Source organism: Larkinella knui, from assembly GCF_003858645.1.
Taxonomy (GTDB): domain Bacteria; phylum Bacteroidota; class Bacteroidia; order Cytophagales; family Spirosomataceae; genus Larkinella; species Larkinella knui.
The window spans coordinates 1,880,501-1,995,843 of sequence record NZ_RQJP01000001.1 but is presented as its reverse complement, the minus strand read 5'-3'; the positions used below and the strand labels follow the sequence as shown (position 1 = coordinate 1,995,843).

Sequence of the window (115,343 nt, the reverse complement as noted above, 5' to 3'; positions counted from 1 at the left end):
CATTGCGGATTTTACACGATTCGATGGGTGTATTTTCGGCAAAAGCCGCTGCTCTGGCCGAAAAAGCCAGTTTCCATGCCGTAGAATTGATGAAGCTGGAAGGGAAACTTTTCGGGTTGGATTCGCTCCCGGCTCTTCCTCCGGTTCCGGAGCCGGCACCCATACCCGCCATCGCTCCGGTTCCGGCCCTTGCTCCTCATCCCGCGCCAGTGCCCAGACCGGCCCGTGCCAAAGGAGCATACGAGTACAATGGCAAACGCTATACGAGTCCGGATGAAATGCCTAAACCGGCCAAACCACCGGTTCCGCCAGCCCCCGCAGCCTCGGGCCTGCCGGCGCTGGCCCCCACACCACCCGTTCCGCCCACTGAACTAGTGGCCCCGCCCGAACCGGCAGAGCCGACGAAAAACGTACGGATGAAGCATCGGAAAAGGGCGGACTCTTTCAAAACGAAAGCGCCCCAGCCGGCCAAATCGGGAAGTACTCCCCGCTAGAAAATGCAGATGAGGGCGGCTAAATCCGGATTTAGCCGCCCTTTTTATGACGCCGTCCACCAACTTATTTTTCACAAAACCGGTAAGTAAATGGCCCGCTTGTCTTTTGTCGATAATTCAATGGATTTCTTTCCGTTTTTAGTATCGACCAATGATTCAAATTAACTACGCCCTTCAACCGGCCGACTTCAGGACCCGACTCAAGCAATTCTGGGATTTATCCGCCCAAAAAATCAACCTCATCGATTCCCATTACGATACGGCCAAAGGTTCGCCGGTTTTTACGGTGCAGGGTCAGTATACAACCCGCGGCTGGACCGAGTGGACGCAGGGCTTCCAGTTTGGGTCGGCCATTTTGCAATTCGACGCCACCGGCGACCCGCATTTTTTAGACGCAGGGCGGCAAAAAACGCTCGATGTGATGGCTCCGCACATCAGCCACACCGGTGTTCACGACCACGGTTTCAACAATGTGAGCACCTATGGGAACCTGCTGCGGCTCATGCGCGAAGGGAAAGTACCGTTCGACGAATGGGAAAAGAACTTCTACGAACTGGCCCTCAAACTATCGGGTGCCGTGCAGGCCAATCGCTGGACAACCGTCAAAACCGGTGGATTTATTCATTCTTTCAACGGGCCGCATTCACTCTTTGTCGATACGATCCGGTCCTGCCGGGCGGTGGTGTTGAGCCACAGCCTGGGTCACGTTTTTCAGGGCGAAGGCGACGTGAAAATTAACCTGCTCGAGCGCGCGCTGCAACACATGAAGGCCACTGCCGAGTACTCGGTTTTCTACGGTGAAGGACGCGACATCTACGACCTCTGGGGACGCACGGCCCACGAAAGTGTTTTCAATACCAAAGACGGCAATTTTCGATGCCCCAATTCGCAACAGGGCTACACCGGTTTTACGACCTGGACGCGCGGTCTGGCGTGGGCCATGTGCGGTTTTGCCGAACAACTGGAATACCTGACTTTGCTCGGTGATGCTGAACTGGAACACGCTGGCGGTCGGCAGGTGGTGGAAGCCTTCATGCTCAAAGCCGCCCGCGCCACCTGTGACTTTTACATCGAGCAGACCCCCATCGATGGCATTCCGTATTGGGATACCGGTGCACCCGGTTTGGCCAAGCTGGGGAATTACCTCGATCGGGCGGCCGAACCCTACAACGATTTTGAGCCGGTGGATAGCTCCGCAGCCGCCATCGGGGCGCAGGGACTGCTCCGATTGGGTAAATACCTGAACGAAAGAGGTGAACTTGAAAATGGCTCCCGCTATTGGCAAGCGGGATTAACGGTGTTAGATTCACTTTTCAAAGAGCCGTATCTCAGCACCGACCCGAACCACCAGGGCTTAATTCTGCATTCGATCTACCACCGCCCGAATGGCTGGGATCACGTTCCGGAAGGTAGCAAAATTCCCTATGGCGAGTCGAGCATGTGGGGGGATTACCACGCCCGCGAAGTAGCACTTTACCTCCAGCGGACTGTGGACAACGCACCGTACTACACCTTTTTCGGAGCCATTGGATGAGCGCAACTCCTTTAACTGAAACACCGGGCCAGGAACCGGCCTTCCAGGAATCTCCATTCCGGGACTTCTCGAAACTCTGCGTTCATACCATCACCACTAAACCGTGGTCTATCGAAGAGGCCGCCGGGCATTTTTCACGATCCGGCATCGGCGGTATTACCGTCTGGCGGGATGCCCTGGCCAACCGCAACATCCGCCAAACCGGCGAGTTGCTCCGGGACCATAATTTGAGCGTGGTTTCCCTCTGTCGGGGTGGCTTTTTCCCACATCGGGACGCTGCCGGTCGGCAAGCCGCGATTGACGACAACCGTCGGGCCATCGACGAAGCCGCCGAACTGGGCGCGCCCCACGTCGTGCTGGTTTGCGGTGCCGCCCCCGGCCAGCCCCTGACCAAATCCCGCAAACAAATTCGGGACGGTATTGCCCATCTGTTGCCCCACGCCGAAGCCAACGGCGTCCGGCTGGCGATTGAACCTTTACATCCGATGTATGCCGATAACCGCTCGGCAATCAACACGTTAGGTCAGGCAAATGACATGGCCGAAGAGCTAAATTCGCCGTATGTGGGCGTGGCGGTCGATGTCTATCATTTGTGGTGGGACCCGAATTTGGAGCAGGAAATCGCGCGTTGCGGTAAAAACGGGCATTTGTATGCTTTTCATATCTGTGACTGGAAAACCCCGACGCTGGATCTGCTCAACGACCGCGGACTCATGGGTGAAGGCTGCATCGACGTTCGCCAGATCCGGTCGTGGGTGGAAGCCACGGGTTTTAGCGGTTTCAACGAAGTCGAGATCTTTTCAAACCGGTATTGGGCGGAAGATCAGGCGGAATTTCTGGAAAAAATCAAACACGGGTACCTGTACCACTCGTAATGAACCATTCAACCATTTCAGTCATCTAACCATTTTTTAAACGGTGAAAGAACACAAAGTCGGTATTATCATGAACGGCGTAACCGGCCGTATGGGTACCAATCAGCACCTGATGCGCTCCATTGTCGCCATTATCAAACAGGGGGGCGTTCGGGTCGGTCCCGATGAAGTCATTATGCCGGATCCGATTCTGGTCGGCCGTGATGTCAATAAACTCGAAAAACTTTGCCAGCAGTCGGGTGTGCAGAAAATGACGACCAACGTCGATGAAGCCCTCGCTGATCCCCATAACATCATTTATTTCGACGCCCAGACCACGGGCCGCCGGGCTGAGGGCGTTCGCAAGGCCGTAGCTGCCGGAAAGCACGTGTATTGCGAAAAGCCGACCGCCGTCAGCACCGAAGTGGCGCTGGAACTCTACAACCTCTGCAAAGCCGCCGGTTTGAAAAACGGTGTGGTGCAGGATAAACTGTGGTTACCGGGTTTACTGAAACTGAAACGGCTGATTCAGAACGACTTTTTCGGCAAAATCCTATCCGTTCGGGGTGAATTTGGCTATTGGGTGTTTGAAGGACACACCATTCCGGCGCAACGGCCATCGTGGAATTACCGCAAGGAAGACGATGGTGGTATTATTGTGGACATGCTGTGCCACTGGCGCTATGTGCTTGATCACGTGTTTGGTAAAGTAAAATCCGTATCTTGTCTGGGTGCGACGCACATTCCCGAACGCATCGATGAGCAGGGAAAACCGTATGTCGCTACGGCCGATGATTCTGCCTATGCAACCTTTGAACTGGAAGACGGTATTGTGGCTCATTTCAACTCATCCTGGACCGTTCGCGTTCGCCGGGATGATTTGCTGACGTTGCAGGTGGACGGCACGAAAGGATCAGCCGTGGCTGGCTTGCGGGAATGTTACATTCAGCATTATGGCAACACGCCCAAACCAGTCTGGAACCCCGACATTGAGCAGCCGATCAAATTTTTTGAAGGGTGGGCCAAAGTTCCGGAGCAGGAAGTATTCGAAAATGCCTTTAAAGTCCAGTGGGAGCTGTTTTTGAAGCACGTCGTAAAAGATGAGCCGTTTCCCTGGGATTTGCGGGAAGGCGCCAAAGGGGTTCAACTGGCCGAAAAAGGCATCGAAAGCTGGGAAAAACGCTGCTGGGTCGACATTCCTGAACTTTAATAGGAACGCGGATCGAACGGATTTTCACGGATACTAGTGAAGAAAAATCAGTACAAATCCGTTCGATCCGCTCAATCCGCGTTCCCATCACTTTAAAATGAAAAAAATAGCCTTTGTAACCGGCGGCAGCCGGGGAATTGGATACGGTGTTGCGGAGCACTTGGCGAAAGCCGGGTTCGATCTGGCCATCAACGGCGTTCGTCCGGAAGAATCGGTAGGAGAGGCCCTGGCCGGTTTGCAGGAATTAGGGGCCGAAGTCCTGTATTGTCAGGGCGATATTGCCTCGCGGGACGACCGTACCCGAATGCTCGACCAGATCCGGGATCGTTTTGGACGGTTGAACGTACTCGTCAATAATGCGGGTGTTGCCCCGAAAGAACGCCGGGATATTCTGGAAGCCACGGAGGAAAGCTTCGAGTATGTTTTGTCGACGAATTTGCAGGGAGCGTATTTCCTAACCCAGGCCGTAGCGAACTGGATGGTTCGTCAAATTGCTGACGGAAAGGGTTTTACGGGCAGTATAATAAATGTTTCATCGATATCGGCAACGGTTGCGTCAGTGAATCGGGGCGAATATTGCGTAGCCAAAGCGGGCTTAAGCATGGCAACCCAGTTGTTTGCCGCCCGCTTGGGCGAATACGATATTCCGGTTTATGAAGTACGTCCGGGTGTCATCCGTACGGATATGACGGCAGGAGTTGTCGGCAAATACGACAAGCTGATCGAAGACGGATTGATGGTCCAGAAACGCTGGGGTTTTCCCGACGATGTGGGCCGGGCAGTGGCCTCGCTGGCCCGCGGTGACTTTCCGTATTCAACCGGGCAAGTGATCATGGTGGATGGTGGCATGACCTTGCCAAGACTTTGAAAAACGGAGTTGTTTCGCTGAGTTAACCGGAGAAAACCAGAGTTAAGCAGAGTTTTTTCTCTCTTTCTCCGCTCAACTCTCTTGCCCTCCGCTCAACTCCGCGAAATAACTAATTTTCCTAAACCGCTTAAACATGAAAAACCAATCCGATTCCCGGAGGACTTTCCTCAAAACCGCAGCCACCGGCTCACTCGCCGTGATGGGTTTACCCACCTTCATTCCGGCCCATGCCTTTGGGGCCAACGACCGAATCCGTGTGGCCGTCATCGGCGTGAACGGGCGTGGGAAAGACCACATCGCTAACTTTTCCAAATTGCCGAACGTGGAAGTTGTCACGCTCTGCGACGTAGACAATGTCGTTTCCGCCCAGCGTGCGGCTGATTTTGAGAAAACCTACTCGCGAAAAGTGAAAACCGAGCAGGATTTGCGGAAGGTGTACGAGGATAAAAACATCGACGCTGTCAGCATTGCCACGCCTAACCACTGGCATGCGCTCGCGGCCATCTGGGCGTGTCAGGCCGGAAAAGATGTGTATGTCGAAAAACCGGGTTCGCACAACCTGCGTGAAGGGAAGAAAATGGTGGAAGCAGCCGCTAAATACAACCGGATTGTGCAGCACGGTGTGCAATTGCGCAGTTCAACCGCCATTCAGGAAGCCATCAAGCATCTGCGCGACGGTTTGATCGGAAACGTATACATGGCACGGGGACTGGTTTACAAATGGCGTCCTGACATTGGCAATAAAGGCAACGGCCCCGTTCCGGCCGGACTCAACTGGGATTTGTGGCAGGGGCCGGCCAAAGCCCGCGAATTCAGTCAGAACTACGTTCACTACAACTGGCACTGGTTCTGGGATTATGGCAACGGCGACATTGGCAACCAGGGCATCCACGAAACGGATTTGGCCATGTGGGGGCTGGATGTCGGCTTGCCGGAAGAGATAACGTCTGCCGGGGGAAAATACCTCTGGAAAGACTGCAAGGAAACGCCGGAACTGCTCACGTCGACCTACAATTATCCGAAAGAAGGCAAGGTGATTCAGTTTGAAGTACGTCCGTGGATGACCAACCGGGAAGACGGCGTCGAAGTGGGTAACCTCTTTTACGGTGACAAGGGCTACATGGTCATTAATGGCTACAACGATTACAAAACCTTTCTGGGAAAAGAACGCACGCCGGGTCCGGCGGGCCACGCGGGGGGCGATCACTACCTGAATTTCATCGAAGCGGTTCGGGCGCGCGACAAATCGAAGCTGAACGGCCCGGTTGAAACCGCCCACTTATCGGCGGGGCTGGCCCACCTCGGTAACATTGCCTACCGTCTGGGACGCACGTTGAAATTTGACCCGAAAAAAGAAGAATTCATCAGCGATTCGGAAGCTAACGCACACTTAAGCCGTCAATACCGCGCACCGTACGCGCTGCCGAAGCAAGTCTAATTTCGGTTTACGGTATTCGGTTTATGGTTTACAGTTTACGGTATTCGGTTTACGGTGGCTGACGCATTCCTAAGCGCGCGTCAGCCACCGTAAACTGTAAACCGTAAACCGAATACCGTAAACCATAAACTGTAACCCATAAACCCGTTAACGAAAAAATGATTGAGCAACCCAAATCCCAGGAAAGCCTTCGTAAACAATTGCTTCAACTTCCGGTGCTGGTAGCCGCATTAGGCTATTTGGTGGATATGTACGACTTATTTCTGTTCAGTGTAGTGCGGGTTCCAAGCCTGAAAGCACTCGGTGTCGGAGCCGACCAACTCTTGCCCGATGGGATTATGCTGTTGAACTGGCAAATGGCCGGGATGCTGATCGGCGGTATTTTCTGGGGCGTTCTGGGCGACAAACGGGGGCGGCTTTCCGTCCTTTTCGGGTCCATCCTGATCTATTCACTGGCCAACATTGGCAACGGTTTCGTCACCAGTTTGCCGCAATATGCCGCTTTGCGGTTTGTGGCGGGTTTGGGTCTGGCGGGCGAACTGGGCGCGGGCGTTACGCTCGTTACGGAAGTGCTGCCAAAGCAGATTCGGGGCTACGGAACCACCATTGTGGCCACGATGGGCGTTCTGGGCGCTATTATGGCGTACTTCGTGGCCGATCTTTTTGAATGGCGAATCTCTTATTTTGTCGGCGGAGGACTCGGTTTGATGCTGCTGGTGCTGCGGATGAACGTGTTCGAATCCAAGATTTTTGAAGTGGTAAAAGAACGCCAGGTCAAGCGGGGTGATCTGATGATGTTGTTTAACGACCGGAAGCGGTTTCTAAAGTATTTACAGTGCATTCTGGTTGGATTGCCCATCTGGTTTGTCGTCGGAATTCTGGTTACGTTTTCGCCGGAATTCGGCCAGGCCATGGGATTAACCGAGCCGGTGGTGGCCGGAAAAGCCGTTATGCTCACGTTTACCGGCCAGGTTTTTGGCGACATTGCCAGCGGATTGCTGAGTCAGTATTTCAAAAGCCGCAAAAAAGTGATGGGGAGTTTCATCGCACTCTCGCTGCTTTTCGTGCTGATTTACCTGCTGGCTCCTTTAAAAAGCCTCTCCATGTTTTACCTGGTTTGTATATTCCTTGGCATTGCCAACGGCTACTGGGCGTTGTTCGTGACGATTGCCGCCGAACTTTTCGGTACCAACTTGCGGGCAACCGTCGCAACCACGGTGCCCAACTTCGTTCGTGGGGCGGTTATTCCGTTAACCTCGCTGTTTGTTTACGGGAAAGGTCAGGTTGGCACGCTCAATAGTGCGCTTGGCGTTGGTTTATTAACCGCAGCGCTGGCGTTTATCGCCCTGTATTTTATGGAAGAAACGTTCCGGAAGGATTTAAATTATGTCGAAACGGACTAGCTGTTTTCGGGTCTTGCTGGTGGCTTCCCTGGCCTTTTCCGGTTCGGCGCTCCTGGCGCAACCGGAGGCAACATTCCGCTTGCATCCGCAAAATCCGCATTATTTTCAGTATCAGAACAAGCCTATACTGATCGTTGGTTCGGGAGAACACTACGGCGCGGTCGTTAATCTGGACTTCAACTATGTCCGGTATTTACAGGCCACAGCCACCGACGGCATGAATACCACCCGGCTTTTTACCGGTGCTTACATTGAAAAACTGGGAGATTTTGGCATCCAGAAAAATACCCTGGCTCCGGCAGAAGGTCGGTTGCTGCTGCCGTGGCGCCGGAGTCAGGAGGCCGGTTATGCGTTGGGCGGCAACAAGTTCGATCTCAATCAGTGGGACGACGCCTACTTCGATCGGCTGAAGGATTTTATGACCCAGGCCCGGCAGCACGGCATTATTGTGGAAGTCAATCTGTTTTCAGCGCATTACAGCGACGGATGGAAATACAGTGCGCTGAATCCGAAAAATAACGTCAATAAAACCGATAGCCTGCCTTCACAACGGGTCAATACCTTGCAGAATGGAAATTTGCTGGTCTATCAGGAACGGTATGTGCGAAAAATTGTCCGGGAATTGAATGGGTTTGGTAACTGTTATTTCGAGATTCAGAATGAACCCTGGGCCGACCAAACGGAGATCATCCTGAAACACAACGAGTATGGTCCCGAAAAAGACTGGCGTTCGACTTTGCAGGTGGTTTCGCAACGCTCCAATGACTGGCATCGGCAAGTGGCCCGCTGGATTAGGGACGAAGAAAGCAAGTTGCCCGTGCAGCATTTGATCTCCCAGAATATCAGCAATTTCCATTATCCCATTGCCGATGCGGACCCTACTATTTCAATTTTTAATTTTCATTACGCCCTGCCCGAAGCCGTCACTGAAAATTACCAGCTCAACCGGGTGATTGGTTTTAATGAAACCGGTTTTGCCGGTCGTGACGATGCGACTTACCGCCGACAGGCCTGGCGGTTTTTGATGGCGGGGGGCGGTTTGTTCAATCAACTCGATTATTCGTATTCCGTTGGTGCCGAAACCGGTCAGGATACGTCATATAAAGCGCCCGGCGGAGGCAGCCCGGCTTTGCGGGCGCAGTTCAGAATCATGAAGGATTTCTTCGGGAAACTCAATTTCGTCGACTACAAACCGGATCATCAGGTGGTGGCATCGGCTCCCGGCGCAATGGCTCAGGCCCTGAGTAACGGAAAGTCGGAATGGGTTATTTACTACGAACCCATGGCCGTAAAACCGCATGACGTCCGATTGAATTTGCACAAAGGTACGTATCAGGCTGCGTGGACCGATGTGGCAACGGGCCGAAAACTGAAGACCGAAACCGTAATCAACGGACGGTTACCGGTGCCGGCCGATGGCAACGAAAAAGTGGTCGTCATCCGGGTTGCAACTGGAAAGTAGCTCTCGTTTCTGTCCCAGGCATAGACTGCCGGAAGGCGGTATCGGGCCGCGCCACAGGCCGGGAAAATACAGCAAACGATAAGTCGGGAACCGTCAGTCGGGGTTTCTGTTGCGAAAAGGCTTCTTTTTAGCAACAGAAACCCCGACTATTTTTAATTATTCGTACTTTGGGAATCGATCCCCATTTCGGTTTTCGCGAATTTCCCCGTTCTGCCAATGCTGCGACATTATTGTACCGTTGTTTTTCGAACCATCCTCCGAAACAAAGTCTATACCGGCATCGTCGTCATTGGCTTGGCTTTTGGAATGGCGGCTTTTCTCCTGATTTCCGGCTACGTCCGTTTTGAACAGAGCTACGACCGGATTCACCCCGGTGGCGACCGGATCTACCGCGTCGAAAGCCTGTTTTTCAAGAACGGCGTCAAAACCGATCATTGGGCCACCAGCACCAACGGCTATGCACCAGCCATGAAACAGGCCTTTCCGGAGGTGGAAGCCTACACCCGCATTGCCTGGCGGGGATCAACCCGAATGGTTCGGTATGAAGCCACCAAATTTCGGGAAGACCACGTTTGCTTCGCCGATTCCAACTTTTTTACCTTTTTCAACTATCCGGTTCTGAAAGGTGACCGAAATTCATTTCTGACGGCCCCTAATACCGTTGTTATTTCGGAATCGGCCGCCAAGCGGTATTTTGGAAATGCCGATCCCCTGGGCAAATACCTCGATGTCAGTACGATAGCCAGCACGTTCCATTGTCAGGTAACGGGCGTGTTCGCCGATTTGCCCCAAAATTCCACCATGCAGTTCACGATGCTGCTGTCGTGGACAACGGCCCGACGAATTACCTGGGATTTCTGGTATCAGCACGAAAGCTACTCCTTCGTGCGGCTTCGTCCGCACGCCGATCCGCAAAAGCTGATTGCGAAATTCCCTGCGTTATCAGACAAATATAAAACCGAAGAAACGATGCGTGAAAGTGTCTGGAGCATCGATCTGGTTCCGCTCTACGACCTGCATTTGAATCCGGCTAAACAGAATGAGATCGAAGTGAAAGGAAACCGGCAGGCGGTTCTGTTTCTGTCCGCCATCGCCTTCGTCATTCTGATCATCGGCTGGGTCAATTACATCAACCTCTCGACGGCACGGGCCATGGACCGCGCCAGGGAAATCGGTATCCGGAAAGCCGTTGGCTCCCATAAATCCCTGCTGATTTTCCAGTTTTTGTTCGAATCACTGCTTCTAAACGGCCTGGCGTTGGTGCTGGCAATCATTCTGGTGATTAGTTCGGGTTGGGTTTTACCCGGTTTTCTGGATATCCAAACTTACTCCTTTGACTGGTACAGCCCCGGTCAGTACGGACTATTTGCCCTTGTCTTTCTAGTCGGGACCGGCATTTCGGGTCTCTACCCGGCGCTCGTCCTGTCGAAGGTAAAACCGGCTTTGGCGTTAAAAGGGCAATACCGGTTTACGGGGAGCGGGGCCCTTTTGCGCAAAGGGCTGGTGGTTTTTCAGTTTGTAACGTCGATGGTGTTGATGGTGGGGACGTTCGTTGCCTGGCGTCAATTGTCGTACATGATGAATCAGGACCTGGGCGTTCGGGTCGATCAGATTCTGGTGTTACGAGCGCCGGTGAAAACCGAAAACTACGACCAGAAAACCCAGACGCTGAAAAATGAGCTGAAAGCCATTCCCGGAATTAGTGAAGTAACCGGTTCGGGTGCAATTCCGGGCAAGGAAGTGGGGCAAAATCTGGCTAACCGCCGGTTGCATGATAGTCCGCAGGACGACAAGCTGTACGAAATGCTGATGGTGGATTTCGATTTTATGAAAACCTATGATTTGAAACTGGTCGCCGGTCGTTCATTCGACCGCAATCGTCCGGCCGATTCGCTGGGCTTGGTTCTGAACGAATCGGCCGTGAAGCAATTTGGGTTTCAGTCGAGCGAGCAGGCCATAGGAGAAAAAATCCTGCTGGAAACGACGCATGACCGTCCGAACGAAATCATCGGCGTTGTCAGGGATTACCACCAGCAATCCCTGCAAAAGCAGTTTACACCCCTGATTCTGTTCATGGACCCGAGATACCGCTGGCTTCCGACGGATTATTATTCATTGAAAATCAGCACGGATCAGGTCGACGGCTTAGTCGATAAAGTGCAGGCCGTCTGGGGTAAATTCTTCCCTGAATCGTCGATGGATTACTTTTTTCTGGACGATTTTTTCAACCGGCAATACCGGCAGGACCGGCAATTTGGCCGTACGTTTCTCCTCTTTTCGTCGCTGGCCATTTTGATCGCCTGTATGGGTTTGTTTGGAATGACGTCATACAGCACCGCCCGGCGCACGAAAGAAATCGGCGTTCGGAAGGTATTGGGCGCGTCGGTCGCGAGCGTTCTGAGGTTGCTGGCCTGGGATTCCGTACGGTTGCTTTTGCTGGCGGGATCACTGGCGGTGCCGGTTTCCTGGTATTTGATGCGCCAATGGCTGTCGGTTTACGCCTTCCGGATTAATTTAAACCCGGTTCACTGGCTGGTTCCATTGCTGGTGCTGGTGTTCATTGCACTGGCAACCATCAGCTATCTGACGGTCAAAGCGGCTTTGGCTAATCCGACAAAATCGCTGCAAAATGAATAGTCCGTACCCACGGACCGCCCCGTTTAGTCCGTGTTTAAAATTTTGAAAGGTGTTAAACAAGTTATTACCAGAAATTACGGACTAGAGTCCGTGGGTACATTATGAAAATACGGTTTCTGATTGGTTGGTTTCTGTTCGTTTCGATTGGCTGTTTCGCCCAGGGGCCGGCGGCAAACCCCTTCATTAAGGAAAATTACGACAAGTTTGAATACCAGATTCTGATGCGGGATGGGATCAGGCTGTTTACGGCGGTGTATGTACCGAAAGACATTTCGGCGGAAAAAAAATACCCGATTCTGATGCAGCGGACCCCGTATTCGTGCCAGCCGTACGGTGCCGACCAGTTCCCCCGGCGCCGGTTTGGACCCTCCGAATTTGTCATGAAAGATAAGTATATCATTGTCTATCAGGATGTTCGGGGTCGCTGGATGAGTGAGGGTGTTTTCCAGGAAATGACCCCGCAGATTGCCGTGAAAAAGTCTAAGACGGATGTGGATGAAAGCACGGATACGTACGATACGGTGGATTGGCTCATCAAAAATATTCCGAACAACACCGGCAAAGTCGGGCAGTGGGGCATCAGCTATCCCGGTTTTTACGCTTCCGTAGGGGCGTTAAGTGGCCATCCGGCCCTGGTCGCGTCTTCTCCGCAGGCCCCCATGGCCGACCTCTGGCGTGACGACAGCTACCACAACGGGGCTTTTCTGATTCCGCACAACTTCAATTTCTACCCGTATTTTACCAACCGCACGGATGGGAAACCGACCAAAACGCCTTCCAACAAAGAGTTTAAGTACGGTACGGAAGACGGTTACGAGTTCTTCCTGAACCTGGGGCCCCTCAAAAATTCGCAGAAACCGGACTTGTACGGGGGCAAGGATCCGTATTGGAATGGAAATCTGGCGCATCCCAATTACGACGAATTCTGGCAATCGCGGAATATTTTGCCGCATTTGAAAGGCATCAAACATGCGGTGATGATTGTTGGCGGCTGGTACGACGCCGAAGATTTGCACGGTATTTTCAAAACCTACGCGGCTATTGAAAAACAAAATCCGGGCATTTATAACATCCTGGTGGCCGGTCCGTGGACCCACGGTGGCTGGAATGATACCGGCGACCAGTTGGGAAGTGTGAATTTTGGCGAGAAAACCGGACCGTATTTTCAGGAAAAGATTGAGCGGAAATTCTTCGCCTATTTCCTGAAAGGCGAAGGCGATGCCAAATTTCCCGAAGCGCAGGTCTTCGAAACCGGAAGCAACACCTGGCGGAGTTTCGACGCCTGGCCGCCCAAATCGGCCGCCGAAAAAAATCTGTACCTGGTGCCGGGCGGAAAATTAACCTTTGAGGCTCCGGCCAAAAATACCGGTTTTGCCGAATTTGTTTCCGATCCGGCGAAACCGGTACCGTTTACCGAAACCATTTCAATCGACATGAACCGGGATTATATGGTGGAAGATCAGCGGTTTGCGGCCCGTCGGCCCGATGTGCTGGTGTTTGAAACCGACGTTCTCGCCAGCGATGTGACGCTGGCCGGGAACATTCTGGCCAACCTGAAAGTCTCCACGACCGGCACCGATGCCGACTGGATCGTTAAACTCATCGATGTTTATCCGGGGGATGCGAAAGACAATCCGAATACGGCTAAAAACGAGAAAATGAGCAGTTTTCAGCAACTGATCCGTCACGATGCGTTTCGGGGGAAATTTCGGGAAGATAAAACCCGGCCGAAACCGTTCAGGCCGGGTGAGGTAACCAGCGTCAACTACGAATTGATCGATGTCCTGCATACGTTTAAAAAAGGCCACCGCATCATGGTTCAGGTCCAGAGTACGATGTTTCCGCTCTATGATCGTAATCCGCAGAAATTTGTACCCAACATTCACAACGCCAGCGAAGCCGACTACCAGAAAGCCACGCACCGCGTGTATGGCGGGAGCTTTTTGAAAGTACGGGTGGTGGAGTAACACCCGTTTTCGCTAAAAAGATACTATAAACCCCGGCTTCCGTCAGGAAACCGGGGTTTATATTGAAAGCTCGTGCTACTAGGATAAATACTTCCGAAGCATCCAGGCCATTTTTTCGTGGGCTTCCATCAACGCGGTCAGGAAGTCGGCCGTTCCGGCGTCGTCCAGTTCCTCACATTTGCTGACGTCTTCCCGCAGCTCGCGAATCGATTGTTCATGATCATCCAGCAGCCGTTTGAACATATCTTCCGTTTTTATTTCGGCACTTTTGTCTTCCTTCAGGCTGGTATACTTCAGGAAATCTTCCATGGTCGACAGCGGCCGTCCGCCCAGCGTCCGAATCCGTTCGGCTACTTCATCAATGGCTTGTTCGAGTTGTTTGTACTGTTTCTCGAAAAACTCGTGGTATTCCAGAAAACTTGGTCCGCTAACGTTCCAGTGGTACTTGCGAGTTTTGATATACAATACATGCTGATCGGCCAGCAGGGCGTTCAAAAGCTCGTTAACTTGTTTAAGGGTGTCTTGATCAAGACCAATGTTAAGTTTCATGTTGTGTGATTTGTACGATGTCTTACCAATAAAACCGGCTTTCTGTAAGCGGTCATCTTGAAAACCACTGAGAAGCCGGTTTGTTTACCGAAAGGCCCAAACAACGCCCTGGTATTCTGGTTTACGTACTGACAGATTAGAAACGAGCACGGTGAGACCACTGGCAATCTGATCGACAACGTTATGGCACAACCAAACTACAAACGATTCTTCAGCGATGCCTGGATCCTGCTGAAGGGGGCGTTCACCGGTTTCAGCGACGACCGGGGCCTGAAACTCAGCGCTGCCCTGGCGTATTATACGGTATTTTCGCTCGCTCCTTTGCTGGTGCTTCTCATCTCGATCACCAGTATTTTTTTTGGCGAAGAAGCCATCCGGGGGCAGGTTTTTTCGCAGATCAACGGTCTGGTGGGTAATCAGGCGGCTAAACAGATTCAGGATATGATCAAGAGTGTCGAGCTGTCGGGTAAAACCAATGTGGCACTCATTTCCGGTATTGCCACACTGCTGCTTGGTGCCACCAGTATTTTTATTGAAATTCAGGATTCGATCAATCTGATCTGGCGGGTAAAACCCAAGCCTAAACGGGGCTGGCTAAAAATCGTGAAAGACCGGCTTTTGTCGTCCTCACTGATTGTTAGCCTGGGCTTTTTGCTGATCGTATCGCTGGTGGTCAACGGGGTTATTCTCGCACTGAGCGAAACCCTGATGGGCTTTTTACCGGATGTAGCCGTGATATTTGCCCAAATCCTCAACGCCGTGATCAGTTTCGGGGTTATATCGGTCCTGTTCGGCGTGATTTTTAAAGTGCTGCCCGATGCCAAAATTGCGTGGAAAGACATCCGCTGGGGCGCTATTTTCACCGCTTTGCTTTTCATGATCGGCCGGTATTTGATTGGTCTCTATATCGAAACCACCGGAACCGGTACAACCTACGGAGCTGCGGGTTCACTGATTGTTATCCTGGTCTGGATCTATTACACGGCAGCAATTTTATACTTCGGGGCCGAGTTTACGCAGGTTTATGCGGAACATTACGGCATCAAAATCGAACCCGCTGACTATGCGGTTTATGTCGAACAAAGCGAAAAAGAACGGGAAGTGAGTGAATTGCCTCCGCAGAAAAATACGGAAACCGCTAAATAAAGACGGTTATTTCAGGTTGGCGTACCCGTATTCTTTCCGCAGGATTTCCTTTAAAATCACCTCTTCCTCATAATCCAGACCCGTGACGGTCAGATGGGTGGCATCGGGTTCAACGGAAATCGTGTGTTCTTTATTCTTATTCAAAAAAGGCATGCGTTTTTCAAGAACCTCGGCTGCGTCCTGCTGTAATTTTTCCTGCTGTGGGCTCATTTTGGGATGGCTTAATTCTAAAACTAGTCGAATAGCCCTATAAACAGACGGTTCAATGACGAACCGTCTGTTTGAATTCAGGGTTGAAATTGGTCACGATTTGCGCTGTTCCTTCGCCCAGGTATCTTTCAGCGTTACCGTCCGGTTAAAGACCAGTTTGACTTCGGACGAATCCGGGTCGATGCAGAAATATCCTTTGCGGATAAACTGAAAGCGATCGCCGGGTTGTGCCGTTTTCAGCGTGGGCTCAACGTAGGCCCGAACGATTTCCAGCGATTTTGGATTGATAAAGTCCTTGAAATCACCTTCTTCCGCCGACGGATCTTCGCTGGTCAGCAGCCGGTCATACAGCCGGACTTCCGCTTCGACCGCGTGGGGTACTGAAACCCAGTGAATGGTTCCTTTGACGTTGATGCCCGATGTATCCGAACCGCTCCGGCTTTCGGGAATGTATACGCAGCGGAGTTCCAGCAACTCACCGTCCGCATCTTTTACGACGTCTTCGCATTTAATGATGTAAGCCCCCTTCAGACGGACCATGCCGCCGGGCGATAACCGGAAGTATTTTTTAGGCGGATTTTCCAGAAAATCATCCCGCTCGATGTACAGTTCCCGCGAAAAAGGTACCATGCGGTGGCCGCTCTGGGGATCTTCGGGATTGTTTTCAATCGCTACCTCATCGACCTGTCCTTCGGGGTAATTGGTCAGAACCACTTTGATCGGTTTTTCGTCGACTACCGCCATGACGCGCGTGGTGGTTTTATTCAACTCCTCGCGGATGCAGAATTCGAGCAATCCAACGTCGATCAGATTATCGCGCCGGGCAATTCCGATCCGGTCGGCAAACTCACGAATACTGGCCGGTGTATACCCGCGTCGTCGTAAGCCCGCAATCGTGGGCATCCGGGGATCGTCCCATCCGTTCACGTGGCCTTCGTTGACCAGTTGCAGCAGTTTCCGCTTACTCATGACGGTGTACGTCAGGTTCAGCCGCGCAAACTCAATCTGGCGGGACGGAAAAATCTCCAATTTCTCGATATACCAATCGTAAACCGGCCGGTGTACGACAAACTCCAGCGTGCAAAGGGAATGCGTAATCTGCTCGATGGAATCCGACTGTCCGTGCGCAAAGTCATACATTGGATAGATGCACCAGGCATCACCCGTGCGGTGGTGATGAACGTGTTTGATGCGGTACATGATCGGGTCGCGGAAGTGCATATTCGGCGAGGCCATATCGATTTTGGCCCGCAAAACTTTGGCACCATCCGGAAATTCCCCGGCTTTCATCCGTCGGAACAGATCCAGGTTTTCTTCCACCGGGCGCGTACGATATGGGCTGTCTTTGCCGGGTTCGGTGGGTGTACCTTTCTGAGCCGCAATTACTTCCGCCGACGAATCATCGACGTAGGCGTAACCTTTCTCGATCAGCTTTTCGGCAAAGCTGTACAGCTGGTCGAAATAATCGGACGCATAAAACTCATTTTCCCATTCAAATCCCAGCCAGCGAACGTCGGCTTTGATCGACTCAACATACTCGGTATCTTCCGTAACGGGGTTGGTATCGTCGAAACGCAGGTTGGTTTTTCCGCCGTACTTATCCGCCAGTCCAAAATTGAGGCAAATGGACTTGGCGTGACCAATGTGCAAATACCCATTCGGCTCGGGTGGAAACCGCGTGTGTACACGTCCTCCATTTTTACCGCTGGCCAGATCTTCTTCAACAATTTGCTCGATAAAATTTAACGACCGTTCCGCTGGCGCATCGCTCCGGCGGGCTGATTCGTCAGCAATACGAATATCCGTATCTTTGGGTATTTCAGGCATACCGCAGTAGTCAGGTTGTGAAAATTCTAAATTACGACCCAGGATTGGCTTTGACAAAAAGAAGCCTAATTACGACGGCTCATTTCGTCCCGAATTTTGGCCGCCTTTTCGTATTCCTCCTTCTTGAGGGCTTCGTCCAGCGATTGCTGTAATTCGTCGTAGGTCATATCTTTCAACTGTTCGGTCAACGAACGCGACGAGCGGGACGATGCTGGTTGGGGAACAAGCTCTTCTTCCTCCGTTTCGTCGGTGGCGCTGGCGGTGATGCCAGCTTCTGAAAGAATGGATTCGTAGGTGTAAATCTGAACGTTGAAGCGGATTCCAATCGCAATGGCATCGGACGGGCGGGCATCGACCACGGTTTCGCGCGTACCATCAGTACAAACAATCCGGGCGAAGAAAATCCCTTCCCGAAGGTCAGAAATCACGATTTCGCGAACGGTAAATCCAAATTTATCGGCAAATGATTTGAACAGGTCGTGGGTCATCGGGCGGTTGGGCACAATCTTCTCAATCTCGATGGCGATGGCCTGAGCTTCAAACATACCGATAATGATCGGCAACCGGCGGTTACCATATTCTTCACCCAATACCAACGCAAATGAACCCGACTGCGATTGGCTGGGTGATAAACCTAAGATTTCAAGTCTAATCTTCTCCACGGCGCAAAGTTAATATAGTTTGGGAGTTTAGCAGTTTGCGGGTTTAGGAGTTTTTTTACCAACTACTAAAAAAATCCTGATCCTGTACCCGCTAAACTCCCGAACTCGCAAAATTACAGCTCTTTCACCGCTTTTGTCAGCCGGGGCAGCACATCGAACACATCGCCGACGATGCCGTAATCTGCGGATTTGAAAAACGGTGCATCAGAATCTTTGTTGATAACTACAATGACCTTCGATGAGTTCACGCCCGCCAAATGCTGAATAGCTCCGGAAATACCGCAGGCAATGTACAGATTCGGGCTGATTTTGATGCCGGTTTGCCCAACGTGTTCGTGGTGGGGCCGCCAGTCGAGATCCGAAACCGGTTTGGAGCAGGCCGTGGCCGCGTGCAAGGCTTTGGCCAGATCTTCGACGATGCCCCAGTTTTCCGGACCTTTTAGTCCGCGGCCTGCCGAAACGACCAGGTCCGCTTCTGGCAGCAGAATGTCGCCGGTGGCTTTTTCAACGTTGGTTACTTTCACCGCAAAATCGGCCTCGTTCAAGGTCGGTTTGAAGGCTTCAACCGTCGCCACGGCGTCCGTTTCTTCGGGCGTAAGGGTGTTTTTTTTAATCGCCAGAATTTTCGTGTCAGCTGTCAACGCTGTGAAGGCGAAGGCTTTGCCGGTGAAAATGCTGCGCTTGACCCGAAAACCGTTCGACAAATCCGGCAGTTCGATCACATTGGCCGCCAGACCGGCTTTGAGTTTTCCGGCCAACCGGGCCGCCATCGAATCGCCCAGCGACGATTTGGCCAGCACGATGATGTCGGCCCCTTCCTGGTGAGCGGCTTCGGCCACAACACTGGCGTAAGCCATTGCGTTGCCTTCGTTCAGTTTCGGGTCGCTGGCGTGCAACACTTTCGTTGCACCAAACCGCCCGGCTTTCGCCAGTTCGTCGGCATTTCCCTCGCCCAGTACAATGGCGGTGGCGGATGATCCGGTGAGTTCGGCCACTTTTGACCCGTAGTATATGGCTTCGAGCGATGACTTTTTCAGCGCTCCTTCATCGAGTTCGGCAAAAATTAAAACAGACATTTTAGAGAGAATTATAAGGTTATGGAAGGGGCTGTTTCGCGGAGTTAGGGGAGGCAAAGGGAGGGGAGCGGAGTAAAAAGAAAACTAGTTCTTTGCTTAACTCCTTTCTTCTCCGCTCAACTCCGCGAAACAACTCTAGAGTACTTTTGCTTCGGTTCTCAGCAACTTGATCAACGTTTCGGCTTCTGAAGCGGGAATCATTTTGCAGGCTCCGCGGGCGGGTGGCAGTTCGTAGTTGGAAATTTGGGTTAGCGTATCCTTTCCCGTGGGTTCAACTACTTTGAGCGGTTTGGTCCGGGCACTCATGATGCCCCGCATGTTGGGGATTTTCCATTCGGCGATTGGTTCCTGACAACCCAGAACCAGCGGCAGGCCCGCTTCGAGTTCTTCGTGTCCGCCTTCAATTTCCCGGGTAATTTGGGCGGTAGTGCCTGCAATGGCCAGCTTCATCACCGGCGAAATGGAAGGAATGCCCAGCATCTCACCGACAATACCGTGAACCTGACCACCATTGTAGTCGATCGATTCGCGGCCCATCAGGATGAGGTCGTAGCCGTTTTCCTTCGCAATGGCGGCAATCTGTTCGGCTACAAAATAGGCATCGGTTGGCTCCGCATTCACCCGAATGGCGTCGTCGGCACCAATGGCGAGGCATTTCCGGATGACGGGTTCGGCGTCGGATTCGCCCACATTCAGAACGGTAACCGTGCCACCGAGTTGTTCTTTCAGTTCGACGGCCCGCGAGAGGGCATAGTCGTCGTAAGGCCCGGTTATGAATTGCACCCCCGCTTTATTGAGTTTGGTATTGTTGTCCGTGAGCGTAATTTTGGTGATGGTGTCCGGCACACTGGTGACACACACTAAAATTTTCATGTTGTCTGTGGTTTAGTTATACTGACTGCAAAATTACAAACTTGTCGGAATAAACGTATGCTTGCATACTATTATTTGGTGATTGATTTACGGTTCACGGTTTACGGTGGCTGACGCGTTCACAAGCTGCGTCAGCCACCGTAAACTGAAAACTGAAAACCGTAAACTGTAAACGAAAGCCCCATGAATAACATTCGAATTAAGCAGTTGCTTGAGTTTATTGAAGAACAACCGGACGATCCGTTCAACCTGTATGCGCTGGCGATGGAATACCGGGACGAGGCTCCGGGGCAGTCGCTGGACTATCTGGAAAAATTACTCGACCAACACCCGGCGTATTTGCCGACGTATTACCACGCGGCTGCGCTGTATGCCGAACAAAATAATCGTTTGAAGGCCGAAGAAATTTATACGCGGGGAATAGCCCTGGCCAGGGACCAGAAAAATGAGAAGGCTTTTCAGGAGTTAAACCGGGCCTACCGCTCATTTCAGGACGATGACGACGAATAGGGGTACAGTAGGCCGTACGGGTTTCGTACTTATTAAGACAAATCTACGATACGATCATGAAAAAACAGTTCCTGCTGACTTCGTTGGTCTGCCTGATGGCGGTGGCAGCGTTTGGTCAACGATTTGGTAAAACCCTGAAAGATACGCCCGGTATGGTGTCGTATACCATGCGCAATGAATTTGCGAAAGATATGCCCGGCACACTCGACAAAATCAAGGCGATGGGCATTACAAACATTGAATTTTCGAGTCTCTTCGGAAAAACGGCCGCCGAAATCCGCGCCGAACTCGACAAACGCGGCATGAGGTGTTCCAGCCACGGCGTTGGCTACGACGACCTGATGAACAAAATGGATATGGTGACCGGGAATGCTAAAACCCTGGGTGCCAAGTATGTCCGGCTGGCCTGGATTCCCCACACTGGAAAATACACCCTGGAAGCAGCCCAGAAAACCGTCAGTGATTTCAATGAAATTGGCAAAAAGCTGAAAGACAAAGGGTTCACGTTTGTGTATCACAACCACGGATTCGAGTTTGAACCCTACGAAAATGGAACCCTGTTCGATTACATCGTTCAGAAAACCGACCCTGAAACGGTGAGCTTTGAAATGGATGTGCTGTGGGTGTATTTTCCCGGTCAGGACCCGGCCAAATTACTCGAAAAATACCCGAAACGCTTCAAGCTGATGCACATGAAAGACCTCAAGAAAGGAATTCAGGGAAACATGTCGGGCGGCACACCACCGGAAAATGACGTAGCGCTGGGCACGGGGCAGATCAATCTGGAGGCTGTTTTGAAAGCCGCTAAAAAATCGTCGATCGAATATTTTTACATCGAAGACGAAAGTCCGTCGGCGCAGCAGCAGGTGCCGCAGAGCCTGGCGTATCTCAAAACGATTTGATGGGATGGGCACACGGATGCAACAGATTGACACGGCTAAAATCAGTTTTGATTCGTTGCATCCGTTCGATCCGTGTGCCCCTATGAATGTCCTTCGAAATACTTCCGCGTAGTCGCCAGCGAAACCGAGGGTTTGATCATTTCTTTTACGAACGGGACTACTTTCTCCTTCCGCAAAACCTTTTTCGGAAAATCCGGATTGGCGATTGCGTAGCGGCCAATGGCTAGCAAATCTCCGTGACCTTCGGTCAAAATGGATTGGGCAAGTTCCAGATCGTGCAGGCCGCCGTTGGCGATTACCGGGCAATCGAGCAGTTGCCGGGCAATTCCGGTCGATGAACTACCGTCGGCATACACACATTCCCGTTGCCAGCCTCCGCCTTCCGCAGCGATGTGGAGGTAATCCGGGGCGGCTTTTTTTACCTCCCCAAAAAGCGCTTTCGCCATGTCGGCGCCCTCTTCCCAGCGATACGCCAGGTTATTCACTTTCCCTTCCGACAACCGCAGCCCAACGATAAATCCGGCCGGAACCACCGCCCGGATTGCGGCACTAATTTCGGCCACAAACCGGAAGCGGTTTTCAATCGAACCGCCGTATGAGTCCGTCCGCTGATTCGAATACGAAGTGATAAACTGATCCGGCAGATAGCCGTTGGCACCGTGAATCTCAACGCCGTCGAAACCGGCTTCAACGGCATTTCGGGCCGATTGAACGTAACCGGCAATGGCGGTTTTGATGTCGCTCACCGTCATCGCAACCGGTGTGGAGAACGCACTCTTTCCGCCGGACGAAGCCGACGGTTTTCCGAGCGGCTTGATGGCCGAGGGTGCCAGCGTTCTGGTCAACACCTGCGACAGGGCTCCGGCGTGCATCAGTTGACAAATAAAAACCGTGGGGTACTTTTTGACCTGTCGGGTGATTTTTTGCCAGGCTAGAACCTGCTGGCGGGTGACGATTCCGGGTTGGTTGGGATTGCAGATCGAAGCGATGGCGTCGGTGTAAACACCTTCGGATAGGATTGCCGCAAAACCGCCTTCCGCAAAACCTTCGTAGTAATTGCCCATTTCAGGGGTTGGAATACCGTCGCTGGTGGCGCTGATGCGGGTCATGGGAGCCACCACAAACCGGTTTTGCAGGGAATGATGACCGAGTTGACTTGTATCGAAAAAAGAACGTTGTGACGGGTTCATTTTGGGTTCTGTTTATGAACACAAAGTTCCGCCTGTCCCGCGTCTTTGTTCTGAATGCAGATGAAGAAATTGACTAAAACCAGGTTTATAAATTGGCCTTTTCCCGTCTTAGTTTGCTCAGAAAAACCGGCGTGATGCCCAAATACGAAGCGATGTCTTTCAACGGAATCCGCTGAACGAGTTGCGGATAAGTTGCCAGAAATTGCTCATACCGTTCTTTGGCGGGAACGCTCAGATTTTTGATAATCCGCTGGGACGTTGCGATCAGCGCGTTCTGGTTGAGGAGCCGGAAGAAGGTTTCCATTTTGGGAACCGCCAGATAAAGGGCGTCCAGAGCCGGTTTGTCGATGATCAGCACCGTGACGGGTTCGAGGGCCTCGATGTTGAACGACGACGGCGAGTTGTTGAGAAAACTGTCCAGGTCACCCGCCCAGTGGTCTTCCGTCGAAAACCGCAGGATGTGATCGTTGCCCTGATCATCGGTATGGTACGACTTCAGGCAACCGCTCACCACAAAACTTTCGTACCGGCATACATCGCCCTGCTGGAGCAGAAATTGCCTTTTTTTGAGTTTCCGAACCGTAAAAAGGGAGGAAGCCCGGGCAAATTCCGCATCCGTCAGCGGGGTCTTTTTCTCGATATGATGGCGCAAAACATCAAACATGGGTCTGAAATTAAGCCGAATAGAACGTTTATCGGTTGTTTAACGGAAAATTAAAGCCAAACAGGTATTTGTATTGCAGTGAATAAAAATGATGCGTAGCCAGGCCCCGGTGATCGGCACCAAGCTTGGTGTTGGTATAATCAACCCAGGCGCCCTGCAGGTCGGTTTGTAAAAAGAAATACTTGAGAATATCGAGTTTGAACCCTCCGCTTAGCGCTGCTACAACGCCGTGGTAGTGGAAATAACCGGGATCTTCGTTGCCCAGCACGGTCGAAATGGTGTACGAAATCAAAGGCCCGGCTCCCGCTTTACCAATTGCACTCAGGTGAAAGGCTCTGGAATGCCAGAGTTGTTGCCGCTTTACCAGATTGATCATCAAATAGTTATTCCCATTGGTGTGCTGTAAATGCACAAAACCGGGGGTAACGAGCGTGTCTTTATCAATCGGACGCTCCCTGATCTGCCCTTTTACATGGATTACCTGATTATCGGTAACGATGTACTTGAGGTGGTCCCAGCTTACCTCGATGCCCAGATCGCGTTTGTCGTTGAAAAAATAACCCAGATTCGCGTCGTATTGGGGGATGGTGAGGCTGGTGAGCTTATAAAAACTTCTCAAGTCAGACCGGTCATGGGCCTTCGCATCGATGAACGTAAAGTCGTAGTTGTCCGTCGTTGTATTGCGAAAACGGATCGTGCTTTTGGTATACCAGTCGCGGTTGTAACCCCAGGTGAAATACAGACTCCCTCGCTTTTTAACGGGTTTAGCAGAGAGTTCAGGAAGTAACTGTTGGGCTAAAACCGGTAGCAATGAACACACCAATAGACTGGTGAGCAGTAAAGATTTACAATTCATACAGGACAGATCAAGTGACGGTGGTGGCAATCGTAATCGATAACAAATGCTAGGTAAAGCGTAATCAGCCTGATTGAGTTCCTGAACTCCCGTCTTTGAATTTTGGCCAGTGGTTTACAGCGCCGAATTTCGATGCTAACGAATGAGCCCCTTTTTCGGGCCAACCAACCGGATACTACCAAAAAACCGCTTTGTTACGTTGCGGAATAGCAACCAACAAAGCGGTTTATAAAGGCAGAAGGAAGCTTACAGACTTACGCCGAGGTACGACACATTGTAATCATAAGCCTCCGTTTCGAGCAATTGGGGGTATTGATCGTCGAAACGTTTCCGTTCCGTTACATACCCATCGGCGTTCAACGAGTACGTAAAATTCGACCCGTGATAGCCCATGCCTTCCACATGCCAGTTGGCGGAAGCCAATAAGTTCTTACTCATTTTGCCGTAAATTTTCAGATACCGTTCCGGAATTGCCTGCGCGTAATAGTCGATGTAACTGTATGGAGTTGGCTGCAGAATCCAGTTGAAGTTCGTCGGATATTTATCCTCTACGTACTCGATCACGTTGATCTTGCCGGGGTTTTGGTTTTGACGCGCATTATTTTCCAGGTATTTCAATGAAATGGTATACCAGGGGTTTACCTTCGACATCGGTTCCCAGTAGGTCGTTACCAGATCCAGGTTGCCCTGCGCATTGTAGCTGTATTCCGTCCGGGTACCCGCTTTGTATTTCTCTCCGCAGCTGATCAACTGACCCTTGGCATTGTAGGCATATACCCAGGTTCTGGTGCGGAACGGGTCGTTCAGATTTGAATTAAAAGGCGTTTGTAACACTTTATAGTCGATTTGCTCCGACTCGTAGCAGCGATTGGTAGCCGGGTCGATCAGGTACGTATCCTTGAACGCCATTTTGCCGTACCGGTAGGAGATGGCCTGGATCGTATTGCCCGAATAGGTATAATCGCGGTGGAAATCGGCACCCTGAGTCACTTTTTGCAGCCGACCATCCGGGTAGTAGGTTAAAACCGCATTGCCTTGTTTGATTAACGTGTACTTTTTTGCCATGTTCACCACGATTATATCATCAGCGGCTTTTTTCGATGAAGAATTGTCGAGTTGTGGTTGATCGGGTGTGATGGCACTGTCTTTCTGGCAGGAAACCAGCCCGACTGAAAGGGTCAACCCAATGACCAGGGCGATTTTTTGAATGGAATGATACATGATGTGGAGATAGATGAGTAAATGTTGATTACGCTGCAAAGGTGGACTGAACCCCGGAAGTAACCGCGTCGAAATGGATAGTGGGTCGTCCTCAGTACACAACTCGCCGGAAATCGCCCTTTTTGAGTGATCTGGCCTGACTCGAAAACCTTTTGGTGAAGTGCACCGTTTTAACCACTTTCGGGCTCTCTAACTTATTCCCGGTTTTCCCCCTGGGCCAACCGGTCTTTACTTTAACTAGCTTATCAGCCGATTGAATGGCTGGCTTATTCCGTAACGTATACGAATGACAAAATCGAACCTGCCTCAGGCGTTCCGCCATCCTTACAAATTTGACCCTCAGTTCGCAAAATCCGTTGCCTATTTTTCGATGGAATTCGCCATCGACCAGGCTTTGAAAACCTATTCCGGTGGCCTGGGCTTTCTGGCCGGTTCGCACATGCGGAGTGCCTACGAGCTGAAGCAGAATGTAATCGGTATCGGAATCCTGTGGAAATATGGCTACTACGACCAGACGCGGAAAACCGACAATGCGATGGATGTGCTGTTTCGGGAAAAAATATACAGTTTTCTGGAAGATACCGGTATTCAGTTTACGATCGAGGTGCATCATACGCCGGTTTGGGTGAAGGCCTATTACCTTGATCCAAAGCATTTTAATACGGTTCCGATGTTTTTTCTGACCACCGATATCGACGGCAACGACTGGCTGGCCCGTTCCATTTCTCACCGGTTGTATGACAGCATTACGTCCGCCAAACTTGCCCAGTGCATGGTGCTGGGGCTGGGCGGGGCCCGGCTGCTCGATGAACTGGGCTACGAACCGGAGGTCTATCACCTGAACGAGGCCCATGCGGTTTCGGCGGCTTTTCACCTCTATCAGAAGTATGGAAGTGCGGAGGAAGTTCGTCGGCGGATGGTCTTTACGACCCACACTCCCGAAGAAGCGGGGAACGAAAAGCACGACATCAACCAGCTCAACGTCATGAGTTTTTTTGGGAAGGTACCGCTGGAGACCGTGCGGGAAATCACCGGAACGGAAGACAATGTGTTCAATCACTCGCTGGCGGCTTTGCGGCTGAGTCGAAAGGCCAACGGAGTTTCCCGCTTGCACGGCGAAGTGTCGCGGCATATGTGGGGAAGCTATGCCGGTATTCCCGAAATTACGCACGTTACGAACGCTCAGAATCAGCGGTATTGGGCCGATACGGAACTGGAAAATGCCAGAAACCGAAATGACCTGAAGGCCATTGCCGGGCGCAAAAAAAGCCTGAAAGCAACCTTGTTTAAAACCGTGGCCGATCAGGCAGGAAAATTGTTCGACCCGGATGTGCTGACGATGGTCTGGGCCCGCCGGTTTGCCGGATACAAACGCCCCGATTTGCTGGTGCAGGACGATGAGCGTTTCCACCACCTGATGAACCATCCCAAGTATCCGATTCAGTTTATCTGGGCCGGCAAACCGTATCCGTCCGACGAAGGGGCCACCCACACCTTCAATTCGCTGGTGTATCGGAGCCATTTACACAAAAACATGGCGGTTTTGACGGGCTACGAACTGGCTTTATCGAAACAGTTGAAAGACGGTTCGGATCTCTGGCTCAACACGCCGGTGGTTACACGGGAAGCATCCGGCACGAGCGGTATGACGGCGGCCATGAATGCCGGGATCAACTTTTCGACGTTCGACGGCTGGATTTGCGAGTTTGCGGAACACCAGAAAAATGCGTTCATTGTTCCGGTTGCCGCGCCCGGTTTGTCGCCCGAAGAGCGGGATGCGCACGACCGTACCTTTTTTTTCGATCAGCTGGAAAACGAAATCCTGCCGCTTTACTACGAAAAACCGGATGAGTGGAATAAGCTGACGCTGCAAAGCATGAACGATGTCAATGCGTTTTTCAACTCGAACCGAATGGCAACGGAGTATTTCCAGAAAGTATACTGAGTACCTGGGAATTAGGCCAGTGGGAACGGCGATTTCCCTTCGTGATACACATTAGTCAGACCACCCAGCCGGGCGCGTCCCTGCCAGTCGTAGTCCAGTTGATCGAGTCCCAGCATGGCAATATCTTCCATCGTCACAATCCGTTTGTCGGGTTTGAGGGTGCCGCCAAATTCGCCGGGCCGGGCCGACGGATTCCACTGGTATTGCGGATCGACCAGCGTCCCGCGCGGATACATGATGCCCGGTTGCCCTTTTCCAATCAGGTTGAGATCCAGCGGATGGCCGTCGGGCGTACCCGGAACGAGCCCCCAGCCGTGCCCAACTTCGTGAGCCTCGGTGGTCGAGCCGTCGAAGGCCACGTTGTCGAGTCGCAGAAAACCGGTGTTGCTATTGCGTCCATCCATATACGAAATGCCGCCCAGCGGATTGTCGGTTTCCGTTTCGATCCGAAAAAACAGCTTTTTGTAATCCCGGTTTTTGGTCAGCAGCGGTCGGGGATCGTCGATGTAGATACCGGTAACCTGAAACCGGATCAGGAAATCCTGTTCGTCGAGCGAGAGAATAATTTCGGGACGATCCCAGACCCGCTCCACATTGTAGGCAATGCGTTGGGCCAGGTCATCCGATGCGACGGAACCATACAGATACAGTTGAGCTACGACCGTAAGGGTGCCGGTCGACTCGTTTTTGAAGACGTTGTGATTACCCGAAAAATCGGAAGCTGGATGGAGGACAGACATCGTTGCAATACAGTCTAGATTCGGTTCACCAATTCCTTCATCAAAGCCGTCAGCTTTGGTTCGGCTACTGCGGCTGCCGCCAGAATTTTTGGTAGACTGGCTTTTTCCAGGTTTTCCGGGATGCACAAATCCGTAATCACCGAACAGGCAAAGACCTGAATACCCATTTGATGGGCCACAATAACCTCCGGCACCGTCGACATGCCAACCGCATCAGCACCCCATTGGCGAAGCAGCCGGTATTCGGCTTTGGTTTCCAACTGGGGGCCGGCGACGCCCACATAGACCCCTTTTTGAATCGGAAAGCCCAACTCGTGCGCGATGGCAGTAGCCTTCCGGATCAGATCCGGGTCGTAAGGTTCGCTCATATCGGGAAAGCGGTCACCAAATTCAGTGGGATTTTTTCCGGTTAGCGGATTCTGAGGCAACAGCAAACTAAGGTGATCTTCGATGATCATCAGATCGCTCACCCGAAAAGCGGGATTCAGCCCACCGCTGGCGTTGGAAATCAGCAGGGTTTTGATGCCCAGCCATTTCATCACCCGGACGGGAAACGTCACCTGTTGCATCGTATAGCCTTCGTAAAAATGAAACCGCCCCTGCATCACCACCACCGGTTTGCCCGACAAGGTACCCAGGAGCAGTTTGCCCGAATGCGATTCGACGGTGGATACCGGAAAATCGGGAATGGTTTCGTACGGTATTTCAACATCGACTTTCACCTCTTTCGCCAGCGCGCCCAGGCCCGTACCGAGAATGATTCCCATCGTGGGCTGGGGTGCGTTGAAGGCTCTTATAAAGTTGACGGCTGCCTGAATCTGTTCGATCATCATTGTTTTAAGGGCCGGTTCAAAGGCCAAATGGGAACTAATCGAGTAGGTGACACAATAGTATGGATTTCTAAGCGCCTAACTTACTGTTTACCGACGAATTTGCGGCCCATTTAACAATGAACACATTAAATTCACGGGGAGTAACACCGCCAGGATTGTTGAAATCCGGGGGCGGGTTTGCTGAAAACGATCCGGGAATTTGTGACGAAGTGAAAAACGTTTACGCCAAAATCGCCTACAGTCCAATGTGTTTACCGGCCACATAGCCCGTGGTCCAGGCGTTCTGGAAGTTAAAACCGCCCGTAATACCGTCGATATTGAGCACCTCGCCCGCGAAAAATAAACCCGGATGGGCCTGACATTCCAGCGTTTCGGGATGAAGAGCGTCGGGCGAAATACCACCACAGGTCACAAATTCTTCCTTGAACGTGCTCTTTCCGGAAACCGCATAGGTGCTGTTTGTCAACAAGTTGATGAGTCGGTTCTGGGCTTTTCCGGGTAATTCGGCCCAGCGTTCGGCGGGCGAAATACCGGCCTCGGTGGCCAGCGCCGACCACAACCGGGCGGGCAAACCAAAAAGCGATTGGGTGGCAACCTGTTTTTTGGGATGCTGCTGCTTGAAGGTTTGCATCTGGTCCCGAATCTGGTTTTCGTTCAGGGCGGCCAGCCAGTTGATGCGGATTTCGTGGCGATAATCCAGCTCTGCCAGTTCGCGGGCGGCCCAGGCCGAAAGCCGCAAAACCGCCGGTCCGCTGAACCCCCAGTGCGTAATCAATACCGGACCCCGCTGTTCCTGTTTCGTTCCGGAAATCCGGATCATGGCATCCGGCACGGAAACGCCCGCCAGGGCCAGCAACGGGCTGTCGGGCGTATTGAATGTAAAGAGTGAAGGAACCGGCGAAACCAGGGTTTTGCTGGCGGGTTCCGGTTCGTCGAGCCCCGGAATCCAGCCGTACGAAACCGCCTGTGGATAACCGCCAACGGCCAGCAGAATCCGGTCGGCCACCAGGGTTTCGTCGGAAAACGTTTCGATCTGCCACTGTTCGCCAACCCGCGACAGGGATTTCACCCCACAACTGGTGCGGATTCGTACGCCGAATCGGGCGGCTTCCTGGAGTAAACACGAAATGATCGTTTCGGATGAATCGGTAACCGGAAACATCCGGCCGTCGGCTTCGGTTTTCAGGCGAACGCCCCGGTTTTCGAACCAGCTGACGGTCGATGCCGCATCGAATTGTTTGAGCAGCGGACGCAAAAAGGTTTCGCCACGCGGGTAGTTTTTGACCAGTTTCCGGTTGTCGAAACACGAATGGGTCACGTTGCAGCGCCCTCCGCCCGAAATTCGGACTTTATTCAATACCGCTTTACTTTTTTCGAGCAGCGTGATATCGGCCTCCGGAAAACGTTCTGCGGCCGTGATGGCACCAAAAAAACCGGCAGCACCTCCACCGATTACGATAATTTTTAAGCTTGACATGCAGTTCAACGGGGAGTGGGCAAGAAGGACAAAATTAATAACCTTTATCTTGTATTCAGTAACAATTATCTTCTGCCAACTATTGATTGTATTCGTAACTTAGCGCCATGTTTTTTCGTTCGTCCTCTCGTGCCCGGCGCTACTACCAGCGCGGATTTAGGTTGCGTAGCAATACGCTGGTTATTCTGTTTGTTTTTTTTCTCATTGGTCTTTTTCTGCACTACGGCGGTCGTACTGAACCCGTTGTGGCTTTCTGGAATGATATAAAAAGTCTCGTCGGCATCAAATCGTCCCGCCGGGTTTCCGAACAGAATCCGTACAAGGCACCCGAGCCAACGACGGAAGCCGAATCGGACAACACCGACACGGAAGCCAGTGACGACCGTTCGATGTTGGAGAAAGCCAAATCGGAGGGGAAAACAGCGGGCGGTATTCCCGGCGGTAATTCCCGGAAAACGCTTTTTGATTTCGAAAAAGCTGTCGATTTTACGCTGCCCGCTTTTCAGCCTACCGACGAAATTATTCGGCACGACGGCTACACCCTGCGGTATCGGGAAGACTATGAGCAGGCCGACTGGGTGTCGTATCCGTTGCTGGAAGATGAAATTCTGGGCGATGCCGAGCGGAAAAATGAGCAGTTTCAGCCCGATCCGCTGGTGGAAACCGGCTCGGCGCTGTCGTCGGATTATTCGCGCTCCGGCTACGATCGGGGGCATTTGGCGCCGGCGGGAGACTTCAAGTTTTCGAAGCAGATGATGAAGCAAACGTTCTATATGAGCAACATCAGTCCGCAGGTTCCGGATTTTAACCGCGGCATCTGGAAACGGCTTGAAGAACAGGTCCGGGTCTGGGCTTTGCGGGATAAAGGGCTTTATGTGGTCACCGGCCCGGTTTTGCGCCCCGGTTTGCCAACCATTGGCCGGAAAAACCAGATCGCCGTTCCCGAATACTACTACAAAGTGCTTCTGTATTGCAACAACCCGGACATCCGCATGATTGCTTTTCTGCTGAAAAATGAGGAGTCCGATGGTTCTTTGAAACAGTTCGTGGTGACGGTGGACGAAGTTGAAAAACGGACCGGAATTGACTTCTTTCCCAAAATTCCCGACAAAATGGAGCAGCAGCTGGAAAGTACCCGACCTTCCCAAATGGTCGCCAACTGGTTTAGTTTGTGATGTCAGTTGAACAGGCTAAAATAGCATTTCAGATAACGATTCACGCACTTTAGATAGTTTGGCATTTCGGCGGGGGAGAAACTTGAATTACTTGTAACCGATTTAAGTAATTCACCTAGTTCTCGTATACGGAAATGTACTCACAACCGACCCCGTTTAACTCGTTAAAAACCATTCTGAACGTCGCCCTGAACGGCAATAAAGACCACATCGACGCTATTTGCCATCGGATGGGAATCAACCCGAACGATTTATACAACCGCGTTTGTCAGGCAATGGAATACGGGACGGGTTATCTGACAACCCAACCCCTCGCCGAACAGGCCCGGACGATTGTTCTGCGTCGGCTCGATCACCAGCAAAGTGCGCAGATTGAAGATGTGGCCGACGAACTGGGTTTATCGGTTCGCTCGTTGCAACGCCGTTTGCAGGCCGAAGATGTTACGTTTCGCGAAATTATCGACTACGCCCGTCGCGATATTGCCCTGCGCCTGATTCGCACGAACCAGCATAATATCAATGAAATTGCCTCCGTCATGGGCTACGACGAACCCAGTTCGTTCCGCCGGGCTTTCAAAAAATGGACCGGTCACAATCCGAAAGCGTACCAGCTGACCGCCGGTTAATTTTTGGGTGCGGCTTTGAAATGGTTATCCGCAAACCGCAGATACTGAGACCAGTCATACCATAAAACATCGTGCCCACCCGGCCGGATGTGGTACCCGATCTGGCCCTGAACCGATTCATTCAGGGGCGGCATCGTTGCGGTCGGCAAACCGTTCGTTCCCAAAAACCGGTACACTCCATCGGCGGCTTTTGCTGCGGCAAACTCACCGGCCGGATCCGAACCCTTGTCGTCCTGAGCACTGGCAATATAAACCGGTCGCGGGGCAATGAGGGAAATAACCAGGTGCTGATCGAAGGGCAGAGTTGTGTCCCGGTCCATGTATTTTCGAAAATTTCCACAATACCAATGCGGGAATACCGTATTGAGTCGCCGAATGGTTTCGCCCACACCCCGCCGAAACAGCTTGGCTCCCCCCGCTCCGGACTCGTGGCTGAGCACCATCGCAAAACGCGGATCGGTGGCACCCGCCCACAAAGCCGCCTTCCCCAACCGCGACCAGCCAAATACCGCCACCCGTTTTGCATCGATGGCGGGGTCGGTTTGCAGATAGTCCATAATCCGGCTCAACCCCCAGGCCCAGGCGGCAATGGTGCCAAAATTATCGCCCTGTTTTTGAAATTCCGGATACAACACGTGAACACCGGTCGTAAACCGGGTGCTGGCTTCGTCGGAGGCAAGGTCTTCGCGGTAGGCCGTCACCAGGGCGTAACCCCGGCTCAACAGGCTGTCGACGGGCGGATGCTCAAGAAAGGGCCGAAAAGAGAAATTCTGCCGACAGTGCCCGCAGAATTTCCAGATTTAACCTGAATTTATGAACAAGCGTTTATTTTTTGGTTTCCAACTCGTTTACCCAGTTTTGGGCAAATGAACGGGCTGCCAAAACCGGCTCTTTCCCCATTCGGAACAACAGTTTCCAGTTGCTGGATTTGGTGCGGTATTCCGGATTGACAAATTCCATTTTAGAACCGCGTTTCATAAGTTGCGCATCAAAGTCGACGCTGCCGGTGAGAGCAATGAACTCGTTCAGCCGCTGCTTCAACACGGTATTAAGATTGGAAGCTGCTTTGTAGTCAGCCAGTCGTTTCTGGTAATCATCAGCTTTATGTTTCGATTTTGCCAGATCGTCTTCCAACCTGTCTGCATTCTTCGCCATTTCCTGGTGAAGCATCTTGTCGAAGTTGGCTACGTATTGCTTCTTAAACTCGTCGGGTTTCGTTTTCGACAGCGCCTGCAACCGCTTCAACTCGGTCAATTCCTTCGTTTTGGCGGTTTTTTCATCCCCTTCGGCTTCGGAAACAGCCTGTTGCAGCATCTGTATCTGACTTTGAATCATCATCGCCAGCGTGGCCGGGGGCATCTGGCTATAAGCGTTCTGAACCTGGGCAGCCTGCTGATGATAAGCCGTTTGCAGGTCATCCACGGAGGTGTTTTTGGTTCTGGCAGCCTCGCGGGTCTGTTCATCGGAAATTCCGTATTTGGATTTCAACCAATCCTGATACCGGTTTTTAAAAGCGGTTGAGCTAACGCAGGACCGAACCACGCCCCCCAGCGCCTGCACGGCGGCTACCCTTGAACCGTTCGGGATGTTCTTGGCCAGTTGCCGGACCTTCGGCGAATACGGAGCGGTGAGCTGGTCGGACGTAACGTTGGTAAAAGCCGTCTCCTGCACCTGTTCGTTCGTCAGACCCAGGTCGGTCACAATGTCGCCGGGACGGGCGGCTATCCACCACCCACCGGCGACCACTATGAACGCTACTACAAAAAAGTTCTTTTTCATGGACGTGTGCCGTTTTACTTGAATTTGGCCGTCAAACCCAGCCGTAAAACGGAAACACCGTAGCCCACTTCGGCAAAACCGCCGATTTTTTCCGAAAACATATACCGCGAACCCAGGTGAAGACCGAGGAACATGCCGGTGCCGTAGGGGCTGTAATAATCGCGCGAAGAGCCGTAGGAATCACTATAGGATGACGTCCGAACGCCCAGGGAAATACCGGCATACGGGTCGAATTTGCTGTCGCTCACGTCCAGGAGTTCACCGAAGTGGTAAGTGCCGCGGGCGGTAAAAAACAGAAACGTATAATTCCATTTGTAACCACCGCTGTTGTACCCATAGCGGGAAAAATCGAACGAACCGCCGACGGACAGATTGTCTTTTACGGTATATTCAAAAGAAGCGCCGATGGGCAACCCCCGGTAGGTATAGGTGCCCAGACCAATACCGGCGTTCAAAAATTTCTCGCCTTTTTCGACGGTTTGCGCTTTGGCAGAAGGCATTAAGGCAACGGCGATGAGCCACGCCAGGAGCGTCAGTAGTGTTAATTTTTTCATGTTTTTCTAGTAGTTGTTGTTTGAATTGACGGGCTTACCAGCCGATCTTGGGTACAAAGATACACGGGGAAAAAGGTGCGGGAGGTGCCATTTTGCGCAGAAAACGAGCAGTTTACGACACATCCCGACCGTTTACTCATTGGCAGAAGGCGTGTGGATTATGGATAAAAACCCGATTTATTACCAGGTTGTGGTTTTGAACGAACTTCCCTCGATCATCAGCCACTTGCCGTCTTCCGTGAAGCTGTATTTGAACGTTTTCTGTTGTTTTTTCAGTTCTTCCGAGGTGGCTTTGCGGTTGAAATTCCGGTTCGACGCACAGGAATAGAATCCGCGGTAGGTGCCTTCGCTGGGTGTGATGGTGAAGGTTTTCGCGGCTTCGTCAAAATCGACTTTCCCTTTGAAAGAACTCAGTGATTCCGTTCGGCAGCCGTAGTCGTTGGCGACACCGATGTAGTACATTTCGAAATGGCCACTGGACTTGAAATCGAAAGCAACGGATTGTTCAAACGGATTGCCCTGGTAGCTGCCGTCGTAGCCCCAGAAATTGGCCATGGCAAAGTTGCCGTGCAGCCACTTACCTGCCATATTTTTAGGTACGAAACCGCCGGGGCCGGGTTCCGAATCGTTGTCTTTGCTGCAACTGGTGATGGCGGTACTGATTAGGAGAAGAACCAACAAGGGGCTAATGACCCTTAACGCTATTTTTTTCATGGTTGTGTTTGGTGTGGAAAAATGGAACGTTATACCAGCATTTTCACGCTTTCAGGGCTGGATTTGGTTTGTGGCCGGAGTGATTCCCCCAATACTTCAGCGATGTAGGTTTCGCACAATTCATTCGGATTGTAGGCCGAGAATTCACCTTTCAGTTTGGCAATATTCCGACGATATTCGGGATCACTCATCACGGTTTTAACCTGCGTGCGAATCTGGTCCGGTGTCGGCGTTTCGGTTTTCAGGTTGACGCCGAGTTTAAAATACCCAATGCGGGCGGTAATCTCGCTTTTTCCTTCATGAACCCCCGCAGCTACCATCGGTAACCCGTTCTGAATGCTCAACATCACCCCGCCGTAGCCGCCATTGGTAACGTAGACATCACAATACGGCATGATTTCGTTGAAGTCAATAAAATCTTCGATGATGAAATTGGCTTGCGGATACCGGGCCCGCAGGGCATCCGTTTGCGACCCGCCGGTGGTCGCAATCACGAGGTAATCTGAATTCTTGAAGGCTTCGAGCGTGGGAACGATAATTTTCTCCGGATCACGTTCGACCGTTCCCTGGGTAACCAGAACAATTTTCCGGTAAAGCTTAAGTTGGTCGTAGTGGTTGAACGAATGCCGGTTGCCTTTGCTGAAGGGCAGGAGAGGGCCCACAAACCGCACGTTTTTGCTCATATCCTTCCGGGTATATTCAAAACCGGGAACACCACTTTGCAGATACACATCGGCACTACGGATGAAGGCATCGAACACAAAATCCTGCGTTGGCTTAAGACCGTGCTGAATCAGGAATTTGTTGTAAAGATCGGTACAGGGTTTAAACAGGATGTTTTGGGTCACATAACGCAGCACGTCCTGCTTGCGTTTTCCCCAAAAACCGGTTGCCGGTTCCAGGCCCATTCCGGCGGGGGGCAGATCCCTCGACGTTTCGGAGAGCGGAACAATGCCAATCGCGACGACCGGGACATTCAATAATTGCTTGATAAAAGGCGCTCCGGTAAATAACACATCGCACACGAGCAATTCGAATGGGAATTCCTGGTAGAGGTCGGTCAGATCAGCGACAAATTCGGGAGCCCGGTTCAGGAAGACGTTGTTGATGTCGAACCGAAGCCGGTCGATGGTGCCTTTGATTTGCTTTCTTTCGGGAAACAGTTCTTCCAGATTGTCCTGATTCACTAAGTTGGCCGTCTGAAACGGATAGACCGGAATGCCAAGTTTTTCGGCTTTGGTCAGGTAGTGACCGCCGGTATACCAGCGCACATCGTGGCCCAGCTCCTGCAAATGCTTGGCAATGCCCGTCAGCGGATTGAAATGCCCGTCGGCGGGAATGGTGGCGAAAAGGATTTTTTTTGCGTTCATGATTTGTTGTTTGGAAAAGTAAGACACTGGTTTACAGACGCATCGATTCCGGATGCGCAACGTTCGTGCGGTATTGGTCGATTACGAAATCTGTTAAATAAAAGAAGCGTATTCGGGGGTAATGCTGTAAAAATACAGGCAGGAATGCCCCGACTGATTGCGTAACGTATGCCGGCTTCCGGCGGGAACCGTTAGCGATTGACCGGCTGTCAGGCGAATCCAGCGATCATCGACGAAAATTTCCAGTTCGCCGTACTCAACCGAAAAATATTCATCTTCGTCCGAATGCGCGTGCAAAGCCGTACCGCTGGCCCCGGCCGCCAGCCAGACCACGCCGGAATCAACCCTGGAGTTGGGCAATGTCGGCAAAAACCAGTACTTGATGCCGCAGGTAGCCGCCAGATCGAGATCGGCCTCGCGAATGGCCACATGGGATAAGTTGAGCGTGGCCTGGGTGGTTGCAAATGAGTTCATGAGTTTCGTGTGTGGTGTTGTTTACTGTGGTGGAAAGCCGACGCTTTCGTACACCAAAGGTCACACCTTTCGGAACTTCATTCAATGATGCAGTCACTGAACACGTAAGTTTAGTGGTTGAAGTGGAAACTTTGGGAGATGAAACCGTTGGATTTTAACGGCATCGCACACGGCTAGTTAGATGAGAAAAACCAAAAATCGGGTATCGAGCGTCAGGATTTAACCAGACGCTCGATACCCGATTTTTTACGGTTTATAGTTTACAGTTTATAGTTTACGGTTTACGGTTTATAGTTTACGGTGGCTGACGCGTGAAGGATAAAGCGTCAGCCACTGTAAACCGTAAACCATAAACTAGTTCTACGTTTTCTGCTTTTTCTTTTTGGCCGCCGGGAACAGGATGTTGTTCAGAATCAGACGATAACCGGCAGAGTTGGGGTGCAGGTTCAAATCCGTTGGTTCTTCGTTGATTTCATGGCGGTAATCTTCTGGGTCGTGTCCACCGTAAAACGTAAAGAATCCTTTTCCAAACGGAGCATGAATATACCGGGCTTCGTTGGCGGCCCGGTTTTCGGCCAGAATCACCACTTCCGGTTTGATGAAGGCTTTCTTAAAGGCCGTTGTCTGCCCCATAAACCCCTTGATGATGTTCATGTGGTTTTGGGTCAACATGGTCGGAATCGGGTCCCATTTGGCCGAGAACTGGAACAGCGTAAAATAATCGTTTTGCTCGATCAGGCCGCGTTCTTCGGGCTGGTTGTCGATGTTCGAAAACTCGATTTGGTACGGATTGATGTAGACCTGAAAATTGCGGAAGGCCTGCGTCTGGCTGTAATCCAGTTTGCTGTTGGCTGCCGGGTCGGCGGCATCACCGTCATAGATCGATTCCGCGATGTCGGTGTTCTGGGTAGCCAGCGCGATGTCGTACGTATCGGTAGCGTTACACATGGCGAACATATACCCACCCCCCAGGCAGTAATCCCGGATTTTTTTGACCACATTCCGTTTCAGTTCCGACACTTTGGTATAGCCGTATTTCTTGGCAATCAATTCGGACTCCCGCTTCTGTGCCTGGTACCAGGGCTGATCGCGAAACTGAAAAAATTTGCCGTACTGGCCCGTAAAATCTTCGTGGTGAAGGTGCAGCCAGTCGTACTGAGCCAGTTTGCCATCCATCACATCTTCGTCAAAAACCGTTTCGTACGGAATTTCGGCGTAGGTCATCACCAGCGTCACGGCATCATCCCAAGGCTGCTTGGTTTTGGGGGAATAGACGGCAACTTTGGGCGCTTTCTGCAATTTAACGGCATCCATATTGACGTCGGGCGACGACACTTCGGCGATGATCTGACCACCCTGCGCATCGGAAATGACCTCATAACTAACACCCCGAATCACCATTTCATTGACAAATTTCTGGGTATGCGGCATCATGAAACTGCCTCCCCGGTAGTTCAGCAGCCAATCGACTTCGGTGTCGTACTGGCGTAATACCCAGTAGGCAATGCCATAAGCTTTCAGGTGATTCTTCTGACTTTCATCCATCGGTATCAGGATTTTCGACGCAAAGAGTGGCGTCGTTAATGCCAAAATCAGGATGAGCGGTAATAGCAGCCTTTTCATCGGTAATCTTTTTTTTAGCTGTTTTGAGTAGCTTTGTATCTACCCGTATTCAACGAAGATAAGCAATTTTTATGCTAAAAAGTTATGGGGAGCGAAGGAATGAGAACCTGGAGGACGGATTAAAAGTCAGCCTTCACTTCTTAAATCGTTCACGCCACCAACCCGACAAGCTATGAATCTCCTCGAAAATATCCGTGAAGGCCTGCGATCCATTATCTCAAACCGTTTGCGAACGATTTTGACGTCGCTCATCATCGCCATCGGCATAACGTCACTGGTCGGCATCCTGACCGCGATTGATGGCATACAGAGTTCCGTTGACAACAGTTTCGCCGGACTTGGTGCCAATACGTTCGACATTCAGGGGCCGCAGATGTACCGGCGGTTTGGCGGTCGTTCCGAAAAGCGCGTGCCGCCCATCGATTATCACCAGGCGATGACGTTTAAACGGCGGTTTCAGCAAGGGGAAAATATTGCGGTTTATGCCGCCGTGACCGGAGCCGCCCAGATCAAATACGCGTCTAAAAAAACCAATCCGAACGTTCAATTGATCGGTATTGACGATAATTACCTGGGTATCAAAGCTCTGAAACTCCAGTCGGGCCGGAATTTCTCGGCCACCGATTTAGAGAAATCCCTGAACGTAACCATCATCGGCAATGAAATCGTCACGACGTTATTTGACCGGAACCAGAATCCGTTGAACAAGGAAATTAATATTCTGGGGGGCAAATACAAAGTTGTTGGGGTTCTGGAAAAAAAAGGCGGTTTTTCGGGTGGGGGAGACGACCGGCAGGTGCTGGTGCCGCTGGAAAATGCCCGGGCGATGGCGGCCAACCGGACGCTGACCTTCGACATAACGGGATCGGTTCCGAACATGGGCGATGCCGAAACGGCAGTCGACGAGGCCCGGGGGCTGATGCGCCAGATCCGTCATGATCCGCTCGGCAAGCCCGATACCTTCGAAATCAAGCGGGCCGACGAGCTGGCGAAGGACTTTGAAAACATCACGAGTTACCTCCGCATCGGCGGTTTTGGCATCGGATTCATTACCCTGTTGGGGGCGGCCATTGCGTTGATGAACATCATGCTGGTATCGGTTACGGAACGCACCCGCGAAATTGGCATCCGCAAATCACTGGGAGCAACGCCAAAGCGTATCCGGGAGCAGTTCCTGATCGAAGCCATTGTGATCTGTATCATCGGCGGGATTGGCGGTATTCTGTTAGGCATCGGGATTGGCAACCTGATTTCGACCGTGGTGAGCCGGGGTAACGGAAGTTTCGTCGTACCCTGGTTCTGGATGGCGATCGGTATTCTGGTCTGCGTGTCAGTCGGCTTATTTTCAGGGATATACCCGGCTTTTAAAGCGTCCCGTCTCGATCCAATTGAAGCGTTACGGTATGAATAACCGGATCTGAGTGGGCGGTAAAAGGAAGGAATTTAGCGTGCAGGGACTGCTTTTGACGGCCCCGGCACAAAAAATATTCAGTATTCATTGTTCATTATTCATTATTAATCCTACTTTTGCACCCACGTTCGCTTGAGCGACACGCGCCGTAAGAATGCCGGGATGGCGGAATCGGTAGACGCGTTGGTCTCAAACACCAATGTCTGCAAGGGCATGCCGGTTCGAGTCCGGCTCCCGGTACAAACAACACCTTACAAAAAGCTGAATTTCAGTGATTTGTAAGGTGTTTTTGGTTTGTTACTGTAACATTACTGAAACATTTAGAACAGCGGGCCAATTCAGGCAGGCAAGGAGGCCCTTGAGAAATAGTTGAATACTTCATTAATTAGACGCAAAGCATTATAAAAAAAGACCTGACCTACATAAGCTGAGATTTTCTACTTGTCATACTACCTCAATAAATTTTCTTCCAGTTTTTCTTCCAAGCAGCATCAATAGAATGCTTCTCTTGCAGGCAGAAATCTCACTATTTCTAACCTAAGAGGTAGGGCTACATTCTACCAACCTTCTACCTATGTAATTCTACCAAGTTTTTGGATAAGGTGCTTGCTTAAATTCGTACCGAAACAAACACAAAACCGTCCTGTTTCGGTAAAAACAGATTGAATTTTATGAAATCATTTAAAATAACACTAAGTGTTGAAGGATGCCTTAATTGGATTAAAAACCAGGAAACTTCCATTCGGAGGCGGTCACAGATTGTTCAAGGTGAGATTAGAATGTATGATGATGACTATTTAAGCGTCCGACTACAAATTAGTAAACGTACACTACAGGTATGGCGTGGCCAGGGTTTAATAGAATTCCACCAGATTAATCGCACGATCTTCTATTCGGAAGAAACATTACTGCTTCTTCTTAAATTAAGAAATGTCTTTCATTATGCAAAGAATGTACGGCTTCTGCTTGAATTGAGAATGGAAAACATTGTAAATTAAGAAATGACAATCCCAGTAGCGGTAAATATGCTACTGGGACTTTTTTATATCATTCTCAATTAATAGAGTTTTAATCAAAAATATGTTTAGCCAAGCAAAGGAGTACTATTGAAATTTTGTCAGTATACTTGCGCCCAAACTACTATGTGATGACCTCTATTTGGCCTAAATACTTCGCTTTTTATGAAGAGATATTGACAGATGAAGGGCGAGATCGTTCTATTACTTCCTATATATTTGAAGCTACTGACGAAATCGGAAACGAATTTGGTTTTGAGGAAGAGCATGTTGATGATGTCCAATATGACTTTGATAACCATCAAATTCGGGTACATTTTGTCGGGAAATTTTATGATGATGGTCAATGGGACGTATTTTCTCTTGACTACTTCGTAGATAAAAAAGCAAAACGCGAAGAAAAGTTAACTATTGAAAAGATTGATCGGGAATATAATGAACTACTGTCAGCAGAAGACTGGAAATTGCAATTGCCTAGCTTAGTGCAATATCTTCTTCGCTTAACTGCGCAGACAGAAAAGTCTACATTTAGTTACAAAGATAGTTTAATGGAGTCGCTGAACCGGATATTTGATCATATCAGAAGCAACTATCGACCTTCTCCGTCTTTCTTTCAATCTGCACCTAGTAACCAAGATTTTCAAACTACTCTTCCCGTTGCATCTTCAGAAAGTGGCCACTTCAGGGTCAAGTTAACGAACAAGACAATTCTTTATAATTGTGTTGATGCGATCTTTGTTAAGCTCAAACTTCGAGGATTAATTTCCCAAAATACGGAACTCAAAATTTTTAGAAAACTTTTTATGAATCCAATCGAGGAAAAAGTAACCTGGCTTGGAGCAACGAATCAGTTACAATATCTGATTCATGAAATGATTGATGTTGGTTTTTTGGAGAATGGGGAACACTGGGATATGGCGGTCAAAGCTTTTCAATTGCAAGGTAAGACCTTGGAGAAAAAAGATTTACACCGTACGAAACACCCCAAAAGTGAATTAAAGTTAAGAGATATTAACATCGTGATCGATGCACTAAGAGAAGAGCTGCCCGCTAAAAAATCTACTTGACGATCTACCCTTCTAGAAACTTTTGAAATTTCTTAGAAATAGTTTTTTGCCAAAATTCATTTAAGGCCGTTTGGGAACCCCATTCGGCCTTTTTTGTGATTCTACCCCCATTCTACCTGGCTCATTCTACCCCCATTCGCGCCATGCTATTCCGAGTACGTTTGTCCCATTCTACAGCACGTAGCTATACGAATTAAACCAAACAAACATGCATGTTGAATTAATGACTAAGACCGATTTCGTAGGCTTGGTCCGGGACCTGGAGGAAATGATTCAGGCAACCACACGAAACACCCATGAGGGTAGACAGGCTGTCTACGACAACGACGACTTATGTAAAAAGCTCAAGGTGAGCAAACGAACCCTTCAGAACTGGCGGGATGATGGATTGATCGAGTTCAGCCAAATCGGTCACAAGATCTATTACACGGAACAGGCCGTTAATCAGATGTTAGAGAAAAGCAAGGTTAAAAGTTTAAACAACAACTACCGTGGACGCTGAGAATACACCATTTATTCCGGCGTCGGTGTACGACCGGTTACCTCGATTTCTTAAAAACTTATGCGAGGAGTTTAAAGACAACAGAGAACGGGATGTTTTCTTAACCTCTGTATTAGGGATTTTGAGTGGATGCTTTGATTCAGTTTCTGGCATTTATGCTGGCAGCCGAGTACACCCAAATTTATACATATTTATTATTGCTCCGCCTGCCAGTGGAAAAGGAAACATGACTTGGGCCAAGCTATTAGCATTACCACTTCATGAAAAAGCAAAGAACATTAGTGATGAGGCAGTTGATCCTGAGTCTAAAACGACTTTTTACCTCAATGAAAACGAGGGTGAGCTGAAAATGCTTTTTATCCCTGCCAATATCAGTGCAGCCGCAATAATTGATCAGCTGAACAACAATGGAGGGTATGGGATTATTTGTGAAACGGAAGCTGACACGCTGGCGAACACTTTAAAGCAGGAGTGGGGTAATATCTCGGACATTCTTCGGAAGGCTTTCCATCATGAAACCATTTCCTTGCGTCGGAAGACCAAAAATGAGTATGTAGAGATCAATAATCCTCGACTGGCAATGGTTCTGACCGGGACACCAGGGCAACTGAGGGGAATTATTCCATCAACCGAGAATGGGTTGTTTAGCCGGTTTATTTTTTATACCTACCATGACGTTCCAGAATGGCGCAAAGTTGCCCCTTCTAATCACACAACCGACAAAGAAGCAAAAATTGAAAAATTCGGGCAATGGTTAGCTGAACGAGTAAGTCAATTAGGGAAAAGTTCGATTGAGTTCCGGTTGACTGATGGACAATGGGAAGAACTTGATGTGCACTTTAAGGGGCTGTTAGAAAAAACGCAAAAGGAGTTAGGGGCTTCCGCCAGTGCGATTGCGACCCGATTAGGCTTAATTACTTTCCGACTTGCAATGGTACTGAGTGCAACCCGTCGGTTGGAGAAGATCGATAAAGAAGGCAAGGTGTCTAGTGGGGATATCGAATGCAGCGATGCCGATTTCAAAAGTGCCATGGAGTTGTCGGATATATACTATCGACATGCCCTCGATACTTACGACTTAGTACCTAGCGGGGATCTTTCAGACCTGACTGGAGCGGAAAGAAAATTCTATAATGCACTGCCAGACGAAGCTTGGTTCCCACGAGCTAGAGCCATTTCAAATGGCGTTGATGCGAGCATCCCGCTAAGAACGGCCTACGCATGCCTGCACAAATTGTACAAAAAAGGATATCTGGAAAGGGATAAAGAGGGGCTCTTCCGCAAAATCAAATAGTTAACACTTCGACCAGTCGTGTACAAAAATGTGAAGGCAATGCGGTTTTGCAGCTTTTGCTAAAATGCACGACTGGTATTTCTAAAATTATGAACCATAATGACAACTAAAAAAGTAGTATTACTACCTGAGAACTTGAATCTGGAGCAGCTTTTGGAAGCACATCCTCCACATGTCCGACTTTGGATCGAAAATCTCAAATACATTATCGGCCTGATCAGCGAATTACCAGCTTACGACCATCGGTTATTTGCCACCGACGAAGCTGACGATGTTTTGTACATTCCTTTATACTCCAAACTTCTAAAGTACAAGATACGTGACTATCAACATTACCTGCGGTACTTAGTAGCAGTTGGGGTACTGGAATGCGATAAGGTCTATATGGTTGGCTTTAAATCGAGGGCTTACCGCTTTACAGAGCCGTACCGGGTAAAAACAGTCATGGAAGAATTAACGAATCCTAAACTGGTCAGGCAGACAATTCTTGAAAACGCTTTAGACCAATTAGCCCATGAGCAGTACCCGCATTTAATCCGCCACTTTGAAGGATTGGAGATTGACAGAGAACAAGCTCAGCATTATATCGATCAGTTGTATGAACAAGAATCGCATTCCGCGGATCATAGAGTGAGACAAAAAGCAGCTAGTCGGTATAGCGCATACCAAACCATGATCAATCACCTGGTACTGAAAACGGGTAAGTTTCGGGTGGATCAAAGCGGGCATCGGTTTCACTCGCCGTTGACCAATTTAAAAAAAGAGTTGCGTAACTTTTTGACTTTTCAAGGTGAGCCATTGGTGGGTATAGATTTAAGCTGTTCACAACCTTATTTTTCGACCATTTTGTTTAGAAAAGAGTTTTATCAACCATTAGGAAGTACTGAAACAATGGATTTAAAGCAACTCCCTAGTGATATTCAGTGCTTACTAACTGAATCTATTATCAATGCTATACTAGTATATACTATAGATAGTAATAGTAACGCACCCTTCCCCTCACCCCCCTGTACCCTTATGTGCGCAGATTCTGAGATTACTCCTTTAACTAGCTCACATAAACAATCAGAGTTAGTCTATGTAAATGAAGCAGAATCTTCATTAGTAGATGGAGTAAAAACGTTTACAGATCGTATTAGTAACGGTCAGTTCTATGAGTATTTAGGACAGGAGGTAGAGCGGATAACAGGCAGGAAAGTTAAGTCCAGGCAACATCTAAAGGATATGGTTTTCTCGGTACTGTTTTCCCGCAACGACGAAAAGAGACCCTTCATTGTAGAAAGAAAGCATGTGTTCGAGCAGGTGTTTCCATTAATCGCTGAGAATCTTAAGCTACTAAAATCAGAGGATCACCGTACTCTTGCTTTACTGTTGCAATCGATTGAGGCAGAAGTCTTCCTGAACCGGATTGTTGCCCGAATCACCCAGGAACGACCTGAAGTACCCCTCTTTTCGATCCATGATTGTCTTGGAACGACTGAACAGAATGCCGAGTATGTAAAACACACGATGATCGAGGAGCTTAAAAGGTCAATTGGCGTAGTTCCAGACCTTAAAACAGAGGTGTGGATACCAGAGGATATAGATTATGTCATAAATGCGTCATAAATGCCCCTAGAATCGATTATCTTATCAAAGTTGATAAAGAGTATAGCTTGAATTTTTAATGTCTTAAATCGCTCGAAAATAACCTTAAATCGATTTCTAGTTAAACGCCAAATTGACAGATAATATTTGATCCATTTAACTGGTCTGTGATTAAAGTTTAAAGCAAGTTTATTTCGACTTTTATTGTGTGCTTGGCATGATATGGTTTTCGATTTATTAGGATAAGTAATAGAAAGGGATTTTCGATTTTTGTTAAAAGTGAAATGGCTTATATCAGCGTATGATATAGGCCATTTTACAAATAGTCAGAGCTTAGATGGCTAAAACAATTTGTTTCTATATAAATTGTTTTAGCAAATGGCTTTGGTGAAGGTATTTCTAGGAATACTAAGCGAATACCTCATCCCAATCAATTTCCAACCCTGACAGTACCTGAACGTGTGCCAGGCCTGAATTACTTTTTTCAGCCAGTAGCTGATACCGTCCATTTGAGTCTAAAACATACTGAACCACCTGCCTTTTATCCGGTGAAACGATCCAATACTCCCTGACGCCAAAATACTGGTAAAGGTTGAATTTCGCGGTTCGATCCGTTTCCTCCGTTCGGGCGTCGGTTACCTCGACAATCCACGCCGGTACCCCGTGCCAGCCGCGGTCATCAAGATAGTTCGGCGGATGTTTCCCCATCACGTATACATCGGGAAGCACCAGATTGTAGCTATTTTCAAGCTCTTCGTATCCCAGGATCAGCGGAAAGGGCAAAGACCACGTTTCATACGCCGGATCATTCCACCTTTCAGCTACCTGCATTCCGATTCGACTTACCACCTGTTGGTGAGTGGGTGACTTGCCGGGGCTACTGAAAACCGAATACTGCCCACCCAGTAACTCGACCCATTCCCCAAACTCCCAGGTCAGGTAGTCCGCATACGAATAGGGCCTGTTTGGATCCAGTTGCGAGAGAGCGGTGATCGTTGACATGGTTAAGGGTTGAATAAGGTCGTATTGATTTCTTCTTTACGGGTAGTGGATTCAGCGCGGGTGACCGATCCCAGCCGCAGCATGTTCTCATCGACTAATTCACTAAAGATGTGCAAATAATTTCGTTCCAGCGTCCTCAGGTGCTGAATCCCTAAAATCTTTTGAACCGCTTCGGTTCGGTAGCCTCTCAATAAGAATAAGGCTCCGGCCGTCTTGCGGCAAATCTTGGTCGTTAAACGAAAGGGCAAGTTCATCAGCTTCTCGATGGTCTCCAGGTTGCGGTTCACCCGTTGAATCGTCACGTCGGGCCAGTCAGCAGCCCCTTCCAATAAGCGTTTAGCTTCTGGCAGCAGCGGAATATGAGAAACGCCCCAGTCGGGTTTGGCCTGGTGGACAGCCTGGAACTTCTGACGCCGGATAACAATCTTTTGTCCAAAAGATAACTCCACCAGGTGTTCCCCCGGTTTACGAGCCAGTTGCACGGCATCTTTGAAATCCAGCCCGGTATAGCAACTCAAAAGGGCCCAATTGCGCACCGTGTTCAATTGCTCCGGCAAGACCAGTTCCGCTAGTTGTTGAACTTGTTCGGGGGATAAACAGCAAACCCTTTTGGCGGGCTGGGCGGTGAAGTGCAACTCGCTGAGTTTGTTGTGGGTGATCAGTTCCTGTTCGACACTAAATTGCAGTATCTCCCGAAGCTGGCCGATGTAACGGGAAGCCGAATCAATGGACAAGGGGCGCTGGCGGAGCCAGGAATAGTAGGTCTTGGCCCAACCAATCGAAACGGCATGCAGATCCAAATCCGGCACCTGATTCATATTCAAATACGACGCCAGCAGGTGATAGCCCCGGTTCCACTTGTAGAGCGTACTGGGGGAACTGCGCTCGGGTAAGGGGGTCTGGTGTAACTGGGTCAGGTACTCTTCATACATCGACAGCAGCCGAACCGTGATTCGCTCACCCGAGAGCCAGTACCGTTTTATCAATGCGGGGGTAGGAATCTGATTCGACCGCTGCAAATCCAGCAGAATGCCCCGGTGATCCGCACGGATGTCCGACAGGCAGCGGTTAACCACGCGGGCTTCCCGGGTTGGCCCCTGGGCATGCTGGCCAGCGGGGTTCCAAAGGGAGCGCAGGAGAAAGATGCCTGATCCGTACGGGGGCAAGTCCTGGTCATCGACACGTAAATAACATTGCAATTCATCAAAATCCAGATGCGTGTCCTGGGGAAAATCAAAGGTAAGCTTGAGACTCACCCGTCGGCGGGAGGAGTCGGGCAGGAGTCGGGACGGTGGCGTCATGGGGTGGTTTGGTCAGCAATGGGCGCAAATATATTTCAATCATATGAATAAACCGGTGATTCATCAGTAGGTTTGCCGCATGGATTCGTTGACGCTTACCCCTTCCTTACCCCTTCGCAGTCGGGTTGCCCTTACGGTATGGTTTGATTTTGCCCCTCCATCAAAACAGGGCCTGGCCGAATTACAGTGCCATCTGACGGTGAATGAGACCACGGTGGAAGCTTATGGATCGGGCGTCTATACATTACCGTCTTTGTGGAATGCCCTAAATCAATGCGCTCAGGGTGAATCTGCCGAGGCACGTCTGGTCAATCAAATGCTTTCGGATATTAGGGCCGGCCATCTCTCGATCCTTCAAGCACTGGTTCGGGCAGAGCTTTCAGTGAGTGCCGAACGAGTGCAGCATCATTGGCTCAGTGGTGAACCCATTGCATCCCGTTTACTCTACGTTTATGATGAATACCTGACGACGTTACTGGCGATGCCCGAGCCCGAGCGTCGGGCGGTCGGTACCCTTTATAAATGGCAATTGAGTTACCGGTATCTGAGAACGTACCTGGAATCCACCGGTCAGTCCGAACTGTTTCTGAATCGGATCACAATCGGATGGGCGAAAGAGTATTACCAGTGGCTAAGGGCTCGTCCACTGGCCATCAACTATGCCACCGAACTGGTCGGCAATGTACGCGAAGTACTTCAGTTTGCCCTGGAAAACGAATTGATAGTGGAGAACAGGTTGAATAGCCTGAAACTGACCTGGCAGGCCGCTAAACCGATCTACTGTTTGTCTTTGGGTCAGCTTCAGACGCTGGAGCGGCTCGACTTACCCAAGCCGCTGGATCTGGCCCGGTGGTGGGCGCTTTTATGCTGTTATACGGGCCTGGATTATCCTGATGCAGTAACGATTGCAAAAGACCCCAAACCGCACATCGTTCATTTGCCGCAAGGTGACAAACTTGTCTGGAAGCGCTTAAAAGTCAAACAGGTGCATCAAGCGTATCCCGAGTGGGCCATCTGCCACATTCCGCTGCTGGAAGAGACCCAGCGGTTGTTGCCCCGGATGCAGGTATTAAGGGCACCTTCGTTTACCGGCTTGAATCAAAATTTGGGAAAGATCGAAAACCGATTGGAGTTGCCCTTTCGATTTACCACTAAAGTATGCCGCAAAACGGCGGGAGCGATGTTTATCCATCGAGGTTATCGGATGGAGGCCGTTCAAAAGATTCTAGGTTTGAAGGATTTCAGGACGTTTCAGCGGCATTACCTGTCGACGTGGCAGGAAGTGGTTGATGACAATATGGAACGGTTGATGAATTCCTAACAACCTACGAATCAATCCATATTAACGGATTTAAGATAGGCGTAGATACGCTCGCCTAACTCCAATAAGCTAAGCGTCGCAATCTCATAGCGGGAATAGTAACCCGCCACAATCAGAGTGGTTTGCTGGCAGTAGCCCTGCTCGTTGGCGGAATAAGCATCGCCCTGATCCCAGTTCAAATCAAACGTGACATTGCCGATCGATGGGTTAAAGAATAGGGTATAATGGGTCAAATCGAAGGGGGGGATGGGTTCTGAACCCGGTCGGTTGATTGCCATATCAAAGGCCTTGGGTACCGTTTTGGCGATGGCGATACATTCGAGTTGACGGTCGATTACTTCTTTTTGCATGCTAGCTCGAAATTACAGAGCAAAGTGGAACCTGTCAATATTTTATATCAATGTCAAAATATGTTGATATTTGCCCTGTCTGTTTCCCGTTTCTTCCTGAAAATATTTATACATATACAATAGCGTAGGTACAGACAATCATCGTTAAATAAGTCACTTCCATGCAGACAGAAATTTATTTCATATTATAATACTATAGCATTATTTTTAAATTTTGCCATCCCGACTGACAGTGAAAGATGTTTGAAATGTCATCAATCAATAGTCGAATTCACAAAAAATTACTATAAATATAGTTTGGATTTGAATCTTAGGCAACCCAGAGTGAAGACTATTTATCTTCTATTAGAAGCTAGGTAGGGTAACTAGAAATTGTTAGACTTTTATCATTTTGAAAGTTTGCACGGTTTGCAACTTTTATGCAAAATCAAACGATCTCACAAATTCAGCTGTTGCGCTAATAATGATTCATTGATGCCTGAGATGACAATTTAGGACTGTGTGTGACTTTTGAAGGATATTGCAATAGAAACTTTTAAGTATCTCGCGAAACGAGTCTGGCTGTTGCACAACTCTTACTGTCAAGCTTTTTTTCTACTACTTATATTGTAATTTACTTAACCTACTTACCCAAAAGACCTACTCAAAATCAGTTATTTTTATTTTGCTTGGCTACTCAAAAACGATTTTCTACTTAAAAGTGAGTATTGAATATAACTGAAATGAAGTAGTTGTCATTTGAGTCAGAAGTATAAGTTTAGAATGATGGAGGCAGTTATTGCAAAACCCCAATAATTTTCTTCGCCCTTCTTTACCCCGGCATTGCTTTTCTAAATTAAACTATCTTGCCATTCTAGGGAAAGTGAAAAAACGTAGGACTTTTTGGTAGATACGATACGTACTTTCTCGTACCAATCGTACTGGTACGTGGAGTACGAATAGGTACGAACCTGTGGATGTAATTTTTAGCCGATAAAATCGTAGATGAATTGTCAAATGAAGTCTTGCTTTCCGCCCTGAACGGATAAGTAGCGTGAACCTTAAATCGCTTCTAGGGGTGTGGCATTATTATTGCCCATTAAAAAGCATACCAGCCACTTTTGCACTTCGGATCAAGGGGTTATTACCTGATTTTTTTCGGCTCATACCCAATTTGTTAGAAGTCGAGGACTAGCAACGATTTGGCCCTAAAGCCGAAAAAAAACAGTGTTCTGGACAGCATCGCTTGGTTTAACTTCAGGGAAATTTTCGTAAAACAGCTCAGCGAACGAAATGATAAAAAAAGGCTTGGTGATCATTTGGCTACTGGTGCTAACGTCAGCGGTGGGAGCTTTGTTCTGGTATCAGGATTGGCTCTATCAGTTACCGACGCCGGTTCCGAAAAACTATAAACTAGTAACCACCGGAAGCGTGATCGAATTAAAAGGCCTTTTAAGGGAAAAGTCTAAAAAACCCGTATTCCTTCATTTCTTTAACCCCGATTGCCCTTGTTCCCGGTTTAACAAAATCCATTTTCAATCCCTTGTCCGTCAATATAGCCAACACGTAACCTTTATCGTAGTAGTAATGAGCATTAAAACCTATTCGGTGCAACAGATACAGGAAAAATTAGAGCTGAATCTACCAGTCATGTTTGATAAGTCTATCGCTGCTGTATGCGGGGTGTATTCCACTCCCCAGGCGGTACTGTTGGATTCGAAGAACCGTTTGTATTACCGGGGTAATTATAACCGGAGCCGCTACTGTACGGACGAAAGAACCAGTTATGCCAAAAGGGCTCTTATCGGGTTATTGAACAAGGATGCCAACCAGGTGATCGACCCACTGGCCGTAAGGGCGTACGGCTGTAGTTTGCCCTATTGTAAAAACTAGGATTCAACTGGTAAAAATGATCGTGGATTATAAGTATGCTCTTTTAAGAAATCCTGCCCAAGGTTTGTTGGTTGGGGTCCAGGAAAGGTCAGACCGTTTAATGAATTATTTCTTAAGCGGCTATTTTATTATCGGCTTTATATTCGCTGCTTTTTATGACACGTGGCTCATCGCCCTGGGGGTTGGCGGCCTTTCGCTGGTGGCTTATTATTCCGTCAAAATCCTACAACCTTACTCTGACCTCTATCAGTATGTATTAAGTGCCGTGTTTGGGGTGTTTATGGCACAGTATATTTACCAGATGCATGGGCTCTTTGAAATGCATTTTTTCGCATTTATTGGCAGTGCCCTGCTGATTACGTACCAAAAATGGAAACTGCAACTTCCCTTTTTGGCCGTTGTTCTGGTCCATCACGCCGTTTTTGGCTATTTACAAAACAATGGGTTTAGTAAAATTTATTTTACCCAGTTGGACTATTTTGACCTGCAGACCTTTGTCATTCATACTGGACTGGTTGCTGTGATTTTTTTTATCTGTGGCTTGTGGTCCCACCTACTTCGGAAATATAATGAGTTGCAACTCAGCCAGACCCTGGAAATGGCGCACTTACAACAGGAAGCCCAGCTGTCTCAGGAGCGGAAACAAAACGAGGAGATCCTGAAAGTAATTAATGAACAACTTCGGGCATCCAACCGGGAATTGGAAAGAGCTCGCCAAGACGCTGAAAAAGCGAACCAGGCCAAAAGTATCTTCTTAGCCACCATGAGTCACGAGATTCGTACGCCGATGAATGGGGTGATTGGAATGGCGACCTTGTTGCAAGAAACTCCTTTATCCGAAGAGCAACGGATGTTTACCGAAACGATTTCTAGCTGTGGGGAAACGCTGATCAATTTGATTAACGACATTCTTGATTTTTCCAAAATCGAATCGGGTAATCTGGAATTGGAACATGAGGATTTTAACCTGCGCCAGTGCATCGAGGATGTACTGGATATGTTCGGCGCAAAGGCTACTAAATTAGGTCTCGAGCTGGTTTACGATATGCAAGAAAACGTCCCAGTACAAATCTTAGGTGACCATTTGCGGCTGCGGCAAGTACTGATCAACCTGGTTGGTAATGCAATAAAGTTTACTCACCATGGTGAAATCTGTGTCTTGGTAACTACCGAAAAAACTGACCCCGGGGGTAAACTTCAGGTCAGATTTGATGTAAGAGATACGGGCATCGGTATACCGGCCGATAAATTGAGTCGGCTTTTCAAGGCCTTCTCACAGGTGGATTCCTCTACGACGCGTCAATACGGGGGCACGGGTCTGGGCCTAGCGATCTCTCAGAAGCTGGTCGGATTAATGGGTGGCGAAATCAACGTTATTAGCCAACCTGGGGTAGGCTCGACCTTCTCCTTTACGGTGCTTACCTACCCCGGAACAAAACAGCTTGTCTCTAACACCCGTTCCAATCTGGCCTACCAGGTGGGGAAACGGGTCCTAATAGTGGATGACAATGTCACCAATCTGGCAATCTTGAAACGACAATTAATGTCTTGGCAGTTACGGCCAGCCCTGGCATTCAACGGCGGAGAAGCGCTGGAGGTGCTGTCTACAGACTCCGACATTGACCTCGTCATTACTGATATGCAGATGCCGGGTATGGATGGAGTGATGCTGGCAAAGCAAATTCGAATGCACTTTCCAAAACTCCCTATTATTTTACTAAGTTCCATTGGGGAGGAAGTAAAAGATGAACATCGGTCGCTTTTCGTCTCGATCCTTTCGAAGCCAATTAGGCAGCAGATGCTGAGCAAACATGTACAACAGGCCCTTCAACCGCAGCAGCCTGTGCTCTCTGAGGCAGTGATCCAGAAAAGGCTATCCAATGATTTTTATGCCACCTATCCCTTTGTTATTTTGGTGGCCGAGGATAATACCATGAACCAGCGTGTGATCCAGCATTTCCTGCAAAAAATGGGCTATCAACCAGACGTGGTAAGTAACGGACAAGAAGCGCTTGAAGCCGCGCATCAAAAGGAGTACGAGCTTATCCTAATGGATATACAAATGCCGGTTCTGGATGGGTTGGAGGCGTCCCGGTTGATTCGGCAAACCCTGGTAAAACAGCCTGTTATTATTGCTTTGACTGCTAGTGCTCTGGCAGGGAATGAACAGGAATGTCTAGATGCTGGTATGAATGATTTCCTCAGTAAGCCCCTCAAACTGGAAGATCTCATGACTAAGCTTGAGAAGTGGTACCAACAACTGGCTGAGGCCAAGCGGTAGGTCTTTTTTTGATATCCCTACTTGGTATCAATCAACACTTACCATGAAAGCTGAAGTAACAAAACGGAATTTAAATATTGAGACAAAATTCTGCCTATGAACAACCATTACCCTTTTCCAAACGATTATCTCTTTAAAGTATAAAAAGCGGTAAAACTTTTTGGAAATTTACTTGCTCTACCAACTCAGAAGATTACTCAAAACCAGGTATTTTATTTTGCTAAGCTACTTAAAAACGATTATTTACTTAAAAGTGGAATTGAGAATAACTGAAATGAAGTAGTTGTCATTTGAATTTTTGTTATATGCGTAAAACCGCTGAGCCGGTCATTGACCATCCCCGGTTATCTAATTTGTCATTCTATACCCCGGCACTATGTTTCTGAACGAAACTGACTTTCCACTCTAAGGTAAGAAGGTAACTAAAATCGGAAGACTTTTTATTGAATGGGGCTCGTACCTATTCGTACCAATCGCACCGGTTCAAATAGTACGATACTGTACGAGTTCGTAAAATTAGTATCTTGCTTCTGTTAAAGGTCAATATCAGTTAAAGTTTGTCACTTTTATTCAAACCGGCTGCACGCATGAATGTGACGACACAACCTGACACGCTTTCTGGTGATTATTACGGCGTGGTTTATAAAGGCCCGATATTGCACATTTTTCTATTAGTGATACTGGCAGTAACGGTTTGGCTGCTTTTTAGGAAACGCAGACTGAGTAAGTAGAGTAATAATTACATATAGGTGTGTTGAAGAAATTTAAACGACACCGTAATAACTGACACTATGGATATGGAAACCCTTTTTACTAAATTCGAAGAACGGTACTTGACGAAAAACCTTAAGGATTGCAATAACCAATTCATCCGAGATGGAATCATCAATCCGGTTTTTTATGCGGCTCAATCTACCAAGGTTCTTTTTATTGCTAAGGAGCATAATTACCGAAGTCAGCACGATTATAAAAATAACCATGCGGATTACCGTGAATGGGCCAGCAAGGTTGTGTACCTACGATTTGCTCACCGTCTAAGCGAATGGGCACACGGTATTTTAAATAACTTTCAAGCAGATGTGGATCAGCTAACTTACGATCAGAAGCACACTGCATTGAAATCTATGGCGTTCATCAATGTCAAAAAAGTTAGTGGTGGTGCTACATCGGATGCAGATCTCATTGGCGAATATATTGTTGAGAGCCGCGATTTGCTGCATCAACAAATTGGCATGATAAAACCCGACTTGATTGTATGCTGCTTCCGATACGATGGGTATGTCACCCAATTATTCGATATTCCTTTGGAGAAACCGGTCTCTAATGCGTATAGTGTCGGTCGTTGGGAAGGGATTGGTATCATTAATTTTTGGCACCCATCTGCAAGAAAAAGAAAAACACTGTTGTATGCACAGTTGAAGGAAGCTGTCGAGCAGATAAGAAATCTAGCCGATAATATTGAATAAGAAGAAAGGTAAAAATGTAAGCCTTTTTGGTGAACATGATTCGTACCAAATCGAACCAGTCGTACCGGTACGAGGAGTACGAGTCATTAGAAATTCTACCAAAGTATTGCATTGTACTTTAGTGCCACTCAAGACTATAAGTGCTTCCCTTGTATAGACTTGCAATAATAGATCAAAAATAGCTATCATCGAAAGTTTTCTAAATTGGAATAACCCAACCCATTGTGTTTACTCACAACAAGTTATTTCTTCTTAGAGCAAATGCTTGAAAGCGTTTATATTAATACCAGATGATATAGATGCTTAACATGTAGCAATTACCATTAAACTTCTTTAAGTATGTTTGCAGAAATTAACCATATATTGTACTTTTCTAATTATCAGTGAGACATTCTCCAATTCCATAACATTAAAATAGTTTGTAAGCATCTTTAGCATTTAGCCCCATCTTGATTGATTTTGTTCATTATGCTTTCTATCCCCAATATCCAATATATGGCTGCAATAAAAATTCACTGCCCAAGTTGTAAAAAAACTACTTACACAAGGTCAATCCCCACTTATAAAATATATCAAAATACAAATGAAGGAGACCCTAAAGCCAGACTTCTATGTAATTCAAAACATGCTGATATTCTTTGGTATAGAAGGGGTCGAGAGTGTCAAATTTGCGGTAAAATCTTTCTATCAGCTGAGTTAGATGAATCTTTTATTGAAGAGTTAGTTCAATTGAGAGAATTAGTAATTGAAAGAAATATTAGAATAATCAGAAGGATAAAAAGGAATATTCATTGGATTAAATATGATGAGAAGGTACCAGAAGATTTTGCAAAATCTTTTATAAGAGCATGTGCATGGTGGGATAAACATCCTTCTGGATTTCCAGCTAGAGCGCCTCGCCATGCTGATAATATATATTTATCATCGTATTATGGATGGGTTCTTGAATTTGGTGCCAATAAATTTTTAGTAGGCAAAGCTATTATACGTTCAGCAAACGTTGTGAATACATACATTGAAAATGCAGCTAAAGGAACATTAATAAGAAAAAATGAACTAGTTAATGCTATATCCAATGCAATTGCAGGCAGTGTGGCTAATTTCTACGATGACGAATATTATACTTACCCAATTTACTCAGGGCAACTAGAGTTTGGGGTACATGCAATTGATTTAGCTGATGCGGCAGAGTTCCTTATAAAAAACTCTGACTTGGAAGGGTTATTTGTATAAAATTGTATAATTGGAAATCAATGCCCTCAACTTTTTTAGTGATCTTCTGAACTCCAATATGTGGGTGTAAAAGATGACCCGGTATTAACATCTCCGGCAACTTAATTCTGTCGTTGGGTACCCCCGATGGTTCTGAACGGCATGAATTTCATTCCAGTCATCTTTTCACTCTCAAAACATTCAGAAAAATGGGTACTCTCCTCACAGTACTGGGCATTGCTTTTGCCCTGTTTATCCTCAAGTTCGTTTACGATAACTTCTTAACCGACAATGCCGAAAAGGACTGGCAGAAACTCAAGCAGCAAGATCCTGAAGCAGCCAGGATGATTGTGCAGAACCAGGGTCTGAACCTCCGCACCAATTACCTCATTCGAGAAGATGGTTTGTACCTGTGGACTTATCAGGGCAATGGGCCAAATGGGTATATCTCCGGTATCTCAATGGGGCTCATGTTCGAAGCTGGCAAGGTTTGCAAGTTTGAGGCTGACTTTGTGGTCACCTTAACAAAGGGTGAGGTTAGACAAGTGTTGGAAAGCAATTCCGGTGACTACCTTAAAGAAGTCTCGCCTGACGTTACAGACTACACTCTCGATGGCAAACAGATAAGCTTTCGGTTTTATCCTGATCCGCAGAAGACCAACACGTACATGGAATTGGCTGGAGAAATCACCTCGAATGGGCTTCGTCTTACAATCACTCAGCACTTTATCAACTACGTAATAGCTGATTTCGATAGCCAGATTCTTTTTACCGGTGCCAAATTTGTCTTTCTACCTGCCTGACCAGAATCTTCAATTAGGCTCATTCTCTTTCATTCACTTAACCATCATTTCTATGCATTTACGCTATGCTGAACGCAGACAGGCACGAATACGGGTTCTGTTGCAAGGGCCTTCGGGCTCCGGAAAAACCTATTCCTCATTACTGCTGGCTTATGGTCTTACGGGTAGTTGGGCGAGCATCGCTATTATTGACACTGAGAACAAATCCGCTGACCTATTCGAGCATTTAGGTAAGTATCGGGTGCTTGTATTAGAGCCACCGTATACACCCGAACGTTACATCGAAGCTTTGAAAGTGTGCGAAATGGCGGGAGTTCAGGTGATCATTATTGATTCACTCTCCCAGGAATGGCAACATCTTCTGGACGAACACTCGGCTATGACGGGGAATTCCTACATCAATTGGAGCAAATTAACTCCACGTCACGACAGCCTGGTGAACGCATTATTGCAAAGTAACTGCCACCTGATTGCCACCGTCAGAGCTAAGCAGGATTACGTCCTGGTGGAGAAGAACCATCGCCAAGTGCCAGAAAAGGTAGGTATGAAGGGTATCACCCGGGAAGGGATGGATTATGAATTCACGCTGGTATTTGAGCTTGATAACCGTCATTACGCCCGAGCTACGAAAGATCGCACCGGTCTGTTCACCGACAAACCGGATTTCCCCATTTCAACAAAAACGGGTCAACAGATTCTTCGCTGGTGTCAGGAAGGCACTACCCAACAACAAGTGGAAGCGATGATCAAAGCTGCGAAGGATACGATTCGACTTAAGGATCTCTATGATCTGTACCCGGAATTCCGGGAGGCTTTAACGCCCTTGTTTACTGAACGCAAAAACGAATTACAATTACTCTCATTACCAAAACACCCCAAATCTTATGCAAACTCAAATCATGCCGCTTGAAGAAAGCTGTGAAGCCGTTGTTATTGACTCAGCCCCTTCTTCGGAACGGGCTTTTTTATTGGCCAATACACTGCCCTCAACTCTGCGTGAAATGCAGGAAAAACACATTATCCCAGTGTACAGCAAGGATAATGAACCGTTAATCTCGCATAGTGACTTTATCGAGTCAGCTCTAGAAACCGTCGAGCGTTTATTTCCTCACGAAAGTATCCTGGAACCAGCGATCCGCGTCTCTCACCCAATCAAAGGCCGTATACCATCAGCACGGAACAAACCTGCGAAAGACCTGGAGGACTGGGAGAGGACGTTGTATTATGAACGCGCGGCCTTCGTGATTGAGATTCCATCAATTCAGGAATCGGTAGGGGACAATCAACTTTCTTTAACCATTGGTGGAGTCAAAGCCTACAACCATGACAGCCTTCACCAAAAAAAAGGTGTAGACGAACATTTCAAGGTGTTCATTGGCTTCCAGAATCTGGTTTGTACCAATCTTTGTGTTTCGACAGATGGTTATCTGGCTGATCTACGGGTGAAGTCGGTGGCTCAGCTCATTACGGCAATTGAAGAATTGATTCGTCGGTATAGGCTCAATAACCACTTGTCACTAATGAGGCAGTTAACGGAGTGCTACTTGACCGAACAGCAGTTTGCTCAATTGATTGGTCGATGTAGGTTATATCAATACCTTCCACAAGCTCAAAAACGGGAGATTGCACCACTTTTGATAACGGATCAGCAGATCAGCATAATTGCCAGAGATTACTACCGGGATCATTCGTTTTGTCGGGAGGCTGATGGAAGGATCAGTCTGTGGAAACTCTACAATTTGTTAACTGGTGCAGTGAAGAGTAGTTACATCGATACGTTCTTGGAGCGGAATGTGAATTCGCTGGAGCTAACGAGTGGAATTTTGCAGACATTGCAAGGTTTGCACACTTGGCAAAACTGGTTTTTGCAATAAGAAAGAAGCAGGAGACTTGTAGCTCCTGCTTTAACTATTATGGGACGAAAAGTATACTAAAACATCTTAAACTCTGTGGTAGTATTGTTATAAATGCTTATTGTGTCCAAAGGAATTGTGGGAAAAGCTTAATGTCCGAGACTCGCACTATGTATTGATTAACAGAATCTTTTTAGGCATTAGCTTTGGAAAGCTTTGGCGTATTTACTATGATTGTAAGTGAAGCGGTCTTTGCACACAAAGCTGAGTAAGTTATTCAATACAATTCATATTTTCTAGTTGATTGATAAGGGTTTGATATTTAGAGAAGTTGCTTATAGTAGTTTGATAGATGCTCCAAACAAATACCTGAAAAGCGTGTGTACAAATTTGGGTCTCCAGGGCCCCGACACGGCATGGCAGACATTTGTTCGTTTGACAGGTTTCGGTCGTCACGGTAAACCCATTATTGTTATTGCCAAACAAAATAGGTATATAATATTCGAAAGGTCAATCTGTTATATACTGAACAATAAATATAAAAAAGTTTAAGATTGTTAAATAAAAACATTTGAAAAGCTTGAAATAGCATCAAAAGTTAACCAATGGAATCAACTCATTCGAAAGACCAAGAGGAAAAAAGATTTTTTGAAACTAGGATTTATGGAAGAATATATATATCAAAAAGATTTGAAGACTTGTATTCCGAGAAGAAGAAAAGATTTGCTTATAAAATTACCCAAAGTGAACAGCAGGAACGGTTTGTTCGAGAAAAAGGCGAAGTTATATTATCAGTTAGTAATGGAGGTAAGCATCAACTTAAAGCTTTAATTATTGAAGATGATGATCGTATTGATAGTTTGGTAGTACAAACTTTCTCAGCAGAATCCGGTAATCCGCATAAAAATGGATATTCTTTTAGGGGACAAGAAGTAAATAATCTATACCTTTTTTTAAAAGGGTTAAACGAATTAGATTTAGAAAATGAGAATAGTTTTAAAATAGATGACTCTTCATTAAAAAAATTACTAATTGATAGCGAACAAGCAACGAGAATAGTAATTGAAAATCAGGATTTAATTATTGATGCGCTGAAAAATAATGTAACAAAAACAGATATAGTAGCATTAGGTTATAGGAAATCACAATTAAATATTTTTAAACTTTTACTTGAAGATGAGGCATTTTTTATAAGTGAGAAAGAGAAGTTGAATAAAGGAGATGAGGCTGTATGGCAAAGTTTCTTTGAAAGAAACACATGGATACTAGGTTATGGGTTAGATTATATAATTAATACACCATTAGATAATAAAAAATTAGAACAAGTTGTAAGTGGATATTCAATAAGTTCAAGTGGGAAAAGAGCAGATGCATTATTGAAAACAAAAGGGATAGTTAATGCATTGGGGTTTTGTGAAATAAAGACGCATAGAACAACCCTATTAAAGCAAATTTCAACCCCTTATAGATCGAGTTGTTGGGCGATTTCAGAGGAGCTAGCTGGAAGTATATCGCAGTCACAAAGGACAGTACATCAATCAATATTAAATATTAGAACATGTTTACGCTTGACAGATGACGAAGATAACTTAACGGGCGAAACTGCTTACATATATAATCCTAAATCTTATGTAATTATTGGCAGTTTAAGTGAGTTTATTACAATTAAGGGAGCGAATGAAGCCAAATATTCGTCTTTTGAAATGTATAGAAGAAATACAAAAAGTCCGGAAATTATTACATTTGACGAGCTGTATGAAAGAGCCTCTTACATTGTAGGGCACTCTATGTAGCGAAGAACTCAATGGGTAGTGGTAAGCTTGATAGCTTGCATAGAATAACTTTTGGTTAGTTTGTAAGTTTCGGTTGAAACAAAAATGCCTCAGTAGTTTACTAAATTATAAATAGAATACGTGTGAAAATTCAGGAACTTTACAATATTGTAATTGAACCAATTACGGACAGAATTTCCCGGTCAAATGGACTAAACCAATTTGCGCAGCGGCGAGCAAAATTTGAAGGATGGTTAAAGGTGGAGTTAATAGATATATTCGTCAAGTTTAATATTAATGCATTGCCAGAAATTGACCGTATTGATATTTCATTCGATGATGTAGCTATAGAACTTAAAACGGCAAATACAAACATTGGATATGAAAACGTCATTTCCACAACTAGACCAATTACAAAGAATACAGCTGATATTATTGAGGATATAGCGTGTTTACAGACTAAAAATCACCTATATAAGTTTGTAATTTTTGTCGTGTTTCCCATTCATCATGAAAATAGTTTTTGGCAAAAACAGTTTCAAAGGATCCAAGTTTGCCTTGAATCTATTATGCATAAAGAATTTACCTTTGATAATAATGTTCCAGCCGTCATATACATTGGTAAAGTTCCAAACCTTATTATAGCTGAAAAGACTATTGGGTCTCAATTTCCGGGTTGCAGTCGACAGGGAAGATAACCCGACAAGTCAACTTTAGCTTTTCGAGACAAGTAATATCTGACAATACGATACATTCTAAAAAATGCGAATAAAAGTTTGGTAAGTTGCCAGCGACAAAACACCATGACCTTTAATTGATAATATCGAAATGGATAAAGAGCATTTAAAGTTAGAAGATTGGTTGTCTTCAGACAAAGTTCTAACAAAGGAAGCTTTCTTCGTTTATACACAGCAGACAAGACGATTGCAACCAAATGATCAAATTCTATTTTTAAAAAAAGTAATAAGCCAAATTGCGAAAGGCTATATAAGTCTAAAAATTGAGGATTTATGCAAAATAAACACATTCAGTTTAGAAGCCTATCAAGAATTTGGAGAACCTGTAAATATTGATTATACTTTAGATCTCATAATTCATATTTTAGAATTTGTTGCCTTTAAAGGTAAATTCCCAAGAGAAACTAAAGAAATATTTGATTTGGTGAAAAGTATAGCAGATTTCATTTGTAATTATTTACAAGATAATGTTGATTATTTATCAAAAATTGACTTACTTTTTGATGATTGCCCTGGTAGAACTGCAATTGTTAGGAAGTCAACAAATGACTTCTACATCCATCTTAGAGGGAATGATTATAAAGTTTACGATATATATCAAGGTTATTCTATCAAAAACCAGGATAAAGATGGTAATGGGACTTTAGTTTTGCATTTCCAAAAAGGAATTTATGCAAAAGGAAATATTTGTTTGCTCGAAGTATTAGAGAGAAGAATAAACACATATACAGACGATACAATTAAATATGGAAATAATATTGAGTATCAAGGTAGGAAATTTCCCTTTTCTTGGAGGAGAAATGAAAGTAATTTTTTGATAGTGCCTGAGAAAGCTCCCGTTACTAGTTGTGAGGGGCGAAAGTCAGATAAATCATGTGAACTTTCTTCAAAAGAATTTTGGTGGTGCTATGGCAGAAAGTGTTTTAAAGCTAATCAAGTAGATCATGAAGTGAACGATTGGAATAACTATACGCTTAGGGATTTTTTAAAGATTTTAAGTCTTTCATATAACGATTCAGGTTACTATATTTTCATAAGTGAGATAAATAGGTTAAACAGGCTATTGGAGCGAATTAGATGTACTGACTGCTCTAAGGTATTACGACCAGCTAAACTATCTAATTTTGGATTTTATCGTGTATCTTATTTTTATTGCTTAAATAACGATTGTAGTTCAAAAGGTAAAGAAGTTTACTTGACTCATTGTCTTAATAGTAAATGTACAAATGTTATTGATAACAGAGTCGCGAAGAGATGTTTAAACGGGTTTATCATATGTGATAAATGTGGAAGTTGTTGCTCAAATGATCAATTTTTAAAAAGAAGTGAATCGCTTAAAATATTGGGAAGACCATTGCCTCAAAAATTAAGTACGATGCTCACAGAACAAAAAGGACATTGGGAAAAAGCTGAATGTTACTGTTATAAATGTCAAAAGGAAATGATTGAGAAAAATGGTTCTTATAATTGCAAAGAATGCTCTGTAACGTATGATAGAACTACTGTTTATGTTAAATTTTATCGAGATTATAAAAAAGTATTTGGGCAGAAATTTAAAAAATATGAACAGAAGGGTGCACAGTAAAATGTTAGATTGACTGTATATTTTTTTTAACATCATATCTGGGCCGATGAAATTTTCCTGATCATCATAATTGCCAGTATCATCTTCCTTAATAATCTCCCCAGTTACAGCTTCCACTTATGTATTATTGGTCTTCTCCTAGGAATAGCCTCATAGGAAAAGGAGTTTCATAACGTGCCTAATTCTGAAAAAGCGATTTAAAATTTTGGTTAGACATGACTTTGTTCGTATCGACTGACATAGAATAATGTTGGATAAGAGGTAAGGAAATTACGAACAGTCTACACTAGAATCCTTCAAGTGCAGACTGTTCATATTGATGCAGATTTTAAGAATTGAGAAAAATAAGATCTTAATCACCAATTTTCAATGCTGGAAGCCCGTTTACAATGGCTACAGTCTGTACACTGACGTTTATCACACTTAGCAATAGATCGAGGATGTAACGAGGATTTCCTACCTCAGTCGCCCAATCGTTGGGATCGTTTCGGATACCGCTATCTTTATGGACTGTAATCTGATAGCGTTCCATAATCCATTCGATTGCACTCTTGCCATTTACTACGTACTCGTAGGCTTCGGATGGAATGTTTTCAATGGTGATTTTGCTGTTGTAATGAATAACGCTTTTGTTGTCCTTGCTTGGATAACGCATCTTTTCAACGCGAAAATAACCATTGTCAGCACCGTTAACGATAACGTTACTTGCGGGGGGGACGCTCTCATAGTCGATATGTAAATCAGCTAATTCCCGTCCAGCTTTGCTGAACGCCCAGAAATCTTTAGACTCTTCGACAAGGAACAGCCGAGGTAACATTTTCTTTAGATCGCTGGCAAATTGAGTTCGATAGCCTGGGTTATGCAGAAACCCGTACACGTAATAGAAAATATCCTCTTTTGTCACCCGTGGCCCATATGACTTCTTTGCCTGTTCCAGTATGAAGTTTGATATACCATCACGGCGGACAAACTTTGTTTCACCCGGTTTGTCAAACAGACTCGGAGCATCGTTGTTTCGCTCTTCGTAGTAGTATAAAGGAAAGCATTGGGACTTACCAATCAGTTCTAGATCCGGAATGGTATCTGTAATGATTGTTGAAAAATCTTTTGTTACACCAATACCTGAAACACAGATAATTCGATTCTCTAAGCTTAGATTTGGAAAGAGCTTAGGCATCTGATAGACTCGATTAAGTAGATCCCTATTGAAATAAAGATTTTGCTTAAAAAATGGTCTATAAATAGAAGTTATGATTGACTGTTGAGCAAACTCATATTTCCTGTGCTTGGCCAGGTCAACTTTTTGGGCATAATCCCAAGATAATTTCGAGCTATCAAATTCAATAAAGTCTTCTATTGTCAAGCTTGCATCTAATTTTTTCTTTTGGCTAAACAGATCTACCTGTTCATTAAAATACTTTATAGATTTAGTGACGTTTGCTTTAAGAAATGGCTTGGATGAATTGTAAGCCCATGCATCTCTATTACTTTTCACTCCATTTGAATAAAATGGCACAAAAAAGGCATTAGCCTGTTTGTTGTCTTTATCCCCCAATGGGATAAACGTCCCAAATACATCATTTCGTTGATTCAGCCAATCGCCATGTTCATTAGGTGAAAGCGTTTGCCACACCATCTTTGCACTGCTCATAGACTTAAAATCACTGACGATTTGTAACTTATCTTCTCGTGATAGATAATCGCCAATGTCGTGATAGTATATCGTGGCCTCTGTATTCGTTAGAGCCGGGTTCTTCACCAAAAACGTAATGCTAATAGGCGTTCGTGAACCTGATCCGAATATCTTCCCCCCTTCTTTCCGCGATAGTTCGCCACTGGTTCGCTGATTCCCTCGAAGGTTAAATACGTAAATGCTCGAAAACTCTTGCTCCAAGCATTTCCGAAACCCCGATGTAGCGTTTCCATCAATCCATGCACCATTCGAAACAAAAGCGATGATACCTCCGTGTTCGGGGTCTAGTCGATCCGACGACCAGCGAAATGCTTTGATGTACGAATCATAAAGTGAGTTCTGTAGCGTAGCATTCGATTTTGCTGCATACGTTTTAGAAATACGGTTATCCAGTCCCGGATAACTCTGATTCTGCGCATTGTCATTAGCCGATGATTGCCCTACAGAATATGGAGGATTACCAATGATAACCCGAAGTGGTGCTTTCTTCTGAGCCTCAACACGAGCAGAGTTTTGAGGAAATGCATCTGAAAACAACTCGTCGCTTTTGCCCTTTTCGCCCAACTGAAAGGTATCCGTTAAGCAAATGCCCTCAAATGCTTGGTAGCTTGTCGCATCGAGCAGATCATGGTAGGTGTTTTCAATGTTAACAGCCGCTATATAGTAAGCCAGCAGCACAATTTCATTGGCATGGAGTTCCTGGGTGTACTTCCGTTCCAAGTCTTTGGATTCAATCAGCCCGCTTTGTAATAATCGGGTCATAAACGTTCCGGTACCCGTAAAGGGGTCCAGCACATGAATATTCTCGTCGGAAAGCGAGCGTCCAAATTTCTTTTTTAGCAAGTCGTTTACCGAATGAATGATGAAATCCACGACTTCAACGGGTGTATAAACAATACCCAGTTTCTCTACCATTTTCGGAAATGCCGACTTGAAAAACTTGTCGTAGAGTTCCACAATAATGCGTTGCTTTCCAGCCGCGTTATCGATACCGGATGCCCGCGACCGCACCGATTCATAAAACCGTTGCAGTGTTTCGTTGTCATTATCCAGCGATTGGTCTTCCAGCAAATCCAGCATTGTTTGCATCGACACCGAAATGGGGTTATTCTTCACGAATGAATACCCCTGAAACAGTGCTTCAAAAACCGGCTTCGTAATGACGTGCTGCGAGAGCATTTCTACGGCTTCCCCCTGCGTAATGGATGGATTTATGTTCTGCTGTAAACCGGATAGAAATTTGGCAAAGGCTTTGCTATGGGCCTTCTCGTCCCGAATCAATCGGTTGATACGCTCCATATATCGCTCGGCAATTTGGGCTACGTCTTTGGCCCATTGTTCCCAATAGCGACGGTCACCTACCTTTTCAACCATCCGGGCAAATACCACGCTTTGCAATTGCTCAAACTGAATCGACATCTGGTTGGCCATATTCGTGGCGGCGGCCGAAGAACCACTGTCCCGGCTCTGGCCTTCTCCTGCACCGGTATTGTCGATCTGACCAATCAGAATCTGATCTGGTTTGTGCTTATTGAGTTCAATCTTATTCACAATGGCATTAAAGCGGTCGTCATGCGCTCGCAAAGCGTTAAGCACCGTCCAGACCACGCGGTAACGTTCGTTATCGTCCAACGCTTTTTCGGCTGATGCCTGAGCTGGTATAACCACCGGAATAATAATGTAGCCATATTTTTTGCCCGGTGACAGACGCATAACCCGCCCCACCGATTGCACCACATCTACCTGTGAGTTACGCGCGGTCATAAATAACACCGCATCCAGCGATGGTACATCTACGCCCTCACTCAGGCAGCGCACATTGGTCAGTATGCGGCATTCTTTATCGTCAGTATCAGCTTTAAGCCAGGCTAGTTTTTCGTCCCGGTTGGGTGCCGACATAGCCCCATCCACATGGTCGGCTGTTACAGATACCAGGTTCGATGTGATACCGTCGGGCATACTTTCGATATAAGCCGCTCGAGTATCGTTGAACGCTGTCGCTATTTTCTTGGATACCTTAATATTCTGGCAGAAGGCCACGGCACGGCGCATCGGCTCCGGATCACTGTCTTTCAAAATACCCGCATCACCCAATATCCGTTTCGACAACGCATTGATACAGCCTACGAGTTTCGACGCATCATCGGTATTGATTTCGTTGTTTGGGTTGGCTATTATCTTCTGTATGACCGCCGGAACGTCATTCTCACTCATGGTCAGAATCAGCACCTTGTAATCGGTCAGTAATCCTTTTGCTACGGCCTCACCAAAGCCAATACGGTAAATCTCCTCGCCATACAGCGTCACGTCATCCATCGAGCAAAGCAAGGCATCATACTGCGCTGCTCTGGATTTGGAATCGTCGTTAAAAAGCCGTGGGGTAGCGGTCATATATAGCCGCTTTTTCGCCTGGATAAACTCGTTATCGTGGACTTTCACAAAAGCCGATGAATCTTCTCCTGCCTGAGTAACGCCCGTAGTACGGTGGGCTTCATCGCAGATGATAAGATCAAAAATCCCCGGCGTACTTGTAGTGGATTTCAGTAGTTGTGCCTGCGCCTTAGCAATTACATCAATGGATTGGTAGGTCGAAAAAACAACCGTCATACCCGGTTTATCACTGGTCTGGGCATGTTGAAACTGCTTGACAATATCCGGCACATTGGTAGAAGCTGGTAATGCCAGATCTACCACACTTGACCCATCTGAATCTTCGTTTTTTGTGGTCTTTTTACTTACCCCGGCGTCCGAGCAGATGCAAATAGCGTTAATAGGTTCATTAGCTTCGGCATACCATTCGCGCAGGGTTTGGCCCAACAACGCAATCGAAGGAACCAGAAATAAAACCAGTCCTTTAGCTTTGGTTTCCCGTTCGGCAATCTTCAGGGCTGTAAAAGTTTTGCCTGTACCACAGGCCATAATTAACTTACCCCGATCAGCGGTTTTAAAATATTCGCTGGTCTTTAGTACCGCCGTTGTCTGGTGTTCCCTAATGAATTTTTTTGCTGTCCGCGACTCTTCACCAACGAGTCCTTTTTCCAGCTTGGCCCAATCGACCGGCGCTTCCTGAAGATCATATAAATTAATTCGGGAAACGGGAGGGTGTTGGTTCTGGATGGCTTCCTCGGCGTTGGTGCCCCAATGGTTTGTGGTCGATATCCAAAGCCGGTGCGAAAAGCTTACCGCTTTCTGTTCTTCATCCTTGAACTTCCGGCTCGATGTTGACAGAAACGAATCTACAGTGGGTTTGTCAATGGTGGCTGATTCGGCATAGCATTTACACTGTATCGCCCAAAACTCGCCATCGACGGTTTTAGCTACCAGATCAATCCCCGTATCATGGCCGCCAAAATCCCGACGACCGAAGAAGTCAGACCATAGCCAGACGTTGGTAAAAAGCGATATATATTTTGGATCAGTTTGCAGATAGCCCTGCATGAGTCGTTCAAACTGTTCGCCTTTATGCTTTTCAGAGAATGAATATTTACGGAACTTGGTGAGAATAGCTTGGAAAGCTTTTTGGGTACTCATAATTCAGGATAGGAACAGGATTAATAGCCTATAAATAAGTAGGTTACGCTTGATGGGTTAAAATAATAATACGTTGTGTTGATTACACTGGTTCAAATTACTGAACAATGTGCAAATTTTGATGTGACCCCATTACCAATTCATTCATTTTTAAATATAATAATCATGACGATAAGCTGGAAACGATATTTCCCAATCGAGGCTACCCTTGATTGATCTGGAATTATATACTTACACGAGTGGGAGAATTGACCATTTTTGGGATAAGACATGAGGTTCCCAATTGCCTGCTTTTACATGCTTGAATGGCTGAAATTCGAATAATAATCTTGCTTTAGTGAGTCCAGCTCCGTTCGCCCATACATCAATTTTTAGACTAAGCTTTTACTCTCATATTGGCCCAGTTTGAATCGGCGCACACGGCTCACATCAAATCTGTAAAGTTAGTTAAGACTTCAACCAGCTCAAAATCTTAAAGAGCAAAGATTAGGGTTTAAGCGTTAGAGCGGTAAACTGGTTTATGCAATGTTGCAATCCTTGCAAAGTTTGCAAACTCTGCAAAACTGTATGTTTTGGAATTGATAAGCGAAAATCAGTTCAGCCGAATATCGACCCCAATGCCTTATCCGTTGTCTCAGTATCGAATATTGAAAGGTACTCTATGGCAAGATTAATTTCTAATTTTTTAACCAGAAACCCTTAATCCGCAATTTTCTTGTCAAAATGTGATTTCGTTTTAGTTGAAAGGCGGAATTTTGCAGACTTTGCAAAAGTTGCATAGTTGTATTCAGAATAGAGCAATAATTGTTTAGCTCCTGATTTAACCAAAATAATAAGAAAATGGGCGGAGAATCAATTGCCCTTGTTCTCGTATTTGTATAAGTGTTTATCGTGTCTATAGAAATAGGTTGGGAAACCCTCGATATTCCAAACCCGCTAAATTTACTGATTAACAGAAACTTTTTTAGTTATCGTTGTTGCAAAGCTTATGCTTATTTTCTATGATTGCCACTGAACTGTTATCGAACACGATACTATGAAATTTACTTAATGCATTCCATATTTTCTTGCTGATTGCGGGTAGGTTTGTATTTAGTGAAGTTGCTAATAATTTTTGTTGGGTGAAGAAGCCAAAAAGTACAAGTGGGGTATGTCAGCTTTCTTGCGACTGGGCGTGCAACATAATCCCCACAGCAAGCCAATGTAGAAAAGTTGTAAAGGTCTTTCGTATTAGCTTTCAAGCTACATTCTTGATTATAATTAAAACCTAGAAGCCTCAGTAGCAGTGTAAAGTGCGCTTGTGGCTTAAGGATTACGGGACAAATTACAGTTAAGGTAATTTTTTGTGCCTCTATATATGCAATGATTGCCTACTAAATGTTATATTTATTAAAACGTTTAATTTGATTGTATACACTTATATACATAAGTTTTCCAAAGCAATCACCCAAACTATTTTTAATTTAAATGATATCCTATTCCCATGCAGAAAAGATACCAAGTATTCGTCAGTTCAACTTTTAAAGATTTAGAGGAAGAACGGGAGGAGATAATGAAGGTACTTTTAGAACTTAATCTCTTTCCGGCTGGAATGGAAATATTCCCGGCTGCGGATGAAGACCAAATAAAATATATCCATAAAATTATTGATGATAGTGATTATTACATACTGATAATTGCAGGTAAATATGGGTCTACTAACAGTGAAGGTATTAGCTACACAGAATTAGAATTTAATTATGCGCTCGAGACTAAGAAACCAATCTTAGCATTTGTTTTTCAAGATATAGAGACTTTGCCAGGTAATAAAATAGAATCTGATATTAATAAAAGGAAAAAATTATTGAAGTTTAGGCAAAAGGTTCAAACTGGTAGACTGACGAAGTACTGGAAAAGTAAAGATGATCTAGCCGCAAAAGTCAGCAGGTCTCTTGCACATGCAATAGAGAATTATCCTGCGAATGGATGGATTCGATCTAATATTACAACACAAAATGCTGTTATCGATAATACGGAAGCAAAACTTGTTGAAAAACTCATCTATTATAAATTTATTCATCTAAGTGATGAATCTGAAAACAATCTACCTTTATATAATAAATTTGTTAAGAGACTTGATAAAACTGTAGGTGTATTTGATGAATATATTACGTTTAGAATAAGTAGGTTTACAAAGGATGTAAACCGTTTTAAAAGCTACGACAGTACAAGAGGCTCTGCAGTTGAAGTTAATTCTTTATTACCTTTTGTTTTTAGTTTACGAGACACTGATGTTACGGTTGAAAGCAATCCAAAAATAATTCAGCCAATTATTTTTGGCCCTTCTAATGTATTCGTGACCTCATCTCATTACTATAATGGGTTTCAGAAAGGTAATCGAGATACTGCTGTAAAAGCAGATAAAGATGTTGAAATAGTGAGACTAGTGGTTGATTTCTCGTCAATAGTTGATTTTGAATCTTATATTTCGGACAACCCTAAAGTTTTTTATAGATTTCATGATCTTGAGAAAAGAGGTAAGTTGGTTAATTCTATTGTTGAATCTGCAACAAAAATAGCAAACGGAGTTTATTATGCTGAAATGAAAGATGTTAGTGAAGGTGATGTTTTAAGGATTGAATTCGCAAGTGATTACTAAAGTATTTCAAATATGACCTCATGATTACCCTAAAAAAATATGTTTTTGGATATGGATCTTTGATTAACTGTTCTAGTGCCTCAAAAGCTTTGAATAGAAATCTTTCAAAGGAAGATATAATATTGGTTAACCTTATTAACTTTCAGAGAAATTGGTCATTGTGGGATGAGGTTTTTTCTTTAAAACTTCAAAAGAATGTAAAAGGTATATTTCTAAACATTCTTCAAAGCCAGGGCAATTATATGAATGGAATTATTATAGAAGTTAGCGATGAGGAACTTAAAAATCTTGTTATCAGAGAAAAAAATTACGATTGTATTGATGTTACAAATAATATAGAATTTACTGATAAAAATTTATCTGATAATTTTGAAGTTTACTCATTTATTGGGAAAAATGAATATATATTTGACGAAAATATTTTGGATGGCTATATATTTGAAAACTATATTAAAATTGTTGATGTAGGACTCATTAATATATCAGAAGAGTTTCGCAATGAATTTTATAAAACTACATTAAATAGAAACACGTCTATTTTGGAAGGAGCATATTCTTTTATAGATTATAATCAACAAAAATTGGTATAGATTTAGAATTTCGCTTCTAAAAGTGAGTTATTAATCCACTTCTCATATGCGTTTTTCGGGTGACAGCTAGCTGGCCGCAAGGTCAAGCAATGCAACCCAACGATACAGGGGAGTAAAGGCCAGAGCTATAGAAAATTGTCTTGATTATAAGCTATATAGATATCAATTATACTAAATACTCAGATTTTTTGTATTTGCAATCTTGCAAAGTGTGCAAACTATGCAAAGATATGAGATTTAAACTCTAGGAGGGAAGTGACGATTAACCAAATATCGACTCCAAAGCCTTATCTGTCGTTTCAGTATCAAACTCTGAAAGATACTTTTCAGTGATATTAATTTTCGAGTGCCTTAGCAGCTTTGATATGGCATATACATCCTTAATTTTCCTACGACCTAAATCTGCAAAGGTGTGTCGAGCAGAGTGAAAAGAAACCTCTTTGTTGATCCCAGCTAATGAACAAAGCTTCTTGAGATATTTATTGATCAGGGCGTTCTTTCGGCTGATTTCAATCAAAAGCTCAGCTTCTGTAGCATAGGTACGATTCTGATTGAGAATTGGCAGCACATAAGCTTCTGGATCGATTTTTTCTGGTTTGTATTGTTGAATAATTTCTTCTGCTTGTGCAGGTATTTGAATTGAATGGCCTTGTGTAACGGTGTTTTTTGTTTTGCGCATTACATAGGACAATCGCTTACTATCGATATTTTTCCATTGCAAGCAGGCAATATCGCTGAAACGCATTCCGGCTAAATAAAAAGCACATAGCCAATAATTTCGAGTATGCCACAGTAAGGAGTCGGAGGGAAGGGCAATTTCACAGAATTGTTTGATTTCTTCTTCGGTGAGCCTTACTCTTTCGGGTTTTCCTTCCTTAATTCTGATTTGAAGAAATGGGTTTTCTTGGATTGGAAGAATGCCCTCCTTTACGGCCTGGTTGAAAATAGTTCGTATTTTGGAAAGCCCTTTTGAAATGGTATTAGTGCTATTGCCCTTCTGTTTTCGGAGCCAACCTTCGTAATCATTAAGTATTTTAACAGAAATATCAGCGAATAGAAGCTTTTCATCTTTGACATATTCCAAAAACTTATTGATTTCAGTTCGAACATTCCTCGCCGTATTGTAAGGCTTGTTATTTAAATAACCGTATGCGTACTGAAAAAAATAGGTCGAAGACTTACCCTTCAAGTTATCGGCAATTACAGCAGAGGAGACGTCTTTGACTTCGGCTTTAAGCTGAGTTGCATCCGCTTTTATAGAATCGATTTTTGCATTAATTACAGCGTGTAAACGGAAAGTACGTCGTACCTCCTTCTTCTTTGGGTTCCAATCTTTGATGGGAATGTCAAAGCCAATATAAACCCGACGGTGTTTTCGGTTCTCTGTTATCCGGAGGAATAGGGGATAGACATCTCCTTTCTTAGGCTTATTGCTGATCTCAACCGTGAAGGAAATAGAGTTGGTTCTCTTTCGACCTCTGGTTGGCAGAGCTTCGGATTCAGACATATTTTTAAACTTATAATTGCCTAGCTAAGGTAAACAATTTTGAAGTTTTACTGTAACATTACTGAAACATTTCTTTCTTTTGATTAATATCGCCTGCTTTCACTTGCTTCTAAATGTGCCATTCTAGCCTATATAAGGCGTATTCTGCAAAAATCTAATGCATCTAAATGCAATTGTTCGAGTCCGGCTCCCGGTACAACTAACACCTTACAAAAAGCTGATTTTCAGCGATTTGTAAGGTGTTTTTGGTTTAATTCAGGTAGTGATTCAGGGAGCGTGGTCAAATGAGCAACGGACGTTTCTATCGCCAGCCCGTTACCCAACGACCCAGGGTGGAATCAGGACGGGACAAAAGGGCGTACCCTACCGATCGGATACGCCCCAAAACCGCAGTCCGGCAAGTCTAAATCGTATACGTGACCAGCACGAACAGATTCGACAGCTCCGCTTCGGAAAGCGCGGGCTGTCCGGCTGGCGGGCTAAAGGCAAGTTTCCAAACGCCCGGCGACTTTTCGGCTCCGTCGTACTCGCGCACCGACCGCAGCAGTCCTCCGTACGGATTGAACGGCTTGAGCGCCAGACCCACCTCGTCATCGCCGGGCGCATACGTGATTGTAAATGATTTCAACTGGGGCAGATCGGCGTCCGCCAGCAGCTCGACCCGGTAGATTTTCGGCCCGGCGCCCAGTTGGGCCAGCAACGGAAACCGCCCGCGCAGGTCGAAGTCCAGGACCTGATCCTGCCCGGCCGCCGGGTGCAAAAACCGGTACCATTCCGTCGGAAAGTCGTGTTTCAGATTGAACAACCGCCGGAGGGGGAGCTCACTGCCCGCCAGTTGTAAGGTGTTTTTCAACGATTCCACGGTTTTTTGCTTGAATAGCCCCGCATCTTCACGGGCCGTATACCGCAGGTGTAGCAGCACGTCGGAAATGGTGTCGTAGTCGAACTGCCGGAGTTCCTGCGGTTCGGTCAGCTCCAGACTCCAGGTGCTGATGACGCCCGCGCCTTCAAATGGCAAATACCGCTCATCGCGGAAATTCAGCTCGAACAGGCCCGCGTCGTTCTGGGCGCTGCTGGTTGCCAGGGCTTTCACCGGCGTGAAACTGTCGCGGAAACGCAGGTCGTCGGTCCAGACGCCATCATCGTTGTTGTGGTCGTATTGCCCGGCGTTTAGCCCACTCGTCACCCGGACGGTATTCCGCAGCAGCCGGAGTGTACACGAAATGGTGGTGTACGGACCGGCGACGCACGGAATGGACAGGCTGACGGTTTTGATCCGCCGGAAATAATGGCCCTGGTAATCGAGGTCGAACAGGGCTTCGGGCAAACTCACCAGACAACGCCCCGATTGCCGCAGTTGAAGCAACGCTGCCGGTGCCACCAGGGCCAGCGAAATGTGTTTGGTCAGTTCGAGTTCACGCCGGTTTTGATCGAAATACGCCTTTTCCAGTCGCCGTAAATCCACCTGCAAACGTTCGCCACTGAGCAGCCCCTTGCGCAGCGAATCCCAGTAGCCGAACTGGATGTAGCCCGAATTTTCGACGCCCAGTTCAAATTGAAAGCATTTTTCGGCTTTTTTCGCCAGATCGTAGGCCAGTTGGTAGCTCTGGAAAAAGGCCTGCGAGGTTTGCGTGAGCAGATATCCGTACAGTTCGACGTTGGTGTATTTGGTTTTCATGAAATCCTCCACCTGCTTCGATTGCTCGATTTGCCGTTCCTGATTGAAGAGTTCCTTTTCGGCCAAGGCCACCCGGAGTTCGGCCCCGGCGATCTGGTGTTCAAGCTGCTTGAGTTCGCGGTCGGCGGTGTCTTTCTGAAAATCCCACTCTTCCTTCCGACGCTGGTAGCTGGCCAGCGTTGAAACCATGCCCGCCGATTTATCGAGAATCGTGGCCGCATTATACAAGCCATTGGCCCCGCGTTCGGTTGCTTTCCCGACGTGACTACCCCCGGTTTTGGCCGACACGTGCGGAGAACCGCCAAAGCCCGATGCGCCAATCTGAAAATCGGGAATGATGAACATGACGCCCGCCAGCACATCCGCAATCGTACCCGCCGTGTGGGCAATGACCGACAGGCCCGACAAGCCGAGGGCCACGCCTTCGGGCGCATTCATAAAGTCTTTGTTTCCGTAGTAATCGCGCCGGAATTCGACCAGTTCCTTGTACTTCTGCAATCCCTGAAGCGCCTGTTTGGCTTCATCAATCTGCTGCTGTTTTACATCGCGAACCAGTTGGAGCAGCTTACGTTCGTGGTCCTGCCGCAGCAGCGCCAGCGACTCCGCATCCCGTTTCTCCAGGGTAGACAAAACCGCTCCGCCGAGGCTTTTCAGATCGGCACAGACTTCGTTGGCTTTTTGGAGCAGAACCGGAAACCGGTAGAGCGGCAGCGGAGCCGTCAGCTCTCCCAGTGCCGCACCGATGTCGAGGCCCCCCGCCACGGCCCGGACCAGGGCCGCCGGGTCGATGGGCGGAGCGAAGAGCGAAAGCTGACGCGCCACGCCTTCGATGTTGAGGCAATGCCGGATTTTGTACAGCCGGTCGGCCACGGTATCCCAATACCCGAGCAACTGGTCATTTTGCGGGATGCAAAAATACAGCAGCAGGTGCGGCAGGGGCGGAACATCCGCATCGTCGACCTCGCCACTTTGGGGCGGCACAAAGTTTTCCAGCTCGACGAGGGCATTGGAAAAATCGTCGAAATGCGGTTCCAGCTCGTTGAACGTCAGGGACGGTGGTCGTTGGGCGGGGGGCACCCGGCGCGGACGCGGCCCCAGGATTTCGGCCGCCAGCACGTACAACTGCGTCGCGCGGTTGACCGATTCCATCGTATCCTGCCGGAACTGCTGATCCCCCCAGGCGATGAGGTTGTCGAGGTACTTCATCACCACGGTTTTCTGGTAGGCCACCGTCCGGAACTGGGCGATCAGGTGGGGATCGAAGGGGTTTTTCCGCCACAGGGCCACGGCATTTTCCAACTGCTGCCGCCAGAGTGGATCGTAGCCGGGAACGCCGGGGTCGTCTGCCAGCATCCGCAGAATGTTGTCGATCCGCTGCTGCTCGTAGTCCGCCGACTGCCGCTCGAAAAACGGTTTGGTAATCCAGAATTTCTGGGGTGATCCCACCGCCAGCCCCGTCCGCGGATCGGTATCGTGGGCACCCGTCGGGTCGAAAATGTAGTGGAACCAGCGCGTGGCTTCTTCAAATTGCTGGTTGGTGCTCAACCGCTGGGCGATGAGCAGGGGAGCGTGGTAAAATAATTCCCAGTTGTAGGAAGAATAGCTTCCGTCGGCGGAAAAATCCACTACTTCCTGCGGGTATTTCGGGTCCACGATGAACATCGGCTGGTACATCGCCTTGAAATCCAGCTTTTTATCCGCCAGTTGCGTTTTGCGGTTCATCAGCCCGTCGACACCCCGATTCAGCAGTTCCTTGGCAAACAGGCAGGAGAACGGGTGGTAAAAATTCTGGAACAACAGCTTCGTTTCCGGCAGAAAGGCACCGTATTCCTCCACGATTTTTTTCAGTCCTTCGATATCCTGCGTGATCAGTGCGACGAGGAATTTGGCAAACCAGTCCTTGAAGTCCTTGTAAAACAATACCTTTTTGAGCTCCGGGACCTTGAAGTCGCCCCGCCCCCAGAACAGGGCTTCGGGTCGTACGAAAAACGTCCGTTCGCGGTCGGCATAAAACCAGGGCAGCCAGGTACCGAGGGTGATGGGAATAAGGTTGATGTGGCCGCGAAAAAATTCCTTGCCTCCATCCTGAATGATTTTCAGGAGCCAGAGCAGAAAGAAAAAATAGTCGAATGCCGACGGTTGCAGGGCGAGTTTGTTGTTAAACCGCCCCGGAGTGAGCCCCAGAATACCGGCATCCAGGCCGAGTACCTGGAGGGTGAGCGGGTCGCCGGGATCTTTCTCGAAACTTTTCAGAAAGGTGTAAATGCCGTTGTCACGGTCGAAATGCGGCAACAGTGGATCATACCCAATTGGCCCTTCGTATTTTTCGGGATAGCCCTTGCAGCCCAGCAATTCGAAGTACTGACCACCGCTGTCGGTGGGGGCAACGAACACCACAAACGTCCCCAGTCCCGGAAACGCCGTCATATCGAGCGGCACAAAGACAAACCGGGTGCGGTGGTCGGCGAGGGTTTCGGGGTCGGTATAACTCGTGGTCACCGAGTCTTTGGAGACTTTCTTCGGCGACCATTTTCCGTTGCGCAATTCCGAAAGCGCCAGAAAAACCCGCAGCCGTTTGTTAGGTTCGGGAATGGTCACGCCTGTGTCGCCCTGGCTGGGAATATTCATGGTGCTGACGGGCTGGGCCTCCTCCCGAAATTCGGGCCAGAGCAGGTACAACCGTTCGTTCATCACGAGCGGAACGAGGTAATCGCTCTTGATGTCGGCTTCAATTTTGGTCCAGGGCGTCCAGTAGGCGTCATCCACCCACTTGCGGTAATAATACAGGTGCGGTTCGGCCCCGGGCGTTCGGCCCACCACGTGCAGGGTGTTCGTTTTTTCTTCGTAATACATGCCCGCAACATCAAGCTGGGCCACGCCGTCGAGCTTTTCGATGTAGTGCAGAAAAGCGGTTTCGACGTTGTCGCGCGTGATGTCGCCCTGTAAAAGTTCGTCTTCCAGTTCCTTGAAAAAAGGAGATTTATCACGCCGGAGTTCGGGCTGAATCCAGTTTTCGGGATACAGGAAAACCTTGCGATTGGCTTCCCAAACCCGGTAAGCCTGCATCCATTGCCACTGTTTCCAGGCCGGATCGTCGTCGGCGTTCGCCCGTACCTGCGGCTCGAGTCCCATCAGGCAGCGCTGCACAAAGAGCTGCACGGAACCGGATGCCTGAACCAGCCGCGACGTGATCATGCACGAGCACATTTCCACATCGAGTAAATAATAGGCAAACAGGTCGTTGGTAGTCGCCCACTTGCCCGTCGGTACGTCGGCGGGTGCCGGTTGGGTCAGCAGGTACGCCGTCAGGGCATCGCGTTTGCCCTCGCGCAGCCCATCCTGAATGGTTTTACAGACGTCAAGCCACTGCTCGGGTTCATAGGCGGCTTTGAGCAACTGCTTGATGCGCTGCGCTTCGGAAACCCCCACCACGGGCGCGGCCAAAGGCAACACTGAGGACACCTGGGCGCTGAGATAATCGAGCATGGCGAAAGCCCGTTTGAGCCGTTGCCAGGTGGCCGGTTCGCGGTAATCGGTGGGGAAAACGGGCGACGTTCCGGCAATAAACGCTTCCGTTTCGGTGGCCGGCCATTCCGTCACGGTCTGCAAATCGGCGGCAAAAAGGGCGGGCGTGTAGGCCGGATCAGCGAGGAGTTTTTCGGTCACATCCAGCCACGTCAGGGCGTCACTCACGTACCGGCGGTGCCATTCGAAGTAGGCCAGCAGTCGGGTCAGGTGTTCGTACGTGGCAATGGGTTTGACCAAGGCCGGAGCCGTCAGATCGAGCGTTCCGGTTCCCGCAGCATTCCGCAAAAGCCAGTCGGTTTCGGCATACGACGCCCCGATTTTTCGCAGCACCCACGCCAGCCGGGCGAGCCAGTGGTAAGTGCCGGAGCGGTCGGTATCGGAGGCAAATGTGTCCCCGGCGAAACTGTCCAGCAGGGTATTCGGGGCAAAAAGGGTGAGCGAATTCAGCAGCAGCTCCGTGGTGGCTTCCGTCAGGCCAAACTGGCTGGCAACCAGCGCAATGACGGTTTCGCGCTGACGCCGGGGCCGGAGGTAGGCCAGTACGCGGGTGGTCAGGTCGTTCAGCACGGCGATGGGCGCATACTGGGCTGGCGTGTCGAACCAGGTGGTCAGGTCAACGGCGGAGGCCCAGATTTCGTCGGCGGGTGGCGCGGCAAAAAACGCATCACTGGCGGTTTTTAGGTCATTCACGGCGGTCTGGTAGGTTCCCTCCGCCGAAAGGCCCAGCAACGTGGCTTGCTCCGAAGCGTCCAATTGTCCCGTCAAAAACAACATCCGGCGCTCGGCATCGAAGCGAATGCGAGCCCGCAACGGGTCGTCGAGCTGGTCGGTGAAAACCACATCCGCCGGTAGTTGACGCAGGGTCGCCACAAAAACGGGCGTCCGGAAAAGCTGCAGGTTTTCGCTTAAAAAGTCGCGCTGTTGTTGAAACAGAGCCTGCACGGCGGTTTGGTAACCCGCGTCGGCATTCAGCGCGAGCAGGACTCCCCGTTCGGCGGTAGTCATCAGACCGGTATAACTGAGTCGCTGGTTGCTGGCATCGTAGCTCACGGGCAGCGTCGTGTTGGGAACCGACGGATGGGGCACCGAATCAGGGAATTCAAAACCGGCACCGGGCGTCACCTTGAGCGCAAACGTGCGCTGGTTGGTCAAAACGTCCACCAGTCCGGCTACGGCATCGCCCGACCAGCCCAGCGCGGTAAGCTGGGCCGACAATAGTGCGGCATTTTTGGCCCCGTCGTCCGTCGTCAGCTGCGTTGGATCCGTGTCGAGGGCGATTTTTTTCAGTTCGTCCCGCAAACCGGTCAAAAAAACCGTCACGGTTTTTTCGGCGACAGCGGCCTTGCTGGTCAGGTCGAGGTTGAACAGATACGCCAGTTCGTCGGGCGAAATTCCTGCAGTCCGGAGCGCGTCGAAGGCGTCCAGCCAGCGGAGCGTATCGTCGGGCGACGCAAAGGGGTCGAACGGAATCAATTTCCGCCACCGCACCCAGTCGGCGGGTTTTACGCCCAGCCATTTCGCCAGGGTTACGTTGGCATACAGCAACGACAGATTCGGGCCTGAAAGGGGGACATCGGCGGGTATTACCGGATCAAACAGCTCCTGTAAAGCATCGAAATCGCCCTCCTTGATGCGCAGGGCGGCACTCACCACGGCTTTTTTGTCGGCGAGTTTCCGGGCAGGGTTGGCCGCCATAGCTGCCGGAGCCAGGTCCGGATCGATGGGATTGGTAACTTTTTTGTTTTGAAAAACCTGGTTAAACAACGATGGCGTGGCGGTTTTGAACGCCTGGGTGAACACCTCCGCCGTGGGCAGGTCGCCAAACAGGCCCACCACCTGTTCCACCGTCGCGCGTGAAAATCGGTTGAGCAGCTGGCGAAAGGGCTTCAGGGCAAGCAACAGTTTCCCGAAATCGACATCGGCGGTGGTCGGGTCGGCCTGTAAATCCGCGTGGGAAATCTGTCCGATTTTCGGGTGTAGCAGCATCAGGTCCACCTGCCAGGCTTCCCAGCCGAGTTTGCGCCAGACCCGCAGAAAGCGGTGAAACCGGTCGAGGTGTTCAATTGTCAGCGTTTCGAGGTGTTTTTTGCCAGTATCGCACGATGGATCTTCGTGAACAATCCGCAGGTTGCCATCGGGATTCAGGAACGGGAGCGTCAGCAAACGTTGAAGGTCAGCGTATTCCAGACCGGTTTTGGTCAGAAAAACGTCAACCTGAGCGACCTTGTTCAGCACCACCGGGTTGGTGGTTTCGCCCCAGAACTTGGCCTGTCCCGCCGTTTTCTTGGCCATAACGAGCGTCAGTTCATCGGCCGAAAAACCGAGGAATTCGGCGGCAACCTCCAGCGGTTTTGCGTTGTTAGGGGCCGCCGACCCGCCGAACACCTCCATCAGCTCCCAGCGGCTGGTTCCGGCCTGTGACGCATACCGCCGGATTTCTTCGTTGAACAAATCGAAGGGCAAAGTCAGCGGATAAACCGCCTTGCGGAGCTTTTCGTACGCCAACGGGTTGAGGTAGCGGGGGATGGCCGCCAGTTCGTCGGCCGATTGCAGGGTCTGCGGCACTTCCACCACCCCAAATTCAGCGCCTTCGGGTCGGATGAGGTACGTGGCCGAGGTGTCGCGCAGCAGCCAGTAGCCCGCCGGGCTGGGTGCTTCCACGAAAGCGTCGTCGGACAGGGTGACGCGCAGTGGCTGGCCGTCGGGCTTGACAAAGTTGAAAAATTCGCTGCGCACCGGTCCGCTAACGGGCGAAGGCACGGCGGGCAACGTGGCTCCGGCACCCGCCGGGAGCATCAAAAACCGGTATTCGGGCGCAACCTGATTTTCGAGAACCTCGGAAACCACGTCCACGTAGGGCAGGGGCGTGAGGGCGTTTTCGCACGTAAGTTCAATAAAACCGAGATCGGGACGCCGGGCGAAGAGCACATCTTTGGCCGTGCCCGCCGAAGACGGACGACCCTTGAGGTAATTCAGAATGTCCGCAAAATAAGCCGCCGGGCCATACACCGAGCGGCAATGGTCGCACTCGCACACATCAGCCGCTCCGAAAAGGTTGGGCAGACTGGGCGCATTGGCCGCCGGAACTGCTTCGACCGGTGCCAGTTGAACGGCACCCAGATCGCCCGCATTTTTCAGCGAAATCAGATGCCCGGCCAGCGTGAGCGTAGTAGCGTAGGTCTGGGCGGCCCGCTGGTAGGTTTGCCGGGCGGCTTCCGCGCTAAAACCGGGCTGGTCACCGTAGGTTTTGACAAAAGCCGCCTGACCCCGTTCGTACACCTGTCGGGCGGAATGGACGTTGTCGGCGAGCAGCGCACGGGTAGCCGCGTAGTCGGGAGCCAGTTTGAAAACCCGCTGGGTGATTTTCAGATCCTGCACAAAACCCGCATTTTTCAGCAACGGTTTCAGTTCGGGCTTCAGGCGGTTTTGCAGAAACTCATCGACGGGAGTGTTGAGTAATTCAAAATCGGGGTGTGCATCCAGAAACCGCAGCAGCGAGGGCGCTTCGGGCTGGGCGGGTTGTTCGTCGCGTTCGAGGTCGCCCAGAAAAGAGGTAGTAGGATACGTGCGGGCGAATCGTCCGGCGAGCTGGCGGGCGTAATTCTCGCGCTTCTGTTCAGGGGAATCGCCCACCAGGTAATCAGGAATGGCCTGGTTGGCCACCAGATCAGCCCAGTCTCCGGCGCTGCGTTTGGCCAGCAGTTGAACACCGAGCGGCCCGTTTTGCCCGATCTGGGGTGCCAGCGTCCGCAGCAGTACCGGATTATGATCGGTTAACCGGTTGAGGGTAAAACTGGCCCGGATGGCGTCAGTTTCGGCCGGTTTGAAACTGTGTTCCGTTTGCAGCTTCTGGAGAAATTCGTCCGTCAAGGCCGTTTGACCGAGGTATGCATCCAGAAAAACGGTCTGCTTGTTGTCCGGTAATTGGGCCAGATCCAGCGCGATCCGAAAGGCTTCGGCACGCGGCTGTCCCGCATCGACAAGCTGTTGCCGGGCCACTTCGCGGAGCATGGCCAGCCAGCGGTCCATTTCGTTGGCGCGGTTACGCGGAATTCGGTTGGCACTGAAAGCCTGCTTGAGGGCAGCCGCAGCGCGGTCGAAATCGAGTGAAGGCAGGTTGGTCAGAATCTGCGTCGTTTGCTCGTCCAGGGTTTCAATTTCGGGGCGGGAAAGGGCTTTTTCGGTCAGCAAACCGTACCAGCATTCGGGGAAAAGCCGGGTCCGGGCTTCGAGCCGGAAAGCCACCAGCAGGGTTTCGATGACGGATCGGTCGAGGCCGGTTTCGCCGGTCAAAAACGTTATGTCGCGGTTTTGGGCGGTTTCCTCCAGTTCGGCAAACGTCAGATTCCACAGAACGGGTTGCAGCCGGCGCACCAGCCGTTCAAATTCTGACAAACCGGCGGGAACGGACAACGTCAGATTCCACCGGTAACTGGTCGGGGCGTTGCGAACGTAATCGTCGACGGTGGTGAGCAGCGGACGGCGTCCCGGCTCGGCGTCGGGCCATACTTCCAGAAACAAATCAGCACCCCGCCGGGCCAGATCGTCGCCGTCGGCATACTGAATATCGGCGTACCCAATTTCGTAAAAACCGGTCGAATCGGTCACCGCATCGCCCAGAGGCTGGTGGGGCGGACGGATTTCGCGGTCGAAGGCGCGGACGGTCAGCCCTTCCACCGGTGAACCGGTAACATCCCGCACAATCCCAGAAACGCGGTTGGATCGCGTAGCGGGGTCGGTCGGTTCCTCGTCGAGCAGGCCGTTTTCTTTCAACAGGCGGTTGATGAGATCGGCCATCGGCGCATCCACCAGCACCTCCGTAGACGGCGGAATCTGGAACCGATCCTGTAGGATATTGATGCCACGGACTGTCGTTTCGCCAACAAACCGCCGGAGGGCTTCCCCGTCCGCAATCTTAAAATCCTGAAAGCCCAGCCTGGGCAACAGGCGATTCAGGGCCGCCTGGAGGGTAGCCACATTGTCCGATGCTTCGCGGAGCTTGACGGGAGCAAGAATGAGTTTCATAGAAATTATTTGATTTTGGCGCGGTATGCCGGATATAAATGTGCAGCTATAGTTGGGTCAATTCGCAGCGGATGGAAGGTGGTTTTACTCAGCAGACTGGGTTCCTGCAAGATGACATTTAGTTCCATGATCGTAATCTCTGTGGTCAATGGATGTTCGATGCCCTGTAAATAGAAATGAATGTGTTCAGCCTCGTACAGGTATTTCATTTCCCACCAGACGATCGATTCATTGCCCATCTCCCGGACGAACCGGGGAACGGCTCCATCGCCTAACGCGTCTATAAATCCAAGACTCCGGGCTCCAACTTTTGAGGCTTCCTCTTGAATTGCTATGGCACCGAAGCCCACAGTATATTCTACGGTAGGACCATAGTGGCCCATGGCCACGGGCGATCCGGGTCGGTTCAGGATGTTACCATACTCGGCTTCGCTGAGTGGGAGGGTGATTTGTGGCGTTGCACCCATCATCCGGGATTCCAGGTTCGCCATGCTCATGGGTTTGAACATGCCCCCGGCACCCACAGCCGCCGACCCCATGTTGGCAAGCAGGTCGGTAGACTGCCCGACGGCATGGGCTAATTTAGGATCGGCCCCGGCGGCATACGCCCACCCGGCTCCCGCCATGAAGGTGTAGGTTTTGGAATCGTTGCCGGTGGTCATGGTGGTCCAGCCGGACGATGCGATATCCAGCCCGTGGCCCAGCAAAAAGGCCCCACCCAGCAGACCGACGCCCGTTTCTGCGGTCGCCAGTCCCCCCACACCCCCAATTCCGGCTTCCAGCGCGCCCCCGGCCACCTGAAGTCCGCCAAAAAACTGCCGGACCGGTTTTGGGTAAATCAGCTTGGGCGCCATCGCATCCACCACATCCATCAGCAGATGAATGTCCACGTCTTTGGGTTTTTCGGCCTTCGGTTTTGGCTTTGGTTTAGCGGCCGCTTTGGGGGCTGGTGTGGGCTTGGCCGCAGCCAGCGACGGCGCAGGACGGTCTTCGTAGACGGTGGCCGTCCACGAGCCGTCGTCGTTCTGGTAGCCGTTGGTGGCCGAACTTTTTGCGTACTCATCCAACGTTTTGAACGTGACCTGCCGGGCGTATTTACCCTCATTGCTTCCCCCTAATCCCGTCGTTCCACTGGGGTCGGTGCCCGAAACCGGGTTGTTCATCACGTAGACGTACACGTTCAGACCGTCGCCAATACCGATGGGGTCCGCAGCCGTCCAGCGGGCGAGCCAGGGTGCGTAATACCGGGCCCCGTGGTAATACAGCCCACTTTCCTCGTCGCGTTCCTTGCCCGTAAACCGGTATCGTTTCAGATTCACTTCCGCCGTGCTTCGCCCCGACTGAAAAGCCGTCGAGCCGAACGGATAATATTCTTCGTAAGAGATAATGGCACCCTCGGGATCGAGTTCCAGCGCGGACGTGCCTAAGTGGTTGGTATACTGGTAGCGAATGACCTGCGCCGGACCGTCGTCGGCACCATCCGTGCGGGTTTCCACAAAAGCGATGCGCTGCCCGCCGTCATTGACATGGAGGGTTTCCCGGCGCAGCGACAGACCACCGCCGACGGTTCTGGTAAACACTTCAACGCCCGCCAGATACAGTCGTTCCTCCTTAACTCCCCCGGGCTTTTGCCAGACTTTCCGTACGCGCTGGCCCGCGCCGTCATACTGGTAAAAAACCGTACCGCCCCCTCCTTTGTCCACACGGATCAGCTGGTTTTGAAAGTCCCAGGCCAGTCCGCTCAGGTGCGGCAAACCGGTCATGTTACCGTGGAGATCGTAGGTGAAAGATTGGGTTGTTCCGGCAACGGTGCTGCTTATCAGGCGGTTATTCGTAGCCGCGTAGTCCAACTGGCGCGTCCAGCGTTGGAGAAAGGCTCCGCGACCGGCGTCGTGGATCATCCGCAGCAGATTCCCGGCCGGGTCGTATTCATAGCGCTGGGCGTAATTCTGCATGGCGGTTTCATCGCTCGGCGGTGCCGTTCCGCGCCGGAACAAATCGGTGTCGTTGGGCGGTTGCTGTCCTCCGGCGTGTTCGCGCCCGGTGGCCCGGATAAGCCGGTTCAGCGAGTCGTACGTAAACTGCTGGTGCGGCAGGATGAGGGCGTTATTAAAAAACAACGTCGGCTGGGCCAGATCGCGCAGCGCCGTGATGTTTCCGGTCGCTCCGTAGGTGTAATTCAAATCCTGCAAAACCGCCTGGTCGCTGCTCCGGGTGGTGGTCAGGCGCAACAACCGGGTCGTATCGGCGTCGTAGGTGTAGCGGGTCTGGCTCCCATTGCCGTAGGCGATCCGGACGCGCTGGCCCTTCGCATCGTACTCGATTTCGCTGATAAACACCCGCTCGGCGCCCCCCCGCACGCTAACCCGCAGGGCATCGAGCAGGTTGGCTTCGTTGTAGCGGGGCCGCGCCACCGACTGGTCGGGCGTACGAAGGGTTACGGGCCGGTTCAGGGCATCGTAGTTTGTTTCGGTCGTAAACGGCTGATTTTGAAGTAATACTGCCGCCGGAGTCTGCCAGTTGGGTGTTGTCGTACCATCGGCCACGAATGTGCGCGTGCTGGTAAGAAGGTTGCCCTTGAAATCGTAGGTCAGGTCGGTGAGTCCCGCGCTGTCATAGTGCCGGATCAGTCGTCCGTTCTGGTTCAGGGTGGCACTGGTTCCGTAGTCGAGTTTTTCAAAAACGATTTCTGTCAGATCGGCGAGTTGCACCCGTCGTTCGGTGGGTCGGTGCAGGAGGTCGTAGCGGCTGGCAAACCGGCGTCCGAGGCTGTCCCAGCCGTAGAGTGGTTGGCCGGTGCAGTCGTTGAGAGCCCACCGTTCGCCCGCGTCCATGCTGGTCTGATGAACCCGGTGGCCGAGCATGTCGTAGTCATAGGTCATCACGGTATTGCCCCGCGTGTCGACCACGGACCGGATATTGCCTTCGATGTCGAGTACGGTTTTTGTTGCCGAAAACGTTTCCTGGACCGGAAACGGGGCAGGAACTGAAAAATCGAGAAACCGGTTTTGGGCTACGGCGTAAACCGTGCGGCCCAGCGAATCGCCGTAGGCCTGAGCGGGCGTCGAATCGTGGACGGCCGATTCTTCCGCGGCCTTTTTTTCGAGGAGCGGATCGCGCCCGCCCGCGTCAAACGTCCCCCCAATCCGCCGGGCATACCAGTCGCTCAGCAACACCGTGTCCTGGGCGTCGTACTGCAGCTGCCGCCAGGAACCGTACTCCGTTTTGGTAAAGGTGCCGTCGGGCAAAACCGTCCGGATGAGCCGCCCGGCGGAGTCGTAATGAAGGATGGGCGATACCCCGGTTTCCCGCAATTCGGCCTCCGCTTCGTACTGATGGGAATCCGAAAAATAAGGCTCGTACTGCCGGACCGGATTGCCTTTGTTGTTGAGAATCGTTCGGCCACTGCCCGACCAGCGCGGGTTGGCGTTTTTTTGGTCCAGCGTGCCGTCGGGCTTTTTGACCAGCTTGCCCGCCCCGTCGCGGAAAGGAGCCGGTCCAGCTTCCGCCCGTGATTTTTTCAGCAAAACGTTGCCGAGTCCGTCACTGTATTCAAACGCCAGCTGCACCGGCGAAACGGCTCCGGGTTCCAGATCGGCGAGGTGGATTTCCCGCGTCAGAGACCCCGCAACCGACGGCGTTCGCTGACCGGACGGAAGCCCCTTCCGGTAGCGGTCGAGGTCATACACAAACCGGCCCGTTGCCCCGGCCAGCAGGCTGGGAGCGGTGGCGATCGGATCGCTGAAAAAAGCGTCGGTTTCGGCACTGCTGAGGTCGGCCCGAAATCCCGCCAGTGAATCGCCCTCCGTGCCGTCGTCCTTGCCCAGAATTGCCCCGCCTGCCACCAGTCCCAGGGTGTCGAAAGCCACTTCGCTCCGGTTGTTATTGGGATCGCGGATGCGCTCGGGCGACAGAACCCGGTAATTGAAGCGCTCAACGACGGTTTCGTTGCCCAGTTCGTCGGTGGTTTTTTCGATAAAGAGGTGGTTCGGCTCATACGAAACCGTCGTTTTCGTGCCGAGCGGATCTTCGTAGCGCGTGGGCTGGTAGAACCGGCTGGCCGCCGTAGCTGCCGTTTCGCCGAGCGCCGGATCGAAGAAGAGCGTTAATCCGGAACGAACCCAGAACTGCCCGCTGCCGTCGATGTCGCTGAAATGACCTTCGGCCAGCAGCGTCGGTGTAACCCGGTTTTGGTCGCTATTGAAATGCAAATCAATGAGTTCGGGCGTAAAGGCGAGCTGGTACGATTCGTGGGTAATGCCCAGCCGTCCGTGTGTGCCGACCGGCAGAACGGCCACCAGATTGTCCGCCCGGTAGCGCAAATCGGCCATTTCGATGAGCCGGAGCTGCGTGCCGTCCGCCGGGTTGAACGTCTGCTCGTAGCGGAGTCTCGTTAGCCCGGTATCGTTTTTCAGGTTTTCGAAATCCGCCAGGGTGAACAGGGTAAAACCGGCCTGCTGGCTGGTGGTGATTTTGGCTTTTTCGAAAAACTCATACGTGGCCACGCGCTGCGGAAGCCGCAATCGGTAAACCGTATCGCCGTAAACCGGATCGTCGTTTTTCAAATCTTGCGTAAACGTATTTTCGGTATACGTCACGTGAAGTGCCGACTGAACCTGGTGAACGAAAGCAAGATCGGCTGCAATCGGCAAGTCAGTGGAGAGCGTAGCCAGCCCGTCCGGTTTTCTGGGGTAAACGATGGAAACCGCCTTCAGAACGTTGCCCACATCGTCGATCGCCAGATTGATCGTGTGGGCAATGCGGGGGTCGGTGAGCTGGCGTTCGTAGCTGGCCGTCAGGGATTCGCTTTCGGAAACCAGCAAAACCGGGTGTCGGTTGGGGCCGCGAAGCTGCACCAGCCGGACGTTGCACGAGTGGCTGGAAACGGCGTAAGGGCGATTTTCTAGCGGGCTGCCATCGAGGGCGTAGGTTTCTGTGCGGAGCGCAACGCCCTTGCAGGCGCGGTATATTTCCTGCCAGTCGTGGGTGCGAAGCTGGTCGAGAGCACCGGCGGGCAGGTCGTCGGCACCGGTTACTACCGCATCGGGCAACACCTCCGCCGTGGGCCAGTACTCGGTTGCGAACTGATCGAGAATCGCATCCTGGCGGCCGTAGGCTCCGGTATGATACCAAGTTTTGGTCAGCGAAGGCGGTTCGTGGAACTCGGGTGCGGGCGCGTTGGCGGCTCCTGCCGTTTTGAGGTACTCATATTCCTCGGTATCCAGTTGATCGACCCGGCCAAATCCGCGAAACTCGCGTTCGGGGTGGTCATAATACCCGTGGTGGTAGCGGAACTGGCTGACAAACCGCAGGTCCGACACGTGATCGATGGTTTCCACCCGGCTCAGGCACTGCACCGGAAAAGGCAATTTGGTGGCCCAGGGCGTGCCTGCCTTGAGATCGTCCAGAAAATAATGGGTAGAACTCTGGTAGCTCAACCGGGTTTCTTTCCCCAGATTGTTGACGTAGGTCGTCAGCAGATGCGGTTTTTTCCCGCCCATCAGGTCAATGTACCGCAGGGGCGCATCGGCGTGGGCCGGCAGGGGTGACGACCACACGAGGCAGGCGGTACCATTGCCGAGCAAGTCGATGACCGACAGCTGAGTAGGGGCTGTTGTTTCGGGAAATTCGGGCAGCTCGACGGTTTGGCCCCAGGCGTTTCCGCCCTGATTGAGCCAGGCCCGGAAGCGGTTTTTTCCCAGATACAACAGATCGGTCGCGCCCGTTCCGCTCACATCGGCGAGGTGGAGAAAACGGGGGTCGAAGGCTTCCAGCGTGTCGAAAACCGGCGCATCGGACATGGTGATTTTCGCTCCGAAACGGCCGTATCCCCGGTTTGGCCAGTAGCAGATTTCGCCGTTGCGGATGCGTACCAGATCGGTGAGTCCGTCGCCGTTCAGGTCGGCCAGAAATACGCTCTGCCGCTCGTCGTTGCGGAGCAGCGTCGGGCCTTTGTCTTCATCGAAAAACTTCGGTGCCAGTTCGGGAGCGTCGTAGCCCGCCGTTCCCTGGGACGGATACCAGCGAAAAACGGCTTCTTCCGCCACCAGCAAATCCGCCCGGCCATCGCCATCGAGGTCGATGAACTGCACATTCGGATCACTAAGGAGCAGAGTGGGCAGTTGGCGGAACGGGCGAAACGGTTCCCATTCCGAATCGTCGTTCAGTTCAAAATAGCCGCCCAGGTCGTGGCTGACCACCTGCCGCTTGCCGTCGGCGTTCAGATCCTGCAACGTAAGGCTGCCCGTGGCAAGGCCCGTCCAGGACGGTTTGGGCTGCACCAGCTGGCTGGGGGCAAAGTGCCCGTTGCCGTAATTTTTCTTGTAAAACCAGCCTTCCGCCTGTTCGGAAAAAATCCCCGGCAATCCTTCCTGAAACAGATCCACCCACTGGTAGGGCGAAGCCAGTCCGACGGGCGCATGAACCCGGTTTTCGGCAGAAACCGCCTGAACGTCGCGGTGCCAGCGCAATCGTTCGTAGGTAAATTCGAGCGGGGGCAGGGCGCGCGATGCGTAACTTCCGTCGGGGAGCCGCCGGTAGCTGCGCTGGTGAATACCGGTCAGATACGTCACCTCCGTAAACGGATCTCCGCCGTTGCCCGACGGTTCGTAGGTCAGGTCCAGCGAGCGGACGAGGCAGGGGTCGGGGCCGAGTTCGGGAACGTGATGGAACTGGAGCACCCGGCGGCACTGCCGGTAGGTGCGGACTTCAAAACCGGGCCGGTAGTCGGAAAACGGGTCCGACCGCACCGCCCAGGGTTGTATTCCGGTCGGTTCGGGCCGGTCGGGGTCGTGTTCGCCGTAGTCGAATACGGTTTCGAACAAAAAGGACGAGCCATCCGGCAGCGTGGGCGAATAGAGCGAAACCGCATCATCGGGATTCTGAACGTAGGCCGGAAAATAGGGGCTGCGAATGCCGTAGCGGATGGTTTTGGGGTAAATCTGGGTGAACCGGGGCACGCCCGCGTCGTCGAAGCGGTTGCGGTCGTGGAGCGGCACGGGGCCAATTTCGCCATCTTCGGTTTTGTAGCCGTACAGGATCACATTCCCCCGGTCGTCGAAACTCAGTTCGGGCAACCACCGGAAAACGCGGTTCGGGTCGGCCGGGTCGGCCAGGCGGCATTCGGGGCTGCGCCCGAAGAGCGTGACGACGTTGTCGCGGGTGGTGATTTTCCAGAAAAAAGGACTTCCGTTCGCTGGCGTAATTTTTTCGGTTCTGGAAAAACCCGACTCCAGCCGGGGGCGGTAGCGCGCCACCGTAAAACCGGCGGGGTGCCGGACCTCGGGCGAACCGTCCGGACCCAGATACGGCACCAGTTCTTCCCCGCCCAGTAGAAAAACATCGCTTTCGTTCCCGTCCCGGTAGCGCGGGAGTTTTTTGTCCGTACTCCGTTGAACACCGCCTACATCCGCGCTCCAGCCCAGGGCGAACGGACTGTTGCCGCTGCCCGAATTGTAGGCCAGATCGAGCGAGGGCGAAAAACCGCCCCGGCCCGGCGAAAACGGCAGGGGGACCGAAAAACCGCCCGTTCCGGTGGCGGCATTGACCTGAAATTTCTCGTCGATTCCCCGCAAAGCCCCACCGCCTTTGGGCAGGCTGAGTTGCGGAATCTGAATGGACTGGGATTGGGTTGCGGCTTCGCTTTCGGTGATAAAAGACCCGCGTGGCCCAATGCCACCGTTCGATTCACCATTCTGGGGTTTGCTGGCAGGGGTCATTCCGACTGAGATTAGGGTTCGCGTTTAGGAGATTCGGAAAACGGGGGTACTCAACCGGCAATCAATCCGGTAAGAATAACAAGAAGGCGAGAGGAAGCCAAAAGAACTTAGCAACCGGTCGGATGAAAGAAAATCGGCAGGGGAGACCCAAAGGGAACGGGGTCTGAATCGAAACCGAAACCGTGGCCACGGCTTCGTCGATCGGGAAGGCAAAACGTCGCCGATAACCCAGGCCCAAAAAATAATTTCCTGCTTTCGTTTGATCCTGAAGTTCCAGCAACCGGAACGACAGGTACGGTTTTTGCCGCTGGAATCGTTGAAAACGAATCCGGAATGGCGATCATAAAATGAACAATTCCGAATAAAGTACGTTTTCAGTTTAAAATAAGTTTTAAAAGGTCTTGGAGGACGGGGGATAGCCAATTGGATTGGTTGTCGGCAAAGAAGATGACCGGAAAGCAAAAAATACTGGTAGTAGACGACGATGCTACCTACCGACAATTGATAACCTACGGATTAACCAAAGCCGGTTATGAAGTACTGATTGCGAACGATGGGCGGGAAGCCCTCAACTGGATCCGGAACCCCCAGCAACGGCCCGATCTGGTCCTGTTGGATCTGCTGATGCCCCGGTTGAGCGGTATTGAGGTCCTGGAAAGCCTAAAGGCCCTGTCCTACAAATTGCCCGTTATTCTGATATCGGGAGCCGAATGGCCCATTGCCCGGCAGGGTGTAGCGCAGGCGGCTCCGGATGCGTTTTTGATGAAGCCGTTCGCCATGCAGGCACTTCTGGATAAAATTGAAACCCTGCTGCAGCCGGTCTGAAAAACGGACCATGGAAAAGAACGCTCTTCGACCAGGTCCACCTTCTTTATGCCTGCCCAAGCGGTTTTGCTTAGCGGTTTCGGTTATCAACCGGAATTTTCCCGCTCATGCATTTCCGTCGATTGACCACGCTCCGGGGAAGCCGTGCGCGTTCGGAACAGAAAGCCCCGGATGATTTCAATCCAGACCGTAGTCAGCAGCATGCTGAGGGCCACCACCGATAAGGTGATGTGATATAGGTAGTTGTCGATTAAACCCAATTGGTAAGCGGTTAGACCCAAAACAATACTGAACTCACCCAATTGCGACAGTAAGGCCCCTGCGTATACACTATCCCGCCAGGAAACACCAAGCGCCCTGAACACGAGCATGTTCAATAAGCTGTTGACAAGCAGAATTATCAACACCAGTAAGCCGATTAACCACCCGTTTTCTCTCAGAAATGCCAGGTTGATCTGTAACCCCACGGCCACAAAAAACAGGGCGAGAAAAAAGACCCGGAACGGAAGCAGGCTCCGCTCCAGCCAGCGGGTCGAACCGCTGCGGTTGATAATGATGCCAGCCATGAAAGCGCCCAGCGCGGTGGAAAGCCCCAGCCAGTTGGTAATCCAGGCCATGCCGAAGCAGAGCAGCATACCGACAAATACCTGCAAATCATGGTCGTTGCGAATCAAATCTGCCGCTGGCAGCTTCAGCTGGGGCCGCCGGCTGATTTCGCGGATCAGTACCGCCGTCAATCCTACCCCCAAGCCGATCGACGCCAGTTCGGGCCACGCCAACTGGTCCTGACCCAGCAAACGCAGCGTCACCAGCATGGGAATGGCCGCAACATCCTGCATCAGCAGAATTCCGGTGGTGAGCTGTCCCAGGGCAGTCGTCTGCTCGTTGTGTTGGGTCAGGTAGGGATAAATAATGGCCGAGCTGCTCAGGCTGAGGATAAAAGTCATCAGCCACTTCACGGATACGGTCCAGTTGAGTACGTTGCCTACCACCGCAACGGCCACGCCACACAGCAGAAGTTGGGTGACCATGCCGAACAGGGGCAGGCCCACCTGACGGCGTTCAATGGGTAACCTGATTTCTGTACCGATGAAGAACATCAGCAGGATGACGCCTAACTCACCCAGTTCACGGATCAGATCGGCATTGGTGAGCACTTTCAGTCCATGCGGCCCTACCAGAATACCGCAAAGGATATATGCGATGGAATAGGATTGATTGAGCCGGCGAAGAAACAGAACCAGCAGCAGGTTGAGCAATACCATGATAACCAGCCCGTTGAGTACCGATAGGCCACCTGCCACCTCCGCTAAAATCAGATGCATAAGCCCTTAAAATATAAAATGGCATTGCGGGGCTAAAATTAGCCCCGCAATGCCATCGACCCAATGGAATGTACTTAGGAAATTTGAATCTGGGTTGGTTTTTTGCGCTTAGCTTCTTCTTTCTTGGGAAGGCTAATGTGCAGGATGCCATCCGTGTAGCGAGCATCAATGTTGTTCTGCTCACAGGTTTCGGGCAACCAGAAGGAGCGGGAGAACGACTGGAAGGTAAATTCCCGTTTGGTATAGCGGGCTTCCGGGTGATTCTCTTCGTGCTGCTGTTGGGCCGATACCGTCAGTTTACCCTGATCGAGCGTTACAGTGAAGTCGTCTTTCTTCATACCGGGAACGGCAATCTCCAGATGGTACGTCTCGTTGTCTTCCCGGATGTTGACCGCCGGTACTGACATACCCACCCGCGACCGGGCGAAAGCCGGCCAGTTCCAGTTAAACAAATCATCTCCGTCTCTGCCCATGAATTCATTCAGCAGAGAAGGCAGTTCGCCATTTCCATTGAACTTAACCAGTGACATGGTAGTAAGAATTTAAAAGGTTTAACATGAATTAACTTCGCTCTTTCTAAAACAAGTCAAATGCCAAAACCGGGTGGTCCTTTAAAAAATTGGAGTAACTGACATTTTGTCACCTGCAAAAAGACGATCTGTCGGTGCCTATCCGGTTGGTTCGGTCGTCACAACTACCGGATCGACCGACGGCCGGTAAACCGCAATTTGGGCACTGCTGGCCCGTTGAAGCGGAAATAAAAAAACCTTTAGCAATCTTTTGGCCTTCATCGTAATTTTAATTACGTAAATGTTTTCATTATCTAATATGAGTCAAGCGACAAAAAAAAGAGGCCTTTCCAAACGCCCCAAACAGGCCAAAATTCTGGTAATTGAAGATAACAGGGACCATTGGAACCTCATTGAAAAAGCCATGAAAGAGTGTTTCGTGGAGGTTGAACCGGTGTGGGCTGAAAATAGTCAGCAGGCGCTGGCTTACCTGGAAGATTGCCTTCTGGTGGGTCAGGGATTGCCCCTGTTCATTCTGCTGGATTTGTACCTTCCCGAGCGGGAGGATGGTTGGAAGCTACTGGAACAGATTCGGTCCAAAAAAACGCCGATTGATTTGCTGCCCATCGTGGTGCTGAGCTCATCGGTCTATGATGAAGATATTACCGAATCGTATGATCGGGGCATTACTTCGTATCTGGTCAAACCGTCCGATTTCAAGGACTGGATCTCCAGTTTTCAGGCCCTGAAGGAATACTGGGTGGATACGGTGGCATTGCCCGATCTGAATTACCGGTATTGAGCTCATTATAGGAACGTTAGCCGGGCTCAATCAGTGGTCCAGCGCATGAGCAGGCGAACGCGAAACAGGGTTCCTTCACCCGTTTTGGTTTCAATTTCCAGGCTGGCCCGTAACAACTCACACAACCGTTTGACAATCGACAGGCCGATGCCTTCTCCTTTGGAGGATTTGGGTGCCTGAACGACCGCTTCTTCCCGGGCATTCTCTTCCGCGTTCGGAAATCCAAACGCAGCGGCTGATTCGGGCGTAGGAGCCAGGGCCTGAGACAAGGAACCGGCATCCTGATTACCGGGTAAACCCGGCCCGGAATCCTGCACGCTGATTAGCCAGCGAAAATCGCTTTCGCGGGCCCATGAAACCGATATCCATCCGGAGTCGGTGTGTTTCAGGGCATTCAAGACCAGGTTTTGTACGACCCGTTGCACCTGGAGGGGATCGCTTTCGACCTCCAGGTCCGACGGGCCATCGGCCTGCAGCACCAGCCCTTTTTGGGTGGCCAGGGGTTGGTAGCTTTCAATGAGACTGCGCAAGAGTTCTCCGGCATTAAAGGACCGGATGGCAACCGATTCCTGACCGGCTTCCAGCCGGGCCAGATCCATCAACTGGATGACCATCTCCCGCACGGTGGTCAGGTTGCGGTTGATCATCTCGAGCATCTGCTTGCGCTCCGGCTCATCAGCCTCCACCAGATTCAGATACGACGTGGCCCCCTGAATGACGCCGAAGCTCCCCCGCAGATCATGCGAGGCCGTTCGCAGCAGGTCGCCCCGCTGGCGGGTCATCTCGTTGAGGTCATTGAGGGCTCCCTGCAGGAACTGGGCGCGGCTGCTGGCGTCGATTCGTTGCAGATCCGTGTATTGTTCCACGCTGCCATTGATGCTGAGCGTATAAAACCAAGACAGGTATTCGTAGGATTCGGAAATCCGTTCGGTTTCCGGCGTAGGATACAGCTTCCAGTACTGGCGCAATTCATTCAGCATCATCTGGTTGATGTGGTGGATTTCAACCAGCAATTCTTCCAGAATATACGCTTTCTGCCAGCGGTGTAGGCCGTGCTCCTCGGCCAGCACCTTAATATCCCCGTTTAATGGCAGGTGGCGGAGCCGGTCTTCCAGTACGTTGAGCATAAACGGAACCTTATTGTTGAACTCTTCCCGGCTCAAATTAGCCATGGTGTTGCAGGCCGGATCATTCTGGCAGGCGGTTCGCCAATTGTTCAAAATGGCCTCCCGACGGGCAGCCAGGTAGTTTGCTAACGACACTAACGGGGATTCAACGGGTGTGTACATAGTGAAAGATGGGTTAAAATTCGGGCCGGTTGCTAGGGATAACCAGTTGAAAAAAGAATGGTTGTAAAATTGGGGCTCGAATAAATGGAAAACGTTTAAGGGAGAGCGTTTTTTTAGAAAGCTGCGGTATTCAATAAATTTTATAAACAACACCTACGCTCTTCGGTTCTACCAAATAAGCGGTCGGTGACAGGGGAATTCTCCCGATCGACACGACAGATCGCTTTTTTATATCAACAAAAACAATCCCTAAAAGCATGGCAACGTCACAAAAAGGAAACAGTGAAGGCGAATTGAAAGAATTGTTTGTCGATGAGTTGAAGGACATTTACTGGGCCGAAAAACATTTGACGAAAGCCCTGACCAAAATGGCAAAGTCGGCCACCTCGGAAGAGCTGCAAACCGCCTTCGAAACGCACCTGTCGGAAACCGAAAACCAAATAGCCCGGCTGGAGCAGGTTTTTGAGGCCGTTGGTGAAAAGGCATCGGCCAAGAAATGCGACGCGATGGCGGGGCTCATCGAAGAAGCTGAAGGACTGATTGAAGACACCAAAGAAGGCACGCTGACCCGGGACGTGGCCCTGATTTCGGCCGCTCAGAAAGTCGAGCATTACGAAATTGCCTCCTACGGAACCTTGAAGACCCTGGCTGGCGTACTGGGTTATTCCGACGCGGTTCAGCTGCTGGAAGAAACCCTGGCCGAAGAAAAGAAAACCGATTCCCTGTTGACTGAAATAGCCGAAGGCTCCATCAACGAATCGGCTAAAAGTGAATAATAGCTCCATCTAAAGGGGAATAAACAGGGCGTAAGCGGGGCAACAAACCGTGCTTACGCCTGTTTCTTACCCCGGTTTATCGAAATTTTACTCCAGAATTAACCCGGTTTTGTATGAGGCAATTTCTTCGGGATAATGGCCTGTCCCTCGTTGTGGTCTTCATCACGGTGTTGACCCTGGGTGGCCAGATCCTGGTGGGTTGGCATGACTTTAACAATGAGCTGAACGACTATGGCCGGGCGTCCATCGCTTTGGGAGCCTATCTGACCAGCGGACACTGCATCGAAGCGGTTTTTGAAAACTGGGAAAGTGAATTTTTGCAAATGGGACTTTATGTTCTCCTGACCGTGTCGCTCTACCAGAAAGGCTCTTCCGAATCCAAAGACCCGGACAAAAAGGAAGCCGTGGATCGGGCGCCGTCGCCCGGTCGGCCCGGGGCTCCCTGGCCGGTTCGGCGCGGAGGATGGGTTCTGAAACTGTACCAGAATTCGCTCAGTATTGCTTATTTTATCCTGTTCAGCCTCTCGTTTTTTTTGCACGCGCTGGGGGGCGTCAAAGCGTATAATACCGAGCAGGCGCTCAAAGGAAAATCGGAAATGCTGACGCTGGGGCAGTTTTTGGGCACCAGTGAGTTCTGGTTTCAGTCCCTGCAAAATTGGCAGAGTGAATTTTTGTCAGTGCTTTCCATTGTGGTCCTTACCATTTTCCTGCGTCAGAAAGGGTCACCCGAGTCCAAGCCGGTCGATGCACCTAATCAGCAAACCGGCGAATAACGTGAATGCCGTAAACGTATGAAGAATAAAAATGAAGACTTGCACGGCAATGTACCGGATCGGTTTCCGGTTGCGTTGCTCATCATCGATATGATTAACGATCTGGAGTTTCCGGAAGGGGAGCGGTTTTTAAAACCGGCCGTGAAGGCAGCTCAACAGATTGCCACCCTGAAACGGCGGGCCAAAGATCTCAAAATACCGGTTATCTACGTCAATGATAATTTTGGCCGCTGGCGATCCGATTTTAGGGAAGTGGTGCAGCACTGTCTGAAAGATGGAGTCCGGGGACAACCACTGGCCGAATTGCTCTATCCCGATTCCGACGACTATTTTGTGCTGAAACCGAAACACTCCGCCTTCTTTGCCACCACGCTGGATACGTTACTGGAATATCTGAAAGTGGAGCGGCTGATTCTGACCGGTATCAGCACCGACGTTTGCATTCTTTTTTCGGCCAAAGATGCCTACATGCGCGATTTGAGTCTCAGCATTCCGGCCGATTGTGTTGCGGCAGACACGGTGGCGCACACCAAAACGGCTCTGGAGTATATGGAACGCGTGATGGGAGCCGATACGACGTCTTCTGCCCGACTCAATCTGCCGGAGTTGTGCCAGAACCCGGTGCCGGCCCAGGAAAAAGTGTCGGAATAGGCAGCAATCGTCCAGTCCACTAACCAACACGTTCGATTTGTGTGAAAAAGCTTTCGCTACTACTGGGATTGATGGCCTGGAACCTGACGACGCAGGCCCAGCAAACCATTTTCAACGTACCCTCATCCGATATAACGCCCCGCCATAAGGTGCTGGCGCAGCAGCAGGTGGAAATGAATTCGGACCTTTGGCGTTCGACCACGACCGTCGATTACGGGTTGGGTCACAACTGGGAAGTGGGTTTGAATCTGTATAACCTCAACTATCTGCCTCCCCGGCATACCTGGATGCGCAACGATACGACCACGCACGTTGCCTACGCCCCCTTGTTGCTGCTCAACGCCCAGCGGACGTTCGATCTGACGGAAAGCCTGCACCTTGGCATTGGCGGACAAACGGGCCTTGATCCGGTGCCGACGCATCGTACCGCCTGGGTCGGCTGGGGGTATGCCAACCTCGGGGGCGATTTTGCCGATGAGCATTACAAAGCCGTGTTGGGTGTTTACGCCGGTGATCGGCGGTATCTGGCCGACGGCCCGACGGTGGGGGCCCATGTGGGGTTTGATGCGGGAATCTGGTACGAGAAAGTTCATCTATTGGGCGATTGGGCGTCGGGTAGCCACGATTACGGGCAGTTGATTCTGGGAGTCGAGGTCTATCTTCAGAAACACCTGCCCCTGGCTGTCGGTTGGCGACGAGCCAACCAGGATGGGGAGCAGGCCCTGGTTTTGCAGTTGACGTATACGCCGAAATGACGCCAGTCGAAAGGGACCCAAACCGGCGGCCGTGCCCATTGACTAATTAGAAGTCTAAAAGACAAACAAGCGGGTCGGTATGCCGTTAGATTCCCAATTGCAATGGTAGCATTGCTTCTAATTCCAGACCGGGCCGGCCGCCGTAGTTGCCAGGCTACCGCTCCCAAACTCAAGCCAATACGTTATGAAAACCAATCCAGATCAGGCTTCCCTTACGTCCGGTCATCATGTAAGTTACTGGACCGATTCCGTGGAACCAATCCGGTTTACCCCGTTAAATCAGGATCGTCAGGCCGATGTCGTCATCGTTGGTGCCGGTATAGCGGGTTTGTCGGTCGGCTACAATCTGGCCAAATCCGGCAAAAAAGTAATCATCCTGGAAGATGGCTATGTCGGCAGCGGAGAAACCGGGCGCACCACGGCCCACCTTTCAAATGCGCTCGATGATCAGTATACCGAAATTGAGCGCTATCACGGTATCGAAGGGGCGCGGATCGCGGCTGAGAGCCATACTGAAGCCATCAATTTTATTGAACGGATCTGTCAGCAGGAGGGTATTGACTGCGATTTTACCCGCCTGGACGGTTATCTGTTTCTGCACCCAACCGACCAGCCGGACACCCTGCAGCAGGAGCTGGAAGCATCGCACCGCGCCGGTGTGCTCACCCAGATGCTCGACAAAGTACCCGGTTTGACCAAAGACGTTGGTGCCTGTGTGCAGTTTCCCCGCCAGGCTCAGTTTCACCCCATGAAGTACCTTAACGGACTGGCGGAGGCTTTCATCCGGCTGGGAGGAGAGATTTTTACCGAAACCCGGGTGACGGAGGTGAGCGAAAACGAGGTTAAAACGGAACGCTATTCGGTTCGTGCTGCGGATGTCGTGGTGGCAACCAATACGCCCATGAACGACCTCTTCACGATGCATACCAAACAATGGCCGTATCGCACGTATGTGGTGGGCGTAAAAATTCCGAAAGGAAGCGTCCCGGCGGCTTTGTGGTGGGACACCGGCGATCAGGAATCGAAGTGGATTACCCAGCCCTACAATTACATCCGGTTGCAACCGCTGGACGACCAGCACGATCTGGTGATCTGTGGAGGACACGACCATAAAACCGGTCAGGCCGATGAGGAAGGAATTCCGGAAACGGACCGCTACCAGAAGCTGATCGACTGGGTAAAAGAGCATTTTTCGATGGCAACCGACGTGGCTTACCGCTGGTCGGGGCAGGTCATGGAACCGCTGGATGCGATGGCGTTTATTGGCAAAAATCCCGGTAATGAGCACATTTACATCGTAACCGGCGATTCGGGCAACGGAATGACGCATGGCACGATTGCCGGTTTGTTGCTCACCGATCTGATCAACGGCCTGGAAAACCGCTGGGCCACCTTGTATGATCCGTCCCGAATTACGCTGAAGGTGACCGGCGATTACCTGAAGGAAGCCGGAAATTTTGCGGCCCAGCTGGCCGATTATTTTTCCTCCGACGAGGTAAAAACCGTGAATGAACTGGAGCGGGGAGCCGGGGCAATTCTGACGTCCGGTTTACAGAAAATTGCTGCGTACCGGGATGAGGAGGGTGCCTTACACACCCATTCGGCCATCTGTCCGCACCTGGCCTGCGTCGTTCAGTGGAATGCGGACGAACGATCATTCGATTGTCCCTGCCACGGGTCCCGTTTTACCGGGAAAGGCGTTCTGGTGAATGGCCCCGCCGACAGCGATCTGAAAAAAGTAACGATAAAATCCTGATAGCCAACCTTAAAAGCGGTATTGGGCCAAAATCTGAACATCCGGCTGGCCGCGTCTGGAAACATCGGGCGGCAAAATTTGTTCGATTGGCATGGCATCTGCGAAAATTGCAATCTATACGGCTTTAGGAGCCAATCTGGCCATTGCCATCACCAAGTTTATTGCCGCCAGCGTTACCGGAAGTTCGGCGATGGTTTCCGAGGGAATTCATTCGCTGGTCGATACCTTCAATGAGGTTCTGCTGCTGCTGGGAATCAAAAGAAGCCAGAAGCCTGCGGACACAAAACGACCGTTTGGCTATGGCCGGGAACTCTATTTCTGGTCGTTTGTGGTTTCCCTGCTGATCTTCGCGGTCGGTGGGGGCGTTTCGTTTTACGAAGGCATAACCCATCTTCAACACCCCGAACCGATCGAGAATCCGGTTTGGAATTATATCGTTCTCGGCATTGCGTTTGTGCTCGACAGTATTTCGCTGGTTACGGCTCTGCGTGCCTTTAACGCCCAGCGGGGCAACCAGCCTTTCTGGGCGGCTGTAAAAGAAAGCAAAGATCCCGCTACGTTTGTGGTTCTGTTTGAAGATGCCTCCGATGTGCTGGGACTTATTCTGGCTTTCCTGGGCGTTTTCCTGGGGCATCAGCTCGACAATCCGTACTTCGACGGCCTGGCCTCCATCCTTATCGGCTGTCTGCTCATGGCGGTTTCGGCGGTATTGGCCCGCGAAAGCCGGAGTTTGCTGATGGGCGAAGGCGCCCATCCGTCGGTGGTCCAACAAGCCGTCGAACTGACGCAGTCGATTCCCACGGTGTTAACTTCCGTTGAAACGCTGACCTTTCAAATGGGGCCGGAAGAAGTCGTGCTCATTCAGCGCGTCGCCTTTCAGCCGGGATTGACCACCGCAGACATTACGCGGGAAATCATTCACATTCGACAAACCATTCAGAACGCCATGCCGACCATCCGCCAGGTGTTTATTGAACCCGTTTCGGAATCGGATCCCCCAAACCAGACACGGTAATACCAGTGGTTGCGGTTTGTGCAAGCGCCAATGCCGCCTGAACATCCCGCAGGGCTTCGGCGTAGGGCTGGTTCAAGACCCGACGCGGGGGATCCTGGGTCACAACGCCCTCGGCCGAAACCTCCGCATCCCAGAGTCCTGCCTGGTGCCAGGGGTCGAGGTGGTCCCAATCGGGCCGGTCAATAATGGGATACAGGCAGATTCCCCAGAGCGGAATGCCTTTGCGGATAACAGCCGCGCTTTCGTCGCCTACAAACCGAATCCAGAGGGGGCGGTCTTCGCCCGGATGACTCGTTTCCGACAACACAATCGGTCGCTGGTAGCGCTCATACACCTGCATGAACAGGTCCCGAAGCGGCACCCAGCGGGGATCGAACCCGTCATTGGCCCAGGGTAAAAACTCGCCGGTGCCGACGACCCACTGGTTGTTGTAATAAAAATTCAACCCGACCAGATCGAGGTATTCCGGTTTGCCCCCCAGTTCCGGGCACATGCGGCCGCTGAGCATGTCCGTTGCCTGAAATTGATTCTGATGTTCGTGGGCCGCCACGGCCACCTGCTCCGGCGTAGCCTGAAGAACCGGCACCATGTTGACCAGCGGTTCGGTCGTCAGAATGCGGATGGCGGGGTCGGCTTGCCGCAAAGCCGCTACGCCTTCGATGTAAGCCCGCATCAGGTGATACTTGACCTCCCAGCCCTGACCCACGCAGTAGGGCGACGTTCCCCGGGCATCGCCCCCGAGCCACGACAAAAAACTAACTTCGTTAATGGGCGTTACAATCAGCGTGCTGTCGGGATCGATGGAGCGGTAAAATTCGACAAAGGCCCGGCACAGAGCCGCAAACCGGCGCGCAAACAGGGGATGGAGGGGCGTCAGATCGTCGGGAAAACCGAAATGGCAAAGATCCCAGACCTGCTGGATACCGGCCCGTCGACCCCGTTCCATCATATAAGCCACGGTGTTCCAGTCGTACTGATACGGGCGTGTTTCGACCTGGCTCCACCGGATGCCTTCCCGAACGGTTCGAATGTTAAAGGAGTGTAAATCCCGGTAGTCGTCGTCAATGAGCTGGAGATGGCCCGTGGTATGAAGAAAATCGACCCGGTTTCCCCAGGCGTTGAGTTTATCGGTGCACTCATAACCGCCCATCCAGAAGGACTGGAAGGGATTTTCGACGGCGTGACGGGTCAAAGAAGGGGGTAGAAGCGGGTTTACGTTCATGGAAACAGGACTGGTCTGATCGTAAATGTAAACACGAAGAACCTTGCAACCGGATCGTTCCGTCAAAAAGATAGGCAACGGCCTGCCGCTCAAAAACCCATTCAGCCGCAGAGGAGTTATTCACGAGTCGGCTTGCCATGAAGGCCATAGGCTAATTTACCCGTTGGTTTTTAATCCGCTCGCCGGTCGATCCGGTTACGTTAACAGAACTTTGGTAATTTTTTCTCCAGAAATCCATGAATCGACGTCCATACCATCGACTCAACGACCCGATTAGCCGCCGGGACTGGGTGCGCTTTTGTGGCGCAGCGTCACTCGCTCTGCCCGGAATTCTCGCCTTGTCGGGCCTGCAGGCCTGCGGAAATAAAAACAAGCAGGCGACAGAAGAATCCGGAAAAACCGGTACGCCGGAATCGGGTCGAAAACTGGGCATTGCTCTGGTGGGGCTGGGCAAGTACAGCGAAGGCCAGCTGGCACCGGCCCTCGAAGAAACCAGGCTGTGCAAACTGGCCGGTATTGTAACCGGGACGCCGGAGAAAGCGGAAAAGTGGAAGAAGAAGTACAACCTTCCCGATAAGAACGTCTACACCTACCAGACGTTCGACCAGATGGCCGACAATCCCGACATCGATATCGTCTACGTCGTTCTGCCCAATTCCCTGCATGCCGAATACGTCATTCGGGCGGCCAGGGCCGGAAAACACGTCATCTGTGAAAAACCGCTGGCCACCTCGGTAGCCGATGGTCGCAGGATGATTGAGGCCTGTCAGAAGGCGGGCAGGAAACTTTCCGTGGGCTACCGGCTTCATTTTGATCCCCACAACCGCGAAATGATGCGGCTGGGCCAGCAGAAAGTGTTGGGGGCCGTCAAAAAGATTTACGCGCAGAACGGCCAGAAAGAAGGCTACGATACCCCCTGGCGCCTGAACAAAAAACTGGCCGGGGGCGGCCCGCTGCCCGATGTGGGCGTCTATTGTATCCAGGGGGCTATTTATACCAAAGGCGAAGTGCCCATTGCAGTGAGTGCGAAATACCACCCCAAAACGGATTTGAAGAAGTTTAAAGAAGTAGAGGAAGGCATGGATTTTCAATTGCATTTTGCCGATGGAACCGTCGCCGAGTGTAAAACCAGCTACAACGATGCCTACAACCAACTGCGCGGTGAGGCCGATCAGGGGTGGTTTGAGTTGTCGCCCGCTTACGCCTATTCCGGGCTGAAAGGCCAGACCAAAACCGGTAAAATGGAGCAGCCCAACGTCAATCAGCAGGCCCGGCAGATGGAAGCCTTTGCCGACTGCATTCTGAACAACAGGGAAACGACCGTGCCGGGCGAAATGGGCCTGCGGGATGTGCAGCTGGTGGAAGCCATCTACCGGGCGGCCGATACCGGTCAGAAGGTGCCAACCCAAGGAATCATTCAGCAGGCGTTTGATTTGGTAAGCAAACCGGTTTAAGGCTGGCTGGCCGCGGTGAAGGGTGACTCTGTAGCATAAGGAGTCCATTTCCTCACGCAGACCCACGCCCGCAAACCTTTCTTTTCCGTCCGGATTAAAAAAAAACCGGGCGAAACCCAGCCTGTTGGATAATGCAGGTTTTTAACACGTTAGCCGAAAGGCTCTACTTCATAACTATGACTAATCCGATTTCTACGTATCGCATCCAGTTTCATCGCGATTTTACCTTTAAAGATTTCGAAAAAATAATTCCTTATCTGAAAAAACTGGGCGTTGGCACCTTGTATGCTTCCCCCATTTTTGAATCGGTGGCGGGGAGTCAACACGGCTACGACGGCGTCAACCCACACCGCCCCGACCCGGAAATCGGCACCGAAAACGCCCTGAAAGCCATTAGCAAACAACTCCGCAAAAACGGCATGGGCTGGCTGCAGGACATCGTTCCCAACCACATGGCGTTTCATCATCAGAATCCGTGGCTGATGGACGTCCTGGAAAAAGGCCCCCGGTCGCGGTTTGCCCATTTTTTTGATACCGTCTGGACAAGCCAGCTTTTTCACGGACGGCTGGCGGTGCCGTTTCTGGGTGGGCCGCTGGAGGAAGTGGTTACCAATCAGGAGCTTACAGTGGCTTATCAGGACGGGCGGTTTGTTCTGCAATACTACGATGCGGCTTATCCGTTGCAACTCCGTTCGTACCCAACCGTTTTGCAGGCCGTCGACCGGCCCATACCCGATTCGATGCAGCAGTTGCTCGATCAAATCAGTCAGATTCAGCAGGTTGAAGAGCCGGAAGCCTACGCGTTAGGGATGAACGAGTTCCGGCTGCAGCTGACTTCGTTACACAAAAATCCAGCGATCAAAGCCTATATCAACGCGTGCCTGAAAGCCCTCAACCAGCAGCCGCAGCGAATCCGCCAGTTGGCTGATGAACAGGTTTACCAGTTGAGTCATTATCAGGTTACCGACCAGCGGATCAATTTTCGGCGCTTTTTTACGGTCACGAGCCTGATTGGCCTGAACATTCAGGACGACGATGTTTTTTCCTATTTCCACCAGCGAATCAAAGCCCTGCTGGACGAAGGCGTGTTCAACGGGTTGCGCATCGATCACATCGACGGATTGTATAATCCGACCCGCTACCTGAACCAGCTCCGGGAGCTGGTGGGTGATAAAACCTATATTGTTGTTGAAAAGATTCTGGAACCGGGCGAACCGCTTCCGGATGCGTGGCCCATTCAGGGCACCTCCGGTTACGAATACCTGTCGCTGGTGAATAATGTATTTACCCAGCCGGAAAGCAAAGCCGCTTTTACACGGTTTTACGAGCAGATTGTCGACGACAACACGCCCATTCCCCAGCAGATTCTGAACAAAAAAGCCTTTATTCTCCACCAGTACATGAAAGGAGAACTGGACAATTTGTGCCGGTATTTTCTCGAATTGAATCTGGTTGACGAGAACGAACTGACCATTCTGCCGCCAAAATCCCTGGAAGCCACCATCGGAGCGTTTTTAATTTACTGTCCGGTCTACCGGTTTTACGGGACCACTTTTCCGCTGGAAGAAAAAGAAGGTGCGGCTGTTCAGGAAATGCTGAATCGGATCTGGAGTCAGAAACCCGACCTGGCGACGGCGGTGAGGCTGCTGGAGGCAATTCTGCTGAAAAAACCGCAGGAGGCCGATGCCGGGTATAATCAACGGGTGGCCCGTTTCTACCAGCGATGCATGCAGTTTACCGGCCCGCTCATGGCCAAAGGGGTGGAAGACACCCTGATGTATACCTACAACCGGTTTATCGGCCACAACGAGGTGGGTGATTCGCCGGAACTATTTGGCCTCCTGCCCGCCGATTTTCACCAGGCCATGCAGGACCGTCAGCAACGCTGGCCGCTTGCGCTCAACGGCACATCGACCCACGACACCAAGCGGGGCGAGGACGTGCGGGCGCGCCTGAACGTGTTGACCGACCTGCCCGACTGGTGGCTGACTACCGTGCGGGAGTGGCAGCAGTTGAACGCCGATTTCAGGACGAATGGCATGCCCGATGCCAACGACGAGTATTTTATTTACCAGACACTGGCAGGAGCGTATCCGATGCCCGGTCAGGACGCGGATGATTTTGAAAACCGGATGGAGCAGTATCTCGAAAAGGCTTTGCGAGAGGCCAAGCGCCATTCGAACTGGAACACCCCCAACACCGATTATGAAGAAGCGGCCAAAGCCTTTGTCCACCACCTACTGAACAAAAAAGGCGCTTTCTGGAAAAGTTTCCGGAAGTTTCATCAACAGCTGGCCGATTTTGGTATAATCAATTCGCTGGCGCAGGTCGTCCTGAAAACGACCTGCCCCGGGGTGCCCGATATTTATCAGGGGTGTGAATTGTGGGATTTGAGCCTGGTGGATCCCGACAACCGCCGACCCGTCGATTATGAACAGCGTCAACAGTGGCTGGATGAATTGACCAGGCCCGATTCGGAGTCAACGGACACGCTGTTGGACGACCTGTGGCAAAACCGGTATGACGCCCGAATCAAGCTCTGGCTAACGCAGGCCCTGCTTAATGAACGCAGCCAGCAGCCGGAACTCTTCGCGGAAGGGCAGTACATTCCGCTGGCGGTTGAAGGGCGGTATAAAGATAACGTGCTGGCTTTTGCGCGCCGACACCGGCAAGCCTGGCTGGTGGTGGCCGTGCCGTTGCATCCGGCTACGATCAGCAGCCAGCAGAACAAGCCCGTAACGGCACTGGACTGGAAAGACACCCGGCTCGTTCTGCCACCGGATGCACCCGATGAATGGAAACACGTTTTTCTGCCAACCAGCGGAAAAACAACGAACGGTCTGGCCGTGAAAGACCTCTTCAGGCATCTGCCGATGGCGGTCTTGAAACTTCAACCGGCTTTTACGGATCGCAGTGCTGGCTTACTGCTGCCCGTGAGTTCCCTGCCTTCGGCTTTTGGTATCGGCGATCTGGGTCCGGAAGCCTGGGCTTTTGCTGATTTTCTGAGCCGCAGCCGTCAGCATTACTGGCAAATCCTGCCGCTCAATCCCACGGAATCGGGCACGGGCCATTCGCCGTACAGCACCTATTCCAGCATGGCCGGAAACACCCTGCTGCTGAGCCCTGAATCGCTGGCGCAGGACGGGTTGCTGGATGCAAAGGCGTTGCTGAAACAGAAACTTCCGACCACCGATCGGGTGGATTATGGGCGGGCGGAACAGCTTCGGGAGGAGCTTTTCGAAAAGGCGTACCGGACTTTTTCTGCGTCGGAATCGAGCCCGTTGTCAAGTCCGTTCCGGGAATTCTGCCAGCGCGAAGCCCACTGGCTCAACGATTTCGCACTGTACATGGCGTTGAAACAGCAGCACGCCGGTAAGCCCTGGTATGCGTGGCCGGAAGAATACCGCCTGCGGCAACCGGACGCGTTGCAATCGTTTTCGGACACCCAGGCGCAAGCCCTCGATAAGGTACGGTGGTTGCAGTTTCTCTTCAGCCGGCAGTGGCAGCGTCTCAAAACCTATTGCAACAACCTGGGCATTCAGTTGCTGGGCGATTTGCCGTTTTACGTTAGCTATGATTCGGCGGATGTCTGGTCGCATCCGGATATTTTCAGTCTGGACGAATCGGGCCAGCTGCTCACCGTGGCCGGTGTACCGCCCGATTATTTCAATTCGGATGGGCAGCTTTGGGGTATGCCGGTTTTTCGCTGGGATCGACTCCGGGAACGCAACTACGATTGGTGGATTCGGCGCATCCGGAAAAATGCGGAGCTGTTCGATCGGGTGCGCATCGACCATTTTCGCGCCCTGTCGGCGTATTGGGAAGTGCCCGCCGGGGAAAAAACCGCCATTCGGGGGGCGTGGAAACCGGGTGCGGGACCTGATTTTTTTCACGTCCTTGAAAAAGAATTAGGAACGCTGCCGCTGGTCGCCGAAGATTTGGGCGAAATTTCGGAGGATGTCTATCAACTGCGGGATACGTTCGGGCTGCCGGGGATGAAGGTTATCCAGTTTGCGTTCAGTGATGAGCTGCCCGTATCTCCGCACATTCCCCACAACTATACGCCGAACTTTATTGCCTACACGGGGACCCACGACAACAATACGACGCGGGGCTGGTATCGCGAAAGTTTGACGAACGAACTTCGTAAAAAAGTGGCTCAGTATGTCGGAAAACCGGTATCCGAGAAAAACGTGCATCTGGCGCTGGGCCAGTTGGTTTACGCTTCGGTGGCCAAAACGGTTATTTTACCGGTTCAGGATGTATTGGGACTCGACGAAACCGCCCGGATCAACACCCCGGCGGGAACGGAAAATAACTGGCTCTGGCGGCTCTTACCGGATCAGCTGGGCGAAGAGGCCGAAAGCCTGCTTCGGGAGTGGGCAACTTTGTATAATCGGTGGTGAAATCCGGCCGGAATCGTAGTTTTGTAACGTACCTACGGACTTCAGTCCGTGAGGTCCAGCGACTGACTGGCTACCTGAAAATTCAGGATCGCACGGACTTTAGTCCGTAGGTACGGAAATCATGAAAAAAAGAACCGTCCTGATTACCGGCAGCACCAGTGGAATTGGGCTGGCAATCGCCAAAGCATTTGCCCAGCAGGGGCACAATCTTATTTTTAACGGGCTCGAACCCGACGGTCGGCAAATTGCCGAAGCCGTGGCGAATGAACACCAGATCGAGTACGTATTTGATCCGGCCAATATGCTGCACCCCAAAGCCCTGCGGACGCTCGTCAGGCAGGGCGAACAACGGTGGGGAACCATCGATGTGCTGATCAATAATGCCGGGATACAGCACGTCGCGCCGATTGCCGATTTTCCGGAGGAGAAATGGGAGGCCATCATCGGGATTAACCTGACGGCGCCTTTCCACCTGACGAAAGCCGTGTGGCCCGCCATGAAAAATCAGCATTTCGGTCGCATCATCAACATTGCCTCGGCCCACGGCCTGGTGGCTTCCGAGTTTAAAAGTGCGTATGTAGCGGCCAAACATGGGCTGATCGGCTTGACCAAAACCGCTGCCCTGGAAGGGGCAACCTGCGGCATTACCGCCAATGCGATCTGCCCCGGTTATGTACGAACCCCGCTGGTGGATCGCCAGATTGCCGATCAGGCCGTGGCGCACCGGATCTCCGAAAGCGATGTTATCGAAAAGGTCATTCTGGCTAAACAGGCCCTCAAGCAGTTTGTGCCGCCCGAGTCCATTGCCGCCCTGTGTTTGTTTCTGGCCTCGGATGCGGCCGCTACCCTGACCGGCGCGGCCCTGCCGATCGACGGCGGCTGGTCTGCGCAGTAGCTCTCGGGCCTGTTATTTCAAGCGAAACCAGTGGTAACCATAGCCCGCCAGCTGGATGGGAAACTTGCCATCGTTTTCCCGGCGGTTTTCGCTGTTATCCAGTAAGCTAACGAGCGTTCGGCCGGTTTTCGACTCCGAGTTGAGCCGGAATTTCTGCGCATCCGGGCTGAAATTATGGAGCATCAGCAACGACTTGCCTTGCCAGTCATACCGGATCGCCAGCACGTGTCGGGATCCCGTATCGATGAGTTTCCAGTTTCCCCAGCCAATTTCGGGACAGGCTTTGCGCAGCCGGGCGAGGGCCGTAATCCGGTGGAGCAGCGAGGTCGAATCGGCCAGCTGACGGTCCACATTCACGGTTTGATATCCATAAGGCCCCTTGCTGATGACGGGGCGCACGGTTTTCGCCGTTTTCGAAAAACCGCCGTTGGGCGCATTGGACCATTGCATGGGCGTCCGGATCGACAACCGCTCTTTCAGCGTCAGATCGTCGCCCATCCCGATCTCTTCACCATAGCGAATAACCGGGGTGCCCGGCAGCGAAAACAGCAGGCTGTAGGCCAGATCGATCAGGCGACGGTCGCCCAGCATCGGAGCCAGCCGACGCCGGATGCCCCGGTCGTAGAGTTGCATGGTGGAATCGGGACCGAAGCGGGCGTAGACTTTATCGCGTTCTTCGTCACTAAGCCTTCCGAGGTCGATTTCGTCGTGGTTCCGCAGAAACTGCGCCCACTGCGCCGTCGGCGGAATGTCTTTGGTGTCTTCCAGGGCCTTGGCCAGCAAGTTGACTTCACTGGTTGCAAGGGCGTAAAAAAGGTGCTGGTTCGCAAAAAAATTAAACATTGTCTGCATACCCTGCCCGTCTTTTCCGAAATACGGTTCCTGCTCTTTCGGATCAACGTTGGCTTCGCCCAGCAGAATGGCGTCGTTCTTGTGCCACTGAACGTATTGGTGGAGTTGGGCAATCATATCGAACTGATGTTCAGGATGATCGGGGTCGAATTCGGCATTGGCAATTTCGATCTGGAACGGAACCGCGTCGACCCGAAAACCGGCTATTCCCTTGTTGAGCCAGTAGCGGACGATTTTCCGCGTTTCCTGCATAACGAGTGGGTTCTGGGTGTTCAGATCGGGCTGAAAATCGTAAAAACGGTGGTAAAAGTATTCGCCAGCCTGTTGGTTGTAGGTCCAGATTTCTTTCTGCACCCCGGGAAAAACCATGCCGGAATTCCACTTTTTGGGCCGCTCCTTCGACCAGACATACCACGAGCGGTACGGGGACGACTTGCTCTTGATGGCTTGCTGAAACCACGGATGCTGGTCGGACGTGTGGTTGGTAACCAGGTCCATCATCACTCGAATCCCGCGTTGATTGGCCTGACGCATGAATTCAGTAAAGTCCGATTCGGTGCCCAGATGCGGATCGATACCGTAAAAATCGCTGATGTCATAGCCATCGTCGCCGTTTGGGGTGGGCTGAAAGGGAGCGAGCCAGATCGCATCGACGCCGAGGTTTTTCAGGTAATCCAGTTCCTGCGTGAGCCCTTTAAAATCGCCAAAACCGTTGCCGTCCGTATCTTTAAATACCTCGACATCCACGCTATAAATGAAGCTGTTCTTATACCATAACTCCTGGATGAAATCGGTTGGAACCGGGGCGGGTTGGGCCTTATCGGAGGTGGCTTCCGTTTTCGTATTCTGGCAGGCCATCAGCAGATAACCGGCCAAAAGAAACGCGATGAATTTCATAAACTGAAAAATAGATTTTCGAATTACTGATCCTAATCAGGTGAATAACCCGGTTGGCGGGTTTTTTCTTTTTTTCCCGATTGTCTGGTCTTCCGGTAGCTACTTATTGCCCTATTTGTAGATATAGAATAAATTTTTCCGGAATGAGAATCAATTCGGATCAACGAAAAGTTACGCACGGTATGAAGAAAGAACAGATCCATCTGGAAGACTGGCAACGCATTTTAATCGGGAATGCCCCTGCCGAATTTTTGCTGGAGGTTTTTATCCGAACCTTTCTTATTTACTTTATCCTCCTGGTTATTATGCGCCTTCTGGGAAAGCGGATGAACGGGCAACTCACCAACCTGGAAATGTCCGTCATGCTTACCATGGGGGCCATTGTTGCCCCGGCCATGCAACTACCCGACCGGGGCGTGTTGTCCGGAATTGTGGCCCTGATTGGTGCGCTGACCTTTCTGAGAATGACGAATCTGGCCGGTTTTAAAAGCAACAAAGCCGAAAAACTTATTCAGGGAACGGAAACCGTGTTGATCAAAGATGGCATTCTTCAATTGGAAACAATGGCCAAAAACCGCCTGTCTCACCAACAGATTTATGCCGCTTTGCGAAGCAGTAATGTCTATAATTTAAGCAAAGTAAAACGGTTGTATCTGGAAGCCTACGGTTTGTTTAGTACCTATCAGAACGAAGGTGAAAAACCTGGGTTATCCGTGTTACCGCCAACCGATACCGAAATTGAAACGATTCATCAGACTGGTGATTCTAACACGCTGGCTTGTAGCAATTGCGGTAATACCGTTCCGGCAACTCCCCGGCCGGACGCCTGTGCGCTGTGTGGGGCCGATCAGTGGGTGAGAGCGATTTTGTAATGTAGCGAATGGAAAAGGAGGAGATTCATTTAAAAGACTGGCCGCGGATTCTGGTGGGTGAAGTTCCCGGTATTTTTTACGTCGAAATCCTGATTCGGGTGGCGGCTGTTTACCTGATTCTGGTGGTTTCGATGCGGCTGATGGGCCGGCGAATGGCCTCCCAACTCAGCCGGAACGAGATGGCCGCCCTGATTTCGCTGGCGGCCGCCATTGGTGTTCCGATTCTGGACCCCAACCGGGGCATCATCCCCGCCGTGATCATTGCTTTGGTGGTGATTTTGGTGCAGCAACTGATCTCGTACTGGGCCGCAAAAAATGAACGATTTGAAGGTATCTCGCAGGATATCGTGAGTACGATGGTGGAGAATTCGGTGCTGCAACTGGACAATATGAAAAATGCGCGATTGACCCGTGAATTGCTGTTTGCCCAGCTCCGTTCGAGTGGTTTGACCCACCTGGGCAGCGTCAAGCGTTTGTATCTGGAAGCCAACGGGGCTTTTACGTTGATTCCGCACCCGAAAACCCAACCGGGTTTGTCGATCCTGCCCGAATGGGATACGGAATTTGTGGCGCAACAGCATCAGGTTCCCGGCATGCTGGTTTGCCACCATTGCGGTAATTTACAAGCGAAAACCGCCAACGACAAAGCTGGTAAAACCTGCTCCAATTGTGGAAAGCAAAAGTGGGTTCCCGCCATTCAGTAAACCACGCCCGGTTTAGTCCGGGCGAATGATATGACCGCTATAAATCGAAACACTCCAGGGCGGCAGGGTGAGCGTCTGTCCGGGCTGAGCCGTTGTTGGAAGGAGTTGGTCATCAGCGGGTTGAGTAGGCTGCCAGTGCGGTTCTTTCGAGTCCAGGATCTTATTCCAGGAATGCGTCCAGGTGGGCATTGCATACGATACGGCCTCGTCGGAGAGATTAAACAGGCAAAAGAAATGGCATTGGCCGTCCGCGCTTTGCCGGTTTAAAACAAAACCGGCTTGCCCCAGAACCGTTACCGCGATAGCGTTTTTGCTGATGTTTTGCAAAACCGGCTCCGTACGACGCAGGTCGATCAGTTTCCGGTGCCAGTCCAGAATGATCCGGTGCTTGCCTTCGGTGCGTTTCTGCCACTGCAACTTCGAGCCGGTAAACGTCGCTTCGTCGAACGGGTCCGGTGGCTCGGCATTCCAGCCAAAAATCGAAAATTCCTCTTTACGCCCTTTCTTGACAGCCTCGATCAGCTCTTTTTCGGAATGGTCGACAAAATAGAAAAAAGGAGATTCATCGGCATATTCCTCCCCCATGAACAGCAGGGGCACATACGGCGACAGAAAGACGGCGGCTGTGGCTACTTTTAACTGCTCGAAGCTAACCAGCTGGCACAACCGTTCGCCACCCACGCGGTTGCCCACCTGATCGTGGTTGAGGTTGAAGGCAATAAACCGATCGCCCGGAACGCCCGCCGACGAAGCCCCAAATTTCCGTTTTCGAAACGAAGCATATTCCCCGCTGAACACAAAACCGTCGGTGTAGGCTTTGGCCAGCTGTTCCATCCGGCCAAAATCCGAATACCGCTCTTTCCCGTTGGGATCGATCAGCACATACAGCGCATGGTGAAAATCGTCGAGCCACTGGGCATCGAAGCCAAAGCCGCCCAGTTCGGGCGTTTTGATGACCTTTGTGCTGTTCAGATCCGATTCGGCCACCAGATACAGCGAACGGCCCAGCTGCTGTTCCAGGTGTTTGACCTTATGATGAATGAGTTCCCAAATCGATACCGCACCCGTATCGAATACCGCATGAATCGCATCGAACCGGAGGCCATCGATGTGGTATTGCTCAAACCAGTGCAGCGGGTTGTTGGCAAAATAGTCACGCACACCGTCGGCCCATAATCCATCGAAATTAAGCGCATCCCCCCAGGGCGAATGGTATTTGTCGGTAAAATACGGTCCATACTGGCCGAAATAATTGCCTTCCGGACCGATGTGGTTGTAGACTACATCCAGAAAAACCGCTATTCCGCGGGCGTGGCAGGCATCGACCAGTTTTTTGAGTCCGTCCGGACCGCCGTAGGAATTCTGGACGGAATACGGAAAGACGCCGTCGTAGCCCCAGTTATGGCTTCCGGCAAACTGACAAACAGGCATCAGCTCAAGCGCGTTTATGCCCAGGTCCACCAGATCGTCCAGACGCGGAATGATGGCTTCAAAGGTGCCTTCGGGCGTAAACGTGCCCACGTGTAGTTCATACAGAATCAAATCGCGAAAGGGCAGGCCCCGCCAGTTCTGGTCGTGCCAGGCAAAGGCCGCGTGGTCGACCACCGCCGACGGGCCGTGTACGCCGTCCGGCTGAAAATGGGAAGCGGGATCGGGACAGGCTGGCCCATCGTCCGGCTTGAAAAAATACCGGGTATCCGGCGCAATGTCATTGACTTCGACGCGAAAATAACCCCATTCAACGCGTTGCATGGCAATCTGCCGTTCGACCGGCTCAACCAACTGCAAGGTCATACTTTCTTTTTCCGGAGCCCAAACCGTAAAAACGCACGGGCCGTCACCGGTGTACTTCGCACCTAGTATTTTCATGCTGGATTAATCAAGTCGCACGATAATTCCTTCATCCCCGCCCAGGTTGATTGCTTCGCCCACCTCATGGCCCTCCAATTCCGGGAAGGTAGCGATTTCAACGACGCCTGTCAACGAAGGGTCCTGGGATTTAAAATAGCCGGGTCGGTGGCTCAAATTCAGCACAACCAGAAACCGGGCATGGCCAGCCGCCTGGCGGATATAGGCAATGAGTTGCGTATCCGAATAAACCGGCAGGTACTCACCCGTCATCAGCGACGGCTCCTGCTGACGCAGCGCAATCAGGCGTTTATACAGCGAGAGCATGGAGTAGGGGTCCTCTTTTTGCAGCTGAACATTTTCGCGCGCGAAATTTCCGGCCAGCCGGAGCCAGGGTTTGCCGGTGGTAAAACCGGCATTTGGGCTGGCGTCCCACTGCATGGGCGTTCGGGCGGGGTCGCGGCTCAGGTTCTTGTCGGGCATGTTCAGTCCCTGCGGGTCCTGCACCTCTTCA

General features: G+C 50.2%; 81 protein-coding genes and 1 tRNA gene (2 of these 82 running past the window's edge). 48 read left to right on the top strand and 34 right to left on the bottom strand.

Annotated features, from left to right (window positions below; genetic code table 11):
* The 10 genes from EHT87_RS08060 to EHT87_RS08015 form a co-directional block, all read left to right on the top strand.
* Positions 1-494 carry the final stretch of a M56 family metallopeptidase gene (locus EHT87_RS08060; protein WP_124905585.1) on the top strand. Its footprint begins 1,570 nt before the window's first position, so the window shows 494 of its 2,064 coding nt (coding positions 1,571-2,064); its start codon lies off the left edge, out of view; it ends in the stop codon at positions 492-494.
* Between the two features lie 151 nt (positions 495-645).
* Positions 646-2,028: a glycoside hydrolase family 88 protein gene (locus EHT87_RS08055; protein WP_124905583.1), complete on the top strand. Its 1,383-nt coding sequence runs from the start codon at positions 646-648 to the stop codon at positions 2,026-2,028.
* A complete protein-coding gene (locus EHT87_RS08050) occupies positions 2,025-2,903 on the top strand; it encodes a sugar phosphate isomerase/epimerase family protein (RefSeq protein ID WP_124905581.1) in 879 nt (292 codons plus the stop codon). Before EHT87_RS08055 ends, EHT87_RS08050 begins: the two co-directional genes overlap by 4 nt.
* 43 nt (positions 2,904-2,946) lie before the next feature.
* Positions 2,947-4,092: a Gfo/Idh/MocA family protein gene (locus tag EHT87_RS08045; protein ID WP_185716160.1), complete on the top strand. Its 1,146-nt coding sequence runs from the start codon at positions 2,947-2,949 to the stop codon at positions 4,090-4,092.
* Positions 4,093-4,189: 97 nt separating this feature from the next.
* On the top strand, positions 4,190-4,960 hold the full coding sequence (locus EHT87_RS08040; protein WP_124905579.1) for a 3-ketoacyl-ACP reductase: 771 nt from the start codon (positions 4,190-4,192) through the stop codon (positions 4,958-4,960).
* Positions 4,961-5,093: 133 nt separating this feature from the next.
* Positions 5,094-6,398 carry a Gfo/Idh/MocA family protein gene (locus EHT87_RS08035; protein ID WP_124905577.1) on the top strand — a complete coding sequence of 435 codons (1,305 nt, stop codon included), beginning with the start codon at positions 5,094-5,096 and terminating at the stop codon, positions 6,396-6,398.
* Positions 6,399-6,556: 158 nt separating this feature from the next.
* Positions 6,557-7,801: an MFS transporter gene (locus EHT87_RS08030; protein WP_124905575.1), complete on the top strand. Its 1,245-nt coding sequence runs from the start codon at positions 6,557-6,559 to the stop codon at positions 7,799-7,801.
* Positions 7,785-9,263, top strand: coding sequence for a hypothetical protein (locus tag EHT87_RS08025; RefSeq protein ID WP_124905573.1), 1,479 nt, complete (start codon positions 7,785-7,787; stop codon positions 9,261-9,263). Before EHT87_RS08030 ends, EHT87_RS08025 begins: the two co-directional genes overlap by 17 nt.
* Before the next feature lie 216 nt (positions 9,264-9,479).
* Positions 9,480-11,900: an ABC transporter permease gene (locus tag EHT87_RS08020; RefSeq protein WP_124905571.1), complete on the top strand. Its 2,421-nt coding sequence runs from the start codon at positions 9,480-9,482 to the stop codon at positions 11,898-11,900.
* 101 nt (positions 11,901-12,001) lie between these two features.
* Positions 12,002-13,867: a CocE/NonD family hydrolase gene (locus EHT87_RS08015; protein ID WP_124905569.1), complete on the top strand. Its 1,866-nt coding sequence runs from the start codon at positions 12,002-12,004 to the stop codon at positions 13,865-13,867.
* A 78-nt stretch (positions 13,868-13,945) separates the two neighbouring features.
* Here EHT87_RS08015 and EHT87_RS08010 read toward each other — a convergent pair whose 3' ends face one another.
* The gene (locus EHT87_RS08010) at positions 13,946-14,416 is read right to left on the bottom strand and encodes a Dps family protein (RefSeq protein WP_124905567.1); all 471 of its coding nucleotides are present in this window, start codon (positions 14,414-14,416) and stop codon (positions 13,946-13,948) included.
* A 183-nt stretch (positions 14,417-14,599) separates the two neighbouring features.
* Between EHT87_RS08010 and EHT87_RS08005 the strand changes: the two genes are divergently transcribed.
* Positions 14,600-15,562 (top strand): YihY/virulence factor BrkB family protein, encoded by a 963-nt coding sequence (locus EHT87_RS08005; RefSeq protein WP_124905565.1) that lies wholly within the window; start codon positions 14,600-14,602, stop codon positions 15,560-15,562.
* 6 nt (positions 15,563-15,568) lie between these two features.
* On the opposite strand, the gene EHT87_RS08000 is transcribed toward EHT87_RS08005, so the two are convergent.
* From EHT87_RS08000 to EHT87_RS07980, 5 genes are all read right to left on the bottom strand, one after another.
* A complete protein-coding gene (locus EHT87_RS08000; protein WP_124905563.1) occupies positions 15,569-15,772 on the bottom strand; it encodes a hypothetical protein in 204 nt (67 codons plus the stop codon).
* A gap of 93 nt (positions 15,773-15,865) precedes the next feature.
* Positions 15,866-17,599 (bottom strand): glutamine--tRNA ligase/YqeY domain fusion protein, encoded by a 1,734-nt coding sequence (locus EHT87_RS07995; RefSeq protein WP_124905561.1) that lies wholly within the window; start codon positions 17,597-17,599, stop codon positions 15,866-15,868.
* Between the two features lie 65 nt (positions 17,600-17,664).
* Positions 17,665-18,261, bottom strand: a complete 597-nt coding sequence (locus EHT87_RS07990; protein WP_124905559.1) for a bifunctional nuclease family protein — start codon at positions 18,259-18,261, stop codon at positions 17,665-17,667.
* A 113-nt stretch (positions 18,262-18,374) separates the two neighbouring features.
* Entirely contained in the window at positions 18,375-19,337 is a 963-nt protein-coding gene (locus EHT87_RS07985) for an electron transfer flavoprotein subunit alpha/FixB family protein (protein ID WP_124905557.1), read from the bottom strand.
* Between the two features lie 135 nt (positions 19,338-19,472).
* Complete coding sequence (locus EHT87_RS07980; RefSeq protein WP_124905555.1) at positions 19,473-20,210, bottom strand: electron transfer flavoprotein subunit beta/FixA family protein; 738 nt, start codon at positions 20,208-20,210, stop codon at positions 19,473-19,475.
* Between the two features lie 183 nt (positions 20,211-20,393).
* Here EHT87_RS07980 and EHT87_RS07975 point away from each other — a divergent pair, with 183 nt between their 5' ends.
* Together EHT87_RS07975 and EHT87_RS07970 are read left to right on the top strand one after the other, a co-directional pair.
* Entirely contained in the window at positions 20,394-20,720 is a 327-nt protein-coding gene (locus tag EHT87_RS07975) for a tetratricopeptide repeat protein (protein ID WP_124905553.1), read from the top strand.
* A gap of 56 nt (positions 20,721-20,776) precedes the next feature.
* The gene (locus tag EHT87_RS07970; protein ID WP_124905551.1) at positions 20,777-21,622 is read left to right on the top strand and encodes a sugar phosphate isomerase/epimerase family protein; all 846 of its coding nucleotides are present in this window, start codon (positions 20,777-20,779) and stop codon (positions 21,620-21,622) included.
* Positions 21,623-21,702: 80 nt separating this feature from the next.
* Here EHT87_RS07970 and EHT87_RS07965 read toward each other — a convergent pair whose 3' ends face one another.
* From EHT87_RS07965 to EHT87_RS07950, 4 genes are all read right to left on the bottom strand, one after another.
* Entirely contained in the window at positions 21,703-22,812 is a 1,110-nt protein-coding gene (locus EHT87_RS07965; protein ID WP_124905549.1) for an oxidoreductase, read from the bottom strand.
* A gap of 85 nt (positions 22,813-22,897) precedes the next feature.
* Positions 22,898-23,476, bottom strand: a complete 579-nt coding sequence (locus tag EHT87_RS07960; RefSeq protein WP_124905547.1) for a Crp/Fnr family transcriptional regulator — start codon at positions 23,474-23,476, stop codon at positions 22,898-22,900.
* Between the two features lie 28 nt (positions 23,477-23,504).
* A complete protein-coding gene (locus tag EHT87_RS07955) occupies positions 23,505-24,332 on the bottom strand; it encodes a hypothetical protein (RefSeq protein WP_229320889.1) in 828 nt (275 codons plus the stop codon).
* Between the two features lie 246 nt (positions 24,333-24,578).
* Positions 24,579-25,553 carry a DUF4595 domain-containing protein gene (locus EHT87_RS07950; protein WP_124905545.1) on the bottom strand — a complete coding sequence of 325 codons (975 nt, stop codon included), beginning with the start codon at positions 25,551-25,553 and terminating at the stop codon, positions 24,579-24,581.
* 286 nt (positions 25,554-25,839) lie between these two features.
* Here EHT87_RS07950 and glgP point away from each other — a divergent pair, with 286 nt between their 5' ends.
* The gene (gene glgP / locus EHT87_RS07945; RefSeq protein ID WP_124905543.1) at positions 25,840-27,498 is read left to right on the top strand and encodes an alpha-glucan family phosphorylase; all 1,659 of its coding nucleotides are present in this window, start codon (positions 25,840-25,842) and stop codon (positions 27,496-27,498) included.
* Positions 27,499-27,509: 11 nt separating this feature from the next.
* Here glgP and EHT87_RS07940 read toward each other — a convergent pair whose 3' ends face one another.
* The 3 genes from EHT87_RS07940 to EHT87_RS07930 all read right to left on the bottom strand — a co-directional run bounded on the left by EHT87_RS07940 (position 27,510) and on the right by EHT87_RS07930 (position 30,548).
* Complete coding sequence (locus EHT87_RS07940) at positions 27,510-28,238, bottom strand: hypothetical protein (protein WP_124905541.1); 729 nt, start codon at positions 28,236-28,238, stop codon at positions 27,510-27,512.
* Positions 28,239-28,252: 14 nt separating this feature from the next.
* The gene (locus EHT87_RS07935; RefSeq protein ID WP_124906085.1) at positions 28,253-29,068 is read right to left on the bottom strand and encodes a purine-nucleoside phosphorylase; all 816 of its coding nucleotides are present in this window, start codon (positions 29,066-29,068) and stop codon (positions 28,253-28,255) included.
* Positions 29,069-29,306: 238 nt separating this feature from the next.
* Positions 29,307-30,548 (bottom strand): BaiN/RdsA family NAD(P)/FAD-dependent oxidoreductase, encoded by a 1,242-nt coding sequence (locus EHT87_RS07930; protein WP_124905539.1) that lies wholly within the window; start codon positions 30,546-30,548, stop codon positions 29,307-29,309.
* A 107-nt stretch (positions 30,549-30,655) separates the two neighbouring features.
* Here EHT87_RS07930 and EHT87_RS07925 point away from each other — a divergent pair, with 107 nt between their 5' ends.
* On the top strand, positions 30,656-31,723 hold the full coding sequence (locus tag EHT87_RS07925) for a DNA/RNA non-specific endonuclease (protein ID WP_124905537.1): 1,068 nt from the start codon (positions 30,656-30,658) through the stop codon (positions 31,721-31,723).
* Between the two features lie 134 nt (positions 31,724-31,857).
* Positions 31,858-32,349, top strand: a complete 492-nt coding sequence (locus EHT87_RS07920) for a helix-turn-helix transcriptional regulator (RefSeq protein ID WP_124905535.1) — start codon at positions 31,858-31,860, stop codon at positions 32,347-32,349.
* Here EHT87_RS07920 and EHT87_RS07915 read toward each other — a convergent pair.
* The 7 genes from EHT87_RS07915 to EHT87_RS07885 form a co-directional block, all read right to left on the bottom strand.
* A complete protein-coding gene (locus EHT87_RS07915) occupies positions 32,346-33,071 on the bottom strand; it encodes an alpha/beta hydrolase family protein (protein WP_185716159.1) in 726 nt (241 codons plus the stop codon). The two genes, EHT87_RS07920 and EHT87_RS07915, sit on opposite strands and share 4 nt — an antisense overlap.
* A 103-nt stretch (positions 33,072-33,174) precedes the next feature.
* Complete coding sequence (locus EHT87_RS07910; RefSeq protein ID WP_124905533.1) at positions 33,175-34,128, bottom strand: hypothetical protein; 954 nt, start codon at positions 34,126-34,128, stop codon at positions 33,175-33,177.
* Between the two features lie 14 nt (positions 34,129-34,142).
* Positions 34,143-34,682, bottom strand: a complete 540-nt coding sequence (locus EHT87_RS07905) for a hypothetical protein (protein WP_124905531.1) — start codon at positions 34,680-34,682, stop codon at positions 34,143-34,145.
* Between the two features lie 180 nt (positions 34,683-34,862).
* The gene (locus tag EHT87_RS07900; protein WP_124905529.1) at positions 34,863-35,396 is read right to left on the bottom strand and encodes a hypothetical protein; all 534 of its coding nucleotides are present in this window, start codon (positions 35,394-35,396) and stop codon (positions 34,863-34,865) included.
* 29 nt (positions 35,397-35,425) lie between these two features.
* Positions 35,426-36,766, bottom strand: coding sequence for a glycosyltransferase (locus tag EHT87_RS07895; protein WP_124905527.1), 1,341 nt, complete (start codon positions 36,764-36,766; stop codon positions 35,426-35,428).
* Positions 36,767-36,859: 93 nt separating this feature from the next.
* Positions 36,860-37,240 (bottom strand): cupin domain-containing protein, encoded by a 381-nt coding sequence (locus tag EHT87_RS07890; RefSeq protein ID WP_124905525.1) that lies wholly within the window; start codon positions 37,238-37,240, stop codon positions 36,860-36,862.
* Positions 37,241-37,600: 360 nt separating this feature from the next.
* Entirely contained in the window at positions 37,601-38,863 is a 1,263-nt protein-coding gene (locus tag EHT87_RS07885) for an asparagine synthetase B (protein ID WP_124905523.1), read from the bottom strand.
* A gap of 172 nt (positions 38,864-39,035) precedes the next feature.
* Between EHT87_RS07885 and EHT87_RS07880 the strand changes: the two genes are divergently transcribed.
* From EHT87_RS07880 to EHT87_RS07855, 6 genes are all read left to right on the top strand, one after another.
* On the top strand, positions 39,036-40,274 hold the full coding sequence (locus EHT87_RS07880; protein ID WP_124905521.1) for an ABC transporter permease: 1,239 nt from the start codon (positions 39,036-39,038) through the stop codon (positions 40,272-40,274).
* Between the two features lie 156 nt (positions 40,275-40,430).
* Positions 40,431-40,514: transfer RNA gene (locus EHT87_RS07875), tRNA-Leu, on the top strand.
* A 907-nt stretch (positions 40,515-41,421) separates the two neighbouring features.
* Positions 41,422-42,357, top strand: coding sequence for a hypothetical protein (locus EHT87_RS07870; protein WP_124905519.1), 936 nt, complete (start codon positions 41,422-41,424; stop codon positions 42,355-42,357).
* Between the two features lie 208 nt (positions 42,358-42,565).
* Positions 42,566-42,859, top strand: coding sequence for a helix-turn-helix domain-containing protein (locus tag EHT87_RS07865; RefSeq protein WP_124905517.1), 294 nt, complete (start codon positions 42,566-42,568; stop codon positions 42,857-42,859).
* Positions 42,849-44,153 carry a DUF3987 domain-containing protein gene (locus tag EHT87_RS07860; protein WP_124905515.1) on the top strand — a complete coding sequence of 435 codons (1,305 nt, stop codon included), beginning with the start codon at positions 42,849-42,851 and terminating at the stop codon, positions 44,151-44,153. Before EHT87_RS07865 ends, EHT87_RS07860 begins: the two co-directional genes overlap by 11 nt.
* 99 nt (positions 44,154-44,252) lie before the next feature.
* Positions 44,253-45,761: a hypothetical protein gene (locus EHT87_RS07855; RefSeq protein ID WP_124905513.1), complete on the top strand. Its 1,509-nt coding sequence runs from the start codon at positions 44,253-44,255 to the stop codon at positions 45,759-45,761.
* A 387-nt stretch (positions 45,762-46,148) separates the two neighbouring features.
* Here EHT87_RS07855 and EHT87_RS07850 read toward each other — a convergent pair whose 3' ends face one another.
* Positions 46,149-46,742 carry a Uma2 family endonuclease gene (locus tag EHT87_RS07850; protein WP_124905511.1) on the bottom strand — a complete coding sequence of 198 codons (594 nt, stop codon included), beginning with the start codon at positions 46,740-46,742 and terminating at the stop codon, positions 46,149-46,151.
* A 2-nt stretch (positions 46,743-46,744) separates the two neighbouring features.
* Positions 46,745-48,043 carry a tyrosine-type recombinase/integrase gene (locus EHT87_RS07845; protein ID WP_124905509.1) on the bottom strand — a complete coding sequence of 433 codons (1,299 nt, stop codon included), beginning with the start codon at positions 48,041-48,043 and terminating at the stop codon, positions 46,745-46,747.
* A 79-nt stretch (positions 48,044-48,122) separates the two neighbouring features.
* Here EHT87_RS07845 and EHT87_RS07840 point away from each other — a divergent pair, with 79 nt between their 5' ends.
* Positions 48,123-49,364, top strand: a complete 1,242-nt coding sequence (locus EHT87_RS07840; protein ID WP_124905507.1) for a phage integrase SAM-like domain-containing protein — start codon at positions 48,123-48,125, stop codon at positions 49,362-49,364.
* 11 nt (positions 49,365-49,375) lie between these two features.
* On the opposite strand, the gene EHT87_RS07835 is transcribed toward EHT87_RS07840, so the two are convergent.
* A complete protein-coding gene (locus EHT87_RS07835) occupies positions 49,376-49,714 on the bottom strand; it encodes a hypothetical protein (RefSeq protein WP_124905505.1) in 339 nt (112 codons plus the stop codon).
* A 1,272-nt stretch (positions 49,715-50,986) separates the two neighbouring features.
* Between EHT87_RS07835 and EHT87_RS07830 the strand changes: the two genes are divergently transcribed.
* From EHT87_RS07830 to EHT87_RS07785, 10 genes are all read left to right on the top strand, one after another.
* The gene (locus EHT87_RS07830; RefSeq protein ID WP_124905503.1) at positions 50,987-51,586 is read left to right on the top strand and encodes a TlpA family protein disulfide reductase; all 600 of its coding nucleotides are present in this window, start codon (positions 50,987-50,989) and stop codon (positions 51,584-51,586) included.
* A 16-nt stretch (positions 51,587-51,602) separates the two neighbouring features.
* Complete coding sequence (locus tag EHT87_RS07825; RefSeq protein ID WP_124905501.1) at positions 51,603-53,867, top strand: response regulator; 2,265 nt, start codon at positions 51,603-51,605, stop codon at positions 53,865-53,867.
* A gap of 797 nt (positions 53,868-54,664) precedes the next feature.
* On the top strand, positions 54,665-55,333 hold the full coding sequence (locus tag EHT87_RS07820) for a hypothetical protein (RefSeq protein WP_221621986.1): 669 nt from the start codon (positions 54,665-54,667) through the stop codon (positions 55,331-55,333).
* Between the two features lie 495 nt (positions 55,334-55,828).
* The gene (locus EHT87_RS07815; protein WP_148096027.1) at positions 55,829-56,566 is read left to right on the top strand and encodes a hypothetical protein; all 738 of its coding nucleotides are present in this window, start codon (positions 55,829-55,831) and stop codon (positions 56,564-56,566) included.
* Between the two features lie 188 nt (positions 56,567-56,754).
* Complete coding sequence (locus EHT87_RS07810; protein ID WP_124905494.1) at positions 56,755-57,348, top strand: hypothetical protein; 594 nt, start codon at positions 56,755-56,757, stop codon at positions 57,346-57,348.
* Positions 57,349-57,400: 52 nt separating this feature from the next.
* Positions 57,401-58,258, top strand: coding sequence for an AAA family ATPase (locus tag EHT87_RS07805; RefSeq protein ID WP_124905492.1), 858 nt, complete (start codon positions 57,401-57,403; stop codon positions 58,256-58,258).
* The gene (locus tag EHT87_RS07800; protein WP_124905490.1) at positions 58,233-59,222 is read left to right on the top strand and encodes a DUF3871 family protein; all 990 of its coding nucleotides are present in this window, start codon (positions 58,233-58,235) and stop codon (positions 59,220-59,222) included. The genes EHT87_RS07805 and EHT87_RS07800 overlap by 26 nt, the downstream gene beginning before the upstream one ends.
* Positions 59,223-59,806: 584 nt before the next feature.
* Positions 59,807-60,994, top strand: coding sequence for a Shedu immune nuclease family protein (locus EHT87_RS07795; RefSeq protein ID WP_124905488.1), 1,188 nt, complete (start codon positions 59,807-59,809; stop codon positions 60,992-60,994).
* A gap of 122 nt (positions 60,995-61,116) precedes the next feature.
* Positions 61,117-61,671 carry a hypothetical protein gene (locus EHT87_RS07790; protein WP_124905486.1) on the top strand — a complete coding sequence of 185 codons (555 nt, stop codon included), beginning with the start codon at positions 61,117-61,119 and terminating at the stop codon, positions 61,669-61,671.
* 130 nt (positions 61,672-61,801) lie between these two features.
* Positions 61,802-63,295 carry a hypothetical protein gene (locus tag EHT87_RS07785; protein WP_124905484.1) on the top strand — a complete coding sequence of 498 codons (1,494 nt, stop codon included), beginning with the start codon at positions 61,802-61,804 and terminating at the stop codon, positions 63,293-63,295.
* Between the two features lie 352 nt (positions 63,296-63,647).
* Here the strand turns inward: EHT87_RS07785 and EHT87_RS07780 are convergent, their stop codons facing one another.
* Entirely contained in the window at positions 63,648-68,519 is a 4,872-nt protein-coding gene (locus EHT87_RS07780; protein ID WP_124905482.1) for a DEAD/DEAH box helicase, read from the bottom strand.
* Between the two features lie 1,483 nt (positions 68,520-70,002).
* Between EHT87_RS07780 and EHT87_RS07775 the strand changes: the two genes are divergently transcribed.
* Together EHT87_RS07775 and EHT87_RS07770 are read left to right on the top strand one after the other, a co-directional pair.
* Positions 70,003-71,157, top strand: a complete 1,155-nt coding sequence (locus EHT87_RS07775) for a DUF4062 domain-containing protein (protein ID WP_124905480.1) — start codon at positions 70,003-70,005, stop codon at positions 71,155-71,157.
* 20 nt (positions 71,158-71,177) lie between these two features.
* Entirely contained in the window at positions 71,178-71,747 is a 570-nt protein-coding gene (locus EHT87_RS07770; RefSeq protein WP_124905478.1) for a hypothetical protein, read from the top strand.
* A gap of 262 nt (positions 71,748-72,009) precedes the next feature.
* Here EHT87_RS07770 and EHT87_RS07765 read toward each other — a convergent pair whose 3' ends face one another.
* From EHT87_RS07765 to EHT87_RS07755, 3 genes are all read right to left on the bottom strand, one after another.
* A complete protein-coding gene (locus tag EHT87_RS07765) occupies positions 72,010-73,254 on the bottom strand; it encodes a site-specific integrase (protein WP_124905476.1) in 1,245 nt (414 codons plus the stop codon).
* A gap of 403 nt (positions 73,255-73,657) precedes the next feature.
* Positions 73,658-83,485 (bottom strand): Tc toxin subunit A-related protein, encoded by a 9,828-nt coding sequence (locus EHT87_RS07760; protein WP_124905474.1) that lies wholly within the window; start codon positions 83,483-83,485, stop codon positions 73,658-73,660.
* 5 nt (positions 83,486-83,490) lie between these two features.
* Positions 83,491-91,203, bottom strand: coding sequence for a SpvB/TcaC N-terminal domain-containing protein (locus EHT87_RS07755; protein ID WP_124905472.1), 7,713 nt, complete (start codon positions 91,201-91,203; stop codon positions 83,491-83,493).
* Between the two features lie 447 nt (positions 91,204-91,650).
* On the opposite strand from EHT87_RS07755, the gene EHT87_RS07750 reads away from it, so the two are divergent.
* Positions 91,651-92,028: a response regulator gene (locus tag EHT87_RS07750; RefSeq protein ID WP_124905470.1), complete on the top strand. Its 378-nt coding sequence runs from the start codon at positions 91,651-91,653 to the stop codon at positions 92,026-92,028.
* Between the two features lie 86 nt (positions 92,029-92,114).
* Here the strand turns inward: EHT87_RS07750 and EHT87_RS07745 are convergent, their stop codons facing one another.
* Positions 92,115-93,353, bottom strand: coding sequence for a cation:proton antiporter domain-containing protein (locus EHT87_RS07745; RefSeq protein WP_124905468.1), 1,239 nt, complete (start codon positions 93,351-93,353; stop codon positions 92,115-92,117).
* A 74-nt stretch (positions 93,354-93,427) separates the two neighbouring features.
* Positions 93,428-93,883, bottom strand: a complete 456-nt coding sequence (locus tag EHT87_RS07740; RefSeq protein ID WP_124905466.1) for an Hsp20/alpha crystallin family protein — start codon at positions 93,881-93,883, stop codon at positions 93,428-93,430.
* A gap of 298 nt (positions 93,884-94,181) precedes the next feature.
* Between EHT87_RS07740 and EHT87_RS07735 the strand changes: the two genes are divergently transcribed.
* The gene (locus tag EHT87_RS07735) at positions 94,182-94,664 is read left to right on the top strand and encodes a response regulator (protein ID WP_124905464.1); all 483 of its coding nucleotides are present in this window, start codon (positions 94,182-94,184) and stop codon (positions 94,662-94,664) included.
* Positions 94,665-94,690: 26 nt separating this feature from the next.
* Here EHT87_RS07735 and EHT87_RS07730 read toward each other — a convergent pair whose 3' ends face one another.
* The gene (locus tag EHT87_RS07730; protein WP_124905462.1) at positions 94,691-95,953 is read right to left on the bottom strand and encodes a sensor histidine kinase; all 1,263 of its coding nucleotides are present in this window, start codon (positions 95,951-95,953) and stop codon (positions 94,691-94,693) included.
* Between the two features lie 257 nt (positions 95,954-96,210).
* Between EHT87_RS07730 and EHT87_RS07725 the strand changes: the two genes are divergently transcribed.
* The 6 genes from EHT87_RS07725 (at position 96,211) to EHT87_RS07700 (ending at position 101,679) form a co-directional block, all read left to right on the top strand.
* Positions 96,211-96,729, top strand: coding sequence for a YciE/YciF ferroxidase family protein (locus EHT87_RS07725; protein ID WP_124905460.1), 519 nt, complete (start codon positions 96,211-96,213; stop codon positions 96,727-96,729).
* 113 nt (positions 96,730-96,842) lie between these two features.
* Positions 96,843-97,502 (top strand): DUF6766 family protein, encoded by a 660-nt coding sequence (locus EHT87_RS07720; protein ID WP_124905458.1) that lies wholly within the window; start codon positions 96,843-96,845, stop codon positions 97,500-97,502.
* A gap of 18 nt (positions 97,503-97,520) precedes the next feature.
* Positions 97,521-98,153 (top strand): cysteine hydrolase family protein, encoded by a 633-nt coding sequence (locus tag EHT87_RS07715; protein WP_124905456.1) that lies wholly within the window; start codon positions 97,521-97,523, stop codon positions 98,151-98,153.
* 41 nt (positions 98,154-98,194) lie between these two features.
* Positions 98,195-98,908: a hypothetical protein gene (locus EHT87_RS07710; RefSeq protein WP_124905454.1), complete on the top strand. Its 714-nt coding sequence runs from the start codon at positions 98,195-98,197 to the stop codon at positions 98,906-98,908.
* 184 nt (positions 98,909-99,092) lie between these two features.
* A complete protein-coding gene (locus EHT87_RS07705) occupies positions 99,093-100,664 on the top strand; it encodes an FAD-dependent oxidoreductase (RefSeq protein WP_124905452.1) in 1,572 nt (523 codons plus the stop codon).
* Positions 100,665-100,755: 91 nt separating this feature from the next.
* Positions 100,756-101,679, top strand: a complete 924-nt coding sequence (locus EHT87_RS07700; protein ID WP_124905450.1) for a cation diffusion facilitator family transporter — start codon at positions 100,756-100,758, stop codon at positions 101,677-101,679.
* On the opposite strand, the gene EHT87_RS07695 is transcribed toward EHT87_RS07700, so the two are convergent.
* Positions 101,633-102,829 (bottom strand): glycoside hydrolase family 1 protein, encoded by a 1,197-nt coding sequence (locus EHT87_RS07695; RefSeq protein WP_229320942.1) that lies wholly within the window; start codon positions 102,827-102,829, stop codon positions 101,633-101,635. The two genes, EHT87_RS07700 and EHT87_RS07695, sit on opposite strands and share 47 nt — an antisense overlap.
* A 308-nt stretch (positions 102,830-103,137) precedes the next feature.
* On the opposite strand from EHT87_RS07695, the gene EHT87_RS07690 reads away from it, so the two are divergent.
* The 3 genes from EHT87_RS07690 to EHT87_RS07680 all read left to right on the top strand — a co-directional run bounded on the left by EHT87_RS07690 (position 103,138) and on the right by EHT87_RS07680 (position 109,656).
* Positions 103,138-104,355 (top strand): Gfo/Idh/MocA family protein, encoded by a 1,218-nt coding sequence (locus EHT87_RS07690; protein WP_124905446.1) that lies wholly within the window; start codon positions 103,138-103,140, stop codon positions 104,353-104,355.
* A gap of 176 nt (positions 104,356-104,531) precedes the next feature.
* Positions 104,532-108,761 carry a malto-oligosyltrehalose synthase gene (gene treY / locus EHT87_RS07685; RefSeq protein ID WP_124905444.1) on the top strand — a complete coding sequence of 1,410 codons (4,230 nt, stop codon included), beginning with the start codon at positions 104,532-104,534 and terminating at the stop codon, positions 108,759-108,761.
* Positions 108,762-108,882: 121 nt separating this feature from the next.
* A complete protein-coding gene (locus EHT87_RS07680; RefSeq protein ID WP_124905442.1) occupies positions 108,883-109,656 on the top strand; it encodes a 3-hydroxybutyrate dehydrogenase in 774 nt (257 codons plus the stop codon).
* Positions 109,657-109,668: 12 nt separating this feature from the next.
* Here the strand turns inward: EHT87_RS07680 and EHT87_RS07675 are convergent, their stop codons facing one another.
* A complete protein-coding gene (locus tag EHT87_RS07675) occupies positions 109,669-111,405 on the bottom strand; it encodes an alpha-amylase family protein (RefSeq protein WP_124905440.1) in 1,737 nt (578 codons plus the stop codon).
* A 182-nt stretch (positions 111,406-111,587) separates the two neighbouring features.
* Between EHT87_RS07675 and EHT87_RS07670 the strand changes: the two genes are divergently transcribed.
* Together EHT87_RS07670 and EHT87_RS07665 are read left to right on the top strand one after the other, a co-directional pair.
* A complete protein-coding gene (locus tag EHT87_RS07670; protein ID WP_124906083.1) occupies positions 111,588-112,277 on the top strand; it encodes a DUF421 domain-containing protein in 690 nt (229 codons plus the stop codon).
* Between the two features lie 8 nt (positions 112,278-112,285).
* Complete coding sequence (locus tag EHT87_RS07665; RefSeq protein WP_124905438.1) at positions 112,286-112,981, top strand: DUF421 domain-containing protein; 696 nt, start codon at positions 112,286-112,288, stop codon at positions 112,979-112,981.
* Positions 112,982-112,993: 12 nt separating this feature from the next.
* On the opposite strand, the gene treZ is transcribed toward EHT87_RS07665, so the two are convergent.
* Together treZ and EHT87_RS07655 are read right to left on the bottom strand one after the other, a co-directional pair.
* Positions 112,994-114,850 (bottom strand): malto-oligosyltrehalose trehalohydrolase, encoded by a 1,857-nt coding sequence (treZ, locus tag EHT87_RS07660; RefSeq protein WP_124905436.1) that lies wholly within the window; start codon positions 114,848-114,850, stop codon positions 112,994-112,996.
* Between the two features lie 6 nt (positions 114,851-114,856).
* Positions 114,857-115,343, bottom strand: partial view of an alpha-amylase family glycosyl hydrolase gene (locus EHT87_RS07655; RefSeq protein ID WP_124905434.1) — the final stretch only. 1,121 nt of this gene lie beyond the right edge of the window; only the last 487 of its 1,608 coding nucleotides appear in the window; its start codon lies beyond the right edge, outside the window — the gene reads right to left on this strand; the stop codon is at positions 114,857-114,859.

What these genes read in the sequence shown, in the direction of transcription:
- EHT87_RS08055 (WP_124905583.1), top strand. Translation starts at nt 646, where the DNA reads ATGATTCAAATTAACTACGCCCTTCAACCGGCCGACTTCAGGACCCGA.
- EHT87_RS08050 (WP_124905581.1), top strand. Translation starts at nt 2,025, where the DNA reads ATGAGCGCAACTCCTTTAACTGAAACACCGGGCCAGGAACCGGCCTTC.
- EHT87_RS08040 (WP_124905579.1), top strand. Translation starts at nt 4,190, where the DNA reads ATGAAAAAAATAGCCTTTGTAACCGGCGGCAGCCGGGGAATTGGATAC.
- EHT87_RS08035 (WP_124905577.1), top strand. Translation starts at nt 5,094, where the DNA reads ATGAAAAACCAATCCGATTCCCGGAGGACTTTCCTCAAAACCGCAGCC.
- EHT87_RS08030 (WP_124905575.1), top strand. Translation starts at nt 6,557, where the DNA reads ATGATTGAGCAACCCAAATCCCAGGAAAGCCTTCGTAAACAATTGCTT.
- EHT87_RS08025 (WP_124905573.1), top strand. Translation starts at nt 7,785, where the DNA reads ATGTCGAAACGGACTAGCTGTTTTCGGGTCTTGCTGGTGGCTTCCCTG.
- EHT87_RS08020 (WP_124905571.1), top strand. Translation starts at nt 9,480, where the DNA reads ATGCTGCGACATTATTGTACCGTTGTTTTTCGAACCATCCTCCGAAAC.
- EHT87_RS08015 (WP_124905569.1), top strand. Translation starts at nt 12,002, where the DNA reads ATGAAAATACGGTTTCTGATTGGTTGGTTTCTGTTCGTTTCGATTGGC.
- EHT87_RS08010 (WP_124905567.1), bottom strand. Translation starts at nt 14,416, where the DNA reads ATGAAACTTAACATTGGTCTTGATCAAGACACCCTTAAACAAGTTAAC.
- EHT87_RS08005 (WP_124905565.1), top strand. Translation starts at nt 14,600, where the DNA reads ATGGCACAACCAAACTACAAACGATTCTTCAGCGATGCCTGGATCCTG.
- EHT87_RS08000 (WP_124905563.1), bottom strand. Translation starts at nt 15,772, where the DNA reads ATGAGCCCACAGCAGGAAAAATTACAGCAGGACGCAGCCGAGGTTCTT.
- EHT87_RS07995 (WP_124905561.1), bottom strand. Translation starts at nt 17,599, where the DNA reads ATGCCTGAAATACCCAAAGATACGGATATTCGTATTGCTGACGAATCA.
- EHT87_RS07985 (WP_124905557.1), bottom strand. Translation starts at nt 19,337, where the DNA reads ATGTCTGTTTTAATTTTTGCCGAACTCGATGAAGGAGCGCTGAAAAAG.
- EHT87_RS07980 (WP_124905555.1), bottom strand. Translation starts at nt 20,210, where the DNA reads ATGAAAATTTTAGTGTGTGTCACCAGTGTGCCGGACACCATCACCAAA.
- EHT87_RS07975 (WP_124905553.1), top strand. Translation starts at nt 20,394, where the DNA reads ATGAATAACATTCGAATTAAGCAGTTGCTTGAGTTTATTGAAGAACAA.
- EHT87_RS07970 (WP_124905551.1), top strand. Translation starts at nt 20,777, where the DNA reads ATGAAAAAACAGTTCCTGCTGACTTCGTTGGTCTGCCTGATGGCGGTG.
- EHT87_RS07965 (WP_124905549.1), bottom strand. Translation starts at nt 22,812, where the DNA reads ATGAACCCGTCACAACGTTCTTTTTTCGATACAAGTCAACTCGGTCAT.
- EHT87_RS07960 (WP_124905547.1), bottom strand. Translation starts at nt 23,476, where the DNA reads ATGTTTGATGTTTTGCGCCATCATATCGAGAAAAAGACCCCGCTGACG.
- EHT87_RS07955 (WP_229320889.1), bottom strand. Translation starts at nt 24,332, where the DNA reads ATGAATTGTAAATCTTTACTGCTCACCAGTCTATTGGTGTGTTCATTG.
- EHT87_RS07950 (WP_124905545.1), bottom strand. Translation starts at nt 25,553, where the DNA reads ATGTATCATTCCATTCAAAAAATCGCCCTGGTCATTGGGTTGACCCTT.
- glgP (WP_124905543.1), top strand. Translation starts at nt 25,840, where the DNA reads ATGACAAAATCGAACCTGCCTCAGGCGTTCCGCCATCCTTACAAATTT.
- EHT87_RS07940 (WP_124905541.1), bottom strand. Translation starts at nt 28,238, where the DNA reads ATGTCTGTCCTCCATCCAGCTTCCGATTTTTCGGGTAATCACAACGTC.
- EHT87_RS07935 (WP_124906085.1), bottom strand. Translation starts at nt 29,068, where the DNA reads ATGATCGAACAGATTCAGGCAGCCGTCAACTTTATAAGAGCCTTCAAC.
- EHT87_RS07930 (WP_124905539.1), bottom strand. Translation starts at nt 30,548, where the DNA reads ATGTCAAGCTTAAAAATTATCGTAATCGGTGGAGGTGCTGCCGGTTTT.
- EHT87_RS07925 (WP_124905537.1), top strand. Translation starts at nt 30,656, where the DNA reads ATGTTTTTTCGTTCGTCCTCTCGTGCCCGGCGCTACTACCAGCGCGGA.
- EHT87_RS07920 (WP_124905535.1), top strand. Translation starts at nt 31,858, where the DNA reads ATGTACTCACAACCGACCCCGTTTAACTCGTTAAAAACCATTCTGAAC.
- EHT87_RS07910 (WP_124905533.1), bottom strand. Translation starts at nt 34,128, where the DNA reads ATGAAAAAGAACTTTTTTGTAGTAGCGTTCATAGTGGTCGCCGGTGGG.
- EHT87_RS07905 (WP_124905531.1), bottom strand. Translation starts at nt 34,682, where the DNA reads ATGAAAAAATTAACACTACTGACGCTCCTGGCGTGGCTCATCGCCGTT.
- EHT87_RS07900 (WP_124905529.1), bottom strand. Translation starts at nt 35,396, where the DNA reads ATGAAAAAAATAGCGTTAAGGGTCATTAGCCCCTTGTTGGTTCTTCTC.
- EHT87_RS07895 (WP_124905527.1), bottom strand. Translation starts at nt 36,766, where the DNA reads ATGAACGCAAAAAAAATCCTTTTCGCCACCATTCCCGCCGACGGGCAT.
- EHT87_RS07890 (WP_124905525.1), bottom strand. Translation starts at nt 37,240, where the DNA reads ATGAACTCATTTGCAACCACCCAGGCCACGCTCAACTTATCCCATGTG.
- EHT87_RS07885 (WP_124905523.1), bottom strand. Translation starts at nt 38,863, where the DNA reads ATGAAAAGGCTGCTATTACCGCTCATCCTGATTTTGGCATTAACGACG.
- EHT87_RS07880 (WP_124905521.1), top strand. Translation starts at nt 39,036, where the DNA reads ATGAATCTCCTCGAAAATATCCGTGAAGGCCTGCGATCCATTATCTCA.
- EHT87_RS07870 (WP_124905519.1), top strand. Translation starts at nt 41,422, where the DNA reads ATGACCTCTATTTGGCCTAAATACTTCGCTTTTTATGAAGAGATATTG.
- EHT87_RS07865 (WP_124905517.1), top strand. Translation starts at nt 42,566, where the DNA reads ATGCATGTTGAATTAATGACTAAGACCGATTTCGTAGGCTTGGTCCGG.
- EHT87_RS07855 (WP_124905513.1), top strand. Translation starts at nt 44,253, where the DNA reads ATGACAACTAAAAAAGTAGTATTACTACCTGAGAACTTGAATCTGGAG.
- EHT87_RS07850 (WP_124905511.1), bottom strand. Translation starts at nt 46,742, where the DNA reads ATGTCAACGATCACCGCTCTCTCGCAACTGGATCCAAACAGGCCCTAT.
- EHT87_RS07845 (WP_124905509.1), bottom strand. Translation starts at nt 48,043, where the DNA reads ATGACGCCACCGTCCCGACTCCTGCCCGACTCCTCCCGCCGACGGGTG.
- EHT87_RS07840 (WP_124905507.1), top strand. Translation starts at nt 48,123, where the DNA reads ATGGATTCGTTGACGCTTACCCCTTCCTTACCCCTTCGCAGTCGGGTT.
- EHT87_RS07835 (WP_124905505.1), bottom strand. Translation starts at nt 49,714, where the DNA reads ATGCAAAAAGAAGTAATCGACCGTCAACTCGAATGTATCGCCATCGCC.
- EHT87_RS07830 (WP_124905503.1), top strand. Translation starts at nt 50,987, where the DNA reads ATGATAAAAAAAGGCTTGGTGATCATTTGGCTACTGGTGCTAACGTCA.
- EHT87_RS07825 (WP_124905501.1), top strand. Translation starts at nt 51,603, where the DNA reads ATGATCGTGGATTATAAGTATGCTCTTTTAAGAAATCCTGCCCAAGGT.
- EHT87_RS07820 (WP_221621986.1), top strand. Translation starts at nt 54,665, where the DNA reads ATGGAAACCCTTTTTACTAAATTCGAAGAACGGTACTTGACGAAAAAC.
- EHT87_RS07815 (WP_148096027.1), top strand. Translation starts at nt 55,829, where the DNA reads ATGGCTGCAATAAAAATTCACTGCCCAAGTTGTAAAAAAACTACTTAC.
- EHT87_RS07810 (WP_124905494.1), top strand. Translation starts at nt 56,755, where the DNA reads ATGGGTACTCTCCTCACAGTACTGGGCATTGCTTTTGCCCTGTTTATC.
- EHT87_RS07805 (WP_124905492.1), top strand. Translation starts at nt 57,401, where the DNA reads ATGCATTTACGCTATGCTGAACGCAGACAGGCACGAATACGGGTTCTG.
- EHT87_RS07800 (WP_124905490.1), top strand. Translation starts at nt 58,233, where the DNA reads ATGCAAACTCAAATCATGCCGCTTGAAGAAAGCTGTGAAGCCGTTGTT.
- EHT87_RS07795 (WP_124905488.1), top strand. Translation starts at nt 59,807, where the DNA reads ATGGAATCAACTCATTCGAAAGACCAAGAGGAAAAAAGATTTTTTGAA.
- EHT87_RS07785 (WP_124905484.1), top strand. Translation starts at nt 61,802, where the DNA reads ATGGATAAAGAGCATTTAAAGTTAGAAGATTGGTTGTCTTCAGACAAA.
- EHT87_RS07780 (WP_124905482.1), bottom strand. Translation starts at nt 68,519, where the DNA reads ATGAGTACCCAAAAAGCTTTCCAAGCTATTCTCACCAAGTTCCGTAAA.
- EHT87_RS07775 (WP_124905480.1), top strand. Translation starts at nt 70,003, where the DNA reads ATGCAGAAAAGATACCAAGTATTCGTCAGTTCAACTTTTAAAGATTTA.
- EHT87_RS07770 (WP_124905478.1), top strand. Translation starts at nt 71,178, where the DNA reads ATGATTACCCTAAAAAAATATGTTTTTGGATATGGATCTTTGATTAAC.
- EHT87_RS07765 (WP_124905476.1), bottom strand. Translation starts at nt 73,254, where the DNA reads ATGTCTGAATCCGAAGCTCTGCCAACCAGAGGTCGAAAGAGAACCAAC.
- EHT87_RS07760 (WP_124905474.1), bottom strand. Translation starts at nt 83,485, where the DNA reads ATGAAACTCATTCTTGCTCCCGTCAAGCTCCGCGAAGCATCGGACAAT.
- EHT87_RS07755 (WP_124905472.1), bottom strand. Translation starts at nt 91,203, where the DNA reads ATGACCCCTGCCAGCAAACCCCAGAATGGTGAATCGAACGGTGGCATT.
- EHT87_RS07750 (WP_124905470.1), top strand. Translation starts at nt 91,651, where the DNA reads ATGACCGGAAAGCAAAAAATACTGGTAGTAGACGACGATGCTACCTAC.
- EHT87_RS07745 (WP_124905468.1), bottom strand. Translation starts at nt 93,353, where the DNA reads ATGCATCTGATTTTAGCGGAGGTGGCAGGTGGCCTATCGGTACTCAAC.
- EHT87_RS07740 (WP_124905466.1), bottom strand. Translation starts at nt 93,883, where the DNA reads ATGTCACTGGTTAAGTTCAATGGAAATGGCGAACTGCCTTCTCTGCTG.
- EHT87_RS07735 (WP_124905464.1), top strand. Translation starts at nt 94,182, where the DNA reads ATGAGTCAAGCGACAAAAAAAAGAGGCCTTTCCAAACGCCCCAAACAG.
- EHT87_RS07730 (WP_124905462.1), bottom strand. Translation starts at nt 95,953, where the DNA reads ATGTACACACCCGTTGAATCCCCGTTAGTGTCGTTAGCAAACTACCTG.
- EHT87_RS07725 (WP_124905460.1), top strand. Translation starts at nt 96,211, where the DNA reads ATGGCAACGTCACAAAAAGGAAACAGTGAAGGCGAATTGAAAGAATTG.
- EHT87_RS07720 (WP_124905458.1), top strand. Translation starts at nt 96,843, where the DNA reads ATGAGGCAATTTCTTCGGGATAATGGCCTGTCCCTCGTTGTGGTCTTC.
- EHT87_RS07715 (WP_124905456.1), top strand. Translation starts at nt 97,521, where the DNA reads ATGAAGAATAAAAATGAAGACTTGCACGGCAATGTACCGGATCGGTTT.
- EHT87_RS07705 (WP_124905452.1), top strand. Translation starts at nt 99,093, where the DNA reads ATGAAAACCAATCCAGATCAGGCTTCCCTTACGTCCGGTCATCATGTA.
- EHT87_RS07700 (WP_124905450.1), top strand. Translation starts at nt 100,756, where the DNA reads ATGGCATCTGCGAAAATTGCAATCTATACGGCTTTAGGAGCCAATCTG.
- EHT87_RS07695 (WP_229320942.1), bottom strand. Translation starts at nt 102,829, where the DNA reads ATGGGCGGTTATGAGTGCACCGATAAACTCAACGCCTGGGGAAACCGG.
- EHT87_RS07690 (WP_124905446.1), top strand. Translation starts at nt 103,138, where the DNA reads ATGAATCGACGTCCATACCATCGACTCAACGACCCGATTAGCCGCCGG.
- treY (WP_124905444.1), top strand. Translation starts at nt 104,532, where the DNA reads ATGACTAATCCGATTTCTACGTATCGCATCCAGTTTCATCGCGATTTT.
- EHT87_RS07680 (WP_124905442.1), top strand. Translation starts at nt 108,883, where the DNA reads ATGAAAAAAAGAACCGTCCTGATTACCGGCAGCACCAGTGGAATTGGG.
- EHT87_RS07675 (WP_124905440.1), bottom strand. Translation starts at nt 111,405, where the DNA reads ATGAAATTCATCGCGTTTCTTTTGGCCGGTTATCTGCTGATGGCCTGC.
- EHT87_RS07670 (WP_124906083.1), top strand. Translation starts at nt 111,588, where the DNA reads ATGAAGAAAGAACAGATCCATCTGGAAGACTGGCAACGCATTTTAATC.
- EHT87_RS07665 (WP_124905438.1), top strand. Translation starts at nt 112,286, where the DNA reads ATGGAAAAGGAGGAGATTCATTTAAAAGACTGGCCGCGGATTCTGGTG.
- treZ (WP_124905436.1), bottom strand. Translation starts at nt 114,850, where the DNA reads ATGAAAATACTAGGTGCGAAGTACACCGGTGACGGCCCGTGCGTTTTT.